Annotated in this window: 127 protein-coding genes (1 of these 127 only partly in view); 110 read left to right on the top strand and 17 right to left on the bottom strand. The window is 47.0% G+C overall.

Features of this window, described 5'->3' with window-relative positions; all coding sequences use genetic code 11:
* A protein-coding gene (locus tag GCU39_RS04175) for an ABC transporter substrate-binding protein (protein WP_407671695.1) crosses the window boundary here: on the bottom strand, positions 1-142 show its 5' end (the start). It extends 803 nt beyond the left edge of the window; 142 of the gene's 945 nt are visible here — the first part of the coding sequence; the start codon lies at positions 140-142; its stop codon lies off the left edge, out of view.
* Between the two features lie 257 nt (positions 143-399).
* Between GCU39_RS04175 and GCU39_RS04180 the strand changes: the two genes are divergently transcribed.
* A complete protein-coding gene (locus GCU39_RS04180) occupies positions 400-1,437 on the top strand; it encodes an NAD(P)/FAD-dependent oxidoreductase (protein WP_152392351.1) in 1,038 nt (345 codons plus the stop codon).
* 256 nt (positions 1,438-1,693) lie between these two features.
* Here the strand turns inward: GCU39_RS04180 and GCU39_RS04185 are convergent, their stop codons facing one another.
* Positions 1,694-2,464, bottom strand: a complete 771-nt coding sequence (locus GCU39_RS04185; RefSeq protein ID WP_152392352.1) for a hypothetical protein — start codon at positions 2,462-2,464, stop codon at positions 1,694-1,696.
* Between the two features lie 108 nt (positions 2,465-2,572).
* Here GCU39_RS04185 and GCU39_RS04190 point away from each other — a divergent pair, with 108 nt between their 5' ends.
* From GCU39_RS04190 to GCU39_RS04310, 27 genes are all read left to right on the top strand, one after another.
* Positions 2,573-3,502, top strand: a complete 930-nt coding sequence (locus GCU39_RS04190; RefSeq protein WP_152392353.1) for a GNAT family N-acetyltransferase — start codon at positions 2,573-2,575, stop codon at positions 3,500-3,502.
* Positions 3,503-3,527: 25 nt separating this feature from the next.
* Positions 3,528-4,223 carry an SDR family oxidoreductase gene (locus tag GCU39_RS04195; protein ID WP_152392354.1) on the top strand — a complete coding sequence of 232 codons (696 nt, stop codon included), beginning with the start codon at positions 3,528-3,530 and terminating at the stop codon, positions 4,221-4,223.
* A gap of 16 nt (positions 4,224-4,239) precedes the next feature.
* The gene (locus GCU39_RS04200) at positions 4,240-5,508 is read left to right on the top strand and encodes a UTP--glucose-1-phosphate uridylyltransferase (protein ID WP_152392355.1); all 1,269 of its coding nucleotides are present in this window, start codon (positions 4,240-4,242) and stop codon (positions 5,506-5,508) included.
* Positions 5,509-5,540: 32 nt separating this feature from the next.
* Positions 5,541-5,981 (top strand): GNAT family N-acetyltransferase, encoded by a 441-nt coding sequence (locus tag GCU39_RS04205; RefSeq protein WP_152392356.1) that lies wholly within the window; start codon positions 5,541-5,543, stop codon positions 5,979-5,981.
* A gap of 22 nt (positions 5,982-6,003) precedes the next feature.
* Positions 6,004-6,993: a GNAT family N-acetyltransferase gene (locus GCU39_RS31740; RefSeq protein WP_227793434.1), complete on the top strand. Its 990-nt coding sequence runs from the start codon at positions 6,004-6,006 to the stop codon at positions 6,991-6,993.
* Positions 6,986-7,345 carry a DUF4111 domain-containing protein gene (locus GCU39_RS31745; protein WP_227793435.1) on the top strand — a complete coding sequence of 120 codons (360 nt, stop codon included), beginning with the start codon at positions 6,986-6,988 and terminating at the stop codon, positions 7,343-7,345. Before GCU39_RS31740 ends, GCU39_RS31745 begins: the two co-directional genes overlap by 8 nt.
* 150 nt (positions 7,346-7,495) lie before the next feature.
* Positions 7,496-7,771 carry a hypothetical protein gene (locus tag GCU39_RS04220; protein ID WP_193726761.1) on the top strand — a complete coding sequence of 92 codons (276 nt, stop codon included), beginning with the start codon at positions 7,496-7,498 and terminating at the stop codon, positions 7,769-7,771.
* A gap of 58 nt (positions 7,772-7,829) precedes the next feature.
* Complete coding sequence (locus GCU39_RS04225; RefSeq protein WP_265333452.1) at positions 7,830-8,141, top strand: VOC family protein; 312 nt, start codon at positions 7,830-7,832, stop codon at positions 8,139-8,141.
* A 71-nt stretch (positions 8,142-8,212) separates the two neighbouring features.
* Complete coding sequence (locus GCU39_RS04230; protein WP_152392359.1) at positions 8,213-8,683, top strand: GNAT family N-acetyltransferase; 471 nt, start codon at positions 8,213-8,215, stop codon at positions 8,681-8,683.
* Between the two features lie 64 nt (positions 8,684-8,747).
* Positions 8,748-9,023 (top strand): creatininase family protein, encoded by a 276-nt coding sequence (locus GCU39_RS32190; RefSeq protein WP_265333453.1) that lies wholly within the window; start codon positions 8,748-8,750, stop codon positions 9,021-9,023.
* Positions 9,024-9,027: 4 nt separating this feature from the next.
* Positions 9,028-9,507 (top strand): hypothetical protein, encoded by a 480-nt coding sequence (locus tag GCU39_RS32195; RefSeq protein WP_265333454.1) that lies wholly within the window; start codon positions 9,028-9,030, stop codon positions 9,505-9,507.
* A gap of 47 nt (positions 9,508-9,554) precedes the next feature.
* Positions 9,555-10,673 carry an aminopeptidase gene (locus GCU39_RS04240; RefSeq protein WP_152392360.1) on the top strand — a complete coding sequence of 373 codons (1,119 nt, stop codon included), beginning with the start codon at positions 9,555-9,557 and terminating at the stop codon, positions 10,671-10,673.
* A 22-nt stretch (positions 10,674-10,695) separates the two neighbouring features.
* Positions 10,696-11,118 (top strand): GNAT family N-acetyltransferase, encoded by a 423-nt coding sequence (locus GCU39_RS04245; protein ID WP_152392361.1) that lies wholly within the window; start codon positions 10,696-10,698, stop codon positions 11,116-11,118.
* Positions 11,119-11,154: 36 nt separating this feature from the next.
* The gene (locus GCU39_RS04250; RefSeq protein WP_152392362.1) at positions 11,155-11,544 is read left to right on the top strand and encodes a DUF5071 domain-containing protein; all 390 of its coding nucleotides are present in this window, start codon (positions 11,155-11,157) and stop codon (positions 11,542-11,544) included.
* A gap of 30 nt (positions 11,545-11,574) precedes the next feature.
* Positions 11,575-12,018 carry a GNAT family N-acetyltransferase gene (locus GCU39_RS04255; protein WP_152392363.1) on the top strand — a complete coding sequence of 148 codons (444 nt, stop codon included), beginning with the start codon at positions 11,575-11,577 and terminating at the stop codon, positions 12,016-12,018.
* A 32-nt stretch (positions 12,019-12,050) separates the two neighbouring features.
* The gene (locus GCU39_RS04260; RefSeq protein ID WP_321575623.1) at positions 12,051-12,503 is read left to right on the top strand and encodes an NUDIX hydrolase; all 453 of its coding nucleotides are present in this window, start codon (positions 12,051-12,053) and stop codon (positions 12,501-12,503) included.
* Between the two features lie 63 nt (positions 12,504-12,566).
* On the top strand, positions 12,567-13,097 hold the full coding sequence (locus GCU39_RS04265; protein ID WP_152392364.1) for a GNAT family N-acetyltransferase: 531 nt from the start codon (positions 12,567-12,569) through the stop codon (positions 13,095-13,097).
* Between the two features lie 107 nt (positions 13,098-13,204).
* The gene (gene comI, locus GCU39_RS31750; RefSeq protein WP_227793437.1) at positions 13,205-13,300 is read left to right on the top strand and encodes a competence inhibitor ComI; all 96 of its coding nucleotides are present in this window, start codon (positions 13,205-13,207) and stop codon (positions 13,298-13,300) included.
* Between the two features lie 199 nt (positions 13,301-13,499).
* Positions 13,500-14,000, top strand: a complete 501-nt coding sequence (locus GCU39_RS04270; protein WP_152392365.1) for a 2,4'-dihydroxyacetophenone dioxygenase family protein — start codon at positions 13,500-13,502, stop codon at positions 13,998-14,000.
* 23 nt (positions 14,001-14,023) lie between these two features.
* The gene (locus tag GCU39_RS04275; RefSeq protein WP_152392366.1) at positions 14,024-14,356 is read left to right on the top strand and encodes a low molecular weight protein tyrosine phosphatase family protein; all 333 of its coding nucleotides are present in this window, start codon (positions 14,024-14,026) and stop codon (positions 14,354-14,356) included.
* Positions 14,353-14,847: a hypothetical protein gene (locus tag GCU39_RS04280; protein WP_193726762.1), complete on the top strand. Its 495-nt coding sequence runs from the start codon at positions 14,353-14,355 to the stop codon at positions 14,845-14,847. The genes GCU39_RS04275 and GCU39_RS04280 overlap by 4 nt, the downstream gene beginning before the upstream one ends.
* 204 nt (positions 14,848-15,051) lie before the next feature.
* Positions 15,052-15,564, top strand: coding sequence for a phosphotransferase-like protein (locus tag GCU39_RS04285; RefSeq protein WP_152392368.1), 513 nt, complete (start codon positions 15,052-15,054; stop codon positions 15,562-15,564).
* 19 nt (positions 15,565-15,583) lie between these two features.
* Positions 15,584-16,516, top strand: a complete 933-nt coding sequence (locus GCU39_RS04290; RefSeq protein WP_152392369.1) for an aminoglycoside phosphotransferase family protein — start codon at positions 15,584-15,586, stop codon at positions 16,514-16,516.
* 12 nt (positions 16,517-16,528) lie between these two features.
* Positions 16,529-17,182 (top strand): histidine phosphatase family protein, encoded by a 654-nt coding sequence (locus tag GCU39_RS04295; RefSeq protein ID WP_227793438.1) that lies wholly within the window; start codon positions 16,529-16,531, stop codon positions 17,180-17,182.
* A gap of 49 nt (positions 17,183-17,231) precedes the next feature.
* A complete protein-coding gene (locus GCU39_RS04300) occupies positions 17,232-18,014 on the top strand; it encodes an alpha/beta hydrolase (protein WP_193726763.1) in 783 nt (260 codons plus the stop codon).
* Positions 18,004-18,639, top strand: a complete 636-nt coding sequence (locus GCU39_RS04305; protein ID WP_152392371.1) for a histidine phosphatase family protein — start codon at positions 18,004-18,006, stop codon at positions 18,637-18,639. Before GCU39_RS04300 ends, GCU39_RS04305 begins: the two co-directional genes overlap by 11 nt.
* Positions 18,640-18,660: 21 nt before the next feature.
* Positions 18,661-19,644, top strand: coding sequence for a CHAP domain-containing protein (locus tag GCU39_RS04310; RefSeq protein ID WP_227793439.1), 984 nt, complete (start codon positions 18,661-18,663; stop codon positions 19,642-19,644).
* Positions 19,645-19,702: 58 nt separating this feature from the next.
* On the opposite strand, the gene GCU39_RS04315 is transcribed toward GCU39_RS04310, so the two are convergent.
* The gene (locus GCU39_RS04315; protein ID WP_152392372.1) at positions 19,703-20,464 is read right to left on the bottom strand and encodes a CAP domain-containing protein; all 762 of its coding nucleotides are present in this window, start codon (positions 20,462-20,464) and stop codon (positions 19,703-19,705) included.
* Between the two features lie 88 nt (positions 20,465-20,552).
* A complete protein-coding gene (locus GCU39_RS04320; protein ID WP_152392373.1) occupies positions 20,553-20,930 on the bottom strand; it encodes a YhjD family protein in 378 nt (125 codons plus the stop codon).
* 184 nt (positions 20,931-21,114) lie between these two features.
* Between GCU39_RS04320 and GCU39_RS04325 the strand changes: the two genes are divergently transcribed.
* Positions 21,115-21,615 (top strand): Crp/Fnr family transcriptional regulator, encoded by a 501-nt coding sequence (locus tag GCU39_RS04325; RefSeq protein WP_152392374.1) that lies wholly within the window; start codon positions 21,115-21,117, stop codon positions 21,613-21,615.
* A 92-nt stretch (positions 21,616-21,707) separates the two neighbouring features.
* Here GCU39_RS04325 and hmpA read toward each other — a convergent pair whose 3' ends face one another.
* On the bottom strand, positions 21,708-22,934 hold the full coding sequence (hmpA, locus tag GCU39_RS04330; RefSeq protein ID WP_152392375.1) for an NO-inducible flavohemoprotein: 1,227 nt from the start codon (positions 22,932-22,934) through the stop codon (positions 21,708-21,710).
* A gap of 447 nt (positions 22,935-23,381) precedes the next feature.
* Here hmpA and GCU39_RS04335 point away from each other — a divergent pair, with 447 nt between their 5' ends.
* Positions 23,382-24,020: a YitT family protein gene (locus tag GCU39_RS04335; protein WP_152392376.1), complete on the top strand. Its 639-nt coding sequence runs from the start codon at positions 23,382-23,384 to the stop codon at positions 24,018-24,020.
* Positions 24,021-24,108: 88 nt separating this feature from the next.
* Here GCU39_RS04335 and GCU39_RS04340 read toward each other — a convergent pair whose 3' ends face one another.
* Positions 24,109-25,719, bottom strand: a complete 1,611-nt coding sequence (locus GCU39_RS04340) for an extracellular solute-binding protein (RefSeq protein ID WP_152392377.1) — start codon at positions 25,717-25,719, stop codon at positions 24,109-24,111.
* 155 nt (positions 25,720-25,874) lie between these two features.
* Between GCU39_RS04340 and GCU39_RS04345 the strand changes: the two genes are divergently transcribed.
* The 11 genes from GCU39_RS04345 to GCU39_RS04395 all read left to right on the top strand — a co-directional run bounded on the left by GCU39_RS04345 (position 25,875) and on the right by GCU39_RS04395 (position 43,255).
* A complete protein-coding gene (locus tag GCU39_RS04345; protein ID WP_152392378.1) occupies positions 25,875-27,677 on the top strand; it encodes a sensor histidine kinase in 1,803 nt (600 codons plus the stop codon).
* Positions 27,664-29,091 (top strand): response regulator transcription factor, encoded by a 1,428-nt coding sequence (locus tag GCU39_RS04350; protein ID WP_152392379.1) that lies wholly within the window; start codon positions 27,664-27,666, stop codon positions 29,089-29,091. Before GCU39_RS04345 ends, GCU39_RS04350 begins: the two co-directional genes overlap by 14 nt.
* Before the next feature lie 251 nt (positions 29,092-29,342).
* The gene (locus GCU39_RS04355; protein ID WP_152392380.1) at positions 29,343-30,689 is read left to right on the top strand and encodes an ABC transporter substrate-binding protein; all 1,347 of its coding nucleotides are present in this window, start codon (positions 29,343-29,345) and stop codon (positions 30,687-30,689) included.
* An 86-nt stretch (positions 30,690-30,775) separates the two neighbouring features.
* Positions 30,776-33,709: an extracellular solute-binding protein gene (locus GCU39_RS04360; protein WP_152392381.1), complete on the top strand. Its 2,934-nt coding sequence runs from the start codon at positions 30,776-30,778 to the stop codon at positions 33,707-33,709.
* Positions 33,710-33,732: 23 nt separating this feature from the next.
* Positions 33,733-34,695, top strand: a complete 963-nt coding sequence (locus GCU39_RS04365; protein WP_152392382.1) for a carbohydrate ABC transporter permease — start codon at positions 33,733-33,735, stop codon at positions 34,693-34,695.
* A 5-nt stretch (positions 34,696-34,700) separates the two neighbouring features.
* Positions 34,701-35,582, top strand: coding sequence for a carbohydrate ABC transporter permease (locus tag GCU39_RS04370; protein WP_152392383.1), 882 nt, complete (start codon positions 34,701-34,703; stop codon positions 35,580-35,582).
* A 21-nt stretch (positions 35,583-35,603) separates the two neighbouring features.
* The gene (locus GCU39_RS04375) at positions 35,604-37,691 is read left to right on the top strand and encodes a YIP1 family protein (RefSeq protein ID WP_152392384.1); all 2,088 of its coding nucleotides are present in this window, start codon (positions 35,604-35,606) and stop codon (positions 37,689-37,691) included.
* Between the two features lie 12 nt (positions 37,692-37,703).
* A complete protein-coding gene (locus GCU39_RS04380; RefSeq protein ID WP_152392385.1) occupies positions 37,704-40,262 on the top strand; it encodes a DUF5696 domain-containing protein in 2,559 nt (852 codons plus the stop codon).
* A complete protein-coding gene (locus tag GCU39_RS04385; protein ID WP_152392386.1) occupies positions 40,259-41,146 on the top strand; it encodes a carbohydrate ABC transporter permease in 888 nt (295 codons plus the stop codon). The genes GCU39_RS04380 and GCU39_RS04385 overlap by 4 nt, the downstream gene beginning before the upstream one ends.
* A gap of 42 nt (positions 41,147-41,188) precedes the next feature.
* Positions 41,189-42,136 (top strand): carbohydrate ABC transporter permease, encoded by a 948-nt coding sequence (locus GCU39_RS04390; protein ID WP_152392387.1) that lies wholly within the window; start codon positions 41,189-41,191, stop codon positions 42,134-42,136.
* A gap of 192 nt (positions 42,137-42,328) precedes the next feature.
* Positions 42,329-43,255: an NAD(P)/FAD-dependent oxidoreductase gene (locus tag GCU39_RS04395; protein ID WP_152392388.1), complete on the top strand. Its 927-nt coding sequence runs from the start codon at positions 42,329-42,331 to the stop codon at positions 43,253-43,255.
* A gap of 67 nt (positions 43,256-43,322) precedes the next feature.
* On the opposite strand, the gene GCU39_RS04400 is transcribed toward GCU39_RS04395, so the two are convergent.
* Positions 43,323-44,567: a helix-turn-helix domain-containing protein gene (locus tag GCU39_RS04400; RefSeq protein WP_152392389.1), complete on the bottom strand. Its 1,245-nt coding sequence runs from the start codon at positions 44,565-44,567 to the stop codon at positions 43,323-43,325.
* Between the two features lie 153 nt (positions 44,568-44,720).
* Here GCU39_RS04400 and GCU39_RS31760 point away from each other — a divergent pair, with 153 nt between their 5' ends.
* The 23 genes from GCU39_RS31760 (at position 44,721) to GCU39_RS04515 (ending at position 63,941) form a co-directional block, all read left to right on the top strand.
* On the top strand, positions 44,721-45,260 hold the full coding sequence (locus tag GCU39_RS31760; protein WP_227793440.1) for an MFS transporter: 540 nt from the start codon (positions 44,721-44,723) through the stop codon (positions 45,258-45,260).
* A gap of 94 nt (positions 45,261-45,354) precedes the next feature.
* The gene (locus tag GCU39_RS31765) at positions 45,355-46,131 is read left to right on the top strand and encodes an MFS transporter (RefSeq protein WP_227793441.1); all 777 of its coding nucleotides are present in this window, start codon (positions 45,355-45,357) and stop codon (positions 46,129-46,131) included.
* Positions 46,132-46,364: 233 nt separating this feature from the next.
* Positions 46,365-46,547: a hypothetical protein gene (locus GCU39_RS04410; protein WP_152392390.1), complete on the top strand. Its 183-nt coding sequence runs from the start codon at positions 46,365-46,367 to the stop codon at positions 46,545-46,547.
* A 108-nt stretch (positions 46,548-46,655) separates the two neighbouring features.
* Positions 46,656-47,561, top strand: coding sequence for a sugar phosphate isomerase/epimerase (locus GCU39_RS04415; protein WP_152392391.1), 906 nt, complete (start codon positions 46,656-46,658; stop codon positions 47,559-47,561).
* Between the two features lie 56 nt (positions 47,562-47,617).
* Positions 47,618-48,544 (top strand): aminoglycoside phosphotransferase family protein, encoded by a 927-nt coding sequence (locus tag GCU39_RS04420; protein WP_152392392.1) that lies wholly within the window; start codon positions 47,618-47,620, stop codon positions 48,542-48,544.
* Positions 48,545-48,580: 36 nt separating this feature from the next.
* Positions 48,581-49,561: a GNAT family N-acetyltransferase gene (locus GCU39_RS32370; RefSeq protein WP_152392393.1), complete on the top strand. Its 981-nt coding sequence runs from the start codon at positions 48,581-48,583 to the stop codon at positions 49,559-49,561.
* 185 nt (positions 49,562-49,746) lie between these two features.
* On the top strand, positions 49,747-50,325 hold the full coding sequence (locus tag GCU39_RS04430; RefSeq protein ID WP_152392394.1) for a TetR-like C-terminal domain-containing protein: 579 nt from the start codon (positions 49,747-49,749) through the stop codon (positions 50,323-50,325).
* 90 nt (positions 50,326-50,415) lie between these two features.
* On the top strand, positions 50,416-51,000 hold the full coding sequence (locus GCU39_RS04435) for a permease (protein WP_152392395.1): 585 nt from the start codon (positions 50,416-50,418) through the stop codon (positions 50,998-51,000).
* 161 nt (positions 51,001-51,161) lie between these two features.
* On the top strand, positions 51,162-51,383 hold the full coding sequence (locus tag GCU39_RS04440; protein WP_152397086.1) for a DUF4177 domain-containing protein: 222 nt from the start codon (positions 51,162-51,164) through the stop codon (positions 51,381-51,383).
* Positions 51,384-51,592: 209 nt separating this feature from the next.
* Positions 51,593-52,252: a type A chloramphenicol O-acetyltransferase gene (catA, locus tag GCU39_RS04445; protein WP_152392396.1), complete on the top strand. Its 660-nt coding sequence runs from the start codon at positions 51,593-51,595 to the stop codon at positions 52,250-52,252.
* Positions 52,253-52,340: 88 nt separating this feature from the next.
* Positions 52,341-53,162, top strand: a complete 822-nt coding sequence (locus GCU39_RS04450) for a VanW family protein (RefSeq protein WP_152392397.1) — start codon at positions 52,341-52,343, stop codon at positions 53,160-53,162.
* Positions 53,163-53,387: 225 nt separating this feature from the next.
* Positions 53,388-53,798 (top strand): hypothetical protein, encoded by a 411-nt coding sequence (locus GCU39_RS04455; protein WP_227793442.1) that lies wholly within the window; start codon positions 53,388-53,390, stop codon positions 53,796-53,798.
* 252 nt (positions 53,799-54,050) lie between these two features.
* Positions 54,051-56,123 carry a class I SAM-dependent methyltransferase gene (locus tag GCU39_RS04460; protein ID WP_152392399.1) on the top strand — a complete coding sequence of 691 codons (2,073 nt, stop codon included), beginning with the start codon at positions 54,051-54,053 and terminating at the stop codon, positions 56,121-56,123.
* A 58-nt stretch (positions 56,124-56,181) separates the two neighbouring features.
* Positions 56,182-56,892: an FAD-dependent thymidylate synthase gene (gene thyX, locus GCU39_RS04465; protein ID WP_152392400.1), complete on the top strand. Its 711-nt coding sequence runs from the start codon at positions 56,182-56,184 to the stop codon at positions 56,890-56,892.
* 61 nt (positions 56,893-56,953) lie between these two features.
* Positions 56,954-57,829: a class I SAM-dependent methyltransferase gene (locus tag GCU39_RS04470; RefSeq protein WP_152392401.1), complete on the top strand. Its 876-nt coding sequence runs from the start codon at positions 56,954-56,956 to the stop codon at positions 57,827-57,829.
* A 1-nt stretch (position 57,830) separates the two neighbouring features.
* A complete protein-coding gene (locus GCU39_RS04475; RefSeq protein ID WP_152392402.1) occupies positions 57,831-58,358 on the top strand; it encodes a GNAT family N-acetyltransferase in 528 nt (175 codons plus the stop codon).
* 134 nt (positions 58,359-58,492) lie between these two features.
* Positions 58,493-59,068 carry a GNAT family N-acetyltransferase gene (locus GCU39_RS04480; protein WP_152392403.1) on the top strand — a complete coding sequence of 192 codons (576 nt, stop codon included), beginning with the start codon at positions 58,493-58,495 and terminating at the stop codon, positions 59,066-59,068.
* A 72-nt stretch (positions 59,069-59,140) separates the two neighbouring features.
* Positions 59,141-59,527: a hypothetical protein gene (locus tag GCU39_RS04485; RefSeq protein ID WP_152392404.1), complete on the top strand. Its 387-nt coding sequence runs from the start codon at positions 59,141-59,143 to the stop codon at positions 59,525-59,527.
* A 16-nt stretch (positions 59,528-59,543) separates the two neighbouring features.
* Complete coding sequence (gene pheA / locus GCU39_RS04490) at positions 59,544-60,368, top strand: prephenate dehydratase (RefSeq protein WP_152392405.1); 825 nt, start codon at positions 59,544-59,546, stop codon at positions 60,366-60,368.
* A 21-nt stretch (positions 60,369-60,389) separates the two neighbouring features.
* On the top strand, positions 60,390-61,019 hold the full coding sequence (locus GCU39_RS04495) for a VOC family protein (RefSeq protein WP_152392406.1): 630 nt from the start codon (positions 60,390-60,392) through the stop codon (positions 61,017-61,019).
* A gap of 78 nt (positions 61,020-61,097) precedes the next feature.
* Complete coding sequence (locus tag GCU39_RS04500; protein ID WP_152392407.1) at positions 61,098-62,069, top strand: S66 family peptidase; 972 nt, start codon at positions 61,098-61,100, stop codon at positions 62,067-62,069.
* Between the two features lie 117 nt (positions 62,070-62,186).
* Positions 62,187-62,834, top strand: a complete 648-nt coding sequence (locus GCU39_RS04510; RefSeq protein ID WP_152392408.1) for an MSMEG_1061 family FMN-dependent PPOX-type flavoprotein — start codon at positions 62,187-62,189, stop codon at positions 62,832-62,834.
* Between the two features lie 66 nt (positions 62,835-62,900).
* Complete coding sequence (locus tag GCU39_RS04515; RefSeq protein ID WP_152392409.1) at positions 62,901-63,941, top strand: undecaprenyldiphospho-muramoylpentapeptide beta-N-acetylglucosaminyltransferase; 1,041 nt, start codon at positions 62,901-62,903, stop codon at positions 63,939-63,941.
* Between the two features lie 69 nt (positions 63,942-64,010).
* Here the strand turns inward: GCU39_RS04515 and GCU39_RS04520 are convergent, their stop codons facing one another.
* A complete protein-coding gene (locus GCU39_RS04520; RefSeq protein WP_152397087.1) occupies positions 64,011-64,244 on the bottom strand; it encodes a hypothetical protein in 234 nt (77 codons plus the stop codon).
* A 129-nt stretch (positions 64,245-64,373) separates the two neighbouring features.
* On the opposite strand from GCU39_RS04520, the gene GCU39_RS04525 reads away from it, so the two are divergent.
* The 8 genes from GCU39_RS04525 to coaD all read left to right on the top strand — a co-directional run bounded on the left by GCU39_RS04525 (position 64,374) and on the right by coaD (position 69,432).
* Positions 64,374-65,216, top strand: coding sequence for an aminoglycoside phosphotransferase family protein (locus tag GCU39_RS04525; RefSeq protein ID WP_152392410.1), 843 nt, complete (start codon positions 64,374-64,376; stop codon positions 65,214-65,216).
* 68 nt (positions 65,217-65,284) lie between these two features.
* On the top strand, positions 65,285-66,004 hold the full coding sequence (locus GCU39_RS04530; RefSeq protein WP_152392411.1) for a LysM peptidoglycan-binding domain-containing protein: 720 nt from the start codon (positions 65,285-65,287) through the stop codon (positions 66,002-66,004).
* A 73-nt stretch (positions 66,005-66,077) separates the two neighbouring features.
* Positions 66,078-66,476, top strand: coding sequence for an MmcQ/YjbR family DNA-binding protein (locus GCU39_RS04535; protein ID WP_152392412.1), 399 nt, complete (start codon positions 66,078-66,080; stop codon positions 66,474-66,476).
* Between the two features lie 177 nt (positions 66,477-66,653).
* A complete protein-coding gene (locus GCU39_RS04540) occupies positions 66,654-67,610 on the top strand; it encodes a 3'-5' exoribonuclease YhaM family protein (RefSeq protein WP_152392413.1) in 957 nt (318 codons plus the stop codon).
* A 95-nt stretch (positions 67,611-67,705) separates the two neighbouring features.
* Positions 67,706-67,933 (top strand): hypothetical protein, encoded by a 228-nt coding sequence (locus tag GCU39_RS04545; protein ID WP_152392414.1) that lies wholly within the window; start codon positions 67,706-67,708, stop codon positions 67,931-67,933.
* A 120-nt stretch (positions 67,934-68,053) separates the two neighbouring features.
* Positions 68,054-68,308, top strand: coding sequence for a single-stranded DNA-binding protein (locus GCU39_RS04550; protein WP_152392415.1), 255 nt, complete (start codon positions 68,054-68,056; stop codon positions 68,306-68,308).
* 54 nt (positions 68,309-68,362) lie between these two features.
* Positions 68,363-68,929, top strand: a complete 567-nt coding sequence (gene rsmD, locus GCU39_RS04555) for a 16S rRNA (guanine(966)-N(2))-methyltransferase RsmD (RefSeq protein ID WP_152392416.1) — start codon at positions 68,363-68,365, stop codon at positions 68,927-68,929.
* Positions 68,926-69,432 carry a pantetheine-phosphate adenylyltransferase gene (coaD, locus tag GCU39_RS04560; protein ID WP_152392417.1) on the top strand — a complete coding sequence of 169 codons (507 nt, stop codon included), beginning with the start codon at positions 68,926-68,928 and terminating at the stop codon, positions 69,430-69,432. The genes rsmD and coaD overlap by 4 nt, the downstream gene beginning before the upstream one ends.
* A 9-nt stretch (positions 69,433-69,441) precedes the next feature.
* Here the strand turns inward: coaD and GCU39_RS04565 are convergent, their stop codons facing one another.
* On the bottom strand, positions 69,442-70,743 hold the full coding sequence (locus GCU39_RS04565) for a nucleoside recognition domain-containing protein (RefSeq protein ID WP_152392418.1): 1,302 nt from the start codon (positions 70,741-70,743) through the stop codon (positions 69,442-69,444).
* A 164-nt stretch (positions 70,744-70,907) separates the two neighbouring features.
* Here GCU39_RS04565 and GCU39_RS04570 point away from each other — a divergent pair, with 164 nt between their 5' ends.
* A complete protein-coding gene (locus tag GCU39_RS04570; RefSeq protein ID WP_227793600.1) occupies positions 70,908-71,885 on the top strand; it encodes a YlbL family protein in 978 nt (325 codons plus the stop codon).
* Positions 71,886-71,916: 31 nt separating this feature from the next.
* On the opposite strand, the gene GCU39_RS04575 is transcribed toward GCU39_RS04570, so the two are convergent.
* On the bottom strand, positions 71,917-73,212 hold the full coding sequence (locus GCU39_RS04575) for a nucleotidyltransferase (RefSeq protein ID WP_152392420.1): 1,296 nt from the start codon (positions 73,210-73,212) through the stop codon (positions 71,917-71,919).
* A gap of 179 nt (positions 73,213-73,391) precedes the next feature.
* Between GCU39_RS04575 and GCU39_RS04580 the strand changes: the two genes are divergently transcribed.
* The 24 genes from GCU39_RS04580 (at position 73,392) to GCU39_RS04695 (ending at position 96,757) form a co-directional block, all read left to right on the top strand.
* Complete coding sequence (locus GCU39_RS04580) at positions 73,392-73,904, top strand: YceD family protein (protein WP_193726765.1); 513 nt, start codon at positions 73,392-73,394, stop codon at positions 73,902-73,904.
* Between the two features lie 65 nt (positions 73,905-73,969).
* Positions 73,970-74,143 carry a 50S ribosomal protein L32 gene (gene rpmF, locus GCU39_RS04585; protein WP_006211382.1) on the top strand — a complete coding sequence of 58 codons (174 nt, stop codon included), beginning with the start codon at positions 73,970-73,972 and terminating at the stop codon, positions 74,141-74,143.
* A 182-nt stretch (positions 74,144-74,325) separates the two neighbouring features.
* On the top strand, positions 74,326-74,886 hold the full coding sequence (gene fapR / locus GCU39_RS04590; RefSeq protein WP_152392422.1) for a transcription factor FapR: 561 nt from the start codon (positions 74,326-74,328) through the stop codon (positions 74,884-74,886).
* Positions 74,883-75,869 (top strand): phosphate acyltransferase PlsX, encoded by a 987-nt coding sequence (gene plsX / locus GCU39_RS04595; protein ID WP_152392423.1) that lies wholly within the window; start codon positions 74,883-74,885, stop codon positions 75,867-75,869. The genes fapR and plsX overlap by 4 nt, the downstream gene beginning before the upstream one ends.
* An 11-nt stretch (positions 75,870-75,880) precedes the next feature.
* Entirely contained in the window at positions 75,881-76,867 is a 987-nt protein-coding gene (locus tag GCU39_RS04600; protein WP_152397088.1) for a beta-ketoacyl-ACP synthase III, read from the top strand.
* Between the two features lie 47 nt (positions 76,868-76,914).
* Complete coding sequence (gene fabD / locus GCU39_RS04605; RefSeq protein ID WP_152392424.1) at positions 76,915-77,844, top strand: ACP S-malonyltransferase; 930 nt, start codon at positions 76,915-76,917, stop codon at positions 77,842-77,844.
* Between the two features lie 62 nt (positions 77,845-77,906).
* The gene (gene fabG, locus GCU39_RS04610) at positions 77,907-78,656 is read left to right on the top strand and encodes a 3-oxoacyl-[acyl-carrier-protein] reductase (RefSeq protein ID WP_152392425.1); all 750 of its coding nucleotides are present in this window, start codon (positions 77,907-77,909) and stop codon (positions 78,654-78,656) included.
* A 106-nt stretch (positions 78,657-78,762) separates the two neighbouring features.
* Positions 78,763-78,996, top strand: coding sequence for an acyl carrier protein (locus GCU39_RS04615; RefSeq protein ID WP_018757770.1), 234 nt, complete (start codon positions 78,763-78,765; stop codon positions 78,994-78,996).
* Between the two features lie 133 nt (positions 78,997-79,129).
* Positions 79,130-80,368, top strand: a complete 1,239-nt coding sequence (fabF, locus tag GCU39_RS04620) for a beta-ketoacyl-ACP synthase II (protein WP_152392426.1) — start codon at positions 79,130-79,132, stop codon at positions 80,366-80,368.
* Positions 80,369-80,380: 12 nt separating this feature from the next.
* A complete protein-coding gene (gene rnc, locus GCU39_RS04625) occupies positions 80,381-81,079 on the top strand; it encodes a ribonuclease III (protein ID WP_152392427.1) in 699 nt (232 codons plus the stop codon).
* Positions 81,080-81,212: 133 nt separating this feature from the next.
* Positions 81,213-84,782: a chromosome segregation protein SMC gene (gene smc, locus GCU39_RS04630; RefSeq protein WP_152392428.1), complete on the top strand. Its 3,570-nt coding sequence runs from the start codon at positions 81,213-81,215 to the stop codon at positions 84,780-84,782.
* Between the two features lie 52 nt (positions 84,783-84,834).
* Entirely contained in the window at positions 84,835-85,848 is a 1,014-nt protein-coding gene (ftsY, locus tag GCU39_RS04635; RefSeq protein WP_152392429.1) for a signal recognition particle-docking protein FtsY, read from the top strand.
* Between the two features lie 84 nt (positions 85,849-85,932).
* Positions 85,933-86,580, top strand: coding sequence for a PAQR family membrane homeostasis protein TrhA (gene trhA, locus GCU39_RS04640; RefSeq protein ID WP_152392430.1), 648 nt, complete (start codon positions 85,933-85,935; stop codon positions 86,578-86,580).
* A gap of 113 nt (positions 86,581-86,693) precedes the next feature.
* Complete coding sequence (ylxM, locus tag GCU39_RS04645) at positions 86,694-87,047, top strand: YlxM family DNA-binding protein (protein WP_152392431.1); 354 nt, start codon at positions 86,694-86,696, stop codon at positions 87,045-87,047.
* Positions 87,048-87,068: 21 nt separating this feature from the next.
* Positions 87,069-88,448 (top strand): signal recognition particle protein, encoded by a 1,380-nt coding sequence (ffh, locus tag GCU39_RS04650; RefSeq protein ID WP_152392432.1) that lies wholly within the window; start codon positions 87,069-87,071, stop codon positions 88,446-88,448.
* Between the two features lie 43 nt (positions 88,449-88,491).
* Entirely contained in the window at positions 88,492-88,764 is a 273-nt protein-coding gene (rpsP, locus tag GCU39_RS04655) for a 30S ribosomal protein S16 (protein WP_018757778.1), read from the top strand.
* Between the two features lie 23 nt (positions 88,765-88,787).
* Positions 88,788-89,018 carry a KH domain-containing protein gene (locus GCU39_RS04660; RefSeq protein ID WP_152392433.1) on the top strand — a complete coding sequence of 77 codons (231 nt, stop codon included), beginning with the start codon at positions 88,788-88,790 and terminating at the stop codon, positions 89,016-89,018.
* A 200-nt stretch (positions 89,019-89,218) separates the two neighbouring features.
* Entirely contained in the window at positions 89,219-89,737 is a 519-nt protein-coding gene (rimM, locus tag GCU39_RS04665) for a ribosome maturation factor RimM (RefSeq protein WP_152392434.1), read from the top strand.
* 1 nt (position 89,738) lies between these two features.
* Positions 89,739-90,488: a tRNA (guanosine(37)-N1)-methyltransferase TrmD gene (gene trmD, locus GCU39_RS04670; protein WP_152392435.1), complete on the top strand. Its 750-nt coding sequence runs from the start codon at positions 89,739-89,741 to the stop codon at positions 90,486-90,488.
* Positions 90,489-90,859: 371 nt separating this feature from the next.
* Positions 90,860-91,132 (top strand): hypothetical protein, encoded by a 273-nt coding sequence (locus tag GCU39_RS04675; protein ID WP_227793443.1) that lies wholly within the window; start codon positions 90,860-90,862, stop codon positions 91,130-91,132.
* Entirely contained in the window at positions 91,104-91,520 is a 417-nt protein-coding gene (locus GCU39_RS04680; RefSeq protein WP_193726766.1) for a chemotaxis protein CheW, read from the top strand. The genes GCU39_RS04675 and GCU39_RS04680 overlap by 29 nt, the downstream gene beginning before the upstream one ends.
* 39 nt (positions 91,521-91,559) lie before the next feature.
* Positions 91,560-94,127, top strand: coding sequence for a chemotaxis protein CheW (locus GCU39_RS04685; protein ID WP_193726767.1), 2,568 nt, complete (start codon positions 91,560-91,562; stop codon positions 94,125-94,127).
* Between the two features lie 23 nt (positions 94,128-94,150).
* Entirely contained in the window at positions 94,151-95,770 is a 1,620-nt protein-coding gene (locus tag GCU39_RS04690; protein ID WP_152392438.1) for a methyl-accepting chemotaxis protein, read from the top strand.
* A gap of 279 nt (positions 95,771-96,049) precedes the next feature.
* Positions 96,050-96,757 (top strand): response regulator transcription factor, encoded by a 708-nt coding sequence (locus tag GCU39_RS04695; RefSeq protein ID WP_152392439.1) that lies wholly within the window; start codon positions 96,050-96,052, stop codon positions 96,755-96,757.
* Positions 96,758-96,780: 23 nt separating this feature from the next.
* Here GCU39_RS04695 and GCU39_RS04700 read toward each other — a convergent pair whose 3' ends face one another.
* Complete coding sequence (locus GCU39_RS04700) at positions 96,781-100,218, bottom strand: response regulator (RefSeq protein ID WP_193726768.1); 3,438 nt, start codon at positions 100,216-100,218, stop codon at positions 96,781-96,783.
* Between the two features lie 180 nt (positions 100,219-100,398).
* Between GCU39_RS04700 and GCU39_RS04705 the strand changes: the two genes are divergently transcribed.
* From GCU39_RS04705 to ylqF, 4 genes are all read left to right on the top strand, one after another.
* The gene (locus GCU39_RS04705; protein WP_193726769.1) at positions 100,399-100,665 is read left to right on the top strand and encodes a hypothetical protein; all 267 of its coding nucleotides are present in this window, start codon (positions 100,399-100,401) and stop codon (positions 100,663-100,665) included.
* Positions 100,666-100,811: 146 nt separating this feature from the next.
* A complete protein-coding gene (gene rplS / locus GCU39_RS04710) occupies positions 100,812-101,153 on the top strand; it encodes a 50S ribosomal protein L19 (RefSeq protein WP_152392442.1) in 342 nt (113 codons plus the stop codon).
* A 97-nt stretch (positions 101,154-101,250) separates the two neighbouring features.
* The gene (lepB, locus tag GCU39_RS04715) at positions 101,251-101,877 is read left to right on the top strand and encodes a signal peptidase I (protein ID WP_152392443.1); all 627 of its coding nucleotides are present in this window, start codon (positions 101,251-101,253) and stop codon (positions 101,875-101,877) included.
* Positions 101,878-101,908: 31 nt separating this feature from the next.
* On the top strand, positions 101,909-102,784 hold the full coding sequence (ylqF, locus tag GCU39_RS04720) for a ribosome biogenesis GTPase YlqF (RefSeq protein ID WP_152392444.1): 876 nt from the start codon (positions 101,909-101,911) through the stop codon (positions 102,782-102,784).
* 111 nt (positions 102,785-102,895) lie between these two features.
* Here ylqF and GCU39_RS04725 read toward each other — a convergent pair whose 3' ends face one another.
* On the bottom strand, positions 102,896-103,438 hold the full coding sequence (locus tag GCU39_RS04725) for a hypothetical protein (protein ID WP_152392445.1): 543 nt from the start codon (positions 103,436-103,438) through the stop codon (positions 102,896-102,898).
* A gap of 133 nt (positions 103,439-103,571) precedes the next feature.
* On the opposite strand from GCU39_RS04725, the gene GCU39_RS04730 reads away from it, so the two are divergent.
* The 8 genes from GCU39_RS04730 to GCU39_RS04765 all read left to right on the top strand — a co-directional run bounded on the left by GCU39_RS04730 (position 103,572) and on the right by GCU39_RS04765 (position 111,166).
* A complete protein-coding gene (locus GCU39_RS04730) occupies positions 103,572-104,174 on the top strand; it encodes a TetR/AcrR family transcriptional regulator (RefSeq protein ID WP_152392446.1) in 603 nt (200 codons plus the stop codon).
* A gap of 154 nt (positions 104,175-104,328) precedes the next feature.
* The gene (locus GCU39_RS04735) at positions 104,329-104,964 is read left to right on the top strand and encodes a ribonuclease HII (RefSeq protein WP_152392447.1); all 636 of its coding nucleotides are present in this window, start codon (positions 104,329-104,331) and stop codon (positions 104,962-104,964) included.
* Positions 104,965-105,054: 90 nt separating this feature from the next.
* A complete protein-coding gene (locus GCU39_RS04740) occupies positions 105,055-107,049 on the top strand; it encodes a DNA ligase (protein WP_152392448.1) in 1,995 nt (664 codons plus the stop codon).
* On the top strand, positions 107,046-107,363 hold the full coding sequence (locus GCU39_RS04745) for an EscU/YscU/HrcU family type III secretion system export apparatus switch protein (protein WP_152392449.1): 318 nt from the start codon (positions 107,046-107,048) through the stop codon (positions 107,361-107,363). The genes GCU39_RS04740 and GCU39_RS04745 overlap by 4 nt, the downstream gene beginning before the upstream one ends.
* Entirely contained in the window at positions 107,360-107,716 is a 357-nt protein-coding gene (locus GCU39_RS04750) for a YraN family protein (protein WP_152392450.1), read from the top strand. Before GCU39_RS04745 ends, GCU39_RS04750 begins: the two co-directional genes overlap by 4 nt.
* A 29-nt stretch (positions 107,717-107,745) precedes the next feature.
* A complete protein-coding gene (locus tag GCU39_RS04755; RefSeq protein ID WP_152392451.1) occupies positions 107,746-108,411 on the top strand; it encodes a carboxylesterase family protein in 666 nt (221 codons plus the stop codon).
* A 227-nt stretch (positions 108,412-108,638) separates the two neighbouring features.
* Positions 108,639-109,904, top strand: a complete 1,266-nt coding sequence (locus tag GCU39_RS04760; RefSeq protein WP_152392452.1) for a stalk domain-containing protein — start codon at positions 108,639-108,641, stop codon at positions 109,902-109,904.
* A gap of 117 nt (positions 109,905-110,021) precedes the next feature.
* Positions 110,022-111,166 (top strand): IS3 family transposase gene (locus GCU39_RS04765; protein WP_152397090.1). Its coding sequence is split into 2 segments (ribosomal slippage): positions 110,022-110,280 and positions 110,280-111,166, totalling 1,146 coding nucleotides; the frame shifts between segments, so codons are not numbered across the junction.
* A gap of 99 nt (positions 111,167-111,265) precedes the next feature.
* Here the strand turns inward: GCU39_RS04765 and GCU39_RS04770 are convergent.
* Complete coding sequence (locus GCU39_RS04770; protein WP_152392453.1) at positions 111,266-111,442, bottom strand: YjfB family protein; 177 nt, start codon at positions 111,440-111,442, stop codon at positions 111,266-111,268.
* A gap of 83 nt (positions 111,443-111,525) precedes the next feature.
* On the bottom strand, positions 111,526-113,091 hold the full coding sequence (locus GCU39_RS04775) for a YifB family Mg chelatase-like AAA ATPase (RefSeq protein WP_152392454.1): 1,566 nt from the start codon (positions 113,089-113,091) through the stop codon (positions 111,526-111,528).
* Between the two features lie 260 nt (positions 113,092-113,351).
* Here GCU39_RS04775 and GCU39_RS04780 point away from each other — a divergent pair, with 260 nt between their 5' ends.
* Positions 113,352-113,708, top strand: coding sequence for a hypothetical protein (locus tag GCU39_RS04780; protein ID WP_152392455.1), 357 nt, complete (start codon positions 113,352-113,354; stop codon positions 113,706-113,708).
* 38 nt (positions 113,709-113,746) lie between these two features.
* Here the strand turns inward: GCU39_RS04780 and GCU39_RS32210 are convergent, their stop codons facing one another.
* Genes GCU39_RS32210 through GCU39_RS32445 form a run of 3 tightly spaced genes read right to left on the bottom strand, consistent with a single transcriptional unit; the run spans position 113,747 to position 115,138 of the window.
* On the bottom strand, positions 113,747-113,872 hold the full coding sequence (locus tag GCU39_RS32210) for a hypothetical protein (RefSeq protein ID WP_265333458.1): 126 nt from the start codon (positions 113,870-113,872) through the stop codon (positions 113,747-113,749).
* Positions 113,873-113,921: 49 nt separating this feature from the next.
* Positions 113,922-114,581, bottom strand: coding sequence for a hypothetical protein (locus GCU39_RS04785; protein ID WP_152392456.1), 660 nt, complete (start codon positions 114,579-114,581; stop codon positions 113,922-113,924).
* A gap of 20 nt (positions 114,582-114,601) precedes the next feature.
* Positions 114,602-115,138: an accessory gene regulator B family protein gene (locus tag GCU39_RS32445; protein WP_152392457.1), complete on the bottom strand. Its 537-nt coding sequence runs from the start codon at positions 115,136-115,138 to the stop codon at positions 114,602-114,604.
* Between the last annotated feature and the right edge of the window lie 205 nt (positions 115,139-115,343).

Raw genomic sequence — 115,343 nt, forward strand, 5'->3', positions numbered from 1 at the left:
TCATATAGTCCGTATAGGATCGAACGGCAGGCGCAGCAGCTTCATTCGTAGCCTGTCCGTCTGCGTTGCCGCATCCAGCCAATGATGCTCCGAATACGGCAATGAAGGCCAATCTGGATAAGGTGGTTCTTACTTGACTCAACATGTGTGTTCCTCCAACGTTTAAAATAATAAATGCATTTCAAATGAGAATCATTATCAATGTAAACAATCATAATCGGCATGGACAAGGCTTGCAATGGAGAAATGCAATTGCTGCATTTGATTTTGTACAAAGGTTTTCTCTTGATTTTGTGCAAAAAAACGGTCGTGTTTGTTCATTGTTTAGTGGGATGCGTTGTTGGATAATGATGTGAGAATGATTATCATTGAAACAATGGCGCATTGGAGGCATAGCAGGTGACAGGTGAATTAGAGTTGTATGATGTTACGATTATCGGCGGAGGCCCGGCGGGGATGTATGCTGCTTTTTATAGCGGAATGCGGGATATGAAGACGAAAATTATCGAGGCGAGAGAAGAACTGGGCGGACGGATGCTCATCTATCCAGAGAAAATGATATGGGATGTAGGAGGGTTCGCGCCGATCCAATGTGAGCAGCTGATCGTGGAGTTGGCGCGGCAGGCTCGGCTATTCGATCCGACGCTCGTGTTCGGTCAGCAGGTTAGAGGGCTAGAGCGTATGGCCGATGGGACTTACGTACTCGTGACGGCATCCGGTGAGAGACATTGGACCCGCACGATTATTTTGGCCCTCGGACGTGGCATTCTGCAGATGGAGAAGCTGGAGATCGAAGGAGCCGATCGCTATGAGGTGACCAATCTGCATTATACGGTCCAAGCATTGGAGCCGTTCCGCGGTAAACGCGTGTTGATCTCAGGCGGGGGCAATTCCGCGATCGATTGGGCGAATGAACTCGAGCCGATAGCAGAACGTGTCGTTGTGGTACATCGCCGGGATCAATTCGGCGGACATGAGAAAAATGTGCTGCGGATGAAAGCCTCTTCTGTAGAGGTTCGGACGCCGTATGTGGTGCAGCAGCTGCATAGCCGCGATGAGCAGCAAATCGATCAAGTGACGATTCGCCATCTGGAATCGGGGGAGACGGAGCGAATGGATGTGGATGCTGTCATCGTGAATCATGGGCTCAAGTCCGATTTTACGGGAATTACGGCGTGGGGGCTTCGGATGGATGATTGGAACGTCTTCGTTAGCGAGAAGCTGGCGACGAATTTACCGGGCGTCTTTGCTGCGGGGGATTTCGTGTATTATGAGAGCAAGGTGAATTTGATCGCAGGAGCGTTCTCGGATGCGGTGCTGGCGGTGAACAGCGCGATATTATATCTAGACCCAGAGGCACCGCGCGTGGCCTATGTCTCCTCCCATAATGATCGATTCAAAGAGAAAAATCGGGCATATGGCGTGAGGGATGAGTAGGCAAATAGGATCGGGACTTCGATCGGCGGTTTCTTCTCGTGTCTAACGGGGGGAGGCCGTTTTTGGCTTCCGCCACATATTTGAGAATCTGCTATCGGGGCAGAAGTCCGGCTCAAGGGATCGATGTTGCTAAGTTAGGATGGGTAGAGTTGATTATATTCATTTTTTCCTTATGCGTGTGATGCGAGTGAAGATAGAATAAGAGGAGGAGCGGGCATAGCAGAAGAGAGCATGCATGCGCATACTCTCTTGGTTGTTACGATGTCGTTTTTTGGATTTTAGCTGGGTTGTTGATCTTGTATGGTACGGGGTGCTTGGTCAATTTCTTAGCAATAATCTTGGCGTCGAACGTGATCGTGTCACCGACTTCGAGCTCGAACTTCTTCAGCGTTGCGCTATGGCTGGACCAAGCGACCCCGATTTCGAGTGGCGGATCGATCATGGCGACCGCTTCATAGATGATAACTTCATCGTCCGTATCGGAGAAGTTGTTCGGTACGGTAGTGAATTCTTGGACCGTAGCGGTCATTTTCACTTTTTCTTCCGGGAGCTCCAGCTTTGGCGCTTTGCCTTTCTTCGCCTTGGACTTGGCTGGCGCTTCTGCTTCCTCAGCCTGAGAAGTTTCGGTTGCCACTGGCTCGTCAATCGCTGGTGTTGCAACGGATTCTTGTGCCTGCTGGGTTGGTTCTTGCGGTTCAGTGGCAGAGGTCGTCTCCACTTCTGTTTCATTTGATTTGTCAGTCGCAGCTGATACTCTCGAACCGAAGGTGGATGCTTGCATCTCCTTCAGATAAGAGGGGTGAATGCAGTGGAGCTGTTCCGGGCTGAGTTGAATGACCGCCGTCAAATGATCGACATAACCGACAATGTCACATGCTTGGTTCATCCCGCTACCTTTGTAATAGAAGGTTTTGGATTTCACGGCTTTGTCGGAGAGAAGCCCCCATTCTTTGCATTTGTCGATCTGTTCGGCTTCATTCTCGAACGCTGTATATGTAGTGGGCTTGATGATAAACGTCGTATCCATAAGTTTTCTCCGCCTTTACTTTTTTTAACGGTTTTATTTTATCATGTTTTCATAGAAATTTATCATTTCTTGCTCGAACAATCAAGGATTGAAGGAGGAATACAACCTATGTGGGCAGAAGAGATTCAAAGATATGCATTGCAAGATGACTATTTCATACAGCGTGCGGATCCTGAGGAATGGGGGATGTATTGCACGATATATTATAACATGGCGTACAATGGATTTTTTCGCGAGGAGACGTATGTGACGTCGAGTAGTCCTGCTTATTGGATCTACCAAGGGGAAATTAGGGTAGGCGGGGTGCGAATGAGTCCGAACCAGATCTATTATTTGTTCTTCATCCCTCCGTTCCATGACGAGGCGTTGGTGATGCGAGGGTTGAAGCGGTTGCTGCTGTCATGGTCCGATCGACGGGAAGCGATCAAAACGTTCGAAGTGCTGCCGGATCAAGTCGATTTGTATGCCCGTGCGGGATTCTGGCCGGACCCTTTCCGGTGCCGGTGGATGCAGCGGCCAACGGAGCACTTTGATGTGGTGTGGGGAGATGCATATCGGATTGAGACGCTGCAGCGGGAAGCACAAAGTGACGGATCCTACCGCTATGTGAAGGAACAAGAGATTACGGACTGCCATTATGCTAGCTTCATTGGCGGACTGGATGCGACGCGGAGAGGTCAATTGGCGAAGGAAGATCATATCCCGTCGATCGATCCGAATTATACGAATGATGTGTTGATGCATGCGTCGACGCTTGTCTATGATCAAGAGACGAATGAACTGGTTGCGAATTGCCGCGTCGGATTACAGGGTGATTACGCTGCGGTCTATTCCATCGGCGTCCTGCCTGCGTATCGAGGACGCGGGCTGGCCAGCATGATGCTCCGTCGGGCGTTGTCGGAACTGAAGGGATCATACTCGCTGCTCCGGTTGTATGTGATGCAGGGAAATGACGCAGAGTCGGTGTATTTGAAGTTAGGGTTCGTACCGGGCCCACTAGAAGTGCAGAAAATGGAAATCCCACCGTTAACGGATTAGGGCATTGTGACTAGGAGGTACATCGATGAATACGGTTAAAAAAGTTGTGATTACAGGTGTGACGCAAGGGTTAGGTCGTGCAATGGTCGATCGGTTCGATGAGCTGGGGTGGACCGTCTTCGGCTGTGGCCGTTCGCAGGCAAGGATAGAGGAACTGCGCGACTTGGTTGCGCATCATCATTTTGAGGTGGTGGATGTAGGCGATGCGCAAGCGGTCGCGAGATGGGCGGAATACGTGCTTGAAAGGTTCGGGGCACCCGATTTGCTCATTAATAATGCGTCTATCGTGAACCGAAATGCACCCATCTGGTCGGTATCGGATGAGGAATTCGCGAATGTGATGCGGATTAACGTGAATGGGACCGTGAATGTGATCAAGTCCTTCGTGCCTGCGATGATCAAAGCGGAGCGGGGGATGATCATCAATATGAGCTCCGGATGGGGCAGGGAAGGCGAAGGCGAGCTTGCGCCGTACTGCGCATCGAAGTTCGCTATTGAAGGACTTACGCAGTCGATGGCACAGGAGCTGCCAAAGACGGTTGCAGTGGTCGCCTTAGATCCGGGCGGTGGTATCCAGACGTCCATGCTCGAGACTTGCGGCCCGCAGTATATGGCTCATTCGCCTACGCCGGAAGCATGGTCCCGTGTGGCTGTGCCATATATGCTGCAGCTAACGACGATGGATAACGGCCGATCGTTGACATGTCCAAGCGTGGGATGAAGTGGGGGACGAGGAAATGGGAAGTGAGCGTGAAGCGATTGAGCGTGTAGTGGCAGAAGCGGAGCATCTACTGCATGCATATAAGCAAGATGATCTTGCACATCACATGAGCGAATTGTCTGAGGCAGAGCGGCGGAAGCTCGCGGCGCAAGTGCTGCGTGTCGATTTCGAGGCGCTTGCGCAAGTTTATCGCAGTCGTTCGGCATGCAGTATAGCTCAAGACGAGCGTATTGCACCGATCCCTTTTTTGGACGTGAACATGTTGTCTCCAGATACCTATGATCAATATGAACAACGCGGATTAGACTTGCTGCGGGAGGGTAAGGTTGGCGTCATCGTGGTTGCAGGTGGTCAAGGAAGCAGATTAGGGCATGCAGGTCCTAAGGGTACGCTCGATATTGGTTTGTCGTCGCATAAATCGCTGTTCCAGCTTCAAGCAGAACGGCTGCTGAAGCTATCGCTGCGGGTTGGCCGTGTTGTCCCATGGTATATCATGACGAGCCCGGAGAATCATGATGACACCATTAATTTCTATGCGTCGCATCGTTTTTTCGGCTATCCGGAGGAAGATTGCTTCTTCTTAGAGCAGAATACGATGCCTGCGATGGACCATGAAGGCAAGCTATTGCTCGCTTCGCCCTCAGAACTTTATTTGGCCCCGAGCGGGAATGGGGAATGCTTTGCATCGCTCAAACGTTCTGGCGCATTGGAGGATATGCTGCGTCGAGGAGTGACGTGGTTGTTCTATTACAATGTAGATAATGCGCTCATACAAATGGCAGATCTCGTCTTTATCGGCATGGCCGACCTTCATTCGTATCCTATCGCATCCAAGGTGGTAAGCAAAGAACTTCCCGAAGAGGAAGTCGGGTTGGTGTGCATGCGGAATGAGCGTCCCGCTATCGTAGAATATACGGAGTTTCCTGAATCGTTGTTGCAAGAGCGTAATGTGCAAGGGGAATTGACTTATGCCTTAGCGAATGTCTCGATTCATATGTTTCGTTACGATTTTATTGCACAGCATGCAGATACGTCGATACCGTTCCACGTGGCGTCCAAGGCCATTCCATATCTGAAAACTGATGGAGTCATGATCGCGAGTGACGTGCCGAATGCGTATAAGCTGGAGCGGTTAATATTTGATTTTTTCCCATTAGCAGAGGGGATGACCGTGCTTCGTGTGGATCGGGAGAAGGAGTTCGCACCGGTCAAAAATAAAGAGGGCGAAGATAGCCCTCGAACAGCAAAGCAACTCGTACTGCGGATGTACCCGGAAGAAGATTGAGACGAGTAGAAAGTTAAGAGAGGTAGAAACGGATGGAACTACAGATTATACAAGAGTCAAATCTACAAGATAAAGCTTATGTGCGAGATAAGATGGCCGAATTTAACAGGATGCATTTTCCGGATGATTTGAAAGGGAGATACCAAGAAGTGAACCTCTTCTTGAAGGATGACGAGGGGCAAACTTATGGCGGGATTATCGGCGAGATTTGCTGGAATTGGATGGAGATCCAGTATCTTTTTGTCGAAGCTGCTTATCGGGGAGTGGGGTATGGGAAGAGATTGCTCATGGAAGCAGAGAAGCTGTCGCGCGAGAAAGGTTGCGACTTCATGAAGCTGGATACGTTAAGCTTTCAGGCGTTGGATTTTTACAAAAAGCTCGGCTTTGAAGTCTATGGCGTGATCGAGAATGCAGGACGGCATACTCATTATTATCTGAAGAAAGACTTGGTCGCACTCGGCGAGAAGTCCTAATACGAAGGAAGGGGTGACATCGATGTTCATCATGGAGGGGTGGCTCTCGATCCGGAGCATGCGTGATCATGTTGGAGATTATAATTTATTATACAAATGGTTGAATGATGCGCAGGTGCTGCGGTACATAGAAGGGCCTAGCACGCAGTTTACGATGGATCAAATTGTGGCGAAATACGGACCGCGGACGCGAGGCAAACACGTTGTTACTCCTTGCATCGTGGAATGGAATTATGAGGCGATTGGCTATTTGCAATACTATCCGTTGCAAGAGGATGAAATCGAACTATACGGAGCAAAGCCTGGCCAGATTCACTATGGCGTTGATCTATTTATCGGCGAGAGTGATTACTGGGATCGAGGGATTGGGACGGCGGCGTTAAAGTCGGTTGTTCGGTACTTGCTAACGGAGCAGGGGGCGGCTGACGTATATATCGATCCGCAGACGTGGAATGTAAGGGCCATTCGGAGTTATGAGAAATGCGGCTTCCGCAAGGTCAAAGTGCTCCATGCCCATGAGTTGTTCGATGGGGAGTACCGCGATAACCAGATCATGCGTATAACACAGGGCGAAATGCAGATGCAAGTCTATTTGGATCAGCTCGTCGCACGGTTCCGTGATGCATTGCAGGACAATCTGGTGGGGATCTATTTGCATGGATCGCTGGCGATGGGCTGCTTCCACTCGTCTCGTAGTGACGTCGATTGCCTTATTGTGGTGAGAAAGAAATTGACAGGGGACAATAACAAGCAAATCGCTGAGCTCGCATTGGCGATACACGAAGAGCTGCCCAATGCCCGCGGGTTGGAGTTCAGTATCGTGTTGGAAGATCACATGACCTCCTTCATTTATCCTACGCCGGTCGAATTTCACTATTCAGATTATCACCGCGAGCTTTATCGGGCGGATGCGAACTATCTGTGCGGGGGTTACGAAGATAAGGACTTAGCCGCGCAGCTGATGGTCGCTTACCATCGAGGCGTTAGTATTGTATGGCAGGCCTTTGCATGAGTTATATGAGCCTATCGATCGGGAGTTGTACCTGGCATCCATTGTGTATGATGTGGAGGAAGCAGCGGAAGAGATCATGAACAATCCTCCTGCCTATGTAACACCGGTGTACGTGACATTGAATCTCTGCAGGGTGCTCTATTATATTCGTGAAGGCGTCATCGCTTCGAAGCGCGAGGGCGGGGAGTGGGGCGTGAAGATGCTGCCACCGTCTTATCAAGCATTGGTTCAGCAATGTTTAGATGAGTACAACGGGGACAGCGTTCGGAGTAAAGTGGAGTTATCGGAATTGATCGCTTTTATTCGATATATGTTGAGCGAGATTCGTGGAGGTAGCGAGAATACTGGTTGATGAATGGGCGTGGTGCGTTGAACCATAATATTGTCGAAATTCGTGAAATTGCTGTAATTAAGAAAACAAAGGGATAAAACCATGAAAAACTCAATAAATAAATATCTATTTTATTTGGGATCAGGATTGTTAGTATGTTTTGTTGTATATATGATCGCAACTAATTCTTTTCAAAAGACTCAATATACACTCTTTATCTATGAGAATCAAGCAAGTAATAGCAAGAAAGTTGAAGGTTTAGAAGATCCCAATAATAGAATAACTGGCTACAGTTTCGGAGTTCCAGGTATCGGAATTCCAGATAAGAGAATAAACGTATTAAACACACCACTATATGTATTAATAAAACAAAAGAATCAAGAAATTGAATATGTAACTGACAATGTTAAGAAATTAAATGAGTATCTAAAGAAAGAAATAAAATAAATCGTAAGTGGATTTGATAACTGAAGATGTATCTCGTCTAGTGGGATTTTACAGAGAAATGTTGAAAGCAGAGGCTGTTGGAGATGAAAATAACGCAAGGATTTTAATAGAAGATAGTCATATCGATATATTTTCAAAGCAAGGAATGGAGCGTATGTCTCCGGGAAGCACTTTAAATGCTGGTTATGGAAGTTACACGATTGAAATCGAAGTTACTGATGTTGATGAAGAATTTACAAGGTTAAAAAATAAAGATGTCACACTTATAAAACTACCTGAAACTTATCCATGGGGAAGACGATCATTTTGGTTTAGAGACCCAGATGGCAACATAATAAATTTCTATTCAAACCTAAGTAAGGGATCATGAAGGTAATTTCATCACAAAAACGTGAGCTGAAATCAATGCAATAGTGATGTGAAGTCGAAAGGAATATAAAAATGAATCTAATCCGCATAGAACCAATTGATAAACATAATTGGGAAGAAGCGCTCACGATTTCTTTACTCCAATCCCAAGAGAAGCTTGTACCCTCTGTTATCGAATCTTTAGCATGGGCTTATATAAAACCGTGGGACGAGGCATTTGATCCATATATTTTGTGTAAGGATGATAAAACATTTGGATTTTTCTATCTTTCCTATACACCGCATAGTACGAATAATTACTGGATCGGTGGGTTTCAAATAGACAAGGAATATCAAGGGACTGGATTAGGAACGCATTCTCTTAAAAGAATCTTAGAATTTATTCAGGAAACGCACAGACAATGCGAAGAAATCTCTCTGACAATCGAAAAAAGTAATGATCATGCGAGAAAGCTTTACGAGAAATTAGGATTTGTAAATCAAGAAAGAGAGAATCAAGATGGCGAGCTAATCTATAAGCTAAAGCTAAAATATGCACAATAATAACCTTTTTTATCGCAATGTTACCTACTGTTGCCCACATTATTTGCCATAAGGACGTGATGTAATGTTGAATTATACCAATACAACTAAAGAATTATCCGAGAGCGGCATTGATACTGTAGTTATCTCTATAGGTGCGACAGAGCAGTTTGGCCCATATTTACCCATGCACTTAGATAACTTAATTGCTGAACGGTATGCTGAAGAATATGGAAGAGCGTTAAATGCGCATGTACTCCCTACATTACCATTTAACACCTCTGAGGAGCACGCGAACTTTAGGGGAACTGTAACGATTAGTCCAAACGTAAACAACAATAATAGAAGAAATCATTACTAGTTTAATGAGACAAGGCTTTAAGAAGTTTGTTTTATGTCATGGCGGTTCTTATTGGGAAGGGGCATTTATTAAGTACATCAATTATAAATACTCAGAAATTATAGTCATTCATCCACATCATAATCACGATGCCTGGTTTGTTGCTATTCAAGCAGCAGAATTAGAAGGATTAGATGAAATGCACGGCGGTCTACTGTCGGTATGTACTGCAATGTGGTTATGCCCAGATAAAGTGAAATTAGAACCCATGGGGTCTCAAATTCCTAGTGACTACAAAAAATATGCTGATTTCATGGGCTGGGATAAGCTTACAACAGATGGGTGTTGGGGAATCTTTCATCCAGAATTGTATACTACTGATGAATTAGCTCATAAGGGAAAGACTTTTTGGGATACATTTATAAAGAGAAAAACGGAAGGACTTAAGGAACTTTTAGAAGATGCATATAACAGAAAGATCTATGGTGGAAAAGAGATTCGTTAATAAAGTAATGTTAGGCGAGATAATCATAAATGAATTGGAGGGTAGTTATGAAGGATCAAAGAATACAACTGCTTGCTCGTAATGTAGTGAACTATTCACTCAATCTTAAGAAGGGCGAGAAGCTTTTAATAGAAATAGAAGGACATGAAAACCTATTAGCAAAGGCAATCGTGGAGGAAGCTTATCATGTGGGGGGGATTCCCTTCGTCGTGTTTCTTGACCAAGAAATACTAGCTATTCAGCTAAATAATTGTTCTATAGAACAAATTCAGTCCATGGCTGCTTATGATACTCTGCGAATGAAAGATATGGATGCATACCTCCTCATCAGAGCGGGTCAGAATGTTAATGAATTAAATGAGGTGCATTGGGAGAAGATGGATCTTTACTGGAAGAATTATTATCATGAAGTCCATGCACATCGATGGGATAGAACTAATTGGTGTATAATGCGATACCCAAATGCTTCTGCAGCTCAACTAGCTAATATGTCAACAGATCGATTTGAGGAATTTTATTTTAATGTATGCACCCTAGATTATTTCAAACTTTCTCTAGAGATGCAGAAACTTGTCGACCTTATGAAGGCAACAGAAAAAGTAAGAATTGTAGGGCCGAATTGTGACTTGTCTTTGTCTATAAAAAACATGCCTGTTTCCATGGATGCTGGTCACCAGAACCTTCCAGATGGCGAAGTGTATAGTATTCCTAAGAAACACTCCATCAATGGATTTATTACTTTTAACTCTCCTGTGATCTTTCAGGGAACTACATTTGAAAATATTAAATTTACATTCAAGGATGGAAGAATTGTTGAAGCAACAGCTAACGATACTGAAAAACTGATTAAGATCCTAAACACAGACGAAGGTTCGAGATATATTGGAGAACTTGGAATTGGCCTGAATCCATATATTAGTCATCCAATGAAAGATATATTATTTGATGAGAAGATTTGGGGAAGTATTCATCTTGCTGTAGGGACCGGTGCTGCGCAATGCGATGATGCTAATCTGTCTTCGATTCATTGGGATATTGTCCATATACAAAGACCGGAATATGGTGGAGGACAATTATGGTTTGATGATGTTCTCGTTAGAGAAGACGGATATTTTGTAATCGATGAACTTAAGGGATTAAATCCAGATATTTTTATATCGAAGTGACTTATATTTTGGAGGTAGTTCTATGGATTTCTACTATAAAAATTATCTGATATCAGATGACAATTCCAAGATCAATCAAAAAGTTATTTTAAATTTCCTTGCTCAAAGTTATTGGGCGAGCAGAAGATCGCCGGAACGAATTTTAAAATCCATTGAAACATCTCATTGCTTCGGTGTGTATCATGGTGATAATCAAATTGGTTTTGCAAGAGTGATTACAGATGAAGCAACTTTTTATTACATATGTGATGTCTTTGTTTTAGAAGGGTATAGAGGGCAAGGAATAGGAAAGAAATTAATTGAAATTATTATAAATTTAGAAGAATACGAGTGGATGACAGGGGTATTAGGAACTAAGGATGCGCATGGATTATATGAACAATATGGATTTGAAAAAGATTCAGAACGTTTTATGAGAAGAGCGCCTCAAAGAAGTAGCCAGTAATATAACGTTATCAGAAAGTGGTAAGGATGAAACCAAATGCATAATCATAAAGATTTGTTGCCTAGAAACAAACAAGACTATGAAAGAGTAAGCAGAATTAAGAATTTAAGTGAGCGGGGAATAGTGCCCCTTATTCCTGATCTTATTACTTGGCTTCAAGATATGAATTGGCCAATTGCTAGGGATATATCTCAAATGCTATTGAAAGTGTCTGAACAAACAATTCCGCATATAAAAAACGTGCTAACCACAAATGATCATATTTGGAAGTATTGGTGCCTAAGTTATTTGGTTATGAATTTTCCGAATGATCTCATAAAAGAAATTGAACCTGAACTCAATAGATTAGCATATAGCCCTACTAAAGGAGAGGTAAATGAAGAGGTGCATGAAGTTGCACAGCAAATTTTGAAAAAACTGCTGTAACTAAACTAATGTTTTATAAAGGAGAATCATATGCCGGATATCAAATTAGATCGTATTAGGATTACCGTAGAAGCGAATGACACGGATTATGAAGATACTTGTAATAAATTATATCAATATAATGTTCAGGCAACGAATGGATTACTTCAACAGCCAGGCAAGGATATCAATTTATATTTAAGAGATGAATCAGATAAAGTCATTGGCGGTCTATTCTGTGAAACTTGGTTATATGGCTTATATCTGGATGTTTTTTGGATCGCTGATGAGTATAGACATCAAGGATATGGAAAAGTCATGATAGTCGAGGCTGAAAGATTGGGCAAAGAACTTGGATGTACATTTGCTCATACTTGTACATTTTCATATCAATCGCCAGAATTTTATAAGAATATGGGTTATGAGGTTTTTGGCGTTAATGATGAATACCCAGACGGAATTAAACAATACTTTCTGAAAAAGAAATTGAAGTGAAGATTATCTAAGAGAGCGATTCCCGATCAGAGGTGAACATTTTGAGTGATTATATTCGTGAACTGAGGACATTAGTAGGAACCAGGCCCCTTATTTTAGTCGGCTCAGTTGTAATCGTTATGAATGAAGACCAACAGATCCTTTTGCAACACAGACGTGATGGAGATTGGGGGTTGCCGGGCGGATTAATGGAGCCTGGGGAATCACTAGAAGATACGGCAAGAAGAGAAGTGCGTGAAGAGACCGGTTTGGAGCTTAATAAGTTATCGTTGCTAGATGTTTTTTCGGGGCCAGAATTGTATTTGAAATTAAAGAACGGTGACGAACTTTACTCCGTTACGACTTTATATCTCTGTAACGATTTTTCAGGTGATTTAGTATCCGATCAAGTGGAATCATTGGACATCCGGTTTTTTAATATAAATGATCTCCCCAAGCTGAATCCAGCTAATCGGATTTATATGGATAAGTTCTTAAATCAATAGATTGAGCAAGTAAACTGGTCCGTAGATACAAGAACCGTTGTACGACAGAACGGAGATGAATCCATGAACGTAACAATACATCTGACAGACCCAGATACTAAATTTATCATCAACAATCTATACCCCTTATATTTGCATGATTTATCTGAAATATGGGAATGGAAACCTAATAAGTACGGGGTTTTTGAAGATGACGAGACAATGACATTGATTGAGCAAAATAAAGTATTTGATATATGGTGGTCGAAGCCATCCATACTATTTCCCTATTTGATAAAAGTAGAGGAAATTCCAGCAGGATTTGCTCTCGTGGCTACACCGCCCCACACACCTCATGGAAGTGAATTTTTTCTAAATGAGTTTTTTATTTTACGATCATTCCGTGGTCGAGGTGTGGCTGAAGCTGCGGCCGTTCAAGTGTTTGATAACCATCAAGGCACGTGGGAATTGCAAACGAACCCAGAAGAAACCAATAAGCGAGCACAGACTTTTTGGCGAAGGACAATTCATCATTATACTATTGGAAATTATGAAGAGGAAACAACAGAAACCAAAAATGATGGTAAAAAGATGATTTTTAGATTTTCAAAGTAGGAATATGGAGATTTGAGAACACTTGTACGCAGATGTAAATAAAGGTAAAATATAACTACAATTGAATCTTGGGTGGTCATGGTTTCCCTTCGAAAGGAGGTGAGGCCATGGAAGTGAAAGATGCATTAACGATAATGTTCCTATTTGGATCATTCATTCTTGCTCTTTTAACTTACATTAATAATAACAACAAGAAAAAGTAAAACCCACCCTAAGATTAGCAGCCGAAGGTGGGTTTTCGTTCGTTCTTAACTGACTAAGAAGGGGATAAACCATCCAAGCCAATTGTATGGGCCAAGTGTTAGCGCACTTGGTCTTTATTACTATATCATACCATATGTAAAAACATGTATCAAAGCAATTATGAAAAACGATACAAATGACAATAGAGGGGGATCGACGATGAAACAGCTAGTAAGTGAAGCCGTAATGAAGTTAGCTGAACAAATCCAATTACCTGAGAGAGTTTTTCACATGGAAGATTTACCTTGGGTCCCTTTTGATGAAGGGGAAGTGAATTGTCATTTCAAACCATTGCGATTTGATCTAACGACAGGATCATGGACATATTTGTTTAAGATCAAGAGCAATAAAATATTAACTCGTCATAGACATACGGGCGGAAATGTTATTGGCTATAACCTTCAAGGACAATGGAGATATGAAGGTCGTGATTGGGTAGCTAGGCCTGGATCATTTATTTTCGAACCCCCTGGAGACGTTCATACATTAATTACGGGCGATGAAGAAGTCATTACGTTGTTTATCCTTGGAGGCGCCCTACAATACTTTGACGAGAATAATATGATTATTGGTCAAGACGATGTCTATACCGTACTGAAGAAGTACAGAGATTATTGTGAAGAGAACAAGATAGATGTGATTGAGGAACTTATTTATTAAACATAAGGGACAGGTGACAGAACATTAAATTGCTTTTTATTTGTAGTCGCAATCAATGGCGTAGTTTGACGGCAGAGAAGATTTTTGATGAAATTCATGGTTATGAAGTACGGTCAGCTGGAACGGAAGAAGGAGCAAGAATCAAGGTAACTGCAGGACTAATAGGTTGGTCTGATATGATTTTTGTAATGGAGAAGAAGCATAGTAGAAGGTTAAGAGACAAGTTTGCTTATGCGATAGAGAATAAGCGACTGATATGTCTAGATATTCCGGACGATTACAGATTTATGGATGAGGAATTAATAGAAATATTAAAGTCGAGCGTATCGGAATACATTGAAATGCCGGAATCATGATCTATCCATGTGAGAAGACAGAAGGCTTATATGAAAGCGACACTAGATCTGTTAAGGGTGTGGCGAATTGCTTTGACTTAGCGATATGGCTTATGGAGGAATTTAGAGAAAGTGGAATTTCCGCATATGCGACCGGTCATGACTTACATACACCGCATGCTCATGTCGCCGTCGTGGCAATCAATGAAGAGGGGCACAAGTATTTTTGGGACTTGGGGGATCAATGGATTGATCCAATACTAATCGAAAGAGATAACGAAGATTATTGTGAGGACGCGTTGGATGGGTTTGTAACCGAGGGAAAGATCCGTGTTGAGGCTTCGCCTAGTACCGTAAATTTCAACTATATTCGACCGAATGGAAAAGTGAGTCAGCAGAAATTTGATCTACAACCCATTCAGCGCGAGGAGCTTCTCATGTGGAGTGGGCGGATCGAATTAGGGTCGTGGACAATTATTTCAATACGGGCGTCCGTGAACAGGAGTGGTTAGGGGGAAAGGCAATAAAATACCATAGAACCATCGAAGATTATTTTAATGCTCTCCAACAAGCTGGCTTTACTATCAAATCGCTTCGAGAGTCGAGGCCAAGGGAAGAGAATTTTGAGAACGTTGAGACCTATCACCGAAGAATGAAAATACCCCTTTTTCTGTTTTTCGAGGCAAGAAAATAACCATGTGAAGGAGGACGGGGCGATGGATAAAGGGAAAATTATCTTTTTGAATGGCGTAACCAGCTCGGGTAAAACTTCTATTGTCGATGCCTTGCAATCCTACTCCGAACCATTTTTTTATGTCGTTGCCAATGACCTGTTTGAACAAATGATAGGCGAAAAACATCTGCATGAAGATTATTGGCAGCATTTAAGTGAAGTCGTTATCATGATGTATCACACAGCAAGACTATTCTCAGATCACGGTAAGCATATTTTAATTGATGGGATCCTTGTCGAAAGACCAGAGTTAAAGCCGCATTATAATAAAGTCAAAGCTATTTTTAAGGGATATCCGTTGGAGATCGTTGAGGTATTCTGTCCTTTGGATATATGTCGCAAACGCAATATTGAGCGCGGTGATAGAACAGCAGATCAGTCAGATCGGCAGAGTGAAATAATGGCTGAAAACATTCAATATTGTTGCACGGTCGATACCAGTTTGAACACACCAGAAGAATGTGCAGAGATTATTATAAATACGTTGTTTAATTAAATTGAATCATGGAGGAGATATGGCTTCAGATCTTAGGCGTACTATTCAAATGACCGTTGCTCGTTTCATTTCACCGCATGCTGAAATTTTGAGTATTAAAGATCACGATATAGCTCATGGCGTGTCCGCCGTTGCACTTAGAAGACATGAAATAGAGTTAAGGAACAATCATCATCACAGTAAGATTAATCTTATATCAAAGAAAGCTACTTGGAGAGAAAGACGTGTGATGTATCGACTCCAAGATCAGTTCGCTAATGTGCCTTTTAGTTATACGTACAATTTGGAGAGCAGCCATAGAGAATATCTTTGTATGCAGGATATAGATTATGAAACAGATTACAGCAATCTGGATATGGAACTGCTTCAAAACAAAGAACGGTTCGCACTGGCACACATCCACTCAGTCAATTTCAATAAAGCGCATGAATTGAGTTGGCTTCCGCGTGTAAGCACGAAATACATTGAATCCGTTCTCCATGAGAAATGGAGACCTAGCTGGGACAATGCCCAAAATGATGCGGATTTTAAACACCAATTCGGGCATTACATTTCGGAGATTAATAAATCCGTAGAGCATATCGTCGAAGATATGGAGCGGGTTCTCCGAGATGAAGGATCCCATACCCTTATTCATAATGATTTACATCCAGGGAACACATTAGTTTACAAGAACCAGGATGTTTTTTTTATTGATTGGGAAGAGGCACATTACGGTTCCTTATATTTAGATGCAGCACTTCGATTTAGAGAAATCACGCAAGCAGAGAATTATAGAGATGTATTAAATGAAGAGGGCTTAAATCTCTCAGAAGAAAAATTTAAATTGCACTATACGATTGCTTCACGGTATTTGGGCTTCCGATATATGTCATGGTTCTTGAACACTTGGAAAGAAGATGAGAGATGGCGGGATGAATTGAAGAAGTACTTAAACATGGCACTATTGTAAAAAAGATGATGAATGAAAAATGAAACAAAATACTCAGGTGGGGAAATAACAATGAAAATTTTTCTAGTAAGACACGGTCTGGATGAAGATGGTTTTCGCGGCGGTTGGAGTCATAGGGGATTAGTTGAACTAGGCATCCTTCAATCAAGGAAACTTGCAGCGTATCTACAAGAGCATTCTGACCAATATCGTATAAATACAATTCTGAGCAGCGATCTAGCACGCGCTGTTGAAACGACAAGAGAAATTGAACAAATCCTTAAAGTACAGGCCACGTATACGGAAGCGTGGAGAGAAATGAATAACGGGGTACTTGCTGGGATGTCCCATAAAGAGGCCGAAGAAAATTATCCTGGGCTTTACTTTAACACGCTTCAGATGGAGACCCCTTTTCCAGGAGGCGAAACTCCATTACATTTTTATAACAGAATTAGGACAGCATTTGATAGCTTATGTACGATGCTAGAAACCCAAGAGAAAGACACGAATGTATTGTTAGTAACACATGGGGGTGTCATCAACGTCTTGTATTATGTTCTACTTGGAGAGGAATGGACCAATAAATCTTCTTTCTTCCCAATTGATAATACAAGTATACATACGGTTGAGAGGCGATTAAATACATGGGAAATTACAGAAAGGAATATAACTATACATTTATCGTGATTTTTGATTTAGGTTGGTGCTATAAAACTGATTTTAAGGGATGATTCATTTGGAAGATCCGTTAATCTTTTGTTATAAGAAATCAGAGCCGTATCAAAATCTTAAACTTTATATCACACGACCGAAGATACCAAGCATTCATTGTCCTGCAATAATATTCTTTCACGGTGCAGGCTTTACGAATAATAAGGTCACGCCAAGGCAGTTTCAACAACATGCTCTGCATTTTGCGTCGCTGGGGATGGTTACTATTCTTGCGGAATATCGGCCACTTGAGGTGGAGGGACGCTTCTCTCCAATGGATAGTATTATGAATGCAAAGTCAGCCATTCGATGGACAAGGGAGAATGCAAGAGATCTTGGCGTTCACCCGAATAAGGTCGTCGCGGCCGGCGCCTCTGCCGGAGGGTATCTGTGCCTATGTGCTGCCATGATTGATCAATGTAATGATCCGGGCGATAATGAACGGATAAGCGCTCAACCGGATGCATTGATCATATTTAATGGCGGCGTAGATGCGAAGATGCTCATCGATCTTTTTCCTGCATTAGAGGAGCCTTTGTTAGCTGCGTCCCCGGTTACGAAAGTGAAGGCCAACTTGCCTCCGAGTTTGTTTTTTCATGGCACGGATGACGTGAATATACCTATTCAAGAAGTAATTGATTTTACTAGCAATATGGTCGACCACGGAAATCTATCAATTTTAGTTCCATTTGAAGGACTGGGGCATGGATTTTTTAATTATGGGAACATGGATAATCAGCCCTATCTGCAGACAATTCGAGAGATGGAAAAATTTTTGAAAGGAATGGATTTTTTAGATGAAGAATAAGACTACAATTTTCTTAGTAAGGCATGGGCAAACAGAATGGAATGTACTGCATAAATTACAAGGACATCAAGATTCACCATTAACTGAATTAGGGATCAAGCAGGCGCAATGGTTAGGGGAATCTCTTCAGAATGAGCCCATAGACGTTATTTATTCAAGTTCAAGTCCTAGAGCACGCAAAACCGCTGAAATTATTAAAGGTACAAGAGAAATCGATATATATGAAAGCGATGATTTAAAAGAAATTCATTTGGGTGTGTGGGAAGGCAAACGCCAAGATGAAGTAAAGGGGTTATCTCCGGATCAATTTCAGAATTTTTGGCATGATCCCGCGGAGTTTCAAGTGCAGCATAGTGAAACGTTCAAAGACGTGTCTAATCGTGCATTACATCAATTACACGAAATGATTAATATGAACCAAGGAAGATCCATACTCATTGTAACCCATACCGTTGTTGTAAAATTGCTTATGGCCTATTTCGAGAATCGACCGATGAAGGATATTTGGAATCCACCGTATATCTATCCGGCCTGTCTATGTAAGATTGAGTTGGAGCTGAATCAATCAAAAATCCTGTTGCATGGCGATATTAGCCACTACAAAGAAAGTCCTGTTTTAGGTTAGTTCGCGCAAGGGGGAACACTTGTGAACAGTAATGGAGTAAATATACGACTTGATCGTGTTCGTGCTCTTGTTGAAGAAATGATCATATCCATACAAAGTGCAGAACGAAGACAGGCAGCATATGTCCATCTGTACGGTGCATCTAACTGTGCCTCGTTACTCGCGAAGAAAAGGGGACTGAATCAGGAGATTGCAGCCGTTAGTGGCCTCCTCCACGATTATTATTTTTATAAAACAGGAGTGAGCGAGTTTCCCGGTCTTAACAGCGCAGATACGGTTCGGCCTTTGCTGAGAACTTTGAACATGTTTACTGATGAAGAGCTTACAATCATATTACAGGCTATTTTTTATCGGGACGACCCATATCGTACTCGTGGCCCATACACAGATATCCTCAAGGATGCTTATGCCATGCAGTGTACGGGTGGGATGTTGACCCAGGAGAAAACAATTCTTCAGGACGTGGATCGCCGCAGGAAGCTGGCTGATACTGCAGAGGCGCTGGCTCGTGAGAACATCATCGGTGTACCTGAGGATCAACGATATCGAGAAATCTGTAAATATTGGCCGGACGAGGATATTTATAATGTTCTTCAGCGCAGGTGGTGTGCTGCATTTGTATATTACTGTTGCATGCAAGTTGGATTTCTACTACCGATTCGATATCCGAATGCTATGTATCGGCTTGCTGGCGTAGGAGCTTGGTTGGAATGGTCCCAATTACCTGAAACCGGATTTTTTCATATGGATAAACATGATGGATTTGCTCCTCAACGCGGGGATATCGTAATTTATGAAAAGCTGCTATCTGCAGATTCTCATGATCACATCGGTATTATCCTAGCATGCAACGACGATGAAATCGTAGTAGCCGAGGGGAATAAAGATAACCAGAATTATTCTAGCGTTTTGAGCAGGGATCGTTCGCATTGCATCTTGGGCTATATCCGTATAGACAATAGCTATCAATTTGATTACAACGATGACTATATTCCTATTCGTTAAGGGTGACGGTAAACAGAATAAGTAAAAAACATGCTGCCTATTCGGGCAGCATGTTCTGTTATCCGGTAAATTCTTGGACCCACGCATTGTTGTAAAAGCCGATACCGATTTTGGTGAAGCTGCTGCCCAAGATATTGGCTCTGTGGCCTTCACTGTTCATCCAATCGTTCATGACTTGGCTTGGTGTCGTCTGACCTTTGGCAATGTTCTCGCCAGCTGAATTAAAAGTGATGCCGAATTTCTTCATCATATCGAAGGGGGATCCATACGTTGGTGAATTGTGATCGAAATAGTTGTTCTGGATCATATCTTGCGCTTTCACGAGCGCCATTTTGGATAAATTCGCATCCATCGTTAGGGCATTTAATCCCGCGCTGGCGCGTTGTTCATTCACAAGCCGCAGAACCTCTTGATCGAACTGCTGAGAGTTGGATGGAGTCTGATTATTTGGACTTTTGCTAGGATTTTGCGTTGGATTCTGAACTGGCGTTGTTGGCGTCGTTGGTGCTGTTGGGTTCTGTACTGGAGTTTGTACCGGATTTGGCGTCACAGGATACCGATTGGCTGGATACTGTGACGGCGATTCCCCGACAACGATCCATTTCATCGGTGCTCCAGGCGACTGTTGAATTCTAACCGGTTTCCGCGCGCCAGGAGTAGCTGTGGATGAAGCCTGTGTCTTCAGCGTTTTCGGAATTTTCGTGTGGGAGTGCGTCTCAATACGTGTTCCCGGTGCTACTTGCTTCGTCGACATATTTCCGTTCGGGGAAGTACATCCTGCCGCCAGCAATAATGCGGTTAAGGCAATATATTTCTTCATGTGTCAACACCTCGATGCATTAGTATGGTGATGTTCATCATGAATTATATTTTCCCGATCAGGATGGAATTATCCTGAGTTCCTGCACTCACATCTCCATATCCAAATCCACATTCATGTATTCGCTCAAATAACGCTCAATCTCAGCCTTGATCAAGCTCCATAACATGGAGAACGTGTGATGGTATCCACGACATACATAGAGGACCTCGACGCCGGACTTCGTTCGTTTCTCTTCGTAGACCTTGAGGCCATGGGCGCGGAGCTGCTTCCGAATCCGTACGAGGTCTTCGTGCACTTGGCGTTGTACTTGCTGCAAATTGCGAACATAGATGGACGGCATCTTGAGCGGCGCCATTCCCAGGGTCTGCATATCTCGTTCCAATACATCGAGCACAATGGGGAGGAGAATATACTGCTTAACGAGTGTGAAATCAACCTCGGTCTGGAGGGGAACAGATTTCATCGCGAACACTTCCTATGCTTAGAATGTTAAAACCTATTTCGAACACCTGTTCTTATTATATTCATAATAGCGAACAAATATTCGTATGACAACAACAATTTTTGGCAGCGGCAGGAAGCGGTTGCTGGCTAGCTTGTCATTGGTTATCATAAGGTGAGGGATAATGAAAGTGGGAGAGAGCGGCATGATTGTACATAAAGGAGATATTTTGTTCCGACAAGGTGATTCGGGGGAACATTTGTATCATATTAAGAGCGGCATTTTCAAAGTGACGCGTATTCATCCAAATGGGAATCAGGTGCTGTTCAACATCCTGTATCCAGGTGAAATTGTTCCGCATCATTCATTGATTACACCAAAGGATTTTCACGGAACCGCAACAGCGATCGTAACCAGCGAGGTGGAATTGATTTCGGCAGAGGCGTGGTATAAGGAGCTGGAAGAGAATCCGGACAAAGCTCTATCCATTGCCAAAATGCTGCAGGAGAAGCTGCGATTCATGCAACAGCGTATTGATCATCTGACGATTGGTACGCCAGGAGAACGACTGAAGCTGTTGGAAGAATGGATGTCCAGCTATGCCAAGAACGAGACGCTAACGGATTTGTTAACGCAGGAGGAGATCGGACAACTGATTGGCGTACGCCGTGAGACGATCAACCGCTTACTGCGCAGTCAAGGATAACCAAGACGCCTACGAACATAGGATGAACAACATTCAAGAGGCCTTATTGTCATGAAGACAACAAGGCCTCTTTCTTATATCCATACAGATCTTTAGGCTTCCAAGCTGCCAGCAGGTCCGAAGAATTCATAATGAATGCGATCTGGACTCACGCCTAGCTGTTTCAATGCATGGTTAACAGCTTTCATGAATGGCGTCGGTCCGCAGAAGTAGAACTCGCCCGTATGGAGCGTCGCTGCTGGGAGGATCGATTGCAGCCATGCAGCATCGATCAGGCCTTCATGATCACAGCGGTCGCCCGCGATCGGTGAGGCGTAGCATACATAGGATGTCAACGGCGCAAGCTGTTCGGTTAGCGCCGTCACGTGGTCTCGCATCGCATGCAATTCGCTATTGATCGCAGCGTGAATATAGGTTACTGACCGGTCTGGCTGCTGCGCAGCGATCGTATTCAGCATACTCACCATCGGCGTGAGTCCAACGCCTCCGCTGATGAGCACGACAGGCGCATCGCTGCCATTCGCTGGGTCAATCGTGAAATCGCCAGCTGGCGCGCTAATGTCGAGTGCATCTCCCACATGGACTTGATCATGCAGATAGTTCGAGACGATGCCGGCAGGCTGCTGCGGTTCGGTTCCGGCTTCTCTTTTAACTGTGATACGGTAATAGCTTAGCCCAGGCGCATCCGATAAACTGTAGTGCCGCAGATGCGTGTTCGCACTGCCAGGTACGTTAGCACGAACGGTAATGTATTGTCCAGGCAAGAAGGAGGCGATCGCCTGACCATCGGCAGGTCTGAGATAGAATGACGTAATCACGCTGCTCTCCTGCTCTTTGCGCGTTACGATGAACTTGCGGAAGCCGTCCCAGCCGCCGAGCTGTCCCGCTGCTTGCGCGTACATCTCTGCTTCGACGCCGATGAATGCGTCGGCGATTACGCCGTATGCTTCAGCCCAAGCGCCGATAATCTCATCGGTTGCAGCGTCGCCGAGCACATCTTTGATCGCGATTAATAGATGTTCGCCGACAATCGGATAATGTTCCGGCTTGATACCGAGCGCGCGGTGCTTATGTCCGATTTGCTTAACGACGGGAATGATCTGCTCGAGCCGATCAATGTTCGCTGCAGCCGCATAGACCGCATTGGCGAGTGCACCGGATTGTTTGCCTTGACGTTGATTCGCATGATTGAAAATATTTAATAGTTCAGGATGATTCGTGAATAGCAGCTCGTAGAACCGTTTCGTAATGGCTGTCCCGTGAACCTCGAGGACAGGAACAGTAGATTTAATGATGGCAATTGTCGATGGATTTAACATGGTAACAACCTCTTTTCGTGATATATGTCACACGTATTGTTCTAAGTATAGTTGGCACCTATACTAGCAAATGTGATTTCGCGCACACGAAAAATAGAACGTCTTGTGAACAAACAAGCTTCAGAATTGTCTGACAATTTCGCCTTCCTGAAAAAATGGATCTGTGGTATAATGATGGCAGATGAGCTTTAAAATCTAAATCAGAAAGGATCAGGATACCATGTGTCCCCGAAGGACGAATTCCCAAAGGACAGTCTGGAAACGTTATGATCTCTCCTACACTTAGCGTCATAGTTGGAAGTTTACACGTCGACAAGTTCGAATGACCAACCAACTATGAAAGAAGCGTGTAACGTATGATGGTGCGAAGGACGAAGCCTCAGGCGAGCTCCCTCATCGTTGGTTGGAAAGCTAAACCCAAACCAATGATGTTAAGAGGGAACGACAATGAGGAGAAAAGAAGAACGGATTCAACAGTTGCAACAAGTCGCTATGATGTTAGTCGGTACGTTTTTAATGGCATTTTGTTATTATCACATTAATTTTCAGAACAATTTGGCGGAAGGCGGGTTCGTAGGTCTAGCGTTGCTGGGCAAGTACGCCTTTGACTGGTCGCCAGCCGTGACGATGCTGATGCTCGACATTCCAATTTTCATCGTCGCCATGTTCGTGAAAGGGCGCAAGTTCTTACTGAATACAGTGATTGCGGCAGTTTCCCTTTCCGTGTTTTACGACATTTTTGAGCAGTTCTCACCACTTGTAATTGACTTGAAGAATTATATGCTCGTCGCAGCGGTGCTTGCCGGGGTAATAACCGGATTCGGTGCCGGGATCGTTATTCGATTCGGCGGAGCAACAGGCGGGGATGATATTCTCGCGTTATTCTTAAGTAAATGGTCAGGTTTTACGGTCGGAACCATGTTCTTTATATTGGATGCTGTCGTGCTATTATTATCACTCGTATACTTACCAATTGCAGAGACGCTGTATACCATTTTGGCTGTGAGTATCGCAGGCAAGATGATTACATGGGTCGTCGGATTCGGATTCTCGAAGAATGCTGTATCCATTGCTGCAAGGAACTAACGTACATGACAACCACCCTGTATCTCTCTTCTGAAGAGGGATGCACAGGGTGGTTTTTTTGTATTTACTTTTTTATGTGTGGATGTTGTTAAGAATCCGGGTGCAGCAGCTTCTCGTTCACTTCGCGGATCGCTTGCTGTAACCCCATTTGATTATAGGTCTTGACATTCTCCCGCCAAAGTTGGATAGGATCGTCCTTGCTCAGCACGACTTCCGTCAGATCTTCCAGCGGATTAATCGCAGCACTGAGGTCGTCTTTGTGCGGCGTTGATAGCGAGATGATCGAATATTTGAATGGGGTGGCCCTTGCATTGTTCAGCAGCCAGCGCATCTCCTCGAGACAAGCGAGAATATTCCGCTCTCCATAATTGATTTTGTTCATTTCGTCGAGACGATAGGTTCGCTCCAGCCCCCATGAAGCAAGCGAATGCAAGGTATTGGTTGAAGGGTACAGCTTCTGAATGCTGATCGGTTGTCCTGACGCTTCACGGGGCCGCGTAATCACAATCTGATCGTCGTTCTCTACATAATCTTTTCCTTCAATCCCGTACTGCATTAATTTTCTTCCTTCGGGTGAGAGGAGATAATCATAGAGCTGCATGATGCGATCCATTTTCTCATCGCTGATAGCGGAGCTGAAGTAACTCTCGGTCGCGTAGGTAGGTGCAACATAGAAGTAGCGATTTCCATCATCCGCAGGCCACAAATGCAAGATTTTCACCGCATCATAGAAGTCCTGGTTCGGATTCGATTTGTTCCACAGTGCAACCAGCTTGCTCATGCTCTCTGGCGTTCCCTTATAGGCGAGTGCTCCTGCTTTTCCTTGCGTGAACTTGGCGATCGCGTCATCTTCCTTCATGAGGAAGAAGTTCGGATCTAGCCCGCCGCTCTCATATAATTGACGGAATTGCGATGCAACCTGCTCCATTTTCTGCGAGGCGTAATATGGAATCCACCGATTATCCTCCTGCACCCACTGATTTGCGGCGAATTGCGGGAAGGTCGGACTGAATACCCAAGAGAGATAGTTCATGCTTGCGGCCGTCAGCCCCACGGTATCATGCAGGCCGTTGCCATCCGGATCATCTTTGGTGAACGATTCGAGCAGTGTTGCGAACTCTTCGAAATTGCGCGGATCGATGCGATGCAGTTGATCCATCCAGTCTTTACGGACGAATACGACACGTTCCAGCATCCACAGATCATTGGTCGGATACGCGATGCGCGGCAGCATATATAATTTCTTATCACGGCGCAGCGCGAGCGTATCGGGAATTTGCGCAACTTTATAGACATTGGGATATTTCGATAGATCGCTCGGCAGCGGCCGAATGAGATTTTGTTTGATCCAGTCGGCATAGATGCCGGGTGAGTTAATGACGAGGGAATGGGCGAATAAATCGGGGAAATTGCCTGAAGCGGCCCATACTTTGAATTTCTCCTCGTAGTCAGTCTGGCTCACTTGAATTGGCTTAAAAGTAATATTGAAGTCGTGTTCGAGCTTCTGCAGCACGGCATCTTTCTTCTCGAAGTCTCTGCCGATGTCCCAGAAGGAGATGGAGATGGTGAGGTGGTTGCCGATCCCGGATGCGGGCTCAGCTGACGGCGCCACGGCGTCTTCTGTCTCCTCGCATCCCGTAACCGTCATGATGAATAGGGCAGTGAGCAGCAGTATGACGTAATTTTTGATACGGACCATTCCATCACCCCTTAAATTTACGCTATTAAAAAAATAGTAATGGAAAAGTTTGAAGGAGTAAATAGTTTCGCCCCAACATATGGCAATATTTATGATAAGATATCAATAATAGATGCTACCAGATGCATTTCGTGTAACGCTTAGGGGGACAAGCGGTGGTCTTTTATCGTAAACTATCGATTCGTTCGCAGCTGCTGTTCATCGCACTGCTCATTACAGCGGTGTTGTTGTTCATCATTATGACGACGTATGTTCAAATGTCCAGCATTATCAGTAGCAATAACGAACAGTATACGAAAGCGATGAGCGCGCAGATCAAAGAGACGGTGCATGCGAACCGGGATGTGATCGATCGGCTCATGACCAATATTGCGTATAACCAAGACGTGCAGAATTTTCTGATTGAAGAGAACAAGGTGCAAGTCTACGGCTATTCCAAGCGGATGAACAGTCTGCTTATTAATATGACGACGCTCAAGGAAGGCATTCTGGATATCGTGATTCATGGCGAGAATGGACGTTCGTATGATCTGTTCGGTGGGAAGCGGTGGACGGCGCCGTTTACGGATAGACTCTCTCCGAAGGACTCCATTCATTATTTTGGCTTGCAGCATTTTGAAGGGGCTTATCAAGTGGAGAACAGTCTGCTCGTCGGGATGAAGATCAAATCGTTTCAGTCAGGGGACAGGTTCACGTCGGTGATCGGGACGTTATTCTTCGTGATTGACCCCAAAGCGTTAATTGGTTCGTTCGGTTCGAATTCGAAGCAATACGCGATGCAGTCGTATTTGGTGGATCGGGACAATAAAATTTTCTCCAGCAATGATCCGAATGAGGTCGGCAGTGTGCTGAATGCGATGATTACGAGCGAGGTACGGCCTGGAAAATCGGGAAGTGTTGAATTGAATGGGACCAAATATATTGTACAGACAGAAGATTTGCCGGAAATCAACAGCGCGATCATCAGCATCATGCCCGAGGACGAGCTTCTGCGTGATATATCGACAATCCGAAGGCTGGAGCTGATTATTCTTATGATCGGGGCTGTGATGATGTTCATCTTGTTCAAGCTCGTCATCAGCAACATCTTGAACCCGCTGAAGAAGCTGATGGCCTTCATTAATAACATCAAACGAGGGGACCTCGATACGCTCAAAAATCGCATCCATTTGCAAGGCTATGCGGAAATTACGGTGATGTCGAACGGGCTGAACAATATGTTGGACGAAGTAGATACATTGACGCGGCAGCTCTTAGAGACGAATGCGATGCTCTATGAAGCGGAGCTGGAGAAGAGGAAGTCGGAGCTGTCGTTCTTGCGCAGTCAGATCAATCCGCATTTTCTATATAATACGCTCGAAATGGTCAAAGGGATGGCAGCGGTGAAAGGCGCGCATGAAATTCGAGAGATCGCCAAAGCTTTAGGTCAGATTTTCAGGTACAGCATCAAAGGAGGAGACACGGTGTCGCTCAAGACGGAGATGGGCATCGTCGAGTCGTACATTCAGATTCAGCAAATTCGATTCGGGGATCGATTCCAGGTCCATTATGCGATCGCAGAGGACACATGGATGTGCCAGATTCCGAAGATGATTCTTCAGCCGCTGGTGGAGAATGCCGTATTTCACGGACTGGAGCTGAAAGAGGATCAAGGAAATTTGACGGTTCGAAGTGTTCTGAACGAGCGGCAGGAACTCGTCATAACAGTGGAAGATGATGGTCTAGGAATTGCACCCGGCCGACTGCGCCAGGTTCAGTGTGCGCTGAATCAATACGAGAATACGGAGCGAGATCCAGAGGAACCGCAAATTTCCAGTATCGGACTTGCCAATGTGAATAATCGAATTAAGCTGACGTATGGCCATCCCTATGGACTGTCGATCGATAGCACTTATGGGGAAGGTACACAGATTCAATTACTGATGCCAACGAGGGGGAAGGAACATGGACAGATATAGCGTGTTCATCGTCGATGACGAGAGCTGGGTCGTAGAGAGTCTGAAGGTAAGCGTAGATTGGCAGCAGTACGGATTCGAGGTTGTAGGCGAGGCATACAACGGGCTGGAAGCACTACAATGCATGCGGGACTTGAAGCCAGACGTCGTCTTTACCGATATTCGTATGCCGGGGATGAATGGACTTGAATTGATTAAGAAGGGGTCCGAGCTCCCCGTCCTCCCGAAATTCGTCGTTGTGAGTGGTTATGCGGAATTTGCTTATGCGCAGCGGGCTTTGAATTATGGCGCGACAGCGTATTGCCTTAAGCCTTACGATGATGAGGAAATTGCGAACCTGCTCAAGAAACTAAGGAAGACGCTAAATATGGAGCGTGATCGTTCCGAGACGCTCATCCAGCTGCTGGCCGACAACAATGAAGACAGCTTGGAGAAAATCAAGCTAGCGCTCGAGAGCCGCGGACTGCACATGGATAGGGGACAGGCGGCGGGACTGATGGTGTGTACGTGCGAAGGCGATCCTTTCGTCCATCTGGATGTGATTCGGATTCGTATCGGCAAATCCAAAATGCTGTACATGATGGCTCATGACCAGCTGGAGGCTGTCCTGTCAGAGCTGGAGACGCAGCTGCCGGAGGGTGTTCGGGGGATTGGTGTTAGCGGTATTATTGATGACTACGCGATCCTTAGCAAGGAGCTGGAGCATGCGACACTGCTCTCGAATCAATATTTTATGACAGGGCATGCGGGGGTATATCGGTGGAATCCGGCCTCGCGAGGTGTGCTGAAGGAGACGTTCAAGAAGATTGGCGCGGCGATCGCGAATCAAGACTACACGGCGTTAGGACAGCTCTCGGACGAGGTCAGTGGGTTACTGCAGCAAGAAGGGTATACGATCAAAGATGCGCTTCGCTTATACAATGTCACGCTATCGTTCCTCTATATTTTAGATGAGGATCAGCAGGAGCAGATGGTCATGGGCTATGAGCAGCTTATGGATACATTCGAGAATGTATCGGAAATGAATGTATATTTAAGATCGTTATCGATGAAATTGAGCCGTAGAAAGCCTGAATATGAGACAAAAGAGACGACGAACGAGACATTCATGTCGATCCTGCAATATGTCCATGAGAATTATCGGAGCACGATTACGATTCAGAGCCTCACGCAAAAATACTACATCAACCCGAACTATTTAAGCCAGCTGTTCAAAAAAGAAGTCGGCGAGACGTTCACCTCTTATATGACAAGGCTCCGAATCAATAATGCATGCAATCTATTGGAGCAGACAAATTTGAGAGTGACGGAGATTGCCGAAAAAGTAGGGTACCAGGACTATTTTTATTTTACGCGGATGTTCAAAAAAATTACGGGTCACACCCCAACGCAATTTAGGGAGCATATGGCAAAGTAAAAATAAGCTAATTTAGCTTAACGATTACTTAAGTATGCACAAATCTTAGAGTTACTATGGATAAAAATTAGATGTTGATGCAGGGAGAGTTGTTTTCCCTGTTTTTTTGTGGCTTCCTATGTATAAAAACAACGAGAATAAGTGAATACAACAACAGCTCAAATTGTTCTATAGTAAATACAAACAAATTGTAAGCGATTACAAATTGTTAAGCTTTTGTAAAGCCAACATCAAAACGAGGGGGAAATGAATTGTACAAATTAAAAGCATGGACCATGATACTCATTTTGACGATGATCATCTCGATTGTCGGGTGCTCAAGCAATAACGGTGCGACGGAGAAACCTGCCGACGGGGCGAAACAGACAGAAGCTGCAGCAGGTACGACAGAACCGGCGACTACGACAACCGAGCCAGCGAAAGAAGAGCCGAAGGAAGAAGAGAGCATGGATTTCGGCGGCAAGCCGCTTCGGATTGGCCAGTGGTGGGGGATGGACGCCTACTTGAACGATGAAGAGAAGGAAAGACAGAAGAAAGTAGAAGAGAAATACAATACAAAAATCGAGTACGTGACCGTAGAGGATACGAATGCGCGTCTAATCACCTCATCGGTAGCCGGCGAGCCATTTGCGGATATCGTCATGATCCCGCTTCGCGAAGCGTTCCCGAAATTGGTGATTGAGGGTTATGTGCAACCGATCGACGACAAGATTGACTTGAATAACCCAGCGTTCGGCAAGAACCCGGTTACGCTATCGAACGGGAAATACCAAGGCAAGCAATACGGCGTGACGCTGCCATACACGGAAAGTCATGGCTTGTTTTACGATAAGACGATGTTGACGAAGATGGGCCTCCCTGATCCTTACGAGCTGCAAGAGAAGGGTGAATGGACATGGGATAAGTTCCTCGACATCCTGAAGAAAGTCAAAGCGAACGGCAAGAAGCCGCTCTACGTGGATAGCCCGCAGCTCCTAGCTTTCTCCTTGATCGCGACGAATGAAGGTCAAATCGAAGACGATACGACGAACAAAATTACGATGGATGAGCCAAATGCGATGGAAGCCATTCAGTTCTTCAGTGATTTGTATAATGTCCATAAAGTTGTTGATTCCGAAGTCAACTTCGGCAGCGGCGAAGAAGCATTCGTGAACGGCTACCGCTGGGATAATCTCGGGTATGTCAAAGACAAACCGAACGATATCGGCTATGTCTTCTTCCCGAAAGGTCCAAAGGCTACTTCCTATGTCACACCGTATGACAAGATGAACCTGTGGTATGTGCCATCCGGCGTGAAGAATGCGAAGGCCGTTCTGGCGGCATGGAGCGAGCTCTATGAGTTCGATGTCGAGAAGGGCAAGCAAATTCAGCTGCAAAAAGAAGAGCCGAACATGAAGAACAAAGAATCGCTCGATACGATGAAGAAAATGTTCGACAGCACGTATAAAGTCATCAACTACAAAGCTTATGTTGGTCTCTCGGATGTCGTAGAAGAAGCATTCAAGAATATTGCTAGCGGCAAGGAATCTCCTGCACAAGCCATTCAGCGCGTGAAACCGATGGCGCAAGCAGCGATGGATGTAACGACGAAGAAGTAATACATTCTTGTAAATGATGTAATCGAGTACCCCGAAGCAGCTCTCTGCTAGGGGTACTTCCATTACATAGGAGGGGAACCCTATTGATGCGGAAGAATAAATATCGAATGGCGATCATTGCCCTGCTCACTGCGATATGTATCGCTTCTCCGCAGACGTTACAGCTTGCGCCGGTGAATTATGCAGAGGGGAAATCAGCTGAAGTGGAATCGGAGATCCAGCTCGGATCTACCACGAAGGATGGCTATGACCAATACATTGCGAAGTATGCGAAGGTACAGAGACCAGAACGCGAGCTGATCATCCGAGGTGAGTCTTATGCGAGAGCGGAGGGCATGAGTGTATCGGTCGTGGATGGTATTGAAGGTGCAACAGGAAAAGTGATTCAGACGGGTGAATCGGGGACTGTCTCCTGGGATATTGATGTGCCAGAGGAAGGTCTCTATCAAGTTGCGGTACGTTATCAAGCCATGGAAGGCAAAGGTTCGGATATGGATCGGGAGTTCATGATTGATGGCAAGCATCCGTTCGCAGAGAGCAAGAATCTCGTATTCCGCAGGCTATGGAAGGATGCAGGCGAGACCGTTCGTGATGAGAACGACAACGACTTGTATACGACGCAAGTGGAAGTACCCGCTTGGCAAGAGGTGCTCATCGACAGCTCGGATGGGCGCTATGGTGAACCGTATTCGTTTTATTTTTCCAAAGGAAAACATGTCATATCGCTCGTCTCTGCGAAGGAGCCGATGATGATTGATTATATAAAGCTGCGCCAACCGGATCAGGTCCCATCCTACGAAGAAGTCACAGCGAGCTATAAGCAGAACGGCTACAAGGAAGCGAAAGACGCAATGATCAAAATCCAAGGAGAGAAGGCAGGTCTCAAATCCAGCTCGATGCTGGTTCCAATGATGGATCGCAGTCCGGCCAACGAGCCGTACAGCATGTCCAAGATCCGATTGAACACGATCGGTTCCTTCAACTGGTCGGAAGCGGGGCAGTGGATATCTTGGGATGTAGAAGCGCCTGAAGACGGATTATATAAGATTGGCGTGAAATATAACCAGAGCATGCAGCGCGGCGTGACGTCTTACCGGAAGCTGCGCATTGACGGCAAAGTGCCTTTTGCAGAAGTAGAGAATATGGCCTTCAACTTCTCGACGAATTGGGAGATGCAAGAGATCGGGGACGGTAAGACCCCTTACTTGTTTTACCTGACGAAGGGCAAGCATCAAATCCGGATGGACGTGACGCTCGGCGAAATGGCAATCTACTTGCGAACGATCGAATCGAGCGTTCTAGAGCTGAACACCTTGTATCGCCGAATCGTCATGATTACAGGCACCGTTCCGGACGAATACCGCGACTATCAGCTGGACAAGAAATTGCCTGAAATGATTGATTCTTTCCGTAAGCAAGCGAATATCATCAGTACGATTTCAAGTCAAATTGAACAATCAACAGGCGGCGGCAGCGACCGTACAGCGACGCTGAATCGGATCGTGGTACAGCTGCGGGATATGGCGGAAAATCCGGGTACAGTCTCGCAAAGGCTGGAGACATTCAAATCGAATATCAGCTCCCTCGGTTCATGGATCTATTCGATTAACTTCATGCCGCTATCGATAGATTATCTCGTCGTAGCCTCGCCGAACCAGAACATGCCGAGCCCGAGCGCGACCTTCTGGCAGAATATCAAGCATCAAGTCGGTACGTTCTCGCTCTCATTCTTCACGGACTACAACGAGCTCGGATCAACGCACGGGCAGGAAGGCAAGAAGATCAAAGTATGGATCACGTTGGGTCTGGATCAGGCCAAGGTTCTCAAGCGAATGATCGAAGAGACGTTCACGCCGGATACGGGCATTGGCGTCGATCTGCAAGTCGTGACGGAATCCGTATTGCTGCAGGCGATGCTGGCAGGACGCGGGCCGGATGTGGCCTTCCAGGTATCGAACGAGAAGCCGCTGAACTATGCGCTTCGTGGCGGCGTTGAAGATTTGTCGAAGTATCCGGGCTTTGATGAGGTGAAGAAGGAGTACAGTGAGAGCTCCTTCGTGCCTTTCGAATTCAATGGCGGGGTCTATGCGCTGCCGATGGATGAATATTTCCCGGTTCTTTTCTACCGCAAAGATATATTGGATGAGCTGAATATGAAGGTGCCGCAGACATGGGATGACGTCTATGCGATGGTGCCTGAGCTGCAGAAGCACAATCTGATCTTCGGCTTCCCGATTCAAGTGCTCGTGAAGACCGGATCCAACGTACAGGAGAGCGGCAGCTTGCCAATCAACCCGACGTTCGGGATGATGCTGTATCAAGAAGGCGGCAGTCTCTATTCTGAGGATAAAAAGACGAGCGCACTGGATTCCGAAATCGCCATGAAAACATTCATGCAGTGGACGGAGCTCTATACGACTTACAAGCTGCCGTTGACCACGGATTTCACGAACCGCTTCCGCAGCGGTGAGATGCCGATCGGTATCGCCGATTATCCGAAGGTTAATCTCGTGAACGTGATCGCGCCGGAATTAAAAGGCTTATGGGATTTCACGCTCACGCCAGGCACGAAGATGCCGGACGGCACAATCCGCCGCGATGTCCCTTCCGCAGGGAATGGCACGGTCATGCTGAAGAGCAGTGAACACAAGCAAGAAGCATGGCAATTTATGAAATGGTGGGCGAGCTCGGATACACAGGCATGGTACGGCAAACAGATGGAAGCGATGTTCGGCATCGCGGGACGTCTGCAGACGGCGAACAAAGTCGCAGTGGCACAGCTCCCATGGCAAGTGAAGGACTATAAGACACTCATGGAGCAATGGAAGTGGACGAGAGGCGTTCCTGAAGTTCCGGGCGGTTACTTTACAGGCCGACATCTGGACAATGCCTTCCGCAGCGTCGTGATCTCCAATGATGATCCGCGGGAATCGCTCGACAATTATACACGCTTAATCAATGACGAAATGAAGAAAAAACAACGAGAGTTTGGGTTGTCGAACGATGAGAAAGAGAGGTGATCGAGGTGCCAAATCCGGTTGAAATGAACGCAAGTATACCAGAACCCGGACGCGTTGTTCCGTCGCCAGCTCCGAAGAGACAGCCAGGCAAGTACGCAGAACTGTGGAAAACGATGAAACAGCAGAAGCAAGGGTATGTGCTGCTCGCGCCTTATTTTATCTTATTCTTCATCTTCACGGCGTTTCCCGTCGTGATGGCATTTGCCCTTAGCTTTACTTACTACAACGTGCTCGAATCGCCGAAATGGGTAGGCTGGGAGAATTATGCGACGTTGTTCCTGAAAGATGAGATTTTCCTCGTCGCGCTGAAGAATACATTGTTGTTCGCGCTCATCACGGGTCCGCTCAGCTATATTGCCTGCTTCATGCTGGCCTGGCTCATCAATGAGCTGTCGCCGAAGATTCGCGCCGTCGTAACGCTGCTATTCTACGCACCCTCGATATCCGGGAATGTGTATTTGATCTGGCAGGTGGCGTTCTCTGGCGACTCCTTCGGGTACGTAAATGCCTTCCTCATGAAGTGGGGATTCATTCTCGAGCCGATTCAATGGCTGCAAGATCCAAAATACATGCTCATCATCATCATGATCGTGCAGCTATGGCTTAGTCTGGGGACGGCCTTCCTGGCGTTCATCGCAGGACTGCAGAGCATGGACCGTACCTTGATTGAAGCGGGAGCCATCGATGGGGTGAAGAACCGTTGGCAGGAGCTGTGGTATATTACCCTGCCTTCGATGCGCCCGCAATTGCTGTTCGGCGCCGTCATGCAAATCTCGAGCTCCTTCGCTGTCGCTGAAGTAGCGACGAGCATGGTTGGCTTCCCGAGTCCACAGTACGCTGCGCATACGATCGTCACGCATTTGAACGACTACGGTACGATTCGATTCGAGATGGGCTACGCTTGTGCGATTGCGACGATTTTGTTCGTGATTATGTTAGGCTCGAACATGATTATTCAGAGGCTGCTCAGGAAGGTGGGTGAATAGAGGCGATGCAACTCCAATTTCGGTTACGGAGAGAGAAAAAAGTAAACCGTTCGATGCCGGTCGATATCGCGATTTTCGTGCTGCTGGCTGCAGCGGGTGCGTTCATGGCGGTTCCCTTTGTCTTCATGATTAGTACGGCGCTCAAGCCGCTAGACGAGATGTTTCTATTCCCGCCGACCTTTATCGTTCGTACGCCGACGCTGGATAACTTCTACGATCTGTTCCTGATCTTCGCGAACTCGTGGGTACCGTTATCCAGATATATCTTCAACACCTTTTTCGTCGCTTTCCTAGGGACGGCAGGCCATGTCATTCTCGCCTCGATGGCAGCGTATCCGCTCGCCAAGATGAACATTCCAGGCAAGAACTTCTTGTTCGGTCTTGTCGTGCTGTCGCTTATGTTCGCATCGCAGGTGACGTCGATACCAACGTATTTGACCATGACATGGGTCGGACTGCTGAATACGTATTGGTCGCTGATCTTCCCGGCTTTTGCGACATCGCTTGGACTCTTCCTCATGAAGCAGTTCATGGAGCAGATTCCCGATTCGCTGCTTGAAGCGGCGAAGATCGATGGGGCGAGCGAATATCGGATTTTCTGGAAAATCGTGATGCCGATCGTGAAGCCCGCGTGGCTCACGCTCATTATTTTCTCGTTCAAAGGGTTATGGGGAACGGGTTCGGGGAGCCAAGGCGCCTCGTACATTTACAGCGAGCAGCTCAAGACGATGGACTATGCCTTTAGCCAGATCTTATCCGGCGGTTTCGTCCGCTCCGGTCCGATGGCAGCCGCTGCCCTTATCATGATGATCGTGCCCGTGGCGATATTTATATTCACGCAAAGCAATGTCATTCAGACGATGTCGACATCGGGGATGAAAGATTAACGATGGAAGGGAGGAGCGCGCGTGGCGATCAGGAAGATAACGGTCTGGCTGTTCATTATCATGCTTCTTGCAGGGAGTACGCCGGCAGAAGCGGCTGTGCCGGATCATGGTTATAACTATTCGTACTGGAGAGAAGCGGAGCCAGCGCCTTATCCATATATAAGCGAGATTGAAGTGTACGGATCGGAACTTGGGATCGGGGATTTCAATGATCCCCAAGATGTGTACGTGAGCGGACGGCATCATATCTATATTGCGGACACGAGCAACAATCGAATCGTGCATCTGGATGAGACCGGGAAGTTGGTACGCGTCATTGCATCATTCGATAACGCAGGCAAACAGGATACATTCAATAAGCCGAATGGCGTGTTCGTCGATCCGGATGACAATGTGTACATTGCGGATACGCAGAACAGCCGGGTCGTTCAGCTGACGGATGAAGGGAAATTGCTGAAGGTGTTCGGGCCTCCGGTATCGAGCATCATCCCGAAGGAGTTCCAATACTTCCCGCTTAAGCTATCGGTAGATAAGACGAATCGGCTGTACGTCGTGGCCCAGGGCGCTTTTGAGGGCATGATGGAGTTTGATACAGAAGGGAATTTCCGCGGTTACGTCGGGACGAACAAGGTGCGATTCAGCCCTGTCGATCTCTTCTGGAAGAGGTTCTCCACGAAGGAACAGAGTAGTCAAATGCAATTATTCCTCCCCGTGGAATTCTCCAATTTGGATCTGGATGACCGCGGCTTTATCTATGCCGTCTCGTCGGAGGCCAATGCGCCGGAGCCGATCAAGCGGATCAATCCGGGCGGCGAGGATATTCTACGGCGTGAAGGATACTTCGATCCGGTCGGGGATGTGTCCGCCATTCAAGTCGATGCAGCGAAGCAGACGACGATTCAGAATGCCGGAAGCTCGGTCTTCGTCGATGTCATCTATGATGAGAGCGGGATGTACAGTGCGCTGGACTCGAAGCGCAATCGGATTTTTACGTATAACAACGATGGCAATATGCTGTACCAATTCGGCGGCACGGGAACGAGCGTGGACCATTTTCAGAAGCCGACGGCGATGGATATGTTAGGCGATCGGATGATCGTGCTTGACGGCGGGACGAACCGCTTGGTCATCTTCCGCCCAACCCGATATGGGTCGTTGATTCGCGAAGGTGTGAAGCTGCATTACAACGGCAAGGATGATCAAGCCGCGAAGAGCTGGGAAGAAGTGCTGAAGCTGAATGCGAACTTCGACATTGCCTATATCGGGATCGGGAAGGCGCTGCTCAAGAAGGGCGATAACAAGCAAGCGATGGAATATTTTAAGAATGGCAACAACCGCAAGTATTATTCCCAAGCCTTGAAGCGTTACCGGACGGAATATATGTGGAACAATTTCGGAACGATGATGACTATTCTCTTCTTGGCTGTGGCTGCGATTGTGGCTGGAAGGCTGTATGTGCGCCGAAGGGTTGCGACGACTGCGCATTACATCGATACGGGCATTATCAAAATGCCGTTCCGAACGATGGTACGCCCATTCAGCAGCTTCTGGGAGTTGAAGTACGAGCAGAAAGGCAAAGTCTGGATCGCGCTAAGCATTCTGATCTTGGTCGTCTTGACGATGATCTTGAAGCGGCAATATGCCGGATTCATCGTCAACTTCAACAAGCTAGACGAGCTGAACAGCGTAGATGAACTGAAATTCATTGTGCTGCCGTTCCTCTTATTCTGTATTTCGAATTGGTCGCTCACGACCTTGATGGATGGCGAAGGCAAATTCAAAGATATCGTGATGGCCGTCGGGTATGCCACGCTTCCGCTCGTTATTATTTTCCTACCGCAAGTGCTATTCAGCAATGTCATTACGATCGATGAGACACCGTTCTATTATCTGCTCGACTCGGTCGCTTACTTATGGTTCGGGTGGTTGTTGTTCATCGGAACGATGACCGTACATCAATATACGATCGGCAAAACAATACTGACGTTAATTCTGACCGTACTGGTGATGGCGTTTATCGTCTTCTTAGGTCTTCTCTGTTTCAGTTTAGTGCAGCAGATGATTACCTTCCTAGAGGCGTTATATCGCGAGATCATCGTGCGGTTGTAAGGGGGGATCGGTGTGAGACGGAAAACAGTAGGCTGGCTGGTGACCGGTGTGGCTCTGGTCCTTGTCGTCTTCGTTCTGGGGATTCGGATGATGAACCAGGCGGACGACTCCGAGCAGGCAGGTGCCCATGCGACGGACAACGCGGCGAACACAGAGAAATCTGCCGAACCTACCCCATTTGGCGCCAGCGGCGCGAGCGGACCTCAATTGGTGGCAGAGACGCAGGCGTTAGCGCTGTATATCGATCCGGCGACGACGGAGATTTCGGTGAAGGATAAGCGGAGCGGGCATACCTGGTATTCGAATCCGCTCGATCGTGAGTCGGATAAGAAGGCGGAAGGCATTAACCGCGATAATCTATCTTCGCAGTTCTCGATCGCTTATAACAACGATAAAGGCCAGAACTTCTACGTGAACAATTTCGCTGAGGCAATCAAGCGCAATCAATTCGAAATTCTCAAGACCGAGAAGGGGGTCAAAATTGTCTACCAGCTCGGCAACTTCCAGAAAGGGATGGAGGCCATCCCGCAGATCATCAGCAAGCAGCGCATGAACGAGATGATCTTGAACAAACTTCCCGACGAAGGGAAGAAGTTCGAAATTGAGAAACGCTTCAAATTCGATGAAGTGAAACAGATCTATACCCGCAAAGAAATGCCGGAGTATGTCGTCAAAGACGTCGTTGCCATTCTAGATTCCATCGGCTATACGGCGGAAGAAGCGGCGAAGGATAACGCGCAGAATCAAGCGGGAAGTCAGAAGACGACGGCGGCGGCAAGGTTCACCGTGCCAATCGAATATTATCTGGACGATGAGAACTTCATGGTAGAGGTTCCCGTACGAGAGATTAAAGATACGAAGGAGTTCCCGATTGACTCCATCCAAGTGCTCGAAATGTTCGGCGCAGCGGGGGTGGATCAGCAAGGATACATGTTCGTTCCTGACGGGTCGGGCGCATTGATTCATTTGAACAATGGAAAAATCTCGGTTCCGCAATATGACATGCCGATTTATGGCAAGGATCAGTCGCTGCGAGACAAAGATGTCGTGAAGGAATTCAAGGAAGCTGCGAGACTGCCTGTATTCGGGATGAAGCAGAGCGATCAGGCCTTCTTTTGCATCATTGAAGAGGGAGACGCGATCGCGTCGGTGAATGCGGATGTCAGCGGCCGGGTCAATACGTATAACCGCGTCAGTGCTAAGTTCTTGCTCAAGCCGATGGAGTCGTTCACGTATCGCGCGGGGAGTGTGAAAAAAGATAGTCCAATGTTCCCGGTGATCTACCAAGGCGGAATTAAGCTGCGCTACGCGTTCCTGCCGAAGGAATCTGCAAGCTATGTCGGCATGGCGAAGTATTATCAAGACTATCTAGTGAAGAACAAGTCGCTCACCAAGCTGGATGCATCCGCGGAGACCCCGTTTGTACTGGATCTGGTCGGTTCGATCTCCGTTCGGGATACGTTCCTCGGCATTCCATATCAATCGGTGCAATCGCTAACCAGCTTCGAGCAAGCAAAATCGGTGCTTGCGATGCTGAAGCAGCGCGGCGTGAAGCAGATTCAACTTCGTTATTCGGGATGGTTCAATGAGGGCATGAATCATGATTACCCCGATGATGTCGATATCGATTCCGCCCTAGGCGGGAAATCGGGCCTTCAAGATTTAATCCGATATGCTCATGAGCAAGGCATCGAACTCTACCCGGATGTGTCCTTCTTACGGGTGTACACGACTGGACATGGGTTTAAGCCTAAGCGGGACGGAGTGAGCTTCTTGTTCCGGGAAGGCATTGCGCAGTACAAGACGGATCTTGTGATGGGGGGCCGCGGAGAGCTGGATTATTATCTTCTCTCGCCGAAGAAGCTGCCAGACCTCGTGACGAAGTTCTTGAAGGACTACGAACCTCTGCAAGTAGGAGGCCTGTCGCTGCGTGATCTGGGCGATCTGGTGATCTCAGATGTCACGTCGGGGAGAACCATCGATCGCGAGCAGAGTGCGGCGATGATCGCGGATAGCGTGAAGCTGCTGCAAGAGCGGGTAGGTAAGACGATGGTGAGCGGCGGCAATGCGAACGTACTGCCTTATACGAAGACGATCGTCGATGCGCCGTTGAAGAGCAGCAAGCTCAACATTGCGGATGAGGAAATCCCATTCTATCAATTGGTATTGCATGGCTATATGGATTACGCGGGAACTCCGATCAATATGAGTCCGGATCAGAGCTATAAATCGAATGTGCTGAAGACGCTCGAGACCGGCTCCAATGTGTACTATCAGTGGTTCTATGAGAAGCCTTCGGCTGTGCGCAATACGGCATTTAACGATTTGTATTCGGCGAGTTATACGAACTGGCTGGATGAAGCGGTTCAGTATTACCGGGAGACAAACGACGTGATGAGAGGGCTTCGCGCGCAGGCGATCATTAATCATGAGAAGCTCGCAGATCATGTGTATCGCACGACGTATGAGAACGGGACATCGATTACCGTGAACTATAATCAGACGGACGTGATGGTGAACGGTACCAGCATCGCGGCGGAAGGTTACTTAGTAGGGGGTGCAGGGCGATGAAGAAAGGGCTAACGATGTCGCAGAAAAAATCGTGGATCGGCGTCATGTTCGTCGCGCCATGGTTCATCGGGTTCGTATTCTTATTCGCGATTCCGCTATACGAATCGCTCGTGTACAGCTTCAATAACCTTACGGTCGCATTAAATGGGTTCGATACGAAATTCGCAGGCTTGAAATTTTATCAAGAGATTTTCTACAAGCATCCTACCTTCAATCGTATTTTAATGGATTCGATCGTGAGCTTGCTTGTTAACATTCCATCGATCGTAATCTTCAGTTTGTTCGCTGCCTCTTTACTGAATCAGAAATTTCGCGGCAGGGTGCTGGCTCGGGCGATCTTCTTCCTCCCGGTATTGCTCGCGACGAATTTACTCTCCATTGAGCAGAGCAGCGATCTGGCCAGCGTGGCGCAGACGGTAACCGGCGGCGTGGATGGAACGGGGTTCACGAGTTCGGAGCTGGAGACCTTGATGCTGCAATCCGGCTTCGGCAGCGAGTTAACTTCATACATTACCGGTTCGGTGAATCGGATTTATGAGATTATTAGTCATTCCGGTGTGCAAATTCTGGTCTTCCTGGCGGGTCTTCAGTCGGTATCCCCGTCCCTGTATGAGGCGGCGAAGATTGAAGGGGCAACAGGCTATGAAGCCTTCTGGAAAATTACGTTCCCTATGGTAAGTCCGCTCATTCTAACGAACATTGTCTATACGGTTATCGACTCGTATAACTACAACAAGTTAAGCGTGTTGATTAACGAGACCGCCTTCAAGGCGCTGAACTTCAGTCTAAGTGCAGCGATGTCATGGGTGTATTTTATCGTCACATCCATTATCCTGCTCATCTTGATCCGCGCGGTGTCGACCAAAGTGTTCTATCACGACTAGAGCGGAAAAATTAAAGGGGGGATTGTTCTGAAACAAGTGGTTATGAACAAGAGAGCAGCGTATGTCCGGTTAGCTCGTGAGAAGCAGCCGTTCCTTAAAATGCAGAACTGGGCTTGGATCCTCGTTCGTGCGATCCTCATCATCGGGCTGTGCTTCGTCATTATTTACCCGCTGTTCTTCAAAATATCAATCGCCTTCAAGGATCGGGTGGATATGCTCGACCCGACGGTTCTCTGGCTGCCGAAACATTTTACGCTCGATAACTTCAAATTTGCGGCGAATACGTTGCATTATGCGGATACGTTTCTCAACTCGCTACTGATCTCGGTGATGACGACCGTACTGCAAGTCATATCGTGTTCACTCGCTGCGTTTGGGTTTGCGAGGCTGAAATTCAAAGGAAGCGGGATTCTATTCGCGCTGGCGGTCTTCACGATTGTCGTGCCGTCCCAGACCCTAATGATCCCGACGTACTTGAACTATCGTTTCTTTGATTTGGGCGGCATAATCAGCTTGTTCGGCGGAGGAAACGGGATTAACCTGTTGGATAGCTATTGGCCGTTCATTCTGCAGTCTGCGATGGGGATGGGGATCAAGAGCGGATTGTTCATTTTCATCTTCCGCCAGTTCTTCCGCGGCATTCCGAAGGAGCTGGAGGAGGCGTCATACATGGATGGATGCGGCATTCTCCAGACCTTTTACCGGGTCATGCTTCCGAACGCGATTCCGGCAATCGTCACCGTCTCCTTGTTCTCCTTCGTCTGGATGTGGAACGACAATTACTACGTGTCCTTGCTCTTAACGCGGATCAAAGTCTTATCGACGATGCTGCCGACGATGTGGACGGCAACGCAGTTCGAAGACGGATTATATGCGTATATGATTAAGAACACGGGCGAATTGCTGTTCATCGCACCGATTATCGTGCTCTATGTGATTCTACAGCGTTATTTCGTGGAGAGTGTGGAGCGCACAGGGATTGTCGGGTAACGGCGATCTCATAGCGAATCTTACAATAATATCATGAAGAGCCCACCCAGCATCTGCCGGGTGGGTTTTTATTAGGATGCGCACCATCGAAATCGAAATCGACTGGAAACGTATAACAGGGAAGAGACAAGTGTATTACTAGATAGCATAAATGACCTGAACGTCACAGAAGCTCAAGGAGAATAAGGAATCGTGAAGGATACGAATATGTTACTGGATGTCGTGATTGTCGGGGGCGGGCCTGCCGGACTTAGTGCTGCACTCTTGTTAGGGCGTTCTTGTCGGCAAGTCGTCGTCATTGATGCAGGCAGAGCAAGGAATAACGTGACGCAGGCATCGCATGGTTATCTAACGAGAGACGGGGTGAAGCCGTCTGAGATCAAGGCAATAGCCTTAGAACAAATGAAGGCGTACCCTAACGTACACGTCGCGCAAGATACTGTTGATCAAGTGAAGCATGATCAAGGCATATTTCACACGATAACCCGAAGTGGGCGTATCTACAGCTCCAAAAAAATCATTTTTGCGACAGGGATGCAAGATCATCTCCCGCCGATTCCAGGTTTAGCAGAAGTCTATGGCATTTCCATCTTTCCATGCCCCTATTGCGATGGATGGGAGCGCAGGAATGAACCCTTAGCCGTATTTGGGAATGGAGAGAATCTTTATCACTACGTCCAGACGATATATAGCTGGAGTAAAGACTTGATCGTGATCACGAACGGACCTTCAACCATCACGAGTGAAGAACGAAATGAAATGGAAGCACGCCAGATCAGAATCATTGAGACGGAAATCACGTCTCTTACATCCCAAGAGGGCAAGCTCGATCAGATCGTGTTCCGTGACGGTCAATCGATTCGTCGAAAAGGCGGATTCCTGCTCGATACGGGTCCCGAACAAGCGACACGCATCCCGGCGGTCTTAGGCATCCCTCTAGATGAAGGGGGCGCTTATGCAACAACGAGTGATTACGGTCATACCGCTGTCGACGGTGTCTACATTATCGGGGATGCGAAGAATTCGTTCACGGGTGTCATTGGTGCCGCGCGCGAAGGCTATTACATAGGAGAATTGATCAATAAGGATTTGATTGAGAAAGATTGGAATACGTATTGAACGCACAGAAATCGCCACTCTGGTCTCTCGTATGAGATGCAGGGTGGCTTTCTTGTGGGTGCCGTCGTTAGGTAGAAGGCAGGTTCTTGCTGTTGCGATACTGCTTCGGCGTTACTTTCGTATACTTCTTGAATATTTTCGAGAAGTAGCTCTGGTCGTAGAAGTTAAGCCGCGCGCAGATATCCGAGAGCGAATATTCGCTGGAAGCGAGGAGTACCTTGGCTTCTTCGACGCGTTTGCGCTGGGTATATTCGCTTAGCGATATGCCGACTTCGCGTTTGAACAACTGAGATAGATAGCTCGGATGCAGGTCGGTCAATTCCGAGAGCTTCTGCAGAGAGATCTCCTCGTGCAAATGGTTGAAAATATAATGCTGGCACACGGTTACCGCTTTGCTATAGCTCTGCTCGTTGCAGGCTCGCACACGGTCGGTTAGCTCGAGGAAAGCATCTAGCTCCGTGTTCTTCAATTGCTTCAAATCTGTTAATTCTTCGATATGTTGGATGTAGATATCGCTCAGGGTAAAGGCAACCTCCGAATGAAGTCCTCCTTCAATCGCTGCACGCGTGGCGATCGCGATTCCGATAATGGAGAGATTCTTGCGGCTGCGCAAATGGCTTTTCTTCGATAGAACGCCGAGCTGTTCTTCAGGCAGAGCAGCGAGACTCTTGAAGAGCGCTTCGCGATTGCCGTCTCGCACACTATTAAATACACTGCGTTCGATGGCAGGGTCGTGATGATAGTGGTTATTCTGGCGGCGATTCGAGACGTCAAGATCAATATTGTCGATCGTATCGTCGCCGATCTCGAGCTCATGATTCTGCTGCAGCACTTCGACGATATCGAGCTTCTGACGATAGATCAAGAAATAGAGCATTAGGCTTGCATTCAGCAGGTCCATCATATTCAAGATGGGCGCATGTTCGTAATATTGCACGATCGATTGTTTATGCTTATGGGGAAGTTGATAATCATGAATCAGTTTATCCAGCGTCTCCTTGCGCATCTCCTGATAGAGAGAAGGGCCTACAATGATTGTACCGAACTGCTCGTCGTGCTCAATACGAACGGCGAAGAAATTCCCAAGGAAGCTCGTTGTTCGCAGGATCGGAAACCCCGCAGGATGCTCAGGATCCGCAAGTTGACTATACAGCTCTTGGATGTGCTGGGTGAAGGGGTTGTCATGATAAGGATAAGTTAATTCATATGCGACGTCACCCGACGCATGGATATAGACGGTTGGCATTTTATAATTCTCGAACATGAGCTTGCAGATGTATTCGAGTTCTTCGAGTAATAATCTTGGCTCCATGTTGCATGCACCTCTTAACCTTGAAATAATGACAAGGAATTTTGAAGGAAATACAAATAATATTGATAATGTACCATAAATAGCCGCTGGATTGCATTAAGATGATTTCACAGCACTGATGTAAGCGCTTTATTTTATGAGGGGGATGAATCCATGTCGGCAAAGCAAGTGGGTTGGAAAGAGCGTATCAGCTATGGGATTTCGGATACGGCATCGAATTTGATTTTTCAGATGATCTCGATTTACTTGATGTATTTCTATACCGACGTCTATGGATTGAGTGCAGGAGCGGTAGCCACCTTGTTCTTAATTACACGGGTGCTCGATGCGTTCGCCGATCCGGTTATGGGGATTATTATTGACAAGACGAACAGCAAATGGGGGAAAAGTCGGCCGTATTTCTTGTGGCTCGGGATTCCATTCGCCGTCATTGCGATGCTGACTTTCTTGACGCCGGATTTCGGCGATACGGGGAAACTGGTCTATGCTTACATTACGTATACCCTGTTAGGTCTTGTCTACTCCGGCATTAATATTCCGATTACGTCGATTCTTCCCAGCTTGACTAGCAATCCACAAGAGCGTACGGAGCTCGCCTCAGTTCGGATGTTCCTCGCCTTGGTCGGCATGATGGTCGTATCGATCGGAACATTGCCGATTGTTAATGCGCTTGGCGGCGGGAATCAGCAGTGAGGTTTTTTCTACACGATGGTGCTCTTCGGCATCATTGGCGGAATCTTCTTTTTAATTACGTTCTTAAATGTGAGAGAGCGGGTAACGACGGGGCATGAAAAACCGCTGCCGATCCGAGAATCAGCTCGTGCGATCCGAGGAAATTGGCCCGTGGGTGGTACTGCTCATCTCCGGGTTCCTGCAGATGGGGATTAATGCGATGCAGACGCAATCGGCGATTTATTTCTGGACCTATAATATGAAGAAACCGGACATGGTCTCGCTCGTGATGGGCATTAATATGCTTGCGCTAGTGACCCTCGTCCTTTCCTCTTTCGTAGCGAAGCGGATTGGCAAAAGGAATACGTCGATTCTCGGCTCTAGCTTGATGATCATCGGTTTTACCGTGGCTTTGATTGGCAGCTATCAATTATCCGAATTGCTGCTTCTGACAGGACTCGTGATTAACGCACTAGCGATAGGCTTTAGTATGAGCATGGGCTTCGCGATGATTGCGGATGCGGTTGATTATGGGGAGTGGAAATCTGGCGTCCGTGCGCAAGGCTTGTTGTCTGCGGCGACGAGCTTCGGAGCAAAGGTCGGAATGGGTGTTGGTGGGGCATTATCCGCTGCGCTCTTATCATGGGCGAATTATGTGCCGAATGCGGCGCAGCAAGCAGAATCGGCGCTGAATGCCATTCGGATCAACTACTTGTGGGCACCGCTGATCTCCGCAGGGTTAGGTATTGGTCTGATGCTCTGCTACCAGCTCGATAAGAAGCTTGGCATCGTGACGAAGGATCTCGAGCTTCGAAGAGGGGCGAATAGGAAGACGAATGGGAGCGGCCCGAAGGGAAATCCAACGCACCCTGGAACGCCAGTGAGCAGCTAGTTAAATCAAGCGACCTTAACGCGAAATGTCTCCGCGTGAATGGTCGCTTTTTTTGTTTTCACTCGACAACTCCGTCAACGGATCCACTTATGATAGATTTGTATTAAAATGGATATATCGGTAAAATGTTGATCGTGCTAGTCTATTAGGAAGAAGATGACGTACGTAGAGAGGAGTTGCTTATGCGTAGTGTCATAAGAGGAATGCTAGAGTTTATTAGGATGAGCGTGTTGATGATGCTATTTATCACGCTGGTTGGACAATTGGAGAGCTCCATCCTGAAGTCATTGGTCGGCGATGAAGGATTCGATAACTTTCGGCTCGGCGGGAATCTGATGTTCCTTATCGGCAATCTGTTGTTATTTATGGTTATATATCGGAACAAATTACAGAGGTTGGTATACGGAGCATGCTGAACGTCTCCCGAAGCAGGTTGCTCGCATGATGTTAGGCTGCGCGTGGACGTGCATTCTATTGCCATTTCTGATTGCATTTTTACTATAGAAGATGAGAGGGATGAAATCATGAATCGGTTCATGATCGGTCAATATGGTAGCTATGACGAGGCGAAATATGAGCGAGATTTCAGAGCTGGGTTCTGGGGTGTGGAGGCTTGTCTATTCACAGACGATCAAGATCTGGAGAAGCTAGCGCAGCAAGCGGAGCTGCATAAGTTTAACATTGGCATTCATTTTCCGCTGCGGGCAGGCCGATCGAAGTTAAGAGATGCCCTGTTCTTGGCGCAAGACGATACATTACGGGCAGAGGCATATCAGCTTGTGCAAGAAGAACTGGAGGCGGTGATGCAGTTGAGTCCGGCGTATGTGTTGTTCCATTACCCGAAGCCTGTTATTCTTGATGACCGTGTGGACTGGACGCCATGGCGGTTCAGCGATCCGGCGGAATTCGTGATGCAGAGCGAATATGCACTGGAAGACCTCGTGGATAAGAGCGAAGTGTTGTTCCAGTGGCTGACCGATCGCGGTGAGACGTATCATTTTACCCCAGTCCTTGAATTTGATGCGCTATGTCCATATTTGCTTGAATCGGATTATCTCGTGAGCTTGCTTGAGCGATATCCGACGATTCGACTTTGTCTCGATATGGGTCGTCTGTTCCTGCAGGAACAGGTCGATCCAAATTTTAATGCCCGAGCCGTGATTCGGAAATATGCGAAATATGCGGACGTCATCCATTTATGGACACTTCAGTATCAGAATGGGGAAATCATTCACTATCACTATCCTGTGCTACCGGAGCAGAAGGAAGCAGAGGGCTGGGCACCGATCGCCGATTACTTGCGAATTGTTCGTGAAGCGCAGCCGCATGTCAACATTCAATTCGAGCATCAGTCGAATCTGATCTCGGATGAAGATTTGTCGCGATGTTACGCGTGGGTGGAAGGTATGCTGCGGGGGGAAATAGCTTGATGTGCGAATCGATGATAGAGATGAAAAGAAATCGTTAGTACAAGGGAGACAGGATCATGCAAAATCATCTAGATCAAATCAAGAATATCGAATCGTATATTCCGGTTCTTCAAGGATATCGGGAAGCTGTTCATATTGACAAAGGCTATTCACCTGATCAAAAATTCATGATACGTCGTGCGAATGGAGATCAGGTGTTGTTGAAGGTATTCCCGCTTCAGGACTATGCATGGAAGGAGAAGGAATATCAGACGCTCCAGCACATGGCAGACTATCAGGTTCGATGCTCTAGACCCATTACGATCGGCCAAATCCCTGAGCTAGGCTTAGGTTATATGATTGTATCTTATCTGGAGGGTGAGGATGGGGAAGTCGTTATTCCTAATCTCACGGAGGAAATACAAGTTCAGATCGGTTATCAAGCCGGGCAAGAACTGTTGAAAATCACGCAGATGCCAGCCCCCGCTTCCATGCCAAGCTGGTATGAACGCAAGCTGAAGAAGCATAGACGATATGTGGAGCAATACCGAACTTGCGGCTATAGAATGCGAAATGATGATAAAGTGTTGGCATTTATCGATGCGCATATTCATCTCATGATCGACCGCCCGAACCGCTTCCAGCATGATGACTACCATCTGGGTAATCTTATCCTGCGAGATCAGCAGCTGCAGGGAGTTATTGATTTTAGCGCATTCGATTGGGGGGACCCTGTCCATGAATTTGTGAAGGTTGGCATTTTTTGCAGCGAGACGAGTGTTCCATTTTCAATCGGTCAGATTCGAGGGTACCACGATGGAGAAGAACCGGATGAGCTGTTCTGGAAGCTGTACGCATTATATCTAGCGATGACCTTGATATCCTCGGTGGTATGGGTGTTGAAGGTGAAGCCTGAGGAACTGGACATGATGATGGACAAAATATATCGCGTACTGGAGAATCATCACGATTTTGACGAAGTTAAACCCAATTGGTATGTGTAAGTACGAATATATTAAATCAAAGAGGAGCGATGTGACATGACTTACCCGATTCGTGTTCGAGCTACAGCACTCGTGATAGAGAATGATTCGATCTTGCTCGTCGAGTATCGGGATGAGGAAGGTGTACATTATAATCTGCCTGGCGGCGGAGTGGAGCCTGGGGAATCAGTGACGGAGGGCGTACACCGCGAACTGATGGAAGAGACGATGCTCGAGGTGACGATTGGCCCGATCGCTTTCGTCTATGAATATGCACCGCATTTAAACAGGCAAGATGCAGGATCTGATATTCATACACTGTATCTGGTGTTTGAATGTACTCCGATCGAAGGATCACGTCCGAGATTTCCGGACCGTCCAGATGGCGATCAGTCTGGGGTCCGATGGATTTCGCTCACTGAACTGGACGACATCATTTTATATCCGAATATTAAATCACATATTAAGCAATTTGCGAGCAATCGGAGAACGATTGAACTGATCGAAGATCATCAACTGGAGCCTTATCCACCGCAGGTGGAGCTGCGAGAGCTTCAGTCGGAAGAGGATGACGCACTCTATGAAATGGTTCAAGAGATAGGCGAAGGTCAGAATGGCTTCATCAATAGTCTGTATGCGAGCGATCGGGAGGGGTTCCGAGCACGTCTATGTAGGAATGTTGAATATGCGCAGGGGCTGAACTTGCAGGAAGGCCATGTACCACAGACAATCTTTTGGTTCTACGTTCAAGGTCAACCCGTTGGGTACGGGAAGCTGAGGCATCATCTCACAGACCAATTACGCGAGCATGGTGGGCATATCGGATATATCATCAGACCGTCTGCGAGAGGCAAAGGGTATGGGAAAATGGTGCTGCGTGAACTGCTAGTGGAAGCTCGAAGTCGAGGCATTCGTGACGTATTGCTCACTTGTGACGCATCGAATATAGCATCGCGTAAGGTGATTGAGGTGAACCAAGGGGTGCTGACCGAATCGACAGAAGACGCTTGTAAGTATTGGATTTCGTTATTCACATAATGCACACGCATCGATGACATTTTGTTAATTGAAAGCGCCCGGTCTATGAGCAGATCGGGTGTTTTTGTGTTAAGGAAAATAATGGTTGAAAAAACTAATGGTATTAGTTATGATAAAACTAATATTATTAGTTTTTGCTTTGCACAGTGTGATGCAACCATCAAACATAGAACGGAGCAAACCAAATGTCCCCAAGAATCGGAGCAGATCTGAACACAATCGTACAGACGGCCGTTGAAATTGCAGATCAAGATGGGTTATATGAAGTTACATTGACTCGAGTGGCCCAAAAGTTAAATATTCGCCCGCCTTCCTTGTACAATCATATCGATGGTTTGCATGAGTTGCGGAGGCAGATGGCGATTTACGGTTTGCATGAGCTGTATGCCGCATTATTAGAAGCGAATGCTAATGTTAAAGAACTGGATCAAGGGCTGCATGCGATCGGCGAAGCCTATGTCGATTTTGCTCGTAGGCATCCGGGTCTATATGAAGCCACATTCCAAGCTCCCGATCCGAGAGACCCTGAGGTTGAACGTGCGGGAACAGAGATTGTGATGTTTGCAGTTCATTTCTTAAGCAGCTACGGGTTGGAAGGAGATGAAGTGATTCACGCAACACGCGGGTTACGAAGTATCCTGCACGGATTTGCCTCCCTAGAACACAAGGGAGGGTTCCGAATGCATCTTGAACGAAATGAAAGTCTGCATGTGATTATTGATACGTTTATCGCAGGAATTCGTAAAAGGGAGCGAGGAGAATGAACTTTATTTTGTTTATGATTCTTTTTGTGGCAGGCTGCGGATATTTGGATACTCGTGCACGGCGGTTGCATGAAAAAGGAGGGAAGTAACATGTTTGCAGGTCATTTTGGTCTTGCTGCTGCCGTAAAAGCGAAGGCGCCACGGTTACCGTTATGGGCACTTATGCTAAGTACACAATTATTAGACGTTGTCTTTATACCATTTCTTTTAACTGGGAAGGAAACGATTGAACCGATATCTGGAGAGACAGGGTATGGCGCAAACGTGATTCATGCAGATTATACGCATTCGCTCATCGGAGCATTGTTTATAGCAATAATAGCTGGATGGGGGGCGTGGCGGTTGTGGGGCAGACGAGGCGGAGTTACCATTGGATCGATGGTATTTAGTCATTGGTGTCTCGATCTTCTCGTACATCGTTCGGATCTTCCCATACTCCCTGGAAATTTCGGCAATCTTCCTTTGCTTGGCTTCGGGTTATGGCAATATCCTGTTATGAGTATCGGACTCGAGTGTATCTTACTCATCAGCGGTATTATTCTATACTATCGATCATTCTCTAGAATAAACGAACATCGTCGAGGTCGTCGCTGGGTTATTGCATCGACCTTTTTCATGAGCTTATTGTTCCTTTTGGCCATGGTTACAGACGCATTCAATCTTTCTTTAGATTGAACCAAGCGATAACTCTTCAAGGTGAATAATCGCGAGATACAAGGATGCCGTGGAATGAAGCAGTTCATTTCACGGTGTTTTGTTATGGGTTCTATGTATGAATGATGGTACAATGAAGTTTGATAGAGGTAGAACGAGGAAATATATCTATTATTTTGGTGATGAAAGGATGGAAGTTCGTGTACGAGAAATGGGAATACAGAACGTTGAAATTCAAAACCGGTGGGTTCATGGGCGGCAAAATTGATGAGGAGGAGTTCCAAGAAGAGTTGAATCGTCATGGTGACGAGGGATGGGAGCTCGTCTCTTGCTTCGATACGAGCCAATCTTCGGGGAGTTCCAGGGATATCGTCGTCGTGTTTAAGCGAAAAAAGAACATGTAGTTAATTAGGTGTAAGAGATATGAGGTATGCATCGGTGCTTAGTGAAGGATAACGAACAGGATGCAGCATCGACATTCATGGGATATAATAGAAATAAGCTGCGATTGCAGTTAAATAATCCATTTATAGGATAGTGATAAGGACATGAAGAAATCCGTCGATGTACCCTCCTAGAACGATCAATTCATCATCCTAGGAGGGATTTATTCATGCATTTTCATGTAATTGATAGGAATCACTGGCACCGTAAACCTTATTTCGAACATTATTGGCATCATTCGAGATGTACGTTCAGTATGACGGCGAATCTGGATATAACTACAATAAGGCTAGAAGTAAAGCGTCAGAATATGAAGTTGTACCCCGTGCTTCTGTATATGTTGTCCACCGTGGTTAACCGTCATCGCGAATTTCGAACATGTATGGACTCGGAAGGCAGATTAGGCTATTGGGATTGGATGTCGCCGAGCTACACCATTTTTCATGAGGACGATACGACCTTCTCCTCCATTTGGACGTTATATAGCGAGGAGTTTCACATGTTCTATCGTCGATATCTCGATGATTTGGACCGATATGGCAGTATCAAAGGCCTGATGACCAAAGAGAACGAACCGCCGAATACGTTCCCGGTTTCCAGCATTCCATGGGTCAACTTCTCAAGCTTCAACTTGAATATCTATAACGAAGGCACGTATTTACTGCCTATTTTTACAATGGGTAGATATAAGGAACGAGATGGTCGAACCTTATTGCCCTTGGCTGGACAATTCCACCATGCGGTATGCGATGGGTATCATGCCGGACTAGTGTACAATGAACTTCAAGGGTTAGCAGATACGTGTGAGCATTGGCTGACTCACTATTAATCAAGTGAACGGGCGTGTTGTGGCAGCAACAGCCCGTTTCTTATGTGCGCATAAACCTACAGATTTCTTCATTGATTGGAGGATTCCTATGAAGCCCAAAGTGAGATCGAAGCTTCGATTGCGGTTAGGTCGGTTGTATTTTACGGCGAAGCGTTATGCGGAATGGTACTTCGGATCGGTGAGGTTCGCGACCAAGCGGATAGGCGATGAGTTAGATTATGCTGTGATGAAGCATCAGACCCCGCTATTAAGGCAGTTGAAAGATGTAGATATGTGGCTGCAGCACAACAAAATCACGAATTTGAAGATTGCAATGAAGCGAATTCATCGGATTGTGATCCATCCTGGGGAGACATTCTCCTACTGGAAGACGATAGGCCAGCCGAACCGGCGAAAAGGATACGTCGAAGGGATGGTCCTATTCTATGGTAGTTTCAAACCCGGGGTAGGCGGGGGCTTGTGTCAGCTGTCGAACCTCATCTACTGGATAACCTTACATACGCCGCTCGAGGTGACGGAGAGGCATCGGCATAGCTATGATGTTTTTCCGGATGCGAATCGTACGCAGCCATTCGGAAGCGGGGCGACTTGCGCCTATAATTACCTGGATCTTCGAATTTATAATCCAACCGATCAACCTTATCAACTATGCCTTCATATTGATGAAGAATATTTGTACGGAGAGTGGCGGACGACCGCTGTACCGGTGCACACCTACGAAGTGTACGAGAAAGAACATCGGATCACTCAAGAATACTGGGGAGGTTACGCGAGACACAACTCGCTTTATCGCAAAACATACAATCTTCTAGGCGAGCTGCTTGCCGATGAATACATTACCGAAAATCATGCGCTGATGATGTATCAACCTTTTCTAACGTCGCAGGCAGAGGATGTAGTGAAATGTTGAGGAAAGGACTCAAGATCATGGGCATCATCGCCGTTGGCATCATTGGATTATTCTTCGTCATTCAGTTTTTGGTTATGGTCGTGGTCCTCATGGGTGGATTTCATCCAAGTTGATCGATGAGGGAGGAAGGGTTCTATCAAAATACGAATTATAGGTTCATGCGGAAGCGGCAAGTCAACCGTAGCAAGGGAAATATCAAAACAATACAAAATACCTTCCTATGAGTTGGACAATTTAGTATGGAACAATCATCAGCGATATTCGGATATTGAACGTGATTCAAAACTTGCAGAGATTCTTCAGCGTAAGGATTGGATCATTGAAGGCGTACACTATAAATGGGTCCTTGATAGCTTCCGGGATGCAGACTTGATCATCGTGATGATTCCGAATAGATTAATCAGAGATTTTTGGCTCATTCGAAGATTTATTAGAACCCGTATCGGATTGGAAATTTGGAATTATAAACAGTCTGTTCGTAATTTGATTGAGATGATCAAATGGAATAAGAAATATGACAGAGAGCATATTCATCATATTCTGGCTTTAACCGATAGCTATTCGAATAAGAGAATGGTAGTTAGAAATCAGGATGAAATTCTATCTCATGTTGCCAAGTGGCTGAGAAAGCGATAGCAGTGTACGAAAGCGAGGAGCAGATAGCATGCCTGTAGAATCACGACTTCATGATTATTTTTCCTTGAAAGCATCGAAATTAGAATTTAGTGGTTCGGTATTGATTGCAAGTAAGGGCAGGATTATCATGAGCGCAGCGTTTGGGCTAGCGAATCGAGAGCATGCTGAATGGGGAAATTGTTAGTGGGAAGTAAAGAATTGCCACGATTCGTTGATTTATTCATGGCAAGCATTTGGGAGGATCACATCACGATGTTGAAATCACTTCAAGCGATCATTGATTATCGTACTGATAATAAAGAAGTTCAGGATAGACCGCAGTGGCTGCAATATTTAATCTCAGCTGAGGAACGTGTCGTAAATATCGAACGGATTCATTCTTTACAAGAGCTGGCACAGGCGAATCATATCTTGGATTATGTCGAGCGAAGCTTGCGGCTGTTGGATCGGATGAAGCTCTCCTTCTGGATGAAGGAAGTATTGGAAGAGGTGCTGTGCTGGGCCGAGGTAGCGAAAGGCGGAACGGTTCGTGATCGAATTGCGTGGCAGCGACGAGGAATCAATTATAATGTGCATAATCATGGATCCGCAGCGTTATTCCTAGAACATGCCGAAGATCCGCAAGGTGCGCGTACCCTGGTCGTTCATCGGTTGATCGAAGGGCACGGGCTGATCGGTCAGCAAATTCGCGGTGAAGTCCCTTTTTCAGAAAGCATTGTGTTATCGGACCTGGTCGCGGAGCGATGGATGACTTCCGTAGAACTAGAGTCACTGCTCCTTGCACTTAATCAATGCGTGATTGGAGCGGTTGATGAGAATTTATGGCTTGCCGTTCAATCTGAAGTGGAGGAACGAAGCCGGTATATCTCGAGCCATACGACATTCTCGAACGAGCCGACCAAGGAGCGTATTCGTAGACTCCGTGCAGCTTCCATTCGCCGAGGAGAAGATTTTGATGCGGCGTATGATACATTAGCACGAACATATGCGCTGGAAGAACAAATTGAGCCGATTCAATCAGTAACGTTATGGTATGTCGAAGCAGCGATGCAGCATTTTTCGTTGGAACAATTTCTGAAAATGATCACGTTGACTGTACAGCAGAAGATGCAAGGCGATACGCTGAATCATATCAGCTTCGAGAAACTGATGAATACGATGTACTACGACTATAAAGGGTCGAAGAAGATCAACGTCTACAAACAACGGATCATTGAAAAATATCTGGGTGAACTGACTTGGGATGCGATCGAATCGGGAACAATGACGGACCATAATCCTCATCTGACCCATTTGGTAGAACAAATGAATCCTATTCCGGATACCGTGTTCTTCGAGTTCAAGTTCTCACCAGCTGCGGAGAAGCTCATCGAATTCTGTGTTGAAGCCGAAAAGTCTTCCTTATATGATCGGGCAGTTTTGATGTTATTTGATCTGTTCGAGCTGCGACGGGATGCCTATGATCGGTTCCATAACGAAGAAGAATATTTAGCGGATATGAACCAGACAGCAGATTATAAGAAGGTAATCCTTGATTATATCGTCGGCACATCGGTGCTGGATATCGGACCAGGTGGCGGGGTGCTTCTTGATCTTATTGAAGAGCGGATGCCTCAGGTCACGCCGATCGGTATCGATATCTCGACGAACGTCGTTGAAGCGTTGAACCGGAAGAAGCAGTTAGAGGGCAGGCGCTGGGACGTGATGCAAGGAGACGCGCTGAACCTGAAAGATGATATTCCTGTGGGCAGCGTGGATACCGTTATTTTCTCGTCCATCATTCATGAACTCTATTCTTATATTCCATTTCAAGGCCGTAAATTTAATTTCGATACCATAGGCGCAGCACTCAAGAGTGCATTTGATGTACTGGCACATGGGGGGCGCATCATTATACGTGATGGCATCATGACACATCCGAAGGATCAATGCCGTAGGGTTCGATTCTTGCAGCAAGACGGAATGATGTGGCTGGAACGGTATTGCAAAGACTTTGCGGGTCGGCAGATCGAAATGGAGCGTGTGAGCGATAACGAGGTGATGATGCCTGTCAATGATGCAATGGAATTCCTCTATACATACACTTGGGGTGAAGAGGCCTATATCCATGAGGTACAAGAGCAGTTCGGATATTTCACACTGCCTGATTACTTAGCATTCATTCATGCGACGTTAGGGACGGAGGCTCATATCGTGACGAGCCGAGCCTATCTTCAAGCAGGGTATACGGAAGCACTCCAAGATAAAGTCGTGATTACAGACGAAGCCGGACGAGAAGTTCCTTTACCGGATAGCACTTGCTTCATCGTTATCGAAAAACGATAGATTTCCATTGGGAAAATCAGTAAAATGGTAGAATCTGAGTGGAAGGGGTAATAATAACATGTCAATTATCGAAGTACTGGATAAAGGGTATGTCCGATTGGTTAATCATATGGGATCGGATCTGACGGTCGCGAATGCGGCGCGTGTATCTTATGCGAAGGAGTCCAATGAACTAAATGAAAAAGACATTCGGTTGATTAAGTTCCTGGCACGCGAAGGGCACACATCGCCATTTCGGCATGTCATTTTGCAATATGAGATTTATGCACCGCTTATGGTAGCAAGGCAGTGGTGGAAATACGTAATCGGTTCGGCGCATGCGGAAGGAACAGGCGATAGTCTGGAGGCGTGGAACGAATCAAGCCGCAGATATATTACCGAGGAGCCGACATTCTATATCCCCGCATCCGATCAATGGCGTAGTAAGCCGGAGAATTCCAAGCAAGGCAGCGGTGACATCTTGAACGAGGAAGTTGGGATGAAGTTAACCCAAGAATTGCTAGAATATATCGAACTTGGCGTTCAGAAATACGAAGCTGCCTTAGCAGATGCCGTATGTGCGGAGCAAGCGAGACTCTTCCTGCCTTCCTATGGCATGTATGTACGTTGGTATTGGACGGCATCTCTGCAATCCGTATGCCATTTCCTCAATCAGAGACTGGAACATGACGCGCAGAAAGAAATTCAAGATTTCGCCAAAGCGATTCTCGAATTAAGCAAGCCGTTATATCCCGTATCTGTTCAAGAGATGATGGCAACAACCGAATAGTGAATGCAAATAGCGGCGATCCTTTGTTAAAAATACGAATAGGAAAGTAGAGAACCAATAGATGTCAGAATACATTTGGGATCAACAGATCGATTATTTACAGAACACGCGTTGGCTCTATTATAATGATGACTATTTGAAATTTTTAGTTCGGGATGTATGGCACATTGATCGTCCGGTGAAGTTAGTAGATTTCGGCTGTGGCTTTGGCTATCTTGGGTTGAAGCTGCTCCCATTGTTACCGGTGGGATCGAGCTACACGGGACTTGAGAAGGGCACGGAATTGATTAAGCGTGCCGAGGATATATTCACTAACTTGCCGTATGACGTAGAGTTTATAAATTGCGATATCGAGACGATAGAGATAGAGTCCCAATATGATATCGCGCTGAGTCATGCTTTTCTATTGCATATGACGGATCCGCAGCTCATTCTCCAGAAAATGATTGATAGCGTATGTGACAAGGGGCGAATCATCTGTTTCGAACCGCATTGGATCGGTAACGCATCCAATTTTGCAATGCATGGCGTAGATCAATCCAGCGTGCTTCGGCTTGGTGTCTTGCAGAAGTTGTATGAGCAAGATGCAGGACGGAGCGGGAAGAATGGGAATATCGGTATGCTGCTGCCTATACTATTCAGTCAATTGGGGCTCAAGAACGTCGAATGCAGGGTCAGCGACCGCGTCAATTTCCTGGATCAGAACATGGATGAGGGGAAAAAGGACGTACTATTTCGATCCCTACGTGAAGAAGGATTTGGCTACTCGCCTGAGGACTCGGATGAATCGATCCTGCGTCTCGTCGGACGGGGCTTATCCGTTGAAGAAGCACGGGAACAGATTGCAGCAGAGCGGCGATTCGCGGCAGAGTTCACGGAACAAACGTGGCTCACCTATGCACCTAATATGAAAATTACAAGTGGAACGAGGCAATGACATGATTCAATATCACGTATTAAGGGAAGATCAAGTTCATCAATTGCAACAAATCGATCGTTCGGAATTCATTGACTTCATCTATGAAATGCATGACGGGCAATTAACGGAAGTTAAGGCAGGACATGAATGCTCGACTTGGGATGCAGATGTTCTTAATGAAATTCAGGAACGTTTTGTGTACGAGATACGCCATGGCGGGCTGGCTCTCGGAGCTTTCGATGGCGAAACATTAGTCGGATTCGGTGTGCTGGCGCATCAGTTTCGCGGCGAGTATAAAGATCGGCTGCAGATTGATTTGATGTATGTATCCAGAAATTATCGGAGACAAGGGATTGGCACACATATTATGAATGAATTGAGCGATGAAGCGAGACGGCGCGGTGCGAAGTCGCTGTATATTTCTTCCACAGAGACAGAGTCGGCAGTGTCCTTCTACCAGAGTCAAGGCGGTCGAATCACGGATACCGTAGATCCCGAATTGTATAGCAAAGAACCATTGGATATTCACATGACGAAAAAATTATAATGTAAATCAACATCGGGTTGTTATGGAGCTGTTCCTGGCGGTGGTCGCTGGGGCAGCTTTTTTACATGAATTCAAGATAGATAAAAATCTTCTGATTTGGTAAGATGTGTAATAAAATGCGGGAGGTGCTTCGGATGAAACTACCGATCTTATTAGATTTTCCAGATCGATTCGAGACGGAACGTCTATTGGTTCGATCGCCGCAGCCTGGGGATGGGAGAGCTGTCTATGAAGCGATCGTCGCATCCTTAGAAGATTTGAAGCCGTGGCTTGGTTTTGCCTATAACGAACAATCGGAAGAACAATCAGAGGCAAATCTACGCGAGGCGCATGCGAAATTTATGCAGCGAGAGGATTTAAGATTGCTTATTTTCCACAAAGAGACACAGGAATTCATCGGCTCTTCTGGACTACATAATGCCAATTGGAACATCCCGAAATTCGAGATTGGTTATTGGATCGACTCGCGACATGCAGGCAAAGGCTATATGACCGAAGCGGTACAAGGGATTGCCGCATTCGCATTCGACATGCTAAAGGCGAAGCGCGTAGAAATTCGTTGTGATCGATTGAATGCGAGAAGCCGCGCCGTTGCGGAACGAGCGGGTTTTGAGCTTGAGGGCACGCTGCGGAATAACAATCTGTCCACGGATGGGCAGGAACTGAGGGATCAACTTGTTTTCTCGAAGATCAGAGCAGACAAAGCCTGATACAAGATAATCAACATTTGGATACAGACATCAGTGATAGATTTCATTCGAAGCGAAAGGAATGATTCACACATGATGAAATCACCCGGAGGTTCCATTTTTCCATACCCTTATAAGGGCGGTGAAATTCACTGTCTGAAGTATGGGAGTAAATATACAAATGAGGCAGCTCTGTTTACAGTTATGCAGCAGGAAGAAGCGTTCATCCTCCAGATGAATCGAAAGCTCAAGATTTGGGTGGACCTCTATCATACGACGATCACAGCGAGGGTGCTGTCTGAACTCGTGAATCATCTGAGAAATTTGGAGGAACGCATCGTGAAGGTGTCCTTTGTAGGTGTAACGGGAATTAATCGATGGCGGCTGCAGCGGCAATTGAAGCGATCAGGCGTTCATTTGATTTTTTCTTTTTATGCAGATCCTGAGGAAGCGAAAACTTGGTTGGTGAATGAGCATTAGGAGGAAGAAAGAATCGATGAAAGTTGCATATCTTGGACCTCAGGGTACATTTTCGGAAGAAGCTGCTTACCGATATTTTGAAGGAGAGCATGTCCAGTTTGTTCGATGCGATTCTATCCCTGAAGTCATCGAAGCGGTTGGAGAACACCGGGTCGATAAAGGGATTGCACCTTTGGAAAATATGATGGAAGGCACGATCAATATGACCATCGATAGCCTGCTCTCTTACAAAAATGTGCTTATTGAAGGAGAATTCTTGTTACCCGTCTCTTTGCATCTTCTCGCGAATGAAAATACCGCACGATCCACGATTCAAGAAGTATGGTCCATACCGCCGATATTCACACAAAGTCGTCAATACATTCGAAGATTAGGCGCGAGATGCGTCAATTATGATAGCTCTGCCTCAGCGGCTTCGCAGGTCAAGAGAAGTGGTCGGACCGATGTTGCGGCGATTGGACCCGCATTGCTTGCTGAATTATATGATCTGCACATCCTAGAATCAAATGTTGAAGATCATCCTGATAATGAGACCAGATTCATTGTTATGAGTAGAGAGGAAGTTAATGAACAGCAGTGCGAAAAGGCGATGTTTGTCATTACGCCAAATGAAGAGTATCCTGGGGTCCTTTCTGCTATTTTGAACATATTTAGTGCGCTGTCTATCAATCTATCTTGGATTGAATCTCGACCTACAGCAAGGAAGTTAGGTACGTATCGGTTCATTTTGGAATCGGATCGTAATTGCGATTTTGAGACATTGAACAAAGCAATCACGATATTAACTACACTTGGCCATGAGATAAGGTTGTTAGGAAGATATGATTCGAGGCAGAAGTGAGAACCGACGGGAGTTCTGAAAATGAGAATCAAACAACTCAAGTTAAGAACAACGAAGCTCCATGAAATGAGAGAGTTTTATTTAACTTTTTTACAAATGCCGTTGTTAGAGCAGACCACCACTTCATTTACGGTCCGAGCTGGAAATACGATGCTTACTTTTGAACAAGGTACAGAGGATCCTTTCTACCACTATGCCTTTATTGTGAATGCAGCTAATTTTGATGAGTTGCTCGGGCGGATCCCAACATTTACACCACTTCTAGTAGACAATGAAGGGGAAACATTATTCTTTTCAGGGCTTTGGCAGCGTAGTCAGGCCTATTTCAAAGACCCGCAAGGCAACATTCTTGAGATTTTACCCAGTACAGAGATGTATCCCCCCGATCAGACGTGGATCAAAGTTCAAGAAATAGGTGTGGTCGTTGCCGACATTAATGATTTGATCACCGTCATTCAAAATGTGAAGAATATATATATGAACACCTCTGATAGAATGGCATTCTATGGAGACGAAGAAGGTGTGTTTGTACTTGTAAAAGCGGGAAGGCATTGGTTTCCAACGAATGAACCGGCTATTTCCTCTCCTATAGAGGTGCTTATTGATGAAGATCTTGTTGAGGGGAAGGTACTCGGTATTGTATTTGGATGAGTATGATCCCTTTTGTTGTAGGGGCGTTCGTAATCGATTAACATTGTCCTTAAGAAGTGAATAGATAGGAGAGAGACTATGAGAGCACGTAAACTACAACCAGGTGATGAGATTCGCATCATCTCTCCATCCCGGAGCATGGCGATGATCGCAGAGGATCAACGGGAGCTGGCGAAGAGAAGAATTGAAGCGCTTGGATTTACCGTCACGTTCGGGCAGCACTACCTTGAAGTGGATGATTTCATCTCGTCACCGATCGCGGCGAGAGTTCATGATCTGCATCAAGCTTTTCTAGATCCGAACGTAGCGGGGATATTGACGACGATTGGCGGTTATAACTCGAACCAGCTGCTTAGCGAGATCGATTTCTCCATCGTTCAAGCGAACCCGAAGCGACTGTGCGGCTATTCCGATATTACAGCGCTCGGCAATGCCATCTATGCTAGAACAGGATTAATCACTTATTCTGGCCCGCATTTCTCGACGTTTGGGATGCTGCATGGACTCACTTATACGATAGACCATTTCCGAAACATGATGATGGAGGACGAAGCGATCACTGTTCTTCCTTCGGATACATGGAGCGATGACCCGTGGTATCTGGATCAAGAGAGCCGTGAGTTTATCCCGAATGGCGGATCTTATGTCATCCAAGCAGGAGAAGCAGAAGGTATAATCATCGGCGGCAATCTCTGCACGTTGAACCTCCTGCAAGGCACGGACTTCATGCCGAGTCTCGCGAACGCGATCCTATTCATTGAGGATGATCTAGAATCCTCTCCGCAGACCTTCGATCGAGATTTACAATCCCTGATTCACCAGCCGGGATTCGATGGTGTGCAGGCGATTGTCATCGGTAGATTCCAGAAGGCATCAGGAATGACGCAAGATTTGCTTCGTCAGATCATAACATCTAAAAAAGCGTTAGCCCACCTTCCGGTCATTGCCGACGTGAACTTCGGGCATACCACGCCGCAGCTAACTTTCCCGATTGGCGGACGTGCTCGCGTCATTGCAGGCGAGGAGATCGAGTTGATCATTTCTGAGTGAACGAATTCCTTGGTACCGATATCGTATGCAATGCCAGTTCGTGCAGAATGGCATTCATGAATCCGCATTAAAGCAAGGGATTGAACGAGCGTACGCTAATAAGGAGGTAAAATAGACATGGACAGATTTCGTGAACAGTTATCTTCCTTTGAAGATTTAGAACTATTTCGACAGACGATCGGTTACCCTGGGACGATGGCTGCGAATAAAATAAGAACTTCATTGGATGACGGGGCCAGAGCCTTTATCGCGCAGACGCCATTCATTGTGATATCGACCTCAGATGCAGATGGATCCTGCGACAGTTCACCTCGTGGTGATGCACCGGGTTTCGTATATGTGCTGGACGATACGCATCTATTTATCCCGGAACGGCCAGGCAATCGCATCTTAGACTCGGTTCGCAATATTTTATCCAATCCTTCGATTGGTATTTTATTTATGATCCCAGGCCTTGAAGAGACGTTTCGTATTAACGGGAGGGCCTGTGTCACGCGGGATCCCGAGTTGCTGCGATTAACTGCTGTGAGAGGGAAGGAGCCGCTCATGGGCATTGGTGTCGAGATTGAAGAATGTTATATGCACTGTGGTAAGTCGCTGAAACGCTCTGGACTATGGGATCAAGAGACATGGCTGTCACCTGAAGCGCGTGTGTCGGCTTCGAAGCTGTTAGCCGCGCATATTTCGGCGAACACGCAGACTTCAATTTCAGTAGACGAGGTAGATAAGTCGCTGCAAGAGAGCTACACGAAACGGTTATATTAACCAAGAATTCCATTGTTGAAAAATACATCAATCGAAGCTTTACACAACATCCGAGGTGATAGCATCATGGCACAAAAGAAGCGAATTCTGTTCACGGGCGGCGGTTCTGCTGGACATGTGACAGTGAATTTGGCACTCATCCCGAAGTTGCAAGCGATGGGCTGGGATATTCAATACATGGGCTCCAAGCTGGGGATTGAATCGCAACTCATTCATCATCTGCCGGAAGTGCAGTACCACAGCATTTCAACAGGCAAGCTGCGTCGGTATATAGCAATCGAGAATTTCAAAGATCCGTTCCGCGTCATTCACGGGGTCTACGAGGCATACCGGAAAATTCGCACGATAAAGCCCGATATCGTCTTTTCCAAGGGTGGATTTGTCTCTGTTCCTGTCGTATTGGGCGCATGGCTCAATAAGGTTCCGGTCATTATCCATGAGTCAGATATGACGCCAGGGCTTGCGAATAAGATTGCATTGCCATTTGCGAATAAGATTTGCCTTACTTTTAAAGAGACCGGTGATCATATGCGGAGTACCAAAGCGATGCATGTGGGGGCGGTTATTCGCGAAGAGATATTCCTAGGGAATGCGGAGCGGGGCAGGTCGCGGGTTCGTTTTGACAAGAAAACGCCAGTCCTCCTTATCATGGGCGGAAGCCTTGGTGCGCATGTACTGACGAAGACGTTCCAAATTGTGCATATCTGCGGCAAAGGTCAAGTGGATCGTGCGACTCGTCATCCAAGATATGTGCAGTACGAATATATCCATGAAGAGCTTGCGGATGTGCTCGCAATGACAGATATGGTCATTACCCGAGCAGGATCGAACTCTATCTTCGAATTTCTTGCGCTTAACAAGCCCATGCTGCTCATACCCTTATCACGCGCGTCCAGTAGAGGCGATCAGATTCTGAATGCGGAGTCCTTCCACCAGCAGGGATATAGCGAGCTGCTCATGGAAGAAGATCTAACGGATGCTTCGTTTCTTGCAAGCATAGAGAAGCTGTATACGCGTAGGGAAGAGATTGCATCCAATATGCGAGCATACAAGCGTCATGAGGCTGTGGATCGTGTGTTAGAGCTGATTGGGAAAGTCGCAAAATGATGGATATGTAGATGGAAAAAAGTCCTCCCCAAGCATACCCGCTTCGAAGGAGGACTTTGTCTTATTCGGTTAGAAGCAGCATCTTCTTCGTTCACTAATAAGAACAATGGCTAGCAAGTCGAAGAGTACGAGAGGGATGATGAAAGGGAACCACGAGATGTGTACTTTCTTGTTGGGGTCTCTTGGTTGATCCATTTGGAGATAGACTTTATCACTGCTGACCCTGACGATTTTGCCGCGGTACGTGATCCCTTGTCTTGTTGTGATTTGTACGCATTTATTTTGATACATTTTACTTTTCATATAGACATCCGAAGTATTCAAATAGGGCGCCCCCTTTCATGTCTTGAGGATACTATAGGATATGAATGGGATATCGAAAGGGTGTGGGTCGTCCCTGAGAATATACTTATCGGAAAAGAGGCAACAGACATGCAAATGGAAGAAATCATGCTCGAACTGCAAGAACAGGGAGTCATTCCCTATCAGATGAATACGTGGAAAGTGCTCAGCGGCGGGACGGTTAGTTCTGTCTATGCGCTTCTTTTAGAAGATAGACCAGAGCTCGTGGTGAAATGGAATGATCCGAAATCTATCCAGGCTGAATCTGCGTATTTAAGAACCTATGACGGTAATCCGCTATTCTCCCAAGTGATCTATGTGGATGCTCAGCATCGCTACTATGTCTACACCTATCAGCCTGGCGAGAACCAATATCCAAGCATACAAAAAGCAGAAATGCTGGTGACATTGGTCACGATGGTTATCAATCATGTTCATGTTGTGGGAGATTCCGATGGGTATGGATATGTGGACGAACCTTCGACATCTTGGAAGGATTTCTTGCTATCCCGATATCAATGGGCTCAGCAGACCATTGCTGAACGGTTCACACCTACAGAACATGAATACGTCGAACAACTGATCCAGACGACGTACAGCCAAGCTATGCCATGCTTGCTCCACGGTGATTTTGGCGTACATAATTTTCTATTCCAACAGGGGGAATTAACAGGTGTCATTGATCCCATTCCTACGATCGGTGAACCTCTATACGATTTGATCTATGCGTTTTGCTCATCGCCTGACCAATTGGATACGGATACGATTCAGCTGGCAGTTGAACGGATGGATCCAAAGTTTATACTTGGACGCGATCTGAAGAGTGAAGTAATCATTGGGCTGTACTTCCGGATCGCGACCTGTATTTTGCACCATCCGCAAGATTTCGAAGTGTATATTGAAGCATGGGAATATTGGAATAAACGAAAATAAACAAGTCACGATTCACTTCACTCCAACATAAGATGCTGGGTAAATGTCTATATGTAGGAGGAATCCAGATGTATCGAGTTCCGTATCAACCCTATTATGTTCAGCCTGTTCCACAACTATATTCATATCCTTATCCATGTCCTTATCCATATCCTGTTGCACCGACGTTCTATCATCCCTATATGAGTACTCCTGAAGACATGCGCTGGTCTAACAAAAAAGCTACCAAACCAGCCGACTGCTGGAACAGAGCCGAAGTTGAACTGAACAATCTCTGGCGGTTGGTCTGGGAGCAGCATGGCGCTTGGACGCGTATGGCGATTATGTCCATTGCAGCTGGAACGCCGGATGAGACGGCTACGGTGAATCGTCTGCTTCGTAATCCAGGGGACACAGCAGCTGTACTCGAACCGTATTATGGTGAGGCGGCTGCGAACCGGTTTAAGCAACTGTTAACGGATCACTTCGAGCTTGCGGTGGATTTGGTGAAGGCGGCCAAAGCAGGTGAAGCGACAAAAGCAGCGGATATCGAAGCGAAATGGTATAAAAATGCGGATGAGATTGCTGCATTTCTAAGCTCGATCAATCCATACTGGAATGAAGCAGCGTTTAGAAAGATGTTGCACGACCATTTAGGCTTTGTGAAGGATGAAGCAGTTCAACAATTGAACCAACAATATGAACAAAGTATTGCCACGTATGATAAAATGGAACAACAGATACTGGACATGGCAGATCACTTTACACGAGGTATGACCCAGCAGTTTCCGGCGAAGTTCGGCTGTTAGAATATTTTAACGTCTCCCGTAAGGGAATCTTAGGCGAAAAGCAAATGAGGAAGTTAACGGAGGTGAGCCATCCATGGGATACGAACATCAACAGCTGACGTCAGAGGATGCGATTCAAGCATTGCAGCATGTTAGGGACATTTGCAGCATTTTTCCACTCGTAGAAGAACACGTCGATGGGTTCGGGCACACCTCCCTTCGTGTGAAGGACAAGCCCTTCATTATCATGGGGGAAGATCAGGAAGGCGTCTCGCTCTCCATTCGGACAAGTCTATCAACGCAAGAAATTCTCCTGAGTCAGGTGGACAGTCCGTTTTATAAGACGCCATATATTGGCCAACACGGGTGGGTGACGCAGCAGATCACGTCTTCAACGGATTGGGATGCAATCGTAGATTTCATACGAGAGGCTTATTTACGGACGGTGCCGAAGAAGCTTGCTGCGCTTGTGCAGTCTCAGGAAGAAGATTAAATGGACAAGAAAGAAGCCCAGGGTAACCTGAGCTTCTTTCTCGTAGCAATCTATATAAATGTTGTTGGGGGGCGTTACTGATGTTCTTGCTCTCTTGCTATGTACTTAGTATAGAAGCGAAAGATGAATAGAAGATGAGACGAACCTTAAAATAAGATAAAAAAAGAGGAGTTTTGCATCAAAATGATTAAAAATATGGTCGTTGGCGATGAAGTTATTAATTTTTTTCTATTAAAAGAAGCCGAAGTGAAGCAGACACGCACGACACCTGCCAAAGATTATTTCGATATGGTCCTCTCGGATCAGAGCGGCGATATTCCTGCGAAATTCTGGGATGCGACGCAGACGGATAAAGAAACCTTCTTCCCAAGGCAACTCGTCAAAGTGAAAGGCATTGTCCAGAGCTATAATGACCGCTTGCAGTTCAAAATCGAGAAAATCAGGCTAGCAAATGACGATGACGGTGTGCAGTTGACGGATTTTATTCGAGCTGCACCAGTGCCGGCTGAACAATTGGTAGAGACCATTAAGCGTGTGACTGCGAGTATCGAGCAGGATACGGTTCGGCGAATCGTTGAATTCTGCGTATCGAAGACGGAGGATAAGCTTCCGCATTATCCAGCTGCGAAGTCCAACCATCATGCTTATTTTGCAGGGCTTGTCTATCATATTAACCGTATGCTAGAACTAGGTGAATTTATATGTCAGCAGCGGCCTTATCTGCGCTCGGATCTTGTCAAAGCGGGGATTATCCTGCATGACATTGCGAAGCCCGAAGAGATGATCGCGGAGCTTGGGATTGTCTCGGATTATAGCGTATCAGGCAAATTGTTAGGACATCTGGCGATTGCCTATGGCTGGATTACGGAAGCGGCCATTCATCTTCAGATTCCGCTGACCGATGAGATCGTCATCGCACTTCAGCATATGGTGCTCTCTCACCATAATCTAGGGGAGTGGGGAAGCCCGGTACAGCCGCAACTCCCTGAAGCTGTCGCTCTTCATTATATTGACCAGCTCGATGCGAAACTTCAAGCGGTCGAAGACGCGCTGGCCACGACACCAGCAACAGAGCCTTGGACCAAACCGATCCGGGTGATTGAGAATAAGCCGATCTATCGCTTGAATTGGTAGGAAAGAAGGCCAATCCACCCTATCAACTCGCCGTTACGGCTCCTATCCTATCTTCATATGATGCCACTGTAGGAAATAGGAAGGAGTGGCTAAGGATGGAGGCTTATTACGGTTGTGTTCGTTGTATGAATAGACGCGTGCGTCTGTATACATCGGATGGGAGAAGTCATGAAGGAACGATCGTCAAAGTCGATCGCAACAATGTGTATCTGAAGCAAGAAGGAAAAGGTGCACGGACATCGGGATTTGGATTTGGTTTTGGCTTCAATGATGATATTCTAACGCTAAGCTTATTTACATTACTTGCGATTGCACTGATTTGAGTCGTTGCAAAGCTCTTCTCGATCGAGGGGAGCTTTTATTATTTTGATACAGAAAAAAACCTTCGTGAACATCATGCTCACAAAGGCTTTTTTCTGGAGCCCTCTTTCGAGAGCTCCATCATGGGAGAGGAGAAACCGGACGAAGAGCTTATGGGGAAACGTAAGTCTTCTCCGCGGTTGTCTACGACATTCGATGATGTCGATAACTTAAGGATTGCCCGTCTGAGGAGATTTATACATCCTTTTTTGAAAAAAGAATTTTCGCGGTATGGCGACAAAGAAAACAGGTTTATTTTTCAACATGGCGGAAAATGTGGTACGATGAGAAAAACTTCTACCGAGGTCGATTCAAGTGGAGTGATCGATTGCGATTAGAGGTCGTTTATCGTGTAAAGACAGTAAGGATATGTAGAATGGGTGAGACTTACAGTGAGAGTGATTTCTGGATCGGCAAGAGGCCGTTCATTAAAAGCAGTACCCGGCATGGGGACAAGACCGACGACAGATAAAGTAAAAGAAGCGATATTCAGCATGATCGGCCCCTATTTTGATGGCGGGTATGTGCTCGATTTGTTCGCTGGAACGGGCGGACTTGGCATTGAAGCGCTCAGCCGAGGCGCAGAGCGTGCGATATTCGTGGATATGGATCCGAAGAGCATTGACGTGATTAAGCAGAACTTGAAGACGGCGAAGCTTGAGAACCAAGCGGAAGTCTACCGCAATGATGCGATGCGGGCGATTAAGGCACTGGAGAAACGGGCCAAGGGATTTGATCTGATTTTCCTCGACCCGCCTTACAAAATGACGAATGCCGACGAGATGATGCTCGATTTAGCGCAGCGGGGTCTCGTGCAGGAGGATGCTACCGTCATGGTTGAACATGATGCAGGTCATGTTTATCCCGAACAAGTCGGTGAATTTCGTCAGACACGGGTATCGAATTATGGTGAGACTACAGTGAGCATCTATCGGTATGAGAAGGAGGAACAAGTATGAGTGAACACAACGCACGAGCGCCGAGAGTCGCTGTCTATCCAGGCAGCTTCGATCCCATTACCCAAGGGCATATGGATATTATTGAGCGCGCAGCGAAGCAGTTCGACACGTTAATCGTAGGTGTGCTGAACAATTTAAGTAAAAATCCGTTATTTACGGTACAAGAACGTATGGATATGATTCGTGAAGCGACGCAGCATCTGCCGAATGTCGAAGTAGACAGCTTCCGGGATTTGACGGTGAACTTTGTGAAGTCGCGTCAAGCGGATGTGATTGTACGCGGTATTCGTTCTGTGACGGATTTTGAATATGAGCTTCAGATGGCTTCGACGAATAACAAGCTGGATTCATCAATCGAGACGATCTTCATGATGACTAACCCGAAATATTCGTATCTTAGTTCCAGTATTGTTAAAGAAATTGCTCGCTTCCAAGGTTCGGTAAATGATCTGGTCAGTCCGGAAGTGGAGCAAGCGCTGAAGTTGAAGTATCGTGATATGTAAGTTGTTGTCTCAGGGCAAAGTTCGATGACGGTGACGTAAGAAGGTCATCAGTCCCGAAATCAGCATGATGATAGCGAGAATGCTAATGAATACAATAGGAAGTACATACCAGGCGTTAACATGATTCATAAGCGCGAACCAATCCAGCTGCTGATTCTTGTCTTGAGCACCCCAAGCAGGTAGGAAGCTCGGGGCAATTTGGCCCAAGAGCAGCTGTAACGGATTCCAGCAGGCTAAGGTGATTAGTACAGCTAAGATACAATGCAGCATACGAGAGAGAAGGAAATAGAGATAACTCATGTCTGTGGATTGCGTTTTGCTGCGGATTTGCAAGTGTGCACTGATACCGCTCCAAGCCAGAATTCCGCTTAGAATGGCCATTTGTATCAGGTTAGAAGCTATATCTGCTGTACTGATCCCATAAGTGCCGAGATGCAGTTCCAAGAATCCTTGGACCCAATAAGGCGCGATATGCATTGGGAATAGTAGCTGCACGATTTGTGCGATGATGGAGAAAATCATCATATAGCCGCCGACCATCATCAGGGTCTGCACGGCTGAAGAGACTGCATCGCCTAGCAACCTTCCGAAGGTGCGTCCATCGGCCTGATGCGCTTGTTCCATGGCTTCGAGAATCCGCTGCCAACGCCGCTTAGGTGCGTGGCTATTTGGGGATGCTAAGTTGGAGTTATGCTGCTCCGCGCCATCCTCTTGGGTAGCGAAGAGCGGATCATGACCCTCCGTGGCAGACTCTGATTGTGCAATTGGTTGGCTGCGTCTCGGCGAGATTCCATAAAGGATGAATCCAGTTAAGATCGCGGAGGCCCAGTGAAATATTGCGAGCGCGAGACCCGCGTGCGGCTGTTGAAGAAATCCAACGCCGATGACAACGATGATCAGGATCGGATTGCTGACATGCGATAAGGCAAGAAGCCGATTCGCCTCATGTTTCTGCAGGACTTGCATCTTGCGCAGCGTGGCTGTTGCTTCCGCTCCAGCGGGAAAGCCTGCCGTCCAGCCGAGTGCGAGTGCCCATCCGCCAACGCCAGGTATCCCGAACACTCTTCGCATGACAGGATCAAGCAGCACACCAAGCCCATGAGCGAACCCATAAGCAATCATGATTTCAGATAAGACCAGGAATGGGAGCAGAGCAGGGAAGATCAGCTTCCACCATACAGAAAGACCTTGAAGAGAAGCCTTGAAGGCTTGATCCGGATAAAGTACGATGCAGAATACCAGGAGAATTGCCCCGAAGCTGAACAGCAGCGTCATCCAAGGACTTGTACGAATATTTTGACCATACAACATAAGTTCCACCTCTCCACGCATAAACAAAGAATAGTACATGTCTACGCGAAGAGACGAGCATTTAGACTAGAAGAGCGATGGGAAGGACGAGTGAAATGGATTCAAATCGACGATCAACCAGAAGCAGTAACGTAAAGTTTATTACTTATTTTTTTGCATTGATTGTGGCAGTATATGTGCTGGTCTACATGCCGACGCCTTATGTCATATATGAGCCGGGCAGCGCGGATGAGATTAAGCCGCTGGTGACAGTGAAGAACGGTGATAAGGAAGAAAAAGGGACATTCATGCTCACGACCGTTCTCCGCAAAAAAGCGAATGTCGCCTTAATGCTGGCAAGCGTTTTTGATAAAAATGAGCAGCTTGCGAAAGAAAATTTAGGTGGCAGAACGCAGCAAGAGTATACGACTGAGCAATTGTTCAATATGAGCAATTCGCAGACCAATGCCATGGCAGCTGCATATCTACATGCGAAGATTCCGTTCGATGTCATCATGGATAAATTAGTTATTATCTATAATAATCCTCAGCTAGAGACGAAAAATGATTTTCAGACCGGAGACCAGCTCATAAGTCTCGACGGCGTAAAGTTCAAACAATATGATGAACTCATTAATCTGATTCAATCCAAGAAGGTCGGCGATGTCTTGAAGGGGAAAGTGCTTCGAAATAATAAAGAGACTGATGTGATGGTCGAACTTATCGAATTGAAGGATGTCAAGGGCAATACGCGTCCCGGCATGGGCGTGAACTTCGGCATTGAGCAGAAAGTCGTTCCTCGAGGCAGCGATAAGGAAATTCAATTCAAAGTGGAGAATATCGGGGGTCCGTCCGCAGGTCTTATGTTCACGTTGGAGCTTGTAAACCAATTGACGGCTGGAGATTTGACTAAAGGCTACCGAATAGCAGGGACAGGAACGGTAAGTCCTGACGGCCTCGTAGGTCCGATTGGCGGGATTCCACATAAAATTGTAGCCGCTGATCGCGAACACGCGGATATTTTCTTCGCTCCTGCCCAAAATTATGATGAGGCGAAGAAAAAATACGATACCATCAAAACGAACATGAAGCTCGTGAAAGTAAATACGGTCGATGACGCGCTGGATTATCTGAAGTCGTTGCCGGAAAAAACAACAAAATAAGGCGCTAGTATAAAAAAAGAACCACCCACGCTTATCGAGGAAAGCGGATGGGTGGTTCGTAATAATCACGGAAAAGCATACGTGACGCATTCGTCTGGTCGCGGAAGGCGGACGCATAGATGCTCGTCGCTCGAATGTCCAAGGCGAGGAATGGATGCAAGTTCTTTCCCGTATCCGGTACATTCGTGATGATCGGCAGCTTGGCGTACTTCTTCATTCGCTTGAGTAGGGCTTGTCCTTGCGTAGAGAAGCCGAGGACACGGATATAGGACAACCCGTGGCGGAGTTGTTCCGGCGCAAGCTGCTTCTTCGCATGATTCAGGAGCAGGTGCGTAAGCATTCGCTGCAGCTTCGTCCGCGTATAGCGCTTGGTCTTGAGCTGTTCGAGCAGCGCTTCGACGGTGAGTGAAGGAAGAACGGGCAGCGCCTGCCGAATGCGCTGTTCGAGCCCTTCAGTCACCTCGTGATGTGCGGCGAGAGCTGCAGCGTCCTGCTGCAGCAAAGTGTGGAACAAGGGAGTAGCGAATGCCTCCCATGTGATGGGACCGCGCCCGGCGAGCCATTCGCGCTGCAGGATCTCCAGCGTGGATGGCGGGACATAGGGCGCGAGCGGCGCAAGGTCGCCGCGGCCCTCCGCGATCAGACGGCGCAAGGCCGTCGCGCTCGCGATATGCGCATCTGTGATGCGCGGCTCGTGGTAGCCCGCTGCGCGGCGGGCGACCGTCAAGGGCTCGATCGGGCTCTGCAGGCGCAGCAGAGCCATGAGATAATGCAGCCCGAGCGAATTGTTGGGCTGCTTCAAGATTGCGGCGAGCGCCTCTGCATCGCAGTCCGCTGCGATGGCGCCCGCACCGCCGCCCGCGAGCGCAGCGGCGGCGCTCTTCCCGGCCGCTGCCGCGAACGCGGCCGGGTAGCTCGCGCCTTGGCGCAGCTCGGCGCGCAGCGCGCCTGCGAGCCCCGCGGGCTCGCGATGCAGCAGCTGCGCCAGCTGCATGAGCAGCGGCAGCTCGCCGTGCTCGCTGCCGAAGCATAAGGCATCGCTGACGCCTGTCGCATCGAGCAGGCCGACTGCGCCGTAGGCGAACCATTCGGCGGGCTGCACCGCATACGCCGCCGGCAGCTCGATGACGATATCGACGCCCATGGCGAGCGCCATTTCGGCACGCGCCCATTTGTCGACAATCGCCGGTTCGCCTCGCTGTAAATAATGTCCGCTCATGACGGCGATGACCGCGTCCGCCCCCGCTTTTAATTTGGATTGCTCCAAATGATAGAGATGGCCGTTATGCATTGGATTATATTCTACGATGATGCCGACAGTTTTCACCTGTTTTCATCCTTTCGAATCCATGATATAGTTTCATGAAGAAACCTGATAAAATCGCTGGAAATCCCGCTTTTAACAGGCGATAGATTCCTTTCGAATAAGGTTTATCTCACTATAACATGTTGACAAATCCCTAGTAAAATCGATATAATAATTTTTGTCTGTTTGGAGTGATGTATATGTACTTTAATATTCGTGAGCTCATGTCAAAAGATACGACAATAACCTTTGATCAATCCATCGATATGAACCGCGTCATCGAAGGGCGACCTGATATTACATATATCAGCCCGGTGAAGGTTGAACTTACGGTCCGGCCTGAGATGGGCGGCGTGATTGATGTACGAGGGGAGCTAAGCGCAGAGCTGAAATTGCAATGTTCACGTTGCCTTACTCCGTTCGCGAAGAGCTACGTCATTCCGTTTCATGAGCGGTTCAAGCTAGCGGAATCTCCAGAGGAAGCCGAAGAGGATGAAGATTTCGAATTCGTCTCCGAGGAGAGAGTTGATCTCGCACCGTATATGGAAGAAGAAATGTATATGAATCTTCCGTATGCTCCGTTATGCGATGAAGATTGCCAAGGCTTATGTCCAACTTGTGGGACGAATCGTAATGAGCGTCCTTGCAGTTGTTCAAATGAAAAGATTGATCCGCGGCTCGCTGCGCTCCAAGATTTCTTCAAGAAGGAGTAATTGTAGAGCGCACACTTAGCTACGGAAGACACAGCAGTGTAATTATGGTAAGGAGGTGGGAACACATGGCAGTACCTCAAAGAAGAACGTCCAAAACACGTCGTGACAAACGTCGTACTCACTTTAAATTGGCAGTACCTGGAATGGTAAAATGTGAACAATGTGGAGAGTTGAAACTTGCTCACCGCGTTTGCAAAGTTTGCGGAACTTACAAAGCAAGAGAAATCATCAAGCAATAACATAAGTTTCCGGTCAATAGTGCTTCATCTCAGGATGAAGTGCTATTTTTTTTGCTCAAAAGCTTTCTTTTTGAGCGCTGATTCACTATACTATATCCTAGTACCTGGTTCTAAGAAAAACGGAATCAGTATGAAAGGCGGTAAGACCTATCGAACGATTACCCAAAAGACAGCGGCAACAGATGCTAGTGAAAATCATCGAAGAGAATCCGTTCGTGACGGATCAAGAGCTAACCCGCCAGCTGAAAGTTAGTATACAGACGATTCGCTTGGATCGGATGGAACTCGCCATTCCAGAGCTTCGGGAACGACTCAAGATGATGGCGGAACGTTCCTATGACCAAGTCCGCTCCTTGCCTTTGCATGAGGTGATTGGGGATATCGTGGACTTGCAGCTCGACCGCAGCGGTATCTCGATCTTCGAGATACGCCCAGAGCACGTCTTCTCTCGGACGAAGATTGCCCGGGGACATCATATTTTTGCGCAAGCGAATTCCCTGGCCGTTGCCGTCATTAATGATGAGATCGCGTTGACGGCATCCGCAGATATTCGATTTATCCGTTCGGTGCATCTGGAGGAGAAATGTATTGCGAAGGCGTACGTTCGCTCTATATCCGGTCAGAAGGGCAAAGCAAAGGTTGAAGTGTTCTCTTACGTAGGTGAAGAAATGGTGTTTCAAGGGAACTTTATCATATATCGAACCAAAACTGAGTCGAACATCGAAGGAGGGAACGAGGAATGAAGATCGCCATTGATGCGATGGGTGGGGATCATGCTCCTGCTTCGAATGTGGAGGGTGCTGTTGCGGCAGCGCAAATGTGGAGTGATATTGATGTGATTCTCGTTGGAGATGCAGCGATCATCGAACCGCTCCTCAAGGAAAGACCGAGCAATCTACATATACATCATTGCACGGAAGTGATTGGACCCGAAGATGAACCTGTGAAGGCGGTACGCCGCAAGAAGGATTCATCGATGGTCGTTGCTGGACGCCTGGTGAAGGAAGGACAGGCAGACGCCATGATATCGGCAGGGAATACAGGCGCGCTGATGACGACGGGATTACTCGTTGTCGGACGTATGGATGGCATTGAACGTCCAGCTCTGGCTCCGATGCTGCCTACAATGGATGAAGTCGGCGTATTGGCGCTGGATTTAGGTGCGAACATGGATGCGAAGCCGGAACATTTGGTACAATATGCGGTGATGGCGAGCATTTATCGAACAAAAGTGCATGGGATGGCCAAGCCGCGTGTAGGTCTCTTGAACGTTGGAACAGAAGCGATGAAGGGGAACGAGTTGACGAAGGCGACGTATCCGCTTCTTGAAGAAGCTCCGATCCAATTCGTCGGCAATGTTGAGTCGCGCGATGTTTTAGAGCGCAATTGCGATGTCCTTGTATGCGACGGCTTTGTTGGCAATATTTTGCTCAAGACGATGGAAGGAACGGCAGGATCGCTCATGTCCGTATTGAAGAAAGAGTTCACGAAAAACCTGTGGACGAAGCTTGCGGCAGCGATTATGATGCCTGGACTCAGAGGGCTTAAGAAGACGATGGATTATAAAGAACATGGCGGTGCCCCGCTGCTAGGATTGAACGGATTGGTGATCAAAGCGCATGGATCCTCAGATGCAAATGCGGTGAAGAATGCCGTCCGTCAAGCAAGAATCGCGATCCAGAGTCAATTAATTCAGACGATTTCGATGGAAATCAGCAGGAAGTGAGTGTTGTAGAAATGAATTTACATCCAGTTGGGATTTTGGGAACAGGCAAGTATGTACCGGAACGTATTCTCACGAATGCAGATCTAGAGAAAATGGTAGAGACGAATGACGAATGGATCGTTACCCGCACGGGGATGAAAGAACGCCGTATCGCAGCGGAAGATCAAGCGACTTCGGATCTTGCTTATCATGCTGCCCTGGCAGCGATGGAGAAGGCAGGTGTAACCGCAGACGATATTGATCTCATTATTGTCTCTACGATTACGCCAGATACGATGTTCCCATCAACGGCTTGCATTCTTCAAGACAAACTTGGCGCGAAGAAGGCGGCTGCATTTGATCTGTCGGCGGCTTGCTCCGGTTTTATCTATGGATTGGCAACGGCGAACAATTTTATTGCGACAGGCATGTACAAGAAGGCGCTTGTGATTGGTGCAGAATGTCTGTCCCGGATTACGGATTATACGGATCGTAACACATGCATCCTATTCGGCGACGGCGCGGGCGCAGTCGTGCTTGGGGTTGTTCCTGAAGGTCGCGGCTTCCGATCCTTCGAGCTTGGCGCGGATGGTTCAGGCGGCGAGCTGCTGAAGCTTAGCGGCGGCGGATCACGTCTGCCGGCATCGATCGAATCGATCGAAGGCAAGAGCCACTACATTCACATGGCTGGAAGCGAAGTATTCAAATTCGCGGTCCGTACGATGGGGAATGCAGCGGAAGAAGCGCTTGCGAAAGCGAACCTTACCAAAGAAGATATTGATCTATTGATTCCGCATCAAGCGAATATCCGGATTATTCAAGCATCCGTTAATCGTCTTAACCTGCCGGAAGAGAAATGTATGATCAATCTGCCGAAGTATGCGAATACATCCGCAGCATCGATTCCTCTTGCGCTTGCGGAGGCAGATGAAGAAGGCCGTATTCAAGAAGGCGATTGCCTCGTTCTCGTTGGGTTTGGCGGCGGATTAACTTGGGGTGCATCCGTTATTATTTGGTAATTATAGATACTTTTTTTCTTGATTGATTTGATGGAAGGAGCATTACTTTGTCTAAAATTGCATTTGTATTCCCGGGTCAAGGTGCGCAAGCGGTTGGCATGGGTAAAGACGCATATGACTCGATTGAAGCAGCACGAAACGTGTATGACCGTGCGGACGAAGTCCTTGGCTTTTCTTTGTCGGAGCTTATTTTCGAAGGACCTGATACCGAACTTAAGAAAACCGTGAACACGCAGCCGGCACTGCTAACAACAAGTGTTGCTTATTATGAAGCTTTGAAGTCGAAAGGCATTACGCCTGATTTCGTGGCAGGACACAGTTTGGGAGAGTACAGTGCGCTTGTAGTTGCTGGTGTGTTATCATTTGATGACGCCGTGGCGATTGTTCGCGCACGGGGGCAATACATGGAAGAAGCCGTACCGAATGGTCAAGGGGCCATGGCTGCTGTGCTCGGGCTTGAGCGCGATGCGTTAGCTGCACTCTGTGCATCGGTGTCTGCTGAAGCAGGCGTCGTTGAGCTAGCGAATGTGAACTGCCCGGGGCAAATTGTCGTATCCGGCAGCAAAGAAGGTGTCGATGGTATCGTTGCTCGCGGCAAAGAAGCAGGCGCAAAGCGTGTGCTTCCGCTTGAAGTAAGCGGTCCATTCCACTCGTCGCTCATGAAACCTGCGGCAGCCAAGCTTGGCGCTACGCTTGCAAGCGTAGCGATGAAGGATGCATCGGTTCCTGTCATTGCGAACGTAACAGCGCAGTCTGTAACCGAAGCGGAAGAGATTCGCAAATTGCTCGTAGAACAAGTCTATTCCCCTGTGTTATGGGAAGATAGCGTACGCTATTTGATCGATCAAGGCGTGGATACGTTTATTGAGATTGGTTCAGGTTCGGTTCTCGCCGGCTTAATCAAGAAAATCGATAAGGGCGTCCGCATCGTGTCGGTGAATAATCTTGAAGTACTCGAGGGCGATCTTCTCGCATAATCGCAAGCGGATCGACTAAGGAAAGCAAGAGTTGTGAATGATGTATAGGAGGTGTTCGTACGTTGACGAATGCATTAGATGGAAAAGTAGCCGTAGTCACTGGCGCATCCCGCGGGATTGGCCGCGCGATAGCGATGGAGCTCGCGCAAGCTGGAGCTGACGTCGTCGTGAACTATGCTGGGAGCCAAGGGGCTGCGGAAGAGGTTGTTGCAGCGATCACTGCGCTTGGACGCAAAGCGATTGCCGTCCAAGCCAATGTCGGGAAAAGCGACGAAGCTGAAGCCATGGTCAAACAAGCACTTGAGACGTTCGGCCATGTTGATATCCTGGTGAATAATGCCGGTATTACGCGAGATAATTTAATTATGCGGATGAAAGAAGACGAGTTCGACGCGGTGATTGAGACCAACTTGAAAGGCGTATTCAACTGTGTGAAGGCTGTGACACGTCCGATGATGAAGCAGCGCTCCGGCCGCATTATTAATATTTCTTCCGTCGTAGGTGTACTGGGTAACCCAGGTCAAGCGAACTATGTGGCTGCCAAAGCGGGCGTCATTGGTCTGACCAAGGCTTCTGCGCGTGAGCTTGCTTCACGAGGCATTACGGTCAACTGTGTTGCGCCAGGCTTCATCGAGACAGACATGACAGACAAGCTGTCCGAAGAGCTTCGCACGCAAATGCTGGGGCAGATTCCGCTCACGCGTCTCGGACAACCGGAAGAGATCGCAAGAACGGTTCGTTTCCTAGCATCTGATGATGCCGCTTATATGACAGGCCAGACCCTCCATGTTGACGGCGGCATGTACATGTAGTTAAATGGTACAGCTGGCATTTTGCACCACATGGGAATTTTACTGGTCTATTGTATGGTAATTTAGTTAAGATTCTCGTATAATACCAAATGAGGAGGTGAACCGGATGTCCGAAGTATTGGATCGCGTAAAACGAATCGTTATCGATCGTTTAGGCGTTGACGAGGCAGAAGTGACACTTGAAGCATCTTTTAAAGATGACCTTGGCGCTGATTCTCTCGATGTCGTTGAATTAGTGATGGAATTGGAAGATGAGTTTGATTTGGAAATCTCTGATGAAGATGCAGAGAAAATCACTACTGTTGGTGAAGTTGTGAAGTACATACAATCTCATACCTAAATCGATTGAGTCCCGTTGGTTCAACGGGACTTCTCCACATTATTCATTCAGCACGCATAATAACAGGAATTACAGATTCATTGTCATTACGATACATGCAAATGTTGCAGTCTATATATAGAGGTGATTGTGTTTGAAGCAAAGAGTTGTTATTACAGGAATGGGTGTTGTTACATCCTTAGGTTCGGATTTGAATACATTCTGGAATAACCTGATGGAAGGGAAATCCGGCGTATCCAACATCGAGGCTTTTGATGTAAGTGAATACCCGACACGAATTGCAGCATCCATTAAAGACTTCAATCCGGATGAGTTCATCGATAAGAAAGAAGCTCGCCGCATGGATCGCTTCGTACAATTCGCAGTTGCAGCCAGCTTGAAAGCTGTTGCTGATGCGAAATTAAATATTCAAGAAGATACAGACCCAGAGCGTGTGGGCGTGATGGTCGGCTCCGGTATCGGTGGTCTTGGAACATGGGAAGATGAGCATAACAAACTGCTCGAGAAAGGCCCGAAACGCGTTAGCCCTTTCTTCATTCCAATGATGATCGCGAATATGGGGTCTGGACAAGTCTCCATGATTCTAGGTGCGAAAGGCCCGAATAGTACGACGGTAACGGCTTGTGCGACAGGAACGCATTCCATCGGCGATTCATTCCGTACCATTCAACGTGGTGACGCAGACGTGATGGTCTGCGGTGGGGCTGAAGCGACGATCCGACCGACAGGGATGGCCGGGTTCTGCGCAATGCGTGCGATGTCGACACGTAATGAAGAGCCGGAGAAAGCAAGCCGTCCATTTGATACGGATCGTGACGGATTCGTCATGGGTGAAGGCGCAGGCGTTCTCGTTCTTGAATCCCTTGAGCATGCACAGAAGCGCGGCGCGCATATCTATGCGGAAGTGATCGGTTATGGCATGAGCGGAGACGCGCATCACATGACAGAGCCGGACCCGACGGGTGCTGCTCGTTGCATGACCAAAGCGATCCAAGATGCTGGCATTGCGCCAGAAGCCGTCGATTATATTAATGCACACGGTACATCGACTCCGGTCGGTGATAAATCAGAGACGACAGCGATTAAGATCGCATTAGGCGATCATGCTCATAAAGTTGCCGTGAGTTCAACCAAGTCAATGACAGGTCACTTGCTCGGCGCTGCAGGCGGCGTTGAAGCAGTTATCTGCGGACTATCTTTAGAACATGGCGTTATTGCACCAACCATTAATTTGGACAATCAAGATCCTGAATGTGATCTCGATTATGTACCAAATGTACCGCGTCAAGCGGATCTACATGTGGTGATGTCGAATTCCTTCGGCTTTGGCGGTCATAACGCGACCATTGTGCTGAAGAAATACGAAGCGTAAGGAGCCATCCTCTTGAGTGCGGATTTAAGGCATTTACAACAAAGTTTAAATATTCATTTCAAAAACCGGCAGCTGCTAAAGCAAGCATTCACGCATGCGTCTTACGTGAATGAACACCGCTTCGGTCAGCATCAGGATAACGAGCGTCTGGAGTTTCTGGGAGATGCCGTACTGGAACTAACCGTATCGGAGTTCTTGTTCGAAGCGCATCCCAACAGACCTGAAGGGGAGCTCACGAAGCTGCGTGCAGCGATCGTATGTGAGCCTTCGCTCGTGAAGTTTGCGGAAGCCTTGCAGTTCGGGCAATATGTTCTGCTCGGCAAAGGGGAAGAGCTAACTGGTGGGCGGATGCGTCCAGCGCTGCTCGCGGATGTATTCGAGTCATTTATTGGCGCGTTGTATCTCGATCAGGGTCTGGAAGTCGTACGATCCTTCTTGACGAAGTATGTATTCGCTCAAGTCTCGCATGACGGCAAGATGCAGATTAATGATTTTAAGACGCGTTTGCAGGAGTTCACACAGCAGCACAATATGGGGCTGCTCGAATATCGGATCGTTGAAGAGCGAGGCCCAGCGCACGAACGGGAATTTGTCTCCGAAGTGCATATGGGCGAAGAATGTCTAGGCCGCGGTACGGGGCGTTCGAAGAAAGAGGCTGAGCAGCAAGCTGCGGCTCAGGCACTTGAACGCATTGTTATTCCAAAGCCGTAGGCACCATAGATAGGAGCAAGAGCAAAAGAGCAGCGAGGCGTAAGCCTTTTACGGGTCCACGTTCGCTCCTTTTGCTCTTCTTTGTGAAGAGAGGCAAGTGTACAACCTTTTTAAATGAGGTGAATGATGAACGATGTTCTTGAAACGGATTGAACTGCAAGGGTTTAAATCTTTCGCAGACAAAACTGAACTCGAGTTCGTCCAAGGCATTACAGCGGTCGTCGGACCTAATGGTAGCGGTAAGAGTAACATTTCAGACGGGATCCGGTGGGTGCTGGGGGAACAGAGCGCGAAGAGCCTCCGCGGAGGAAAGATGGAAGACATTATATTCGCGGGAAGTGATGCACGTAAAGCCGTGAACTATGGCGAAGTGTCGCTTACGCTCGATAATACAGATCAGGCGCTGCCACTCGATTTTAATGAAGTGACGGTTACCCGCCGCGTTCATCGCAGCGGTGAGAGCGAATATCTAATCAATAAGCAAGCTTGCCGATTGAAGGATATTACGGAACTGTTCATGGATACAGGGATCGGGAAGGAAGCTTACTCGATCATTGGACAAGGACGTATCGAAGAAATTTTGAGTACGCGTTCCGAGGATCGTCGCGGGATTTTTGAAGAGGCGTCCGGAATTGTAAAATATAAATCGCGTAAACGCGATGCCCAGCGCAAGCTTGATGAGACCGAGCAGAACTTGCTGCGTATTCATGACTTAGTGAGCGAACTCGAGGATCAAATTGAACCCCTGCGGGAGCAATCGACGAAGGCGATTCATTATAAGGAACTTCGCGGTCAATTGAAGTCCAAAGAGATTTCGATGTATGTCTATCAAATTGAGCAAATCCATCAGTCTTGGCAAGAAGCGAACACGAAGATGACGAAGTTAACGCAGGAACAGCTGGAGCTCTCGACGATCGTGAGTCAGCATGATGCAGGCCTAGAGAAGCACCGGATTGAGATGCGTAAGCTAGAAGAAGAGCTCGAAGGCCTTCAACAAGCGCTGCTCCAATATAGTGAAGAGTTCGAGAAATGCGAAGGTTATGGCGAAGTCTTAAAAGAGCGCCACAAGAACTTGAAACACAATGAAGGGCAGCTGAACCAGTCACTGGAAATGCATGAGCGGCGCATGCAGGAGAAGGAAACAGAAGAGAACGCCTGCAAGACGAAGCTTGATGAGATCGAAGCCAAGCAGGGTGAGCTGCGAGCTCGTCTAACAGAGGAAGAATCGCGATTGGTCGGCGTTACGGGCGGGGCTAGCATTGACACCGAAGAGAGCTTAAAAGGCCAACTCCTGGATGTCATGAATCAGATGGCCCAGCTGCGGAACGAAATTCGCTACATTGATCAGCAGAGCGAAACACTCGGTCGTCGGTTGGAGCGCATGGGAGACGAAGAAGCCAAGCTAAAAGAGCAGAAGGCCCAGTTCGACGAATCGATGCGCGTCATTGAGCAGAAGCTTGTGGAGACTGCCGAACTCGTTGAATCGCTGCGGAATCAATTCATCGCGGAGAGTGATCGTCTGCGTGAGGTGCAGCATTTGCTGGATGAGGCGCAGTCGACGGCACGTCGATGGGAGCAGAAGCTCGATTCACTCGTATCGCGACGCGATACGATGAAGGAACTTCAGGACGATTATGATGGCTTCATGATTGGGGTTCGGGAAGTGTTGAAGGCTTCTCGGAATGGTTCGCTGCATGGGGTTCATGGCGCGATTGCCGAGCTCATCACGGTCCCGGAAAAAGTGGAGACTGCCATGGAGACCGCACTCGGGGCATCGATGCAGCATATTGTTATGGAGAACGAAGCCTTAGCGCGGGAAGCGATTAGTTTCCTGAAGCGTCGTCAACTGGGACGCGCGACGTTCCTGCCGCTCGATGTCATTCGTCCTCGTTCATTGTCTGACAGCGATCGTAAGCTGCTGAGCAGTGCCGAAGGTTTCGTTGGCATCGGGGTCGATTTGATACAGTTCGATCGCAAGTACAGCAACATGATCGGGAGTCTCCTGGGGAACGTTGTCATCTCAGAGACGCTGGAACAAGCGAATAAAATTGCAGCGAAGTGTCAATACCGGTTCCGGGTCGTGACACTGGAAGGGGACGTCGTTAATGCTGGCGGTTCCATGACCGGGGGGAGTGTTCATAAGAAGAATACAAGCCTCTTGGGACGTAATCGTCAGATTGAGCAATTAGAAGCAGAGATTAAGGAGACCGAAGCACAGTTAACCAAGCTGCAGGCGGGCGTCAAGGATATGAAGCAAGAGAGCAACACACTGCAGCAGCGTCTGGAGAAGCTTCGTGAACAGCGCGATAGCAAGCGCATGGAAGAGCAGCGTCTCCAAGCCGAGCAGAAGCAGCTTGAGCATGAATCACGTCATGTGAATGAGCAGCTATCCGTGATTACCCAAGAAGGCGACGGTTACACGAAGGAATCGAATGAATTCGTAAGCGGTCGTGAAGCGGCCGTTCGCAAGCTCGAAGCCTATCAAACGGATGAAGCTCGCATTCAACAAGAGATTCAAACAGCGGAATCGATGCGAAAGATGAACGAATCCGCGAAGGAAGAATTACAATCCCAGTTAACGGATTTGAAGGTCCAAGCCGGGAAATGGGATCAAGAGAAGTTCTCCTTGCAAGAGCAGCTAAGACGGGTTCGGGATGAGAAGGCCGCGTATGTCCGAGATTTGGCGAGTGCCAAGGAATCCATCGCTCAGATTCAGAAAGACTATGAGGTCTATGAACGTGAACGCGTGAAGCAAATTGAAGATCTGAACCATTTCAAACTTCAGAAGGAAAAGACGGCTGAGCAAATCGATTTCAAACGTGCCGACCGTGCAGAATGGGTTCGTAAGCTGGAACTCGAGGAGAGCGAGACCAAAGAGCAGCGTACGGCGCTTCGGAACGTCGAAGAGCAATTGCGCCATACCGAGATTCAAGTGAATCGTCTGGATGTGGAGCTGGATAACATTCTTAAGAAGCTAAGTGAAGAATATGAACTTAGCTTTGAGCTTGCCAAGCACCGATACCCAGTCCCAGAGGATGTGCTCGGAACGCAGCAAGAAGTTCGGGATCTGAAACGTCAAATCACTGCCTTGGGTGATGTGAACCTCGGTGCGATCGAAGAGTTCGAGCGTGTGAATGAGCGGTTTACGTTCTTGAATGAGCAGAAGGATGACTTGATCGAAGCGAAGACAACACTCTACGAAGTGATCCGGGAGATGGACGATGAGATGGGTAGACGCTTCCGAGCGACCTTTGATGCGATTCGCAAGGAGTTCGTGATCGTCTTCTCCAAACTATTCGGCGGCGGTCGGGCAGATCTTGTCCTGATTGATCCAGATCGAATCTTGGATACCGGGATCGATATCGTGGCGCAGCCTCCTGGGAAGAAGCTGCAGAACTTGCAGCTGTTGTCAGGTGGTGAGCGGGCATTAACGGCGATGGCTTTATTGTTCGCGATCTTACAGGTCAAGCCGGTGCCATTCTGTGTGCTCGATGAGGTTGAAGCCGCACTGGATGAAGCGAATGTTACGCGTTTTGCGCAATATTTGCGTGAGTTCTCAGAACAGACACAATTTATTGTCGTTACCCATCGAAAAGGCACGATGGAAGAGGCAGACGTATTATATGGTGTTACAATGGAAGAAGGCGGCGTATCGAAGCTTGTATCGGTGAAATTGGAGGATGACGATGCGATCATCGCTTAGTTGAACCGTACCGTCTAAGTAGCAGCTTGTTAAATTCGTATGGAGGGGTACCATGAGCTTTTTTAAAAAATTAAAAGAGAGCATTTCCAAGAAAACTGAAGCGGTCACCAATGTGTTCAAGGACGGTTTAAGCAAGACGCGTACGGCGCTTGTGGAGAAGGTCCAGGATCTCATTACGCGCCGCAAGAAAATCGACGAAGAATTCTATGAAGAACTGGAAGAGATTCTGATCGGTGCGGACGTTGGCGTAAATACGGTCATGAAATTGATCGATGATCTGCGCCGTGAAGTACGTCAACGTAAAATCGAAGATGCTGCGGAACTGCAGCCGGTTCTCTCTGAGAAGCTCGTCGGGCTTCTGCGCGGGGACGAGAATGTTGGCATTCAGATGAATCCAGACGGCATCACGGTCGTATTATTCGTGGGCGTTAACGGCGTAGGGAAGACTACGACGATCGGTAAGCTTGCACATCGCTTCAAGCAGCAAGGGAAGAAGGTTCTCCTCGCTGCAGGGGATACATTCCGTGCGGGTGCAATTGAGCAGCTTGAAGTATGGGGACAACGTGTTGGGGTCGACGTCATTAAGCAGCAATCCGGTGCAGACCCAGCGGCGGTCATGTTCGATGCAGTTCAAGCTGCAAAGCAGCGTAATGTCGACGTTCTACTCTGTGATACCGCAGGTCGCTTGCAGAACAAATCCAATCTCATGGACGAATTAAATAAGATCTACCGCGTTATTCAACGCGAAATTCCTGGCGCACCGCACGAAGTGCTCATGGTACTCGATGCGACGACAGGTCAGAATGCGCTTAGCCAAGCGAAGCTGTTCGGTGAGAAGAGCGGCGTGACGGGGCTTGTCTTGACCAAGCTAGATGGTACAGCCAAAGGCGGTATCGTGATCGCGATTCGTCAAGAACTGAACCTGCCAGTGAAATTCATTGGACTTGGCGAGAAAATGGACGATCTGCAAGAATTCGATTCGGAGCAATTCGTTCATGCGTTGTTCGCGGGGCTGATTAAAGAGGCAGAAGAATCAGAGGACGGCGAGGAAGAGCAGCAAGGTTAATTTCCTCAATGTCAACAATCGCCCACATTGCGTATACTGAGTCATACAATCGAAGAAACATCCATTTTAGAAAGGAAGTGCATTATGGCAGATACTTACACGTATTCCAGAAGGGAAGAAGTAGCGAATGCCATTACGCACGGGATCGGAGCATTTCTAAGTGTTGCGGCTTTAGCGTTACTCATCACGTTCTCCAGCCTGTTCGGCACCGCGTGGCATGTTGTGAGCTTCACGATTTACGGCATCACGATGTTGCTGCTCTATGCTTCGTCAACCCTCGTGCATAGTTTCCCAGAAGGTAAGGTAAAGGATTTATTCGAGATATTCGACCATGCCTCGATTTACTTGTTCATTGCAGGGACCTATACTCCCTTCCTGTTCGTTATCGTGCGAGGGACATTAGGATGGACGTTGTTCGGGATCATTTGGGGCATCGCGATATCGGGTGTCGTGTTCAAAGCCTTTTTCACGAAGAAATTCCTGTTCCTTTCTACTTTATTCTATATTGCGATGGGTTGGTTGATTGTTCTCGCTTGGAATCCCTTGGTTGAGGCACTCCCTACCGGAGGGCTCGTCCTTCTGATCGCAGGCGGTATCCTGTATACGCTGGGGACGATTTTCTATGTGTGGCGAGGGTTCCCATATCATCATGCGATCTGGCATTTGTTCGTACTTGCAGGGTCTGCCGCGCATTTCTTTGCGATTTTGCTCTATGTTTTGCCGATAAAATAAATTTCTGAAGATGTTAAGGCTAAAGCCTTGACATCTTCTTTTATTTTGGGTAAGATAAGTCATGTTGATTTGCTGTAAAGGACTTTTCCTTGACGGAGGGAGTGGCTGAAGGCGTGAAAGAGGAGAATATGCTCGACAAGACGAATCGGGTCAATCTGCTATTTGCCTTTTATGAATCGCTGCTCACCGAGAAACAGCAGACATTTCTGAAATGTTATTTTCACGATGATTTCTCACTCGGAGAGATCGCAGCGGAATTTAATATTAGCCGGCAGGCGGTATATGAACACATTAAACGTGCGGAGCAAGTGCTTGAGAATTACGAAGTGAAGCTTGGACTTGTGCGCAAATACGAAATGCGTCATACTTATATGGAACAATTAAGCGAAGTACTTAAATATATACCACTAGAACATCGAGAACAAGCAAGACTAACACTAGAACATTTACAGAACATGGATGCATGATGAAGAACGGAGGTGACGAGATTGGCATTTGAAGGATTAACAAATCGACTATCCAGCGTATTCAGTAAGCTGCGTGGTAAAGGGAAAGTAACGGAAGATGATGTAAACGAAGCTATGCGTGAGGTTCGACTGGCACTTCTGGAAGCGGACGTGAACTTTAAGGTCGTGAAGGATTTTATCGCGAAAGTGAAGGAACGTGCGCTGGGCCAAGAAGTAGAGAAGAGCTTCACACCAGGCATGGTAATTATCGACATCGTTAATAAAGAGTTAACGGAACTTATGGGCGGAACGAATGCGAAGCTCGCGAAGGCGAACAAACCGCCGACCGTCATTATGATGGCAGGTCTGCAAGGGGCCGGTAAGACAACGACGAGCGGTAAGCTTGCGAAGCTTCTACAGAAGCAGAACCATAAGCCACTACTCGTTGCAGGCGATATTTATCGTCCCGCAGCGATTAAGCAGTTGCAAGTGCTCGGCGAACAGATTAAGGTTCCTGTCTTCTCACTCGGTGATCAGACAAGCCCGGTCGAGATTGCGCGTCAAGCGCTCCAGCATGCGAAGGATAACGGACATGATTATCTGATTATCGATACGGCAGGTCGCTTGCATATCGATGAGCAGCTGATGGAAGAATTGAAGCAGATTCATGCAACGGTGAAGCCGGATGAAGTCTTGCTCGTCGTCGATGCGATGACAGGTCAGGATGCAGTGAACGTCGCTGACAGCTTCAATCAGCAGCTTGAACTCACAGGCGTCGTACTAACAAAGCTTGATGGCGATACACGCGGTGGTGCGGCGATTTCGGTTAAGGCTGTAACAGGCTGCCCGATCAAATTCGCGGCATTAGGCGAGAAGATTGATGCACTTGAGCCATTCCATCCGGAACGTATGGCTTCTCGTATTCTCGGTATGGGAGATATGTTATCCCTCATCGAGAAGGCACAGTCCAACATCGATGCAGAGAAAGCAAAAGAAATGGAACGGAAGATGCGCGATGCATCCTTCACGTTCGATGATTTCTTAGAGCAAATGCAGCAAGTGAAGAAGCTCGGACCACTCGATCAGATCTTAGATATGATCCCGGGCATGGGCAAAGTAAAGCAAATGAAAGACCTCAAAGTAGATGAGAAGCAGATGGGCCGTATCGAAGCGATCGTGCATTCCATGACCGCGAAAGAGCGGAATGAACCGGATCTGATCAATCACAGCCGTCGTAAGCGGATTGCGGCAGGAAGCGGAACGACATTAACCGATGTCAACCGACTCATTAAGCAATTCGATGATATGCGCCGGATGATGAAGCAGTTCTCAGATATGATGGGCGGCAGCGGCAAAGGCGCCAAAATGATGAAGAATTTGAAGAAGCAAGCAAGTAAAGGCGGTATGAGACCATTTCGCTAATGGTTCAGATAGAAATGTTAATTAATTGAGGGAGGTGAATTTCGTGGCAGTTCGTATTCGTCTAAAACGCATGGGTGCTCATAAAGCTCCTTCTTATCGTGTTGTTGTTTCTGACTCTCGTTCTCCTCGTGATGGTCGTTTTATCGAGGAAATCGGTTTCTACAACCCAGTTGCTCAACCAGCAGTTGTGAACATCGATGAGGAAAAAGCACTAAAATGGCTTCAAACGGGCGCTCAAGCTTCCGATACTGTTCGCAACTTGCTTAGCAAAGCGGGCGTAATGACTAAGTTCCATGAGCTTAAGCAATCGAAATAAGCTGTTGATTCGGAGGGAATCGTATGGAAGATTTAGTAAAAGTTATTGCTAAGGCTTTAGTCGACCATCCGGAGGATGTTCACGTCGAAGTTGTGGAGAAAGAGCACGTCATTGTCTATGAATTAACGGTTCATCCTGACGATGTTGGGAAAGTTATTGGTAAACAAGGGCGAATCGCCAAAGCACTTCGTACGGTCGTAACATCTGCAGCAGTGAAAGTCAGTAAACGGGTAACCGTTGATATCGTATCTTAAGCGATCAGAGAAGGGGTTGGGATGAATGTCCCAGCCCCTTTTTCATACCGTGTTTTACGATATCGGGGTCTCCGCAAAGTACCTGGATTGATCTCAAAGCCAATACACTACTTTGTGGGGTTATTTTCATACGGAATGAAGAGGTTGCGCACAATAAGAGCAGCCTTTTACATAGATAAGGATGAGTTTAGGAGGTTCTTATGACGGAACAATTATATACAGTAGGTAAAATTGTTAATACGCACGGGATTCGCGGTGAGCTGAAAATTGTGCCGCAGACCGATTTCCCAGAAGAACGGTTCCAACCGAAGAGCAAGTTGTTCTTCCAGAACCCAGAGACACAGCAGTCCATACCGGTCGTTGTCGAGAGCTCTCGATTGCAAAAGAATATGTACGTATTGAAATTCGTCGGGTACGGCAATATCAACGACGTTGAGAAGTTCAAAGGTTGGCTGCTCAAAATCGCAGATTCCGAGCGTAGAGCGCTCGATGAAGATGAATACTATTACAGCGATATCATTGGATGTCAGGTCATTACGGACGAAGGGGAAGAGCTTGGCGTGATAAGCGAAATTCTGAGTCCTGGCGCAAACGATGTCTGGGTCGTGAAGCGTAAGAAGGGCGCGGACGTGCTCCTGCCGGTGATTGATGATGTCATTCTTGATATCAATGTTCAGGAGAAGGTTATTAAGGTTCACGTGATGGAAGGACTTATATAATATGCGGATGGACGTCCTTACCTTATTCCCGGAGATGTTCGAAGGGGTATTTCATAGCAGTATTCTAGGAAAGGCGCAGGAGAAGGGCATTGTGCAGTTACAAGCACACAATTTCCGAGAACATGCGAACAACAAGCATAATACGGTTGACGATTATCCGTATGGCGGCGGCGGTGGTATGGTACTGAAGCCAGAGCCGATATTTTCGGCGGTGGAGTCCTTAATCGAACCCGATGCCGCGAAGCCGCGAGTCATTCTTATGTGCCCGCAGGGAGAGCGATATACGCAGGCAAAGGCCGAAGAGCTCGCGAAGGAAGAACATCTAATCTTGATCTGCGGGCATTATGAAGGTTATGACGAGCGGATCCGCGAATTCCTGGTGACGGATGAGCTGTCTGTCGGAGATTATGTCTTAACGGGCGGCGAACTGCCCGCGATGACCATTATCGACAGCGTGGCGCGTCTTCTACCGGGCGTACTTGGGAACGAGACTTCGGCGGTTACGGATTCGTTCAGCACGGGACTGCTAGAATACCCGCATTATACACGTCCTGCAGATTTCCGCGGGATGAAAGTCCCGGATATTTTACTGTCCGGCCATCATGCGAACGTGGAAGCATGGCGTAAGCAGCAATCGCTGCGCAGGACGTTAGAACGACGGCCTGATCTGCTTGAGCATATCGAATTGAATAAGAAAGAACAGAAGTGGTTGCAAGAAATCAAGAAGGATATGACACAAGAAAATAATTAATCCTCGATATGAAACTCTAAGATTCTGCCTTTATGGCAAGAAGCTTAGAGTTTTTTTGAGGTTGAAGTATGAATCGATCTCTAAATAAACGTAATGTAGGCGGTATTTTACTGTGCGCAAGGCCTACTCCAGTATCGTCAAGGACTCTTGACTTATGAAAGAAATCCTACTTTATTCCCCCAAAGCCTTCCTCAAATCGATATTCCATAAGTTCTCCATTTGCCATGCACTCTGATTCGTTAGTCCTTTATCACAGTAAATGGATGGTTAGTATTCTATGAAAATATTAAACAGTATTCTAATACTTAACTTATAATCGTTTAATTCGATTCAAGTATGATGGAGGAAATTATTGGGATGGAGTGAGTAGTATGAAAGCGATGGTGTTACAGTTCTATCAAAAGAGCGTACCCGTATTTCGATATCATGCAAACGCAGATATTCAAGCATTGAGACGGAAAGTTAACGAGTTGAAATATGATTTTATGTTCCGTAAACGTTGGCGTCGAATTGTGTCCATAGACCTAGGAAGTGAAGTTGCCATTTTCAAATATAGTGACGGAACAAAGTTATATTTGGAAGTTGTAATTGGAGCCCGAGGTGATGTGAATGGCGATGCAGCAGACATTCAATCAATACGTTGAGATTGGGCTTGGCAATGAACGGTTTGCGCTGCCGATTCAGGAGATCCACGAGATCATTAAGCTGCAGCCCATCATCGAGATACCGAATACCCCAACCTCATTGCTCGGCGTCATTAACCTTCGGGGAAATGTAATTCCAATTGTCAACATTCATAGCTACCTAGGCATGCCCAAAGTACCAGATACGAAAATGAATCGGATTATCATTGTGAACTATGAACAATCTATGGTCGGAATTGTGGTGGATCAAGTCATACAGGTCACTTCTTACTCCCAAATCGAGCCACTTCCCTATGGTGCACAGGTTCACGATGGTCGGCATGCGAATCAAGTAGCGAATGTCGAAGGAGAGCTCATTAACATTATTAGTATGCAACAAATATTGTAATACAAATGTAAAGAAATTATGTTGTCAAGGAGTTTAGGGATGTCGATACCTTCTAATTTAAGCGAATATATGAGCGTATTTATGGATGAGTTGGATGAACAAATTCAAATCATCGAAGAACAATTGCTGAAATTGGAAGTACAGGGTGGAGAGATCACAGTAATTCAGACCTTATTCCGAGCTGCACATACCTTGAAGGGTTCTTCTGCGGCGATGGGGTTTGATGCTCTGAAAAATTTGACACATGGGATGGAGAATGTATTCGATCTCATTCGCAATCGTCAATTGGTCGTGGATTCCGCGCTGACCAGCGTCTTATTTCATGCAACAGACTATTTAAAGTTATTGCGGCATTCGCTGATCGAGGGACAACAAGAATCAGTGGATATCGAACCGCTATTCGTCTTGCTGGAGCAAATCACACAGCAAAACTCACCAGAAAGCAAGCTCGCATATAACGCATTCACAAGGACAGGTGATGAAAATCAAAACTCCTCCGAACTTGTGATTGAACTGAACCGATATCAGCGTAATGTGGCGATGCAAGCACTGCGTAATCAACATGAGGTGTATTCCATCTACTGCCGAGTTCGCTCGGATGCTGTGATGAAATCAGTCAGGGCGCTTCTAGTTTATCAAGCTTTGTTAGAGAGCAGTGAAGTGATTGCTTCATTCCCTCCTGTGACAGAGATTGAAGATGAGAGCAATTTCCTAGGTGAGTTCATTTTCGTTGTTGTCACCAAAGAATCTCATGAGCTGCTCGAAGAGCGATTAAGTGAAATTTCACAGATTGAAGTTATGCACGTTGATCTGATAGACCAAGAAAAGTTGAATCAATGTGTGATGGAACCCTATGAAGATACACCGCGAAATCTTACATTGGATGATCAGCTCGGTGTGAAGTCTGAGTCTTTGGGCGGAAGCGAAACGCCGCAAGTGCGTCGATCTCAGACCGTTCGCGTCGATGTGGATCGATTAGAGCAGCTTCTTAATCTTGTAGGTGAATTAATTATTGATAATACAAGGTTGCATGAAGTTACGCATCGTATGATGCAGAAGCAGCACCGCGAAGATTCTGACCTCGCAACACTAAGCGACATAGCGAATCATTTCGGTCTCATCATTGGCGATCTGCAAGAAGGCATGATGAAGACGCGAATGCTGCCGATCGAGCATCTATTCAATCGATTCCCGCGGATGGTTCGCGATATGGCGCAATCGACGAATAAAGAAATTGAATTTGTGATGGAAGGCAAAGAAACAGAGCTGGATCGTAAGCTGATCGAAGAGATAAGCGATCCCCTAATACATATATTGCGCAACGCTGCCGATCATGGCATTGAGTCGCCTGAAGAGCGAGTTCAGCTCGGCAAATCAAGAACAGGTAAGCTGCTATTGAGAGCAGCGCATCAAGATAATCAGATTATGATATCCGTTACGGACGACGGAAAAGGGATTGATCCGAACAAAGTCAAAATGTCCGCGATCCGTAAAGGGATTATCTCCGAGCATGAAGCAAATCAGATGACAGAGAATGAATTACAGCATTTAATATTCAGATCAGGGCTATCAACTGCTGAGCAAGTCACCGATCTATCTGGCCGTGGTGTAGGCATGGATATTGTACGCGCGCACATCGAGAAGCTCAATGGTCTGATCGATATTCAATCGACGGTTGACGTTGGGACATGCATGACCATTCGCCTCCCGCTTACCTTGGCGATTATCCGTGCACTCATGGTGGAATTAGGCGATAACATGTATGCCATTCCATTGATGAATGTGGTGGAAATTGTTGCGCTGCAGCCTAATGAGATTAAGATTGCACATGGCAGAGAGGTCTGTTATATCCGAGGGAATGTCTATCCTTTCATGCGATTGGATCAGAAGCTTCGTGTTGCAAGTGCCCCACAGACTAGAGCGCAGTCTCGTCGTACGACCGTTATTATTGTCTCTTTCGGGGACAAGCAGATCTGCATTGCCGTAGATCGGACGCTAGGGAATCGTGAAATTGTTATGAAATCATTAGGAAACTATGTGGGCGAAGTGCCTTACATTTCAGGTTCTACGATTACGGGTGACGGCGGTATCGCATTCGTATTGGATGTCCACGCCCTTGTGAATGAAGAAGGCAGCAAGATGATGACGACAAGCGAACAGACGTCGAACAAGAACAATAGGGCAGCAGAAGTGACGACGTTCCGCCTTGCGGAACACCTCTTCGGCATTTCGGTGCATCAGGTTCGAGAGATCATTCCAGTGCCTGCAATAGAAGGCATTCTGCACCCGTCTCCTTACGTTCAGGGAATGTTCCCGCTCCGAGGGGAGTACCTGCCGCTGCTGGATCTCCACCGAATGCTTCATCTGCAGCATCAGGAATTAACGAGCAAAGCTCGAATCATGGTCATGGATTCTAGTCGAGGTACCGTAGGGATTCAGATCGATCAAGTGATTGAAGTGACGACACTGGATGAAAATTCACGTGTGGAAGATATGCAAGGGGTAAATGAATCCTTAGGGATCGTAGGCGTATACAGCAAAAATGGACAATTAGTCACGCGACTGCAGCTCGATGAAATGATTAAAGAAACAATGAGCGAGTCTTAATTCGATCGAAGGGGTCATAGATCATGAAATTTAAAATTAGTGCGAAATTAATTATTGTGTCGGTTATTCTACTCACGGTGCCGACGTTCTTTACTGGACTGACCGCATACAAAAATGCTAAGCATCATCTGGATGAAGTGGGCATGGTCAATCTCAAAAATAACGCTCATATGGTATCTGAAATGATTGATGTGTTGAATGTCGGTGTGGAGAGCGGCCTCATTTCGCTAGAGGATGCACAGGAGCAAGTGAAGACGAGAATACTCGGGCCAAAGCAGGCGAATGGTACACGTCCGATTACGAATAAATTTGATCTTGGCGAATACGGATATCTATTTATTCTAGATGAGAAAGGAACGACTGTTGCCCATCCAAGCATGGAAGGGAAAAATATGTGGGATTCCACCGATAGCAATGGGAAATTCTTCGTTCGCGAGCAGGTGAATAAAGCGCAGTCGGGCGGCGGGTTTACTTATTTTGATTATAACTTACCGAATTCCGAAGAGATTGCGCAGAAAATCGTCTATTCTGAAAAAGCGCCACACTGGGGATGGATCATTTCCTCAGGATCGTATATGTCCAGCTTTAACAGCGGTGCGTCTAGCATTGCGACGAACTTAATCATTGCGTTTGCCATCACGTTGGTGGTAGGGATTTTAATCATTATCTATCTATCAAGGCACATCACTAGACCGCTCAACATCATTGCTGAGCAGTTGGATCAGATTGCCAAAGGTAATCTATCGATGAAACCACTGCGGTTTAAAATGCGGACCAAAGATGAGGTTGAGCATTTAACGACATCAACCAACACGATGGTTGAGAAGCTGCGCGAGTTGGTTGGACGCATCATCATGTCATCACAGAATGTTGCTGCAGCATCCGAAGAAATATCAGCTACCACGGAGGAAATTGCAGCTGGAGGTGTGCAGCAGTCTACGACCGTGAATGCCGTGACAGAGTTGTTCCGCGAGCATACGATGGCGATCAATGTTGTAGCACAGAACGCTGAGATGGCTGCTGAGCTATCGGATTCCACGCAAGACAAAGCGGAGCAAGGGGGTCGGGATGTACAGGATTCCGTCCACGCGATGAACAGCTTATCGAATCAAATGACACGATTGCAGAACGATTCAGAGCAAATTGGAGAAATCATTGAAGTCATTGATGAGATTGCTGAACAGACGAATTTACTCGCACTGAATGCTGCGATCGAAGCAGCAAGAGCTGGAGAGCAGGGCAGAGGATTCTCAGTGGTCGCCGATGAAGTTCGGAAGCTGGCGGAACGCAGCGGCGAGGCGACGAAGCGAATTGCTGGGATTATTAAAGACATGCAGCATAATATGGGACAGAGTGTTCACGCGGTGAACGGCGCTGTTTCCTTGACGGAACAAACAGGTCAGACATTTAATGCCATTCTGGATCAAGTGGTCGGCATGGCGAGACAAGTTACGGAGATTGCTGCTGCAAGTGAAGAGCAAGCTGCGCAATCGCAGGAGATGATGAACTCGATCGAGAGCATTGCAGTTGTCAGTCACGAATCAGCAGCAGCGGCGGAACAGACAGCTAGTTCCAGTCAAGAGCTAGCGCGGTTAGCGGAAGAATTGAACGATATGGTAGCAAGCTTCAGATTAACTGAATAAGCGGAGAAAAGGCCAAAGACTCTGAGCATGAATTTCGATTCATGCTCGGGGTTATTTTTTTCGATTTTATAAGGTTACGTAAGTGTTTTGATTTTCCAGCATTATGAAGTAGTTCATAGCGTTCCTAACAGTTTTCTAACAAAATCCTTATGATAGACGCAATTGTCGAAATATAGTATATTGGGGGTACAAATTAATAAGAATTTAAAGTAATTATGAGGTATGTGTTAAGAATTTTACGCAAATATGTAAAAATTTGTCATTAAGGGTGATCTTCTTATGGATAAAGTACTTATTATCGAAGACGATAATATGATTGGTGAGATGCTAACGATGTACTTATCGGAAGAGGGCTACGCCGTAAAGAGAGTGGATACGGGCTTAGATGGCATGCTCGAATTAGAGTTGTTCCGACCGGACGTCATTCTATTGGATTTAGTTCTTCCGGATATCAATGGGATTGAATTATGCAGTAAATTGCGTGACGTAACACTTGCTCCTATCATCGTCGTCTCGCTGAAGATGGAGGTTGCAGATCGGATTAATGCATTGCAAGCGGGTGCGGATGATTTCCTGTGTAAACCGTTCAGTATGCGAGAGCTTACGGCAAGGATTAATGCGAATATCAGGCGTATGCATTTGTTGGAACAGTCGATAGCAGATCGTGGTGAATTGGGGAAGATGTCAGATGACTCAGAGAGCTTGATCACATTGGATCCAGAACGCAGATCGCTCTATGTGAATCATCGGTATATTGAGACAACATTTTCGGAATTCGAGATTATGAAGCTATTCTGTGCGAATCAAGGAAAAGTATATACGAGAGAGGAGCTGATTAATGCGCTGCGTGGGTTCGATTCTTTCGTGACAGATCGAGCAATTGATGTTCATATTGCGAATCTTAGGAAGAAGATTGAAGGCAATCCCAAAGAACCTAGATTTATTAAGACCGTATGGGGGGTAGGTTATAAATTTAATGTGGAATAAGAACACGAACAACACTGTATCATCTACAGTGTTGTTCGTGTTATATATTGATCTATCGCATGCAATATACGTGTTAATTGATCAGATAGTTCTCGCAGGATAAGTTCAAATCCAGGGTTATCCGTGGCTCTGCCTTCCTTAAGCCATAGTTCGACCTGATTCGCAGCTTCGTATAGTTGCTGTGCTGATAGATTCCCCGCAGTGCCCTTCAATGTATGAATCATCCGCTTCGTCGTATCAAGGTCTTCATGTTCGATCATATCCATGAAACGCGCAATGAAGAATTTGTATTCATCATGGAACGTCGTTAACATCCGGCTAAGAATATGCACTTTGCCATTTAATCGATGAATCGCTTGTTCCACATGGATGCCATGATCCTCAAGGATTTGAAATGGATGATCACGTTCGAGTAAGACATCCTCATTCTTCCTCTCTATTGCTCCGTTCATCGAACTTCCTCCAAGCCATTTGTCCAACGTTAAGAACATCTGTCTGACATCAATTGGCTTCTGGATCATATCATTCATTCCTGCCGCAAAATACTGCTCACGATCCTTCTGAAAAACGTTCGCGGACATGGCGATGATCGGCAATTGCTGATAAACGGGGTTACTACGGATCCGCTTCGTTGCTTCCAGTCCGTCCATCTCCGGCATATGGATGTCCATGAGGATGAGATCCCACTCCAATGGTTCTAGCAACAGCAACACCTGACGCCCATTTTCTGCGACTCCAACGGAATATCCACGGCTTTCTAACAATTCGACCGCAATTTGCTGGTTAATCTCATGATCTTCTGCCAGAAGTATTCGATAAGGTCGATGGGTTGCGGCAGCGATCTCTTGGTGGGAAGCGACGTCATTGCTGTCATATCTGCTGTGATCCACGATGCTGCTGAGAATGTGATGAAGCTTCACAATATGGACTGGCTTCAATAGAACTGCATCGGGACGCATCTGATCCGGCAGGGAGAAGACAGCTTCTCTTCCTGGCGTTGTTGTCATGAGCACCGAGAGTACGCCAAGACAACGTGTGAGCTTCTGCATCCGTACCCACGTCTCTTCGCCGTACATATCTGCTGCATCCATATCAAGAATAACGATGTCAGCTTGATTCCCCAAGGTCGACATCCATTTCGTTGCTTCTTTCCAAGAGGAACAGGTATAAACGGTATGTCCCAACGACTCCAGCATGGATCTCATATGATCGCTTAGCTCCGATTGATCGGACACGAACAGTACTTTCCTCGCCATAATCTTGTTGATAGAGGGGAGAAGCGTATCATCGTAATCTTGGACCAGTCGAAGTGGTATGGTAAAAGAGAAGGTACTGCCTACCCTGAACTCGCTCTGCAGTTCTAAGTTCCCATGCATGATCTCTACGAGTTTCTTGGAAATGACAAGCCCGAGCCCCGTTCCACCATATTTACGGCTGGTAGAGTTGTCAGCTTGGGAGAAAGGTTCGAATAGGCTGCGCTGTTGTGCCTCGGAGATGCCAATCCCCGTATCGATAATCGAGAATTTGATCTCGATGGATTCTGCCGTACGCTTTGTATTCTCGGCACGAATACATACCATCCCATGATTCGTAAATTTAACTGCGTTGCTGATCAGGTTCAGGAGGACTTGCTCGAGCCGTAAGGGATCACCTAGAACATAAGTCGGCCAATCACGCGGTAGATCCATGAGGAGCACCAGGTTCTTTTTGGCTTGGAGCATACTGCTTGTCTCCGAGAGTTTATCGAATAAGTCATATAGATTGATTTTAGTTTCTTCGACTTCGATTTTCCCTGCTTCAATCTTAGAGAAATCCAGTATCTCGTTAATGATGCGAAGCAAGGTCTGTGAAGAAGATAATATTTTGCGCAAATAATCTTGCTGTATAGATGTCATGCCCGTCTTTTGAACCAATTGTGTAAGCCCGATGATCCCATTCAGGGGCGTTCGAAGCTCATGGCTCATCATCGCGAGGAATGCACTTTTGGCATGATTCGCTGCTTCCGCCGCTTTTTTCGCGTCTATTAACTCGGCTTGATCTCGCTTCTGTTCAGAGATGTCGCGGCAGATCCGAATGTATCCGATAATGTTCCCGTTATGATCCAGCATTTTATTGACATTCACGGAGATCGGAATACGTGTGCCATTCTTATGTACGTATAAAGCTTCAGCATCATAGGAATTCAGTTGATTCTCATCGAATATCGCTTGAAAAACGCTTGTATCAGGTGGAATGCTCCTCCCGAGCTCGGCAGAGAGTCTTGCGGCTTGCTGTGCAATCGTGTCGGGATCTTGCAGCAGCATAATATTTGCTTTATTGACGACTTCCTTGGACGAATAACCCAGCATTTTCTCGGCCGTCTTGCTGAAATAGGTAATCTGGAAATGAGGGTCGACGACAATAATGGCATAATCATTCTGATTAATAATCGCTTCGCCTGTAATAAATTTCTGTGTAAGGTTTGTGAGAAAAGGAAATCTCTGCAAATAATAAGCGAGCAGCAGATAGGTAACGATAACCGTAACAAGGATGCATAATGTGAAATAGAAAAATAAGGTCCGTGAATAGTCATTCAAATCCTGTAAAGATATTTCCGTTGGTGTGCTCACCGCAACAGACCACTTCGTCAGCGGCACGGGCGCATAGCTAATGAACTCTTCTTGCCGCATCGTCTCTATACAATCTGCACCAGCCTGCTGCGCCTTCATCTTTGTGAGGATGGATTGCAGGCCAGGACTTGCATCGGGAAACTTACGATCCAGGGTATAGGTGAAACCAGGATAATAGATGATTTCGCCATTGGCGTCGACCATAAAATGATACCCAATACTTCCTTTATGGTAGGGTTTCATAATCTCCGGGAACGTATCGAGGAGGATGTCGACCGCGACATAACCAATGGTATGGCCTTGGTCTTGAATACGATGGGCGACACTTACCACCCATTTCCCTGTAAATGCATCCAAATAAGGTTGGCTGTATGTCGTGTCATCGGTCACCGATGTTTTGGCATACCACCCGCGCGAGGTAATCTCGAAGGTAGGTCTGGATATTCGGCCCCCATTCCCGACGAAAAAGTTGCCTTTCTCACTTGCGATCCACACTAACGATAATCGGTCATCCATCGCAGCGGTTGCATTTAAGGAAGTCATGACATCGCGATAATCTGGATTGTGAACGACTTCCAGGTGGGAGTTCGTCGTTTTCAGCAGCCGAATCGTTGAAGGATCGGCCGTCATCTGTTCAACAGTCGCGCCAAATTTCTCGAATAACGCATTGACTTTCTCCGCAATAGAGCTGCTCTCTGCTGTGAGGGAGTTCTGGACATCCTGAATAATAATTTCTTTCGTCTGATAATAGATAATAATGGCTGTGAACGAGGAGATGACCATCATGCAGACGAGGATAATGATGGATAATTTTAACGACACACGGTCGAATCTCAAGATGCCTCTTCGCATGGAAGGGCGAAGTTTATTTTGCATAGTCATCCTACCTTTGCTGGACAGTCGATCGAAGTAGATTATTGGCTAATTATAGCATTAGAGGAAGCGGGCGCCTATCTTTTCTTCGGCTGCCGCACTATACTAGAATCATTGGATCAAGTAAGGAGAGGCGGGGGCAAATTGCGACAGAATATAGTGAGCCGTATTTTGCAGATATTCGGATTCGTCGTTATTGGCGTGTCTTTGCTTATGGGGTTTTTCCTCGCGGTAGCAAGCGGACATAACGGATTCGCTCTTGCAGCGGTCATGGTATTAATCAAATGGTGGGCATATGGCGCAATCATCGGGCTTGCATTTATCGGACTCGCAGAGATCGTCAAGCTGCTGCAATCCATTCACGACAGATTAGAACGGTCGGATCACAGTGACATGGGGATGGTAGAGGAGATCGAATTGGACTAAGACAGCATCAAAGAAATGACTTGTGTTCGGTTGTAAAATATGATATTATATCATTTGTGTTAATTCGGTGGTCCTCTACGGACGATGAGGCGGAGCAACAGCTCCCTGAGACGTATGAACACCTGAGTGGAAGGAGGGAGTCATAGATGAATATCGTACAAGCGATTACTCAAGAACAACTTCGTAAAGACTTGCCAAGCTTTCGTCCTGGAGACACTTTAAAAGTACACGTTAAAGTTATCGAGGGATCCCGTGAGCGTATCCAGCTTTTCGAAGGTGTTGTGATTAAACGTCGTGGAGGCGGAATCAGTGAGACTTTTACAGTTCGTAAAATTTCTTACGGTGTAGGTGTGGAAAGAACTTTCCCGCTTCATTCCCCAAAAATCGATAAAATCGAAGTGGCTCGCCGTGGTAAAGTGCGTCGTGCGAAGCTTTATTATCTTCGTAACCTACGCGGTAAAGCAGCGAGAATTAAAGAGATTCGTTAATGTAAGACCAAGGGGCTTGTTACAACAAGCTCCTTTCGCATGTATAGCGGTATGAATACGCTTTGAAATAGGGAATGTACTATAAGGAGGGAAAGCGATGACGAATCAAACGGATTCTCATGAGACAGAACCAAATGAACCACAAGAACAGCCTGGCACAAGCAAACTGAAAAATGAAGCAGTTGAATGGGCAAAGGCCATTGCTATTGCTGTCGTCTTAGTCGTAGTCATACGTTGGTTCGTATTTGCTCCCTTCATGGTAGACGGGCCATCGATGCAGCCGAATTTTCATACGGGTGAGCGAGTCATTGTGAATAAGTTCTTATACGATTTCCGTGCGCCAAAGCCAGGTGAAGTCGTTGTATTCCATGTACCGCAGGAAAAGCGTGATTACATTAAACGCGTCATTGCTGTCGCAGGTGATACGGTGAAGGTGCAAGGCGACGAAGTCTATGTCAACGGCAAAAAAATTAACGAGCCGTACATTCAAGGCGTCTTGGATGAGTATCATGCCAAAGGGGAACAATATAACAATCTGCGCGATTTCCCGAATGCGGAAGTAACGGAGGAGAAAGTTCCTGAGGGTCATATCTTTGCGATGGGTGATAATCGCCGTAACAGTACGGACAGCCGAATGATCGGATATATTGACTTAAAAGAGGTCGTTGGACGTGCAGAAGTCGTATTCTGGCCGTTCAAAGACATTACAATCGTGAATCACTAGACTTGAACATAGTAAGGGTAGGTGAGAGACGGTGACGATTCAATGGTTCCCTGGACATATGACGCGAGCGCGTCGTGAAATCCAGGAAAAGCTGAAGCTGATCGATGTAGTGATTGAACTGCTCGATGCACGTCTGCCGCTGTCAAGCCGCAATCCGATGATTGATGAGATTTTGCAAGGGAAGCCAAGGATGATCGTGCTGAATAAGGCGGATTTGGCGGACCCGGCGGTGACAGAGAAATGGGTAACATATTTCAAAAATGAAGGCATTACTGCCTTCCCGATCGATGCGTCGAACGGGACACGTGTACAGGATATTCCTGCGCAAGCGAAGGTGCTGTTTCAAGATAAAATTCAGAAACAACTCAATCGGGGTATGAAACCGCGTGCGATTCGTGGATTGATCGTCGGCATACCGAATGTGGGAAAATCGACATTAATTAATCGACTAGCAGGCCGTAACATAGCAGCAACGGGAGATCGCCCAGGCGTGACGAAGGGGCAGCAGTGGATCAAAATCGGAACGGAAATGGAACTGCTGGATACACCAGGTATTCTATGGCCGAAGTTCGAAGATCAGGATGTCGGTTACCGATTAGCTGTGACCGGCGCGATCAAAGAGCAGGTCATTAATATTGAAGACGTTGCCTTCTTCGCGATCAAATACATGACACAGTATTATTGGGATACGCTCCAAGAGCGATTCGAACTTACGAAAAAACCGGAAGACTTGGATGTTCCAGACGAAATCGTCCAGGTGATGGAAGAGATCGGACGTAAACGTGGTTGTATTATGAGCGGTGGGCGCGTGGATCTTGAGAAAGCATCGGGTGTGATTCTACGCGAGTTACGCGCAGGGAAGATGGGAAGATTCTCGCTTGAAGTTCCATTATCGTTCATGCTGTAAGACGATATAGATTAAACCATAAAACCGTGCTTTTTGTGAAAGTACTCCCTAAAAGATAGGGATTCACAAAAGGGCACGGTTTTTTTGTGTTTGCAGATATGATTTAGTTATTTACATCGTTTCTTTGGAGCCCCGCGGGAACAAGGTATAGCTGAAGCTGATCAGGAAATCGATACCCAAGACGATCGACCATCCGCGAACGACATTGAATAACGATTCCGTACGAGCAGGATCGTCTACAAGAAGGATGATCCCATACAGAATGCCGCACCCGATCAGCCAAGCGAGAAGATGCAGCAGCCAGCCGATGCGCTCGTGACGGGCATGAGCCGCGCCGTGCTTAGGTTTCTTCGCGGGTGCGGGACCGTTCGCGAACCGGTGTGCGAACCGTTCATCGGCCCAGCGAATCATTCGATGGCCGTAGGCGATCGATGCGCCGATGTAGATTGCAGCGATGCCGTGTGCCATGGTGGCGACTGCGCCTGAGCGCAAATCCAGCAGCGTGGCGATGAGCAGCGCAAGATCGACGACGGGTGTCATGAGCAGCAGTCCTGCCCCTAGCTTTTTGCGCTTCAAGATGTATCGGCAGAACAGGCCTGCGAGAACGAATACCCAGAATCCAATTTCACATCCAATAATGAATGCTGTAATCATTGTTGATCTCCTTTGCATCGTGTTGCATGAAGGCAGCAACGCGAATGTTTTCTTTTTAGTACAACTGTATTATTTAGTTCGAGGTTATTTTAGCACGATTGTATTAAAAAAACAATAGTGATACAATGGGGGCATGCCTAAAATTGTGAACCATGAAGAACGACGGGAACAACTTGCGGAAGCAGCTTGGCGTGTCATACGCCGAGAAGGGTTGGAAGGAGTCACTGTGCGAAGTGTCGCGGAAGAAGCGGGGATGTCCCTAGGCTCGCTGCGGCATTATTTCGTGACACAGTCCGAGCTGCTTGCTTTTTCGATGCGGATGGTCTCCGATCGCGTCAACCGGCGTATTGCGAAATTGCCGTTGAACGGTGAGCTACGGCACGATATCGAACTCGTCATCGGAGAAATGATGCCGCTAGATGAGGAGCGGCTCGCGGAATCGGAGGTATGGGTATCTTTTATCGGCAGGTCGTTGGTGGATCCTACCTTCCGCGAGCTCAGTCAGGAGGTCCATATGGCGCTCTACAATGGGTTCCGCCGTATTGTTCAGGGATTGATCCAGATGAAGCTGACGAAGGAAGACGTCGATGCGGAGCTGGAGACGCGGCGTTTGCACGCCTTGGTGGACGGGCTCGTCATTCATAGTGTCACGAATGCGAAGCGCCATAACCCGGATGACATGTGGCGGGTCGTGAAGCTGCATTTGGACGAGCTGATCGTGAATGAAATTAGTTAATCTTGTGCATAGAAGCGCCTTAGGAAGTGACGGCCGACGTGGTAGGGTTCGGGTCATCTTCTTGAGGCGCTCTTTCTATGTTAGAATAGAGAGACGTGGATGAATACATAGCACGTAAAGAAATAGGTTGATAGAGTTAAGAGGTGTTCTAGAGATGGAAGAAATCGTAGATATGCTAGCATTCGAGCGCGAATATGGCGCGCAGAACTATAAACGAATTGCAGGGATTGATGAAGTAGGGCGCGGCTGTATGTTCGGCGATGTCGTGGCGGCGGCGGTGATCTTGGAGGAAGGTATCGAAATTGAAGGGATCAATGATTCGAAGAAGCTAACCGAGAAGAAACGCAATGCGCTCTATGACGTTATTATCGAGCAAGCTGTGGCCTATGCCATCGTGAGAGTCGATGCTGAGACGGTAGATCGCATCAATATCAAACAAGCGGCAAGGCTGGCGATGAAGCAAGCGGTAGAACAGTTATCGGTTGAGCCTGATTTTTTGTTGGTCGATGCGGAGAAGGTAGATTGTAACCTTCCGCAGCTCGCTCTTGTCAAAGGGGATGCACGTAGCCAATCGATTGCCGCGGCATCCATCTTGGCGAAAGTTACACGCGATCGTCTATGCGTCGATGAATGGGATGCGATGTACCCGGAATACGGCATTGCGATTCATAAAGGATACGGGACGAAGCTTCATCGGGAAAAAATTGCAGCGCTCGGACCAACTCCGATGCATCGGAAATCGTTCATACGTAATATTTTGGCGGAGTTAGAGCAGCCTGTCTTGTTCTAAGTCATGATTGGATGCAATCAGACCGATAAATAGAGGAGAGATAACTCTCGAATGCCGTCGCTTCAGGAAGTGACGAGGGGGGATAGAAATATGAATATCGGACAAATGGTTCGCGGTCTCCTCGGTGATGTCAAGTCGGGCGATGCGAAGCAATTAGAACTTAAACCGGGTCAAGTCGTCCGCGGCGTTGTCACTGAGGTGTCGGAGGATGGACAAGAAGCGGTTCTGAATATTAATGGTACGCAGGTGAAGGCCAAATTGGAGACACCCCTTGCTCCGGGACAGTCAACGATGCTGCAAGTTCAGCCAGAGACCGAGCAAGGGCTGGTCGTCTTGAAGCCGTTGCAATCTTCTCCAGGTGTACCGATCGCTGAGCAATCGCTTGGGGATGTGCTGAAATCCGTTGGATTACCGGATCAGAAGTGGGCGCGCGAGTTAATCCAGCTGATGCAGCAGAATGGTGTGCCCATAACGAAGGAGACGGCAGAGCAGATGCGTGCTGTGATGGCGCAGGTGCCGCAAGGCGTCTCGCAGGAAGATTGGATGCAGGCTTCGGCGCTGGCATTCAAGCGTGGTCTGCCGCTCACGCAAGAGACGGTGAAGGCGCTGCATCAAGTGCTGTTCGGCAAGCCGCTCACGCAGCTGCTTGCCACGCTCCAGCTCCAGCTCGCGGACGCGCTGGAGCAGCAGCCCGCCGCGCCGCAGGCATCGCGCGGCGCAGGGGAAGCCCCGCCGCCTGCGGCAGGCGGGGCCCCTACAGCCGCGCCCGCGCCGGCTTCGCTCGGCGGCGCGCGCGCGGGCGCAGCACCGCTGCTGCTAACGCAGGCAGCAGCGGTGCTGCAAGAGCTGGCCGCGGCTGCGCAGCCCGCGGCAGCGCCTAGCGCGGCCGGCACAGCCGCCGCGCCGGCGCCGGCGCAAGCTGCGCCAGGGGCGAATGCCCCGAGCGCAGCAGCGCAAGGGCTTGGTGCGCCAGCTTCGCAGGGCGCACCAAGTGGTGCCGCAGCGAGCTCAGCTGCTGCGGCGGTGCAAGGCCAGGCAGCCCCGGCTGAACCGGGGGCTGCGCGGCCCGTGAATGTAGCGGCGCAGCAGACATCCGCGCCGCTAGCAACACCGCAAGCGGCTGCGTCTGCAGCATCGACGCAGCCCTTGCAGACCTCGTCAGCACCAGCACAACAGGGTGGTGCTGCCTTGAATACGGATGCGAATCCAGCACAGGTGACTTCGACACCGGTGTCTACCGAGGGAGAAGGACAGCCGCACAAGGCAATCCAAGAACCATGGATTGGCCGTGTGTTGAAGCTGCTTGGCGTTGAACATGAGCAGACCGCTTGGAAGACGTTAGAGGTGTCCAACCTATCCCAAGGAACAGCAGCAAAAGGGTCTGAACCCGCTGCATTAATGCATAACCCTAATATAGGCTCAGGTACGCAGGCTGCCCAAGAGATTGCCAGATGGGTGAAACCGTCGATGGAGCTTCCATTGCAGGGGATGCCGTTACCCCATGCTACGGGTACGGCGCCAGCCCAGGCCTCGCCTGACACACTGAAACAGGTACTTTTACAACTGATACAATCCGACGATGTGCCGCCTGTGCTCAAAGACACGGCGCAGCAGCTCGTGAACCAAATTACAGGTCAGCAATTAATGTTATCGAATGATCGGAGCGCTCCTTTTGCGCATGTGAGTCTATTTATCCCCCTTAAAAATGCGGAAGGCGAAGAAACAGCGACCGTCCATATCCAGACACGTAAAGGAAAACGGGGTGAACTGGATGCAGGCAATTGTCATCTCTGGTTCGATCTAAATTTACGTGCCTTAGGACGAACGATTGCAGATGTAAGTGTAGTCGATCGGATCGTGTCACTGAAGCTGCTGAATGATCAAGAATGGCTCGCACCGATGGTTCAAGAACGACGTCCAGAAATTGAAGCTGTACTCGCAGAGATCGGTTATCAACTCATTTCGTTGCAGACGGCTCCTGTTCCAGTGAAGCAGGACCATTCGAAATCTTCAGCTGCACTCGGTGAGCAACCGGCTTCGGCCTATACGCCACCTGACTATAAAGGAGTGGATCTTCTCGTATGAACCGGGTGAATCCGAAGCAGGAATCTGTACCCGAAAGTGTCCACTTCAAGAAAGCTGTTGCGTTGAAGTATGAACCAGGCCTCGCAGAGGCACCGAAGGTAGTTGCCAAAGGGCGCGGCCATTTGGCCCAAGCGATTCTAGATAAAGCAAAAGAAAGTGGTGTCGCGATTCAAGAAGACCCCTCCCTCGTAGAGGTGTTATCGAAGATTGATGTTGATCAGCAAATTCCAGCGGAGCTGTATCAACTCGTTGCAGAGATACTCAGCTTCGTCTATCGCACCGATCAGCAAGCAGATCGTAGGCAGGAGTCATGAATCGTAGAGCATTAGGTACGGAAGCGGAGAAACTAGCAGAACAGTATCTTCGAACACGAGGATACATGTTTATCGCTCGGAATTGGCGCTGTCGCAGTGGGGAGATTGACCTTATTTTTCGAGATCAAGAGGTCATTGTGTTCGTCGAGGTACGCAGTCGTTCGAACCCGTCGCGATATGGTATGGCGATTGAATCGATTGATGCACGGAAGCAGAGGCAGGTGCGTGGGACGGCAGAGGTATTTCTCTACCAACAGCGAATGTCTGCGAATGCCGTACGGTTCGATGTCATTACCATTCACTTTCATGGGAATCAAGATCCGGAATTAAAGCATTGGCAAGCAGCGTTCTAACTGAAACTTGAAGAGAGAAGGGAATTAAGATGAAGCAAGCCGTGGCTGCACTTCATAAGGAAATCGTTAAGACTGTAGACCTGCAATATGTCGTCTATACGCCAGCGGACTTTGATCCTGATGCAGGGAAGAAATGGCCTTTGATTTACTTCCTGCATGGCATCAACCAGCGGGGGGCGGACATCGAATTAGTCAAGAAATACGGGATACCGAACAACCTGGAAGCCGGTGAAGAGCTTCCGTTTATTGTCGTCTGTCCTCAATGTCCGGCAGGTTCATTCTGGCCGCTGGAGAATGATGGACTGATGGCTTTGCTAGGCGAAATTGTTGAGCAATATCCCGTGGATCGAGACCGAATCTATTTGACAGGTTATAGCATGGGTGGGTATGGCACTTGGGATCTCGCATTGAATTATCCTGATACGTTCGCGGCAGCTGCTCCTGTCTGTGGCGGACTCATACCCGGACGTAACCCTGAATCCTTGAAGTCATTGCCGATCTGGACGTTCCATGGCGATCAAGACAGCGTCGTGCCTATTCAGGAATCCAAATTGGTCGTTCAGGCGCTCCAATCCATGGGATCTTCCGTACAGTTTACGATTTATCCGGGTGTAGACCACGATTCATGGACAGAGACCTATCGGAACCCCGCGTTATATGCATGGTTTTTGCAGCACACAAGGGCTGCGCAATGATGTGATATGAACAAGAAGAGTCATCCCGCCGCAGATCATGTGAGAACTGTACGAGATGACTCTTTATCGTTAGGGAATGTGAATCAATTTTCATGCTTCATCACCGCATTATTCAGAAATAGAAAGGCGAATATACTTTCTAGAAGGTGCGGTTCACGCCTATACGTAGCAGAGTTTCAATCATAAGTAAAATAATGTAAAATAATCTGGGAGAGGGGAGATTACAAATGTTCAAGCGCAAGTCTATTCGTCATGCCATTCTATTATCTCTAAGTCTATCAATGTTATTCGTAGGTTTACCTACGACGCAGATTCATGCGGCTTCCGCGGAGACACGTATTCTATTGGATGGCTATGATCTGCCATTCTCCGCTGCACCTACCGTGATTCAGGGTAGTACGATGGTGCCGTTTCGAAGCATCGCAGAAGCGCTGAATATTTCCGTCGAATGGAATCCGAAGGCGCAGACGATTACGGCGAAGAGCCGAGGCGTGGGGGAAGCGACAACGGTCATTCTAACCTTGAATAAGAAACAAGCCGTCGTCAATGGGGAAGCCGTAAATATTCCTATCGCGCCTATTCAGATGAAAGGTTCGGTTCTGGTACCGCTTAGCTTCTTCAGCAAACAATTTGGAGCAGGGGTCGCTTGGGATGCAGGGACTAGACAGGTCTTAATTACTTCTCCGCAGCAAGCGATATATCGATTGGGATTCTACGCGATCTCATCTTTTGCAGAACGTTCTTATGTGAATGAGTTTGATGGGGTTGCCTTCGGTTGGGCACGCATTCAAGAAGATGGTACGGTGACGACGTCCGGTAAAGATTTCTATTGGCCCAAAGCTTCCGGAGATGTCAGTCCTGAATCGATTGTTACAGATGCAGCATCAGGAGGCGTGAAGCCTAGTCTGATGGTGTTCGCAGGGGATCGCGGCGGAGAACTTACGAAGATGATTGAAGATGATCAGCTTCGCGAGAAGGCCATTACGGACATCGTAGCGCTAGCCCGGGACAAAGGGTTTGGTGGGATTACACTGGATTTTGAAGGGTTAGGATTGACAGGTGATCGCGAGCAAGCAAAGCAGAGCTATACCAAATTTGTGAAGCAACTTGCAGAGCAGACAGGACCTGCAGGACTTCAGTTAAGTTTGGCGCTGCATCCTCTGAACAGCTCTTATCAAGGTTATGATTACAAGGCACTCGGGAAGGTGGCAGATGAACTGATCATTATGGCGTATGCCTATGAAGGGGAGAAGGGGCCGGAACCTTTAAAACGTGTTGATGACGCGATTAAACTCGCGATGCAGGAGACTTCGAAGGACAAGCTGCTGCTCGGCATTTCGATGGGGAGCGAGAATGAACAGTCGATTTCCAGTAAAATTGGTCTTGCCAAACGATATGATCTTAAGGGGATAGCGATCTGGCGGATCGGACTGATCGGTGACTCCTCTCTTGCGAAAATGAACGAGAGTACGATGAGGGCAAGCGGACAATAGATTCAGAAGGAATGAGAAAAGGCAGCACATGTTGGTATTATCCCCTTACGGTAGACAGTAAAAAAAAGAGTTCATGTTATGATGAATTCAACACTGTTGACCGGAGGGGATTTTTTCATGGCGAAAAAGGGACAGACATTCAATAGTTATGACGAAACAACTAAGCAGGAGGCTGTTAGACTACGTCTTGAGGAACACTGGAGTTATTCCATGATTATGAATAAGCTGAGTATCAAGAGTAAGAGTCAAATTCAGAATTGGGTAAAGAAATCTGAGCGTGGGGAAACGTTTAAGGATCTTCGAGGGAGATGGAGTAAGAAGCGCTTCAGATCAGTTGAAGAAGAGATTAGTTATTTGAAAGCACAGGTGGAATATCTAAAAAAGCTCAATCCAAATCTACATGGGGAGGAAAGTTGGATAAGCAAGTCCGGTTCGAGTCCATTCGAGAAATGAAAACTGATTTTCCTATTAAATTACTGTGTAAGATTGCTGAGGTTTCCCGTTCTGGCTACTATAAATGGTTAGCCACTTACGAGTCCCGGAAAACACGTATGGATGAGAATACGGTAATTAAAGATATTCTAGCGATTCACCGTATTCGGCCTTACTACGGTTATTTTCGCATGCGCACAGCACTACGAAAGGAAGGGCTATATGTTAACCACAAGAAGGTGCGACGACTCATGCGAGAATTAGGAATCCAGTCTGTCATACGTAAGAAACGGCCTTTCGCAGGCAGAAAGCCTTCTGTGTTGTTCCAGAATGTATTAAACCGGGAATTCACTTCAGCCGCAGCTAAGCTCAAACTAGTAACCGACATAACCTATGTTCGCGTTGGACATGGCTTCCTCTATCTTTCAGTTGTTTTAGACCTCTACAACAATGAGATTTTGACTTGGAGGTTGGGAGAACGAAATGACCTAGAACTTGTTCTGGACACCGTAAAACAACTGAATACACCAAAAGCGATCCTGCACTCTGATCAAGGGTTTCAATACACGACAAAGACGTATGCAAAGCTCCTTGCAGATCGGAAGCTTGTTGGCAGCCATTCTAGACGTGGGAACTGCTTTGATAATGCGTGCGTTGAGTCGTTCTTCTCGCATCTAAAGGCAGAAAAGCTTCATTTGGTGAAGCCAAACGGTGCCTCTGAAGCTGAACGTTTGATCACTGAATATATTGCTTATTACAACCATGAGCGGTTTCAGAAAAAATTAGGCGACCTCTCCCCTGTTGAATACAGGAAAGCGATCGCCGCTTAATTTATGGCTTTTTTAGCTGTCTACTTGACGGGGATATGACCATGTTGTGCTGCCTTTATTGCTGCTATAAGAGAATTCGTGACTCTTATAGTTCCGGATCTATATCTTCAGATCCAGATTACCGCCTAAATTCGGCTGTACACTTTGTTCCATCATTTTGACGATGTTTTGCCCGTTCTGCGTCGCTTGGTCATTCGACATCTTGAGCAGCCTGAGGCCAACAGCCTGGGACAGACTGTTCTGTTTCATCACGGTTGATAAGGTGGAAATGTTCATCGTTGATAGCCTCCTCGCAAATCACATTACTTATATATTATCGGTATGGATTGTGTTTCCTGTGAATCCTTTGACTGAAGCATTTAGATAATCGTCTCAATATTCCGGTCCAGATTGCGATATTGAATCGCCTCAGCAATATGGGCGACATCGATTTGATCCTTGCAATCTAGGTCAGCAATGGTTCGAGCAAGCTTCAAGATTCGATCATTGGCTCGTAGACTAAGACCTAATGTCTCATAGGTATGCTCTAGTAGTTGATCCGCCTCTCGTGTAGGCTTTGTATATTTTCGGAAATAAGATCCGCTTAACTCACTATTCCACGCAATCGGTAGATTCTGATAACGATGTAGTTGAATCGCTTGCGCAGCAAGAACCCGTTCGAGCATCTGAGCGGAAGACATCGGATTCTCGTCCTGACGGTGATTGAGCACACGTGGCACCTCTACCTGTAGATCGATGCGATCCAATAAAGGTCCAGAGATCCGTGATCGATATGCAGCGATTTTGTTCAAACTGCAGGTACAGCGTTGTCTAGTCGTCTCGGCTCCCCAGTAACCGCATGGACAAGGGTTCATGGAAGCCGCGAGAAGGAAATGCGATGGATACTTATAGACAGCTCTGGTACGACTAATCGTAACGGCTCGTTCTTCCAATGGTTGTCGAAGCACCTCGAGTACATTTCGCGTGAACTCTGGTAATTCGTCAAGGAAGAGGACACCTTTATGTGAGAGACTGACTTCACCAGGTTTGGGTATTGATCCCCCTCCTATGAGACCACCAGCAGAGATGGTATGGTGGGGAGCACGGAAAGGCCGTTTCCGAAGAAGTCCGCCGTGTACATCGTTCAATTTACCAGCTACACTATAGATTTTCGTTACTTCGAGTGCTTCGTTCTCCAGCAGCGGAGGGAGAATGGTGGGGAGTCTGCGAATGAGCATGGTTTTACCCGTACCCGGTGGACCTACTAATAGAATGTTATGCATCCCCGCTGCCGCGATGATAAGCGCACGTTTAATCTGATGATGGCCGATGACATCTGCGTAATCTTCCGCAATGGCTGCATTCGAAAAGGATTCGAGTGCAGGAGTGGGCTGAGCAGTAGAATCAAATTGAAGCTTGGTAAGATCTAGGGGGACTACGCATTGGGGCTCTTGATAGAACTCTCTTAGATGATGAATGGCGTAAATATCCATATCCTTAATCATTGCGGCTTCGAGGGCATTATCGGCCGCGATCATGACACGGCGAATACCACGCCGTTTGGCATGCTCAATCATTGGAAGTACACCGTGGATAGGTCTGACTTCGCCGTTAAGCGACAACTCACCGATAATCAAGAATTGATCCAGCTTATCGATTCGTACCTGCTCGCTCGTTGACAGAATACCTAGCGCAATCGCAAGATCAAAGGCAGAGCCTTCTTTGCGCAGGTCGGCTGGTGCGAGATTGACCGTAATGCGGGCAAGTGGGAAGGTGAATCCACAATTTTTAATGGCTGCTCTCACACGATCGATTGACTCTCTTATCGCTGAATCGGGTAAACCTACAATCGCCATGTGGGGAATCCCGTTGCTAATATCAACCTCAACATGAATAATTCTTCCATCCACGCCGTAGACACAAGCGCTGTTTATTTTTCCGTACATAACACAAAAACACCCTTTCCACGCTAAATTCGCGGAAAAAGGTGCTTCCTCATTTCCATGTTCGGATATTACACTTATCTTTGACTCTACTTATTTAATCAAAATAGGCAAATCATGTCAATCCCATCATGTTATTGATGTGATCGTTACAAAAAGGATGTAGTGCAATTAATTGGCAATCGTCTTTAGCCATATGTTACAATAATGCCTATATCATTACTTCTCGAACATTCGTGAGGATCTGAGAGGTGACTGGCCCAATGGACAATCCAAGAGTAACGTATTTTGGAATCGGATCTTTCGTGCTTATCATTTTATTAACGTTAGTATTCATGTTTCTGAATCCATATGGCGGTAAAGTCACTGTCCCAACGAAGTGGATTTGTGTCACGATGTTACTGCTGCCAGCACTATCAGGGATTTTATTTTGGCTATCCAAGCGACGGGTCTTGTTAATCATTTCAATTCTTTGGATCTTTCCTTATTCGCTTTATCTTGGTCTAGCTTCCATCCCAAGTCTATGGAACCTGTATGTCTTGACGTTCATGATCAATTTGCTCGTACTCGTGCGCATTCGTAGGAAACCTTCCGTTGTGAATACAAAAAAACGAACCTGAATCGTCATTAAGGTTCGTTTTTTTTGTATATTCTTATGCTACTCTTCAGGTGATTCAAAGTCATACAATGGCCCAATACAACTCGTGGATACAAAATCAACAATAGGAGCAAAAGCAGCAAGTACCAGCATAGTCAGAGATGCGAAAAATGATGTTTTTTTCATTCAATCACCTCCTTCCCATAGGCATGCTATATCGAGAGAAGAGTTGTTCCTATGGTCTGTAAGACTTTCTTTCGTTTTCTTCTTTGTTACGCTGCAGCGACATCACAATTAAGATGAAGAAACAAAGTAGAGAAGTTGTGATGCTAATATAAAAATTCATATTAATGTCTTCGCCATAGAAGTTCGGGAACGTGTATGCGATAAACAATAAGATCGCGATAGATATAACGATATAACGCACGGGGGATTTAAAATTGATTTTTTGCCCAAAAAGATTATTGAAATCAAAGGTTAAGGTATCCCCGAGTTTATGTACGATGAACGAGATGAGACAAATGACTAGAAAGGTAGCCAGTTGAATGAAGTATGCTTTGGTTGTGTAGGGCGTTGCATCTTGCGGCTGAATTGTTTTGGTAAAGAGCAGCCCGTAGATGATCAGCAATTGTACGGATAGAACGAATATATATCCCGTAACACTGATCCAGATTGAATAGGTTTTATTTTGTTTAAACACAAACCGCATAATGAGAACGACAGATGGTATCAGGATCCATAAGGAGAATCGTTGATAGCCGATATGGATGATGTAGTGAGAGACGATTGCAAGGACCGCAGTCGATGCAAGGATTTTGATCATCGTGCTTTTGTTCCGAAGCTTCAGATTAAACACACAAGTAATAAAAATGAAAATCGATGCAAAATCGACCATGGAAAAAACATAAGGCAATATTATTGCCGCCATAGCTTGTTCAGTCCTTTTTTAGTTAGTGGGATGAGTGTAAGAGATTGTATTAAAAAGGCCATTGCAAGAGTAGATGATTCGATAAAATAAAGATTCATGAGTACACATAACAATGCTATGCTTTTTAATATTAGTTTGCTGTGTAGGGTGGGCTTTCCTTTGAGAATGGGTGCTAGAATAGCGAGTATGATGATCGCAAGATATGAAATTTGATTCATATATTCGGCATAGTTGAACATCGGAAGTACGATCAATAGTACGCTAGAGACGATATAACAAGCCGTACTATCACTCAGGTGCCAGAGGCTGCCGCTCAGCATACGAAGGATCATAAACCCAAAGTAAAAAACCAAAAAAGATCCGACATGATGCATGACAAGCGAGACGATGATTCCCGTCATAAGTACGGATGCATTGGTGAAGAACACATGCAGTTGAAAGATCGTTTTTTTCAGTGAAATCGGAGTGTATTTACTGTGTTCGTATATGTATGTCCCTAGTTGGGTTGCAATTTTCTCGAGCATAGTTCAACTTCTTCCTTCATGATCAGTTCGTCATGGATTCGTGTCGGATGATGTTGTATGTTGGATGATACTGCAATAATAGCACAAATGTACGAAAGTGTCGTTATCATCCCTTGTATAATTCGTGGAAAAAGGTGCTTTTTCATTCCAGTTCTTGCATTTGATCTCCAATCGAGTTCGATTTCTCCACAACGGTGTTACACGA

Origin of the sequence: Paenibacillus guangzhouensis, from assembly GCF_009363075.1 — a bacterium.
GTDB lineage: Bacteria > Bacillota > Bacilli > Paenibacillales > Paenibacillaceae > Paenibacillus_K > Paenibacillus_K guangzhouensis.

Bases quoted from the DNA above. Each gene is read 5' to 3' on its own strand.
- GCU39_RS04185 (WP_152392352.1), bottom strand. From the start codon at position 2,464: ATGGATACGACGTTTATCATCAAGCCCACTACATATACAGCGTTCGAG.
- GCU39_RS04190 (WP_152392353.1), top strand. From the start codon at position 2,573: ATGTGGGCAGAAGAGATTCAAAGATATGCATTGCAAGATGACTATTTC.
- GCU39_RS04195 (WP_152392354.1), top strand. From the start codon at position 3,528: ATGAATACGGTTAAAAAAGTTGTGATTACAGGTGTGACGCAAGGGTTA.
- GCU39_RS04200 (WP_152392355.1), top strand. From the start codon at position 4,240: ATGGGAAGTGAGCGTGAAGCGATTGAGCGTGTAGTGGCAGAAGCGGAG.
- GCU39_RS04205 (WP_152392356.1), top strand. From the start codon at position 5,541: ATGGAACTACAGATTATACAAGAGTCAAATCTACAAGATAAAGCTTAT.
- GCU39_RS31740 (WP_227793434.1), top strand. From the start codon at position 6,004: ATGTTCATCATGGAGGGGTGGCTCTCGATCCGGAGCATGCGTGATCAT.
- GCU39_RS04220 (WP_193726761.1), top strand. From the start codon at position 7,496: ATGATCGCAACTAATTCTTTTCAAAAGACTCAATATACACTCTTTATC.
- GCU39_RS04225 (WP_265333452.1), top strand. From the start codon at position 7,830: ATGTTGAAAGCAGAGGCTGTTGGAGATGAAAATAACGCAAGGATTTTA.
- GCU39_RS04230 (WP_152392359.1), top strand. From the start codon at position 8,213: ATGAATCTAATCCGCATAGAACCAATTGATAAACATAATTGGGAAGAA.
- GCU39_RS32190 (WP_265333453.1), top strand. From the start codon at position 8,748: ATGTTGAATTATACCAATACAACTAAAGAATTATCCGAGAGCGGCATT.
- GCU39_RS32195 (WP_265333454.1), top strand. From the start codon at position 9,028: ATGAGACAAGGCTTTAAGAAGTTTGTTTTATGTCATGGCGGTTCTTAT.
- GCU39_RS04240 (WP_152392360.1), top strand. From the start codon at position 9,555: ATGAAGGATCAAAGAATACAACTGCTTGCTCGTAATGTAGTGAACTAT.
- GCU39_RS04245 (WP_152392361.1), top strand. From the start codon at position 10,696: ATGGATTTCTACTATAAAAATTATCTGATATCAGATGACAATTCCAAG.
- GCU39_RS04250 (WP_152392362.1), top strand. From the start codon at position 11,155: ATGCATAATCATAAAGATTTGTTGCCTAGAAACAAACAAGACTATGAA.
- GCU39_RS04255 (WP_152392363.1), top strand. From the start codon at position 11,575: ATGCCGGATATCAAATTAGATCGTATTAGGATTACCGTAGAAGCGAAT.
- GCU39_RS04265 (WP_152392364.1), top strand. From the start codon at position 12,567: ATGAACGTAACAATACATCTGACAGACCCAGATACTAAATTTATCATC.
- comI (WP_227793437.1), top strand. From the start codon at position 13,205: ATGGAAGTGAAAGATGCATTAACGATAATGTTCCTATTTGGATCATTC.
- GCU39_RS04270 (WP_152392365.1), top strand. From the start codon at position 13,500: ATGAAACAGCTAGTAAGTGAAGCCGTAATGAAGTTAGCTGAACAAATC.
- GCU39_RS04280 (WP_193726762.1), top strand. From the start codon at position 14,353: ATGATCTATCCATGTGAGAAGACAGAAGGCTTATATGAAAGCGACACT.
- GCU39_RS04285 (WP_152392368.1), top strand. From the start codon at position 15,052: ATGGATAAAGGGAAAATTATCTTTTTGAATGGCGTAACCAGCTCGGGT.
- GCU39_RS04290 (WP_152392369.1), top strand. From the start codon at position 15,584: ATGGCTTCAGATCTTAGGCGTACTATTCAAATGACCGTTGCTCGTTTC.
- GCU39_RS04295 (WP_227793438.1), top strand. From the start codon at position 16,529: ATGAAAAATGAAACAAAATACTCAGGTGGGGAAATAACAATGAAAATT.
- GCU39_RS04305 (WP_152392371.1), top strand. From the start codon at position 18,004: ATGAAGAATAAGACTACAATTTTCTTAGTAAGGCATGGGCAAACAGAA.
- GCU39_RS04315 (WP_152392372.1), bottom strand. From the start codon at position 20,464: ATGAAGAAATATATTGCCTTAACCGCATTATTGCTGGCGGCAGGATGT.
- GCU39_RS04320 (WP_152392373.1), bottom strand. From the start codon at position 20,930: ATGAAATCTGTTCCCCTCCAGACCGAGGTTGATTTCACACTCGTTAAG.
- GCU39_RS04325 (WP_152392374.1), top strand. From the start codon at position 21,115: ATGATTGTACATAAAGGAGATATTTTGTTCCGACAAGGTGATTCGGGG.
- hmpA (WP_152392375.1), bottom strand. From the start codon at position 22,934: ATGTTAAATCCATCGACAATTGCCATCATTAAATCTACTGTTCCTGTC.
- GCU39_RS04335 (WP_152392376.1), top strand. From the start codon at position 23,382: ATGAGGAGAAAAGAAGAACGGATTCAACAGTTGCAACAAGTCGCTATG.
- GCU39_RS04340 (WP_152392377.1), bottom strand. From the start codon at position 25,719: ATGGTCCGTATCAAAAATTACGTCATACTGCTGCTCACTGCCCTATTC.
- GCU39_RS04350 (WP_152392379.1), top strand. From the start codon at position 27,664: ATGGACAGATATAGCGTGTTCATCGTCGATGACGAGAGCTGGGTCGTA.
- GCU39_RS04360 (WP_152392381.1), top strand. From the start codon at position 30,776: ATGCGGAAGAATAAATATCGAATGGCGATCATTGCCCTGCTCACTGCG.
- GCU39_RS04365 (WP_152392382.1), top strand. From the start codon at position 33,733: ATGAACGCAAGTATACCAGAACCCGGACGCGTTGTTCCGTCGCCAGCT.
- GCU39_RS04370 (WP_152392383.1), top strand. From the start codon at position 34,701: ATGCAACTCCAATTTCGGTTACGGAGAGAGAAAAAAGTAAACCGTTCG.
- GCU39_RS04385 (WP_152392386.1), top strand. From the start codon at position 40,259: ATGAAGAAAGGGCTAACGATGTCGCAGAAAAAATCGTGGATCGGCGTC.
- GCU39_RS04390 (WP_152392387.1), top strand. From the start codon at position 41,189: ATGAACAAGAGAGCAGCGTATGTCCGGTTAGCTCGTGAGAAGCAGCCG.
- GCU39_RS04400 (WP_152392389.1), bottom strand. From the start codon at position 44,567: ATGGAGCCAAGATTATTACTCGAAGAACTCGAATACATCTGCAAGCTC.
- GCU39_RS31760 (WP_227793440.1), top strand. From the start codon at position 44,721: ATGTCGGCAAAGCAAGTGGGTTGGAAAGAGCGTATCAGCTATGGGATT.
- GCU39_RS31765 (WP_227793441.1), top strand. From the start codon at position 45,355: ATGAAAAACCGCTGCCGATCCGAGAATCAGCTCGTGCGATCCGAGGAA.
- GCU39_RS04410 (WP_152392390.1), top strand. From the start codon at position 46,365: ATGATGCTATTTATCACGCTGGTTGGACAATTGGAGAGCTCCATCCTG.
- GCU39_RS04415 (WP_152392391.1), top strand. From the start codon at position 46,656: ATGAATCGGTTCATGATCGGTCAATATGGTAGCTATGACGAGGCGAAA.
- GCU39_RS04420 (WP_152392392.1), top strand. From the start codon at position 47,618: ATGCAAAATCATCTAGATCAAATCAAGAATATCGAATCGTATATTCCG.
- GCU39_RS32370 (WP_152392393.1), top strand. From the start codon at position 48,581: ATGACTTACCCGATTCGTGTTCGAGCTACAGCACTCGTGATAGAGAAT.
- GCU39_RS04430 (WP_152392394.1), top strand. From the start codon at position 49,747: ATGTCCCCAAGAATCGGAGCAGATCTGAACACAATCGTACAGACGGCC.
- GCU39_RS04435 (WP_152392395.1), top strand. From the start codon at position 50,416: ATGTTTGCAGGTCATTTTGGTCTTGCTGCTGCCGTAAAAGCGAAGGCG.
- GCU39_RS04440 (WP_152397086.1), top strand. From the start codon at position 51,162: ATGAAAGGATGGAAGTTCGTGTACGAGAAATGGGAATACAGAACGTTG.
- catA (WP_152392396.1), top strand. From the start codon at position 51,593: ATGCATTTTCATGTAATTGATAGGAATCACTGGCACCGTAAACCTTAT.
- GCU39_RS04450 (WP_152392397.1), top strand. From the start codon at position 52,341: ATGAAGCCCAAAGTGAGATCGAAGCTTCGATTGCGGTTAGGTCGGTTG.
- GCU39_RS04460 (WP_152392399.1), top strand. From the start codon at position 54,051: ATGTTGAAATCACTTCAAGCGATCATTGATTATCGTACTGATAATAAA.
- thyX (WP_152392400.1), top strand. From the start codon at position 56,182: ATGTCAATTATCGAAGTACTGGATAAAGGGTATGTCCGATTGGTTAAT.
- GCU39_RS04470 (WP_152392401.1), top strand. From the start codon at position 56,954: ATGTCAGAATACATTTGGGATCAACAGATCGATTATTTACAGAACACG.
- GCU39_RS04475 (WP_152392402.1), top strand. From the start codon at position 57,831: ATGATTCAATATCACGTATTAAGGGAAGATCAAGTTCATCAATTGCAA.
- GCU39_RS04480 (WP_152392403.1), top strand. From the start codon at position 58,493: ATGAAACTACCGATCTTATTAGATTTTCCAGATCGATTCGAGACGGAA.
- GCU39_RS04485 (WP_152392404.1), top strand. From the start codon at position 59,141: ATGATGAAATCACCCGGAGGTTCCATTTTTCCATACCCTTATAAGGGC.
- pheA (WP_152392405.1), top strand. From the start codon at position 59,544: ATGAAAGTTGCATATCTTGGACCTCAGGGTACATTTTCGGAAGAAGCT.
- GCU39_RS04495 (WP_152392406.1), top strand. From the start codon at position 60,390: ATGAGAATCAAACAACTCAAGTTAAGAACAACGAAGCTCCATGAAATG.
- GCU39_RS04500 (WP_152392407.1), top strand. From the start codon at position 61,098: ATGAGAGCACGTAAACTACAACCAGGTGATGAGATTCGCATCATCTCT.
- GCU39_RS04510 (WP_152392408.1), top strand. From the start codon at position 62,187: ATGGACAGATTTCGTGAACAGTTATCTTCCTTTGAAGATTTAGAACTA.
- GCU39_RS04515 (WP_152392409.1), top strand. From the start codon at position 62,901: ATGGCACAAAAGAAGCGAATTCTGTTCACGGGCGGCGGTTCTGCTGGA.
- GCU39_RS04520 (WP_152397087.1), bottom strand. From the start codon at position 64,244: ATGAAAAGTAAAATGTATCAAAATAAATGCGTACAAATCACAACAAGA.
- GCU39_RS04525 (WP_152392410.1), top strand. From the start codon at position 64,374: ATGCAAATGGAAGAAATCATGCTCGAACTGCAAGAACAGGGAGTCATT.
- GCU39_RS04530 (WP_152392411.1), top strand. From the start codon at position 65,285: ATGTATCGAGTTCCGTATCAACCCTATTATGTTCAGCCTGTTCCACAA.
- GCU39_RS04535 (WP_152392412.1), top strand. From the start codon at position 66,078: ATGGGATACGAACATCAACAGCTGACGTCAGAGGATGCGATTCAAGCA.
- GCU39_RS04545 (WP_152392414.1), top strand. From the start codon at position 67,706: ATGGAGGCTTATTACGGTTGTGTTCGTTGTATGAATAGACGCGTGCGT.
- GCU39_RS04550 (WP_152392415.1), top strand. From the start codon at position 68,054: ATGGGAGAGGAGAAACCGGACGAAGAGCTTATGGGGAAACGTAAGTCT.
- coaD (WP_152392417.1), top strand. From the start codon at position 68,926: ATGAGTGAACACAACGCACGAGCGCCGAGAGTCGCTGTCTATCCAGGC.
- GCU39_RS04565 (WP_152392418.1), bottom strand. From the start codon at position 70,743: ATGTTGTATGGTCAAAATATTCGTACAAGTCCTTGGATGACGCTGCTG.
- GCU39_RS04580 (WP_193726765.1), top strand. From the start codon at position 73,392: ATGTACTTTAATATTCGTGAGCTCATGTCAAAAGATACGACAATAACC.
- rpmF (WP_006211382.1), top strand. From the start codon at position 73,970: ATGGCAGTACCTCAAAGAAGAACGTCCAAAACACGTCGTGACAAACGT.
- fapR (WP_152392422.1), top strand. From the start codon at position 74,326: ATGCTAGTGAAAATCATCGAAGAGAATCCGTTCGTGACGGATCAAGAG.
- plsX (WP_152392423.1), top strand. From the start codon at position 74,883: ATGAAGATCGCCATTGATGCGATGGGTGGGGATCATGCTCCTGCTTCG.
- GCU39_RS04600 (WP_152397088.1), top strand. From the start codon at position 75,881: ATGAATTTACATCCAGTTGGGATTTTGGGAACAGGCAAGTATGTACCG.
- GCU39_RS04615 (WP_018757770.1), top strand. From the start codon at position 78,763: ATGTCCGAAGTATTGGATCGCGTAAAACGAATCGTTATCGATCGTTTA.
- smc (WP_152392428.1), top strand. From the start codon at position 81,213: ATGTTCTTGAAACGGATTGAACTGCAAGGGTTTAAATCTTTCGCAGAC.
- ftsY (WP_152392429.1), top strand. From the start codon at position 84,835: ATGAGCTTTTTTAAAAAATTAAAAGAGAGCATTTCCAAGAAAACTGAA.
- trhA (WP_152392430.1), top strand. From the start codon at position 85,933: ATGGCAGATACTTACACGTATTCCAGAAGGGAAGAAGTAGCGAATGCC.
- GCU39_RS04660 (WP_152392433.1), top strand. From the start codon at position 88,788: ATGGAAGATTTAGTAAAAGTTATTGCTAAGGCTTTAGTCGACCATCCG.
- rimM (WP_152392434.1), top strand. From the start codon at position 89,219: ATGACGGAACAATTATATACAGTAGGTAAAATTGTTAATACGCACGGG.
- trmD (WP_152392435.1), top strand. From the start codon at position 89,739: ATGCGGATGGACGTCCTTACCTTATTCCCGGAGATGTTCGAAGGGGTA.
- GCU39_RS04675 (WP_227793443.1), top strand. From the start codon at position 90,860: ATGAAAGCGATGGTGTTACAGTTCTATCAAAAGAGCGTACCCGTATTT.
- GCU39_RS04680 (WP_193726766.1), top strand. From the start codon at position 91,104: ATGCAGCAGACATTCAATCAATACGTTGAGATTGGGCTTGGCAATGAA.
- GCU39_RS04685 (WP_193726767.1), top strand. From the start codon at position 91,560: ATGTCGATACCTTCTAATTTAAGCGAATATATGAGCGTATTTATGGAT.
- GCU39_RS04690 (WP_152392438.1), top strand. From the start codon at position 94,151: ATGAAATTTAAAATTAGTGCGAAATTAATTATTGTGTCGGTTATTCTA.
- GCU39_RS04695 (WP_152392439.1), top strand. From the start codon at position 96,050: ATGGATAAAGTACTTATTATCGAAGACGATAATATGATTGGTGAGATG.
- GCU39_RS04700 (WP_193726768.1), bottom strand. From the start codon at position 100,218: ATGCGAAGAGGCATCTTGAGATTCGACCGTGTGTCGTTAAAATTATCC.
- rplS (WP_152392442.1), top strand. From the start codon at position 100,812: ATGAATATCGTACAAGCGATTACTCAAGAACAACTTCGTAAAGACTTG.
- lepB (WP_152392443.1), top strand. From the start codon at position 101,251: ATGACGAATCAAACGGATTCTCATGAGACAGAACCAAATGAACCACAA.
- GCU39_RS04725 (WP_152392445.1), bottom strand. From the start codon at position 103,438: ATGATTACAGCATTCATTATTGGATGTGAAATTGGATTCTGGGTATTC.
- GCU39_RS04730 (WP_152392446.1), top strand. From the start codon at position 103,572: ATGCCTAAAATTGTGAACCATGAAGAACGACGGGAACAACTTGCGGAA.
- GCU39_RS04735 (WP_152392447.1), top strand. From the start codon at position 104,329: ATGGAAGAAATCGTAGATATGCTAGCATTCGAGCGCGAATATGGCGCG.
- GCU39_RS04740 (WP_152392448.1), top strand. From the start codon at position 105,055: ATGAATATCGGACAAATGGTTCGCGGTCTCCTCGGTGATGTCAAGTCG.
- GCU39_RS04745 (WP_152392449.1), top strand. From the start codon at position 107,046: ATGAACCGGGTGAATCCGAAGCAGGAATCTGTACCCGAAAGTGTCCAC.
- GCU39_RS04750 (WP_152392450.1), top strand. From the start codon at position 107,360: ATGAATCGTAGAGCATTAGGTACGGAAGCGGAGAAACTAGCAGAACAG.
- GCU39_RS04755 (WP_152392451.1), top strand. From the start codon at position 107,746: ATGAAGCAAGCCGTGGCTGCACTTCATAAGGAAATCGTTAAGACTGTA.
- GCU39_RS04760 (WP_152392452.1), top strand. From the start codon at position 108,639: ATGTTCAAGCGCAAGTCTATTCGTCATGCCATTCTATTATCTCTAAGT.
- GCU39_RS04770 (WP_152392453.1), bottom strand. From the start codon at position 111,442: ATGAACATTTCCACCTTATCAACCGTGATGAAACAGAACAGTCTGTCC.
- GCU39_RS04775 (WP_152392454.1), bottom strand. From the start codon at position 113,091: ATGTACGGAAAAATAAACAGCGCTTGTGTCTACGGCGTGGATGGAAGA.
- GCU39_RS04780 (WP_152392455.1), top strand. From the start codon at position 113,352: ATGGACAATCCAAGAGTAACGTATTTTGGAATCGGATCTTTCGTGCTT.
- GCU39_RS32210 (WP_265333458.1), bottom strand. From the start codon at position 113,872: ATGAAAAAAACATCATTTTTCGCATCTCTGACTATGCTGGTACTTGCT.
- GCU39_RS04785 (WP_152392456.1), bottom strand. From the start codon at position 114,581: ATGGTCGATTTTGCATCGATTTTCATTTTTATTACTTGTGTGTTTAAT.
- GCU39_RS32445 (WP_152392457.1), bottom strand. From the start codon at position 115,138: ATGCTCGAGAAAATTGCAACCCAACTAGGGACATACATATACGAACAC.